This window comes from Mesorhizobium sp. BR1-1-4 (assembly GCF_020165375.1).
Lineage (GTDB): Bacteria > Pseudomonadota > Alphaproteobacteria > Rhizobiales > Rhizobiaceae > Mesorhizobium > Mesorhizobium australicum.
In genome coordinates, this window is sequence record NZ_JAIUIB010000006.1 from 110983 (window position 1) to 224686 (window position 113704).

Here is a 113704-nt window from a genome sequence, read left to right on the forward strand (position 1 = left end):
TCAGCCTTGACATCCGCTGCCGCTGCCGCTGAAATATGTCAGCGCTTCAACCATGAAGTGGCGGGCAAGACGCCGAGGCACAGTGCCGCAAGAGCAGAACCCCGCAGTCTCACCAGACCGGATGCCTGGGTAAAAAGCGGTCTGATCATCAAGGGGAACGAAAGATGACGCTTAACCTAGCAGGACAATTTCGCGCGCTCGTGATGGCCGCCGCGATCGGGCTCGCCACCGCCCCGGTGGCCCACGCAGCCGATGCTGCCATCCCGACGACACCTGAAGCTGGATCGTTCAAGATAGGCATCGAGCCCTGGCTTGGATATGGTCAATGGCACGTCGCCGAGGCCAAGGGACTGTTCAAGACAAACGGTCTGTCGGACGTCCAGATCGTCAACTTTGCCGAGGACAAGGATATCAACGCGGCGCTCGCAAGCGGCCAGCTCGACGCCGCCAACATCGCCACCCACACGGCGATGGGCATGGTTGCGGCTGGTCTGCCGGTGAAGATCGTGCTGCTGCTCGATGTCTCCATGACCGCCGACGCCATCGTCGCCGGCAAGGATGTCACCTCCATCGCCGATCTCAACGGCAAGCAGGTCGCTTTCGAGGAAGGCACGACGAGCGACATCCTGCTCAAATACGCGCTCGCCAGGAACGGCATGTCGGTCGCCGATATCCAGCCGGTTCCGATGCCTGCCGCCGACGCCGGTGGCGCCCTGATCGCGGGCCAGGTGCCGGTCGCGGTCACCTACGAGCCGTACCTCACTGTCGCCATGGCGCAGAACAAGGACGTCAAGCTGCTGTTCACCGCCGGCGAGGATCCCGGCCTGATCAGCGACGTGCTGGTGGTGCGTGACGAGGTGATCAAATCGCGACCCGGCCAGGTGCTGGCCATGATCAAGAGCTGGGACGCCGCGCTCAAGGATTATAACGCCGACACCCCCGGCGGCCGCGCGATCATCGCCAAGGCGGTCGGTTCCGACGTCAAGGACCTCAACACCGCTTTCGACGGGGTGCGCTACTATTCGCTCGCCGAAAACAAGCCGGCGCTCACCGGCGAGTTTACCACCAAGACATTCGCCGATGTCGAAGCGGCCGCCAAGAACGCCAAGCTTCTGCAGGCCGATGTGACGCCGGAGCAGATGATCGATCCGTCCTTCGTCAAGGCGGCGCAGTGACGAGATCCGGATCGCGGTGGTAACGCGGATGTCCGGGGAGCCTCCCGCGAAAACCGGCTTGGCCCGCCCGGCACGAGCGCCCGCCGCAACACAGGCAAGGCGACGCCGATCCTCCGGGATCGGCGTGCCCATCGCCCGGTCGCGTTTCCTTGCGATAGCGGTGGCCGTCTTTGTCGGCCTTGGCCTCGCCTGGTGGGCGGCGACCGGGCTGGGATGGGTGAAACCCATTTTCCTGCCGTCGCCAGGCAGCGTTGCGACCCAGATCGCCAAGCTCGCCGCCGACGGCACCTTGTGGCTCGACCTCAGGGCTTCGATGTACCGCATTTCCATCGGCTTCCTCCTCGCCTCGGCACTGTCCATACCGATCGGCGTGCTGATCGGCAGTTTCCGTTCCTGGGAGGCGGCCATCGAGCCGCTGGTCGATTTCATCCGCTACATGCCGGTTGTCGCCTTCGTGCCGCTCTCCATCCTGTGGGCCGGCACCGGAGATACCCAGAAATTCCTGATCATCTTCATCGGCACTTTCTTCCAGCAGGTGCTGATGATCATGGACAATGTGAAACGGGTTCCCGCCGACTTCATCGGCCTTGGGCGCACGCTCGGCCTGCCGGACCGCAAGATCCTGACGCGCATCGTCGTTCCCAGCGCCTTGCCGGGCATCTGGGACACGCTGCGCATCAGCCTCGGCTGGGCATGGACCTGGCTGGTGCTGGCCGAACTCGTCGCGGCGACATCCGGCCTCGGCTATCGCATCACCGTGTCGCAGCGCTATTTCCAGACAAACACCATCATCGGTTACATCCTGCTGCTTGGCGTGCTTGGCCTCATCACCGATCAGGTCATGAAGGCCCTGGAGAAGGTGCTGTTTCGGCAGGAAGGCCACCCGCAATGAGGAACCGCCGGTGACTGTTCCCAAATTGCGCATCGCCGGTCTCGACAAGAGCTTCGGCACCGGCGAGCGGCGCACGCAAGTGCTGCGGGACATCAATCTCGACCTCGCCGACAACGAGTTCGTCTCCCTCGTCGGCACGTCGGGCTGCGGCAAGAGCACGCTGCTGTCGATCGTCGCTGGACTGCAGGATTTCGACGCCGGCGATCTCAGCATCGATGGCGCGCCGATCCTGCAGCCGGGCCTCGACCGTGGTGTCGTCTTCCAGTCCTATACGCTGCTCCCCTGGCTGACGGCGCGGCAGAATATCGAGTTTGCTCTCAAGGCCGCCGGCTATGATCGCGCCGCCTGCCGCGAGATCGCGCTCGAGCATCTCGACCTCGTCAAGCTCACGCAAAGCGCCGATCGCTTCCCGCCCGAACTGTCGGGCGGCATGAAGCAGCGCGTCGCCATCGCGCGCGCTCTCTCCTATCGCCCCAAAATGCTGCTGATGGACGAACCCTTTGGCGCGCTCGACGCCTTGACCCGACACCAGATGCAGGAACTGCTGACCCAGATCTGGGAGGAGCACCGGCTCACGGTGCTGTTCGTCACGCATGACGTCGAGGAGGCCGTTTATCTATCGGACCGCATCGTCGTCATGGGGATCGGCCCGGGTCGCATCATGCAGACCTTCAACGTCGACATCGAACGCCCGCGTCGGGAAGAAGTGATGGAAACGCCGGCCTTCATGGATTTGCAGCGCGGCGTGCACAAGGCGATCCGCGAGGCGTCAAGACGTCCCGAAATGGTGTAGTGCCAGCAATCTTCGTAGGCCCGCCGGCGGACAGGTATCATGGGCCGTGAGGACCGCACAGGCCGAGCGTCCACTGGATGGTTCCACAGAAGTCGTCAGCGCGGCCCCGGTAACTGCCGTAGCCATTGTAGTAGCTGTCCATCCAGTCGTTATTGTCGGCCGAATTCTCGCCGGTCCAGCCCCTGCCGACCCAACCGTCGCGGTGTCCGTGCCCGCGGTTCGCGGCGTGCGCGTGGCCATTATGAGCGGTGACGCGGACATAATGGTGCCTGGTGACGGCGGCATCGGCCCCAGTGGCAAACAGGACAGCACTCGCGGCCAGCAGCACCACGAGGGAGCCGAGGAATACGCTTCGCTTTCTCATCGGCATGTCTCCTTGCTATTCGAGACATATGGGAAAGAACGCCCGCCTCGCTGCACACGTTCCTTCACGAAATCGGGACGGCGCTCGCTGAAATGGACAGTGTTTGTCCGCGGCACTCGTGGTGCCGGTCAAGATTTGTTGACTTCCCGCGAAGCGGAAATGACTACCGCTCGCCGATTTGCCGGATCACAAGAGGGCCTGCGATCAGGCCCGGCCGGCCGGCAAGGCAATCTTGCCTTTGAACCGGGACAAGCCACTTTGGCCGATAGAAGCCATCTGCATGACGGAATTGACCAGAGCATTGGAACAGCCTCAATTTGCCACCGAGCGCGACCCGAGGCTGCGGCTGATCATTCCGATCATCGTCGCCATCGCGTTTTTGATGGAGCAGCTCGATTCCACCATCATCACCACCGCGATCCCGGCAATAGCGCAAAGTCTCGACACGACGCCGGTCCGGCTGAACCTTGCGATCACCACCTACATCTTGACCCTCGCCGTGTTCATCCCGGTCAGCGGCTGGTTTGCCGACAGGTTCGGCGCGCGCAGGGTGTTCGCGCTGGCGCTTTTCACCTTCACCCTTGGCTCGGCGCTGTGCGGCATGGCCGACAGTTTCGGCATGCTGTTGGCGATGCGTGCCCTGCAGGGGCTGGGCGGCGCCATGATGACGCCGGTCGGTCGGCTGATCCTGCTGCGCAGCTTTCCGCGCAGCGGCCTGATCACCGCCATGACCTATATGACCCTGCCGGCCATCATGGGGCCTGTCATCGGGCCGCTGCTCGGCGGCCTGCTGACCACCTACGCGTCGTGGCGCTGGATATTCTATGTCAACGTGCCGTTCGGCTGCCTTGGTATCGTTGCCGCGCTGCGCTTCGTCGACGACTTCCATGGCGAGGCGGTGCAGCGTTTCGATGTCCCGGGCTTCCTGATGGTGGGGTTTGGCGTGGCACTACTGCAGTTCGGGCTGGAGAATATCGGTCGGCCGGTCATTCCCGGCTCCGCGACGGTGCTGGTGCTGGCCGCGGCCGCGTTGCTGCTGCTTGCCTTCGGGCGCTATGCGCGCCGCGTCGTGGCGCCGGCTGTCGACCTGACGCTGTTTCGGTTCCGGTCGTTCTGGGTTGGTACGCTGGCGGGCGGCCTGTGCCGCGTCGGTCTCAACGGCGTGCCGTTCCTGGTGCCGCTAATGCTGCAGGTCGGCTTCGGCATGAGCCCGGTCGCATCAGGCTCGCTGACATTCGTCGGCAGCTTCGGGGCGCTGCTCATGCGGCCGCTGCTGTCGCCGCTGCTGCGGCGCTTTGGCTTCGGTGTCGTGCTGGTCGGCAGCGCGCTCGTCGGTTCCGCCACCGTTGCGGGCTTCGCTCTGATGGGTCCCGATACGCCGCATTGGCTGATCGGTTTCTATGTCTTCCTGTTCGGCATCGTCCGCTCGGCGCAGTTCATGACATCCAACACCCTGTCCTACGCCGATCTGCCGGCCGACAAGCTCAGCCGCGCCACCAGCCTTGGCGGTGTGCTGCAGCAGCTCAGCGTGTCGCTTGGCGTCTCGATCGCCGCGATGCTGCTGGGCCTGATTGCGGGCGAAAGCCATGTCCTGACGCCGGAACGCTTTCATCAGGTGTTCCTGCTGACCGCGCTCATCCCGCTGCTCTCGATTCCGGGCTTCCTGTACCTGCGCGCCGAAGACGGCGTTCAAGTTAGCGGCCACATCAAGGGATCTCGCAAATAGGTCGTGTCGGAGGCATCAGGCAATCCGTCGGCTCGCACCCTGCCGGCACCGGCTCACGTCGCTTTGCCGACCGAAGCGTCCATTCCCATGTCTTCCTCGGAAATGTCGTCGAAGGAAGCGTAGTTCATGTTGTAGAGGCGGGCGTAAAGACCTTTTCTCTTCATCAACTGTTCATGGTTGCCGCTTTCGACGATCTCGCCATTCTGCAGCACGATGATGCGGTCGGCGCCCCTTATGGTCGCCAGCCGGTGCGCGATGACCAACCCGGTGCGCCCTTCGAGCAGCTTGACCAATGCCTTCTGGATCAGCATCTCGGTGTAGGAATCGATGCTGGCGGTGGCTTCATCGAGCACCAGGATCTTGGCGTCGGCCACCAGCGCCCGCGCGAAGCTGATAAGCTGGCGCTGGCCCAGCGAGAGATTGCCGCCGCGCTGCTCGAGTCCGGTGTCGTAGCCGTCAGGCAGTTGCTCGATGAAGTCGTGCGCGCCGACGGCTTGTGCTGCGCGGACCACCTCTTCGCGGCTGGCGCCGGTCTTGTGATAGCGGATGTTCTCCAGCACCGTGCCGGAGAACAGGAACGGCTCCTGCAGCACCATGGCTACCTGATCGCCGAGCGAATCCTGCGTCAGGTCGCGCACGTCATGGCCGCCGACCAGGACCTCACCCGACCAGACATCGTAGAAGCGGTGCACCAGCGCCATCGAACTCGACTTGCCTGATCCGGTCGGCCCGACAAGCGCGACCGTCTCGCCCGGACTGACGCGGAAGGAGATGTTCTTCAGCACCGGCTGGTTTGGCCGATAGCCGAAGGTGACATTCCGGAACTCGACCGAACCGTCCATGTCGCGCGACGGCGCCACCGCATTTTCCTTGTCGCTGACATCCACGGGCACGTCGAGCACTTCGGAGATGCGCTGGCCCGACGCCATGGCGCGCTGCATGACGCTGTACTGCATGGTGAGCGAGCGGATCGGGTCGAAGAAGCGCTGGATGTAAAACAGGAACGCCACCATCACGCCGATATCGAGACTGTGCGACAGCACCATCGATCCGCCGACGACGATCACGGTCGCCATGGCAATGCCCGTCAGTGTGTCGACGATCGGCACCATCACCTGCGCATATCTCGCCGACCGCAGATGGGCGTTGAGATTGGCCAGCACCTTCTCGTCATAGAGATCGAAATTGACGTGCTGGCGTTCCAGGCTCTGCACCGTACGCACGCCGTGGATGCCTTCGGCCAGCGCGCCGTTGGCGATGGAGTTGGTCTCGTGCGCGGCCATGAAGGCGACCTTGGCGCGCGGCAGCCAGAACAGGCGCACGGTGAACAGCGCCGGCATGGTCGACAGCGTCAGCAGCCCGAGCCGGAAGTCCAGCCACAGCAGGACGGTGACGATGCCGAACAGAAGCACGATGTCGCCAACCGACATCACGGACGTCTCGAGGAATTCCTGCATCGAATTGACGTCGCCCTGCAGGCGCGACATCAGCCGGCCGACCTCGGTCTTGTCCATGAAGCCCAGGGCGACACGCTGCAGGTGGCTGAACATGGCGCGGCGCAGGTCGGACAGCACGTTCTCCGCCACCTTGCCGACGACGCTCTCCTGGACATGGCTGGCGGCGTAGTTGATGAGGATGATCACGGCAAAAGCGGCGATCGCGGTGATCATCACCGAACGGTCGAGCCTGCCTGGCGCCATGCCGTGATCGATGGCGTAGCGGATGACCAGCGGGATCGCCAACTGCGTCAGCGTGAACACCAGCACCGCCGCGACCGAGATGAAGATCCGGCCCCAATATGGTCTGACGAAGCTCCAGATGCGCCTGACGATTCGCGGATCGTAAGCCTTGCCGAAGACCTCTTCCTCATCGCGGTGCGAGCCGACAACGGCCTTGGTCGGGCGTCGGCTTGTGTCTTCCTTCTCGTCGTCCTGTGTCGACATCAGGCGGCACCCTCGAGCCGATCGCCGTCCGGCCGCAACTGCAGGTCGTAAAGCGCGCGGTAGCGTCCGCCGAGCGCCAGCAATTCCTCATGCGCGCCGCGCTCCACGATCCGGCCGCCCTCGACGAACAGGATCTGGTCGGCATGCATCAGCGAACTCAGCCGATGCGAAATGATGAGCGTCACGCGATCCCTGGCGAAGCGCTTCATCGCCGCCCGGATCCGCTGCTCGGTGCCGGCGTCGACCGCGGCCGTGGAATCGTCGAAGACCAGCACCGATGGTCTTAGCATCAGGCTGCGCGCGATGGTCAGGCGCTGCCGCTGGCCGCCGGAAAGCGAGGCGCCGCGTTCCCCCACGACCGTGGTGTAGCCGGCCGGAAGCCCGATGATGTAATTGTGCAGCTGGGCATATTCGGCGGCTTGGCCGATGCGGGTCTCGCGCGCCCAGGGATTGCCATAGGCGATGTTGTTTTCGATCGAGGTCGTGAACAGGAACGCATCCTGCTGCACGACGCCGACCGCCTTGCGCAGCGATTGCAGCGTGACCTTGCGGATGTCCTGTCCGTCGATGGTGATCGCGCCCGAGGTCACGTCGTAGAAGCGCGGGATCAGGTGCGCGATGGTCGACTTGCCGCTGCCTGGCGGGCCGACGATGCCGATCGTCTCGCCGGACCTGGTCTCGAAGGAAATGCCGGAAAGCGTCGGACGCTCGCCCGCGCCCTCATAGCGAAAACCGACATTGTCGAAGCGCAGCACGCCCTCGGCGATGACGAGCTCCCTGGCGTCGGGCGCGTCCTCGATGTCGAGCTCAGCGTCGAGCAATTCGAACAGCCGCGTGCCGCAGGTCGAGGCGCGCGCGAAGGAGTTGACCATCAGGCCGAGCTGGCGCACCGGCATCTGCAATATGGTCATGAAGGTGAGGAACTGGGCCAGCGTGCCGACGCTGATCTGACCCGCGATCACCTTCTGGCCGCCGAACCACAGCACCAGGCCCATGGCGGCAAGGAAGGAAAAATTCATGGCGCTGGTGTTCGAGACGCGGATGTCGACGCGCTCATTGGCGAGGTCCAGTGCGTCCCGTTTGGCACGGTCGAATTTTGCCAGCTCATGCCTTTGAGCCGCGAAGGCGCGCACGACACGAATGCCGCCGAGATTCTCGTCCATCACTCGGCTCAGCACCGACAGCCGCTCCTGCAGCGTCAGCCAGGTGCTGCGCAGTCGGAGCTGCGTCACTGACGAGCGCCAGGCAACAAATGGCACGAAGCTGAGGCTCAACAACCCGAGCACGAGATCCGTGCTGATCAACAGATAGGCGCCGACACCGATCAGCACGCCAAGCAGCACCACGCGCAGGATACCGGTCGAAAAGAACATGCGCACGCCGTCGAGGTCGAGCAGCCCGAGGGTGATGAGATCGCCGGTATGGACCTTGTCGTGGAAGGAAAAGCTCAGCCGCTGGATCTTCTCGTAGAAGGCGAGCCGCAGCTCATAGCCTGTCCGGTGGCCGACGGCCTCGCCATAGTAATTCTGCGCCATGGTGAAGAGGCCTCGCAGGATGCTGACGACCAACAGCGTCAGCGCCGTATTCCACAGCGCCTGCTCGGCCGCGGTGCCGGCACCCGCCGCCATCACGCCTTGCGCCTGGTCGATGGCGCGCCCCAGGAGACGCGGAATGAAAAGCTGCAGCGTCGCCGCGATAAAGGTCGAGATGAGGGTCATGGCAACCTGCCAGGGATGGCGCATCGTCATGCGCACGATGCGCAGCAAGGTGCTGAGGCCCTTGCCCCAGGAGGCTTCCGCCACATGGGCAAATGATTTGCCGCGCTTGGCCGCGCTGGTCGCATCAGTGTGCAAGGAAATACCAGACCAATCCGGGCATTAGCCCGAACGAATGTAGCAGACTCAATCAGATAGCGCGATTTTACGCGCGTCCGACCTGCCCGTTCAAGGGCCAATACCGGCATCGCACTGTACCTGAAACCGGCAAGATCGTGTCGCAACTCGCCGCTGGTCTGCCGCCGGTGATCGATCTCGCGCCGTTCCCGGCGGATAGGTTCTGATTATTCAAAGCCTGCCGGACCAGCAGGACTCCGCTCTTGCACGAAGGAAACCGACGTGATCGCAAATGCCGACACCCGCGCCGTTGAACCGGTCGATCCGCAACGCGCCTACACCGTGCTGGTCTGCGATCTGATCGGCCTGCGCTTCGACGCCGACGGAAAGCCCGACCCGTCGGAGGTGCGTGCGCATATCGAAGCCAAGGGCGGCCGCTTTCATGCGGCTGCGCTTGGCGACAAGGCCGCTCTCGAATCTGGCCGCGTGCATTTCTTCTATCAGCCGGACCTCAGCACCCGCGAAGAGCTGATCGAAGTCGCCGGCGATGGACGTTATGATGCCGTCATTGCCGCCGCGACCTTCCTGCCCGCCGAAACCGTCTTTCCGCTCGCCGGCGTGCGCATCGGCGCCGGCACCGGCAATATGGGTTCGCATTCCTGGGGCGGCGGCAGCGGCGAAGGCGGTACGGCCGTGCTGATGAATACGCCCGGCATCAACAGCCGCGCCACGGCGCAGATGGTGATGAAGGCGATCCTGAAAGTGCTGCCGGATCTCCCGGTTGACTTGCTTCACAACCGGGTGGCGCGCGGCGCCTTCGACACCGGCAGGGAGCTGCGCGATTTCCCGACCGAAAAGCTCGAAGGCAAGACGATCGCGATCGTCGGCTACGGCAATATCGGCAGGGAGGTGGCCAAACTTGCCCGGGCCTTCGGCATGCGCGTGGTGATCCACGCACGGCCCCGGCATCGGGACTGGATAGAGGCCGAAGGCTTTGTCTATGCGGCGGATCTCCTCGATGCGGCTGATGGTGCCGATGTCTTGAGTGTTCATGTCGGCCTGGGCAAGCAGGATGCGCAGACCGGCCGCTACGCCAATGCCGGGCTCATCGGCGCGGATGTCCTGTCGCGCGTGAACAAAGGCGCGGTGCTGGTCAACTACGATCGCGGCGAGCTTGTCGACGTTGCGGCCCTCGGCGAAGCCTTGTCCTCGGGCAGGGTGCGTCATGCCGCGATCGATGCCGACCTGTTCAAGGATGCCGCGACCGGTCGCCTTTCCGGACCGATGCTGCCCTATCTGGGCCTCGTCGAGAAGCACAGCGGAAAACTCGAGCTTCTGCCGCATGCGGCAGCCGATACGGATCATCCCTCGCGCGTCGCCGGCGCCAAGCAGGCCGTCGACCAGATCTTCGATGTCATCTGCCGAAAGTCGGTGACGAACGCAAAAGGCAGCGTGCCGCCGGCCTATCTTTCCCTTGGAGCAACCACGCCTCCAGGCATTGGATTGGTGACCTCCGGCCAGCTCTTGAAACTGACCGCTAGCGAATGTTCCGAGCTGGCGGATCTCTGCGATCGGCAAGGCCGGTTGTGGAAGGCTCTCTCCGATAACTCGCCTGCCGAGCGAGGCGCCGTTGTCGCCGAGCAGGGCGAGGACCTTGTCCGGTTGATCGACCGCTTCTGCCTTCTGGCCGAGAACCTCAATCTCAGGGGACCTTTCCAGCGATAAGCCGGAACTCAGTCTCGGGGACCAGCCACCATCCGGGCGACCCGCGTCATGTCCGCGCTCATCTCGCGGTCGTCGTCGAGCGGGCTGACGAGCGCACGCACGGCGGCGTAGGTGCGCCGTGGTCCTTCGCCCATACTGTCGACGACGCCGCGCAACTCCACGCCCGTCGCCGCGAAGATCAGCTCCATCGCAACGAGATAGCGCAGGCGTTCGACAATCTCGGCTGTCTTGGCCACCACCCGTGGTGCCATCGACGACTGGTCCTCGATCCCGTCCGATACGGCAAGCGGGCTGAGCGACATCGGGTTGGCCAGATGCCGGATCTCGGCCTCCAGCGCGGCAAGCGGTTTCTGCAATTCGGCGTAGCCTTGGCGGCTGCCGCCCCTGGCCGACAGGAAGCGCGGCAGTTCCGCCACCGTCGGCGACATCAGCTTCATGCAGCGATTGGCGGTGCCCACGGCGCAATGCGCAAGCGCCTGGCCGAGCTGCTCCCAGGCCAGCGTCATCGCGGTGAGGTCGAAATTGCCGTTCGAGACGACGCGTCCGTCCTCGGGTAGGATCACCGGGTTGTCGCCGGAATGGGCCAGTTCGATCTCCGTTGCCAGCTTCGCCTGTTCGAACGCATGCAACAGGCCGCCCCACACCTGCGGCACGCAACGATAGCTGAGCGGATCCTGGAGCCGCCGCGCGGCGTTCTCCCTCCAGAGCCCGCTTCCAGCGAGTTCCGCCCGCAGCCGCGCCCCGATCTCCCGCTGGCCGAACGCCGGTCGCGCCGACAGCGCAGCTTCATCGATGGCGGTGAGTGACGAGCGGAACGCTTCGTGGTTGAGTGCCACCGCGGCCAGCGACCAGTCGATGAGGTGGGCGACATCCTCCAGGCAGAGGCAAGCCGCGCCGGTCGACAGGCTGTTGGCGACGATGATGGCATGGCCGTCCTTCTCGCGCAGGTCGAGCCGTTCGAGCCCGGCGAGCGCGAGCGCCTCGGCCGACGGCATGATCCTGCCCTGGAACTCCGTCTCGCCGTCGCCGCGCAGCGCTCGCGCCATGTGGCCGAGATGGGCAAGGTCCGCCGCTCCGATCGATCCCCAGGTCGGGATCACCGGATGGACGCCGGCGTTGAGTGCCGCCACAAGGCCCACCACCACGCGTTCGGAAGTGCCGGTGCCGCCGGCGGCCATTCCCGAAATGCGCGCGGCCATCAGCGCGCGGACCGCCTCGGTGGGAAGGGCCGGGCCGATGCCCATGCTGTGGCTGAGCGGCACGCTGTGTTGGAAGGCGATCAGATCGGCCTGCGCGAGCGGCGTGTCGACGCAGGCGCCGAGGCCGGTGGTGACGCCGTACATCGGCTTGCCGAGTTGCGTCAGCTGCTCGATGAGCGCGCGGCTCGCCCGGATGCGGCGCATCGCCTCCTCGCCCAACATCAGCCGCGCATTGCGCCGCGCGATCTCGGCGACATCCTCGATGCCAAGCGGCTTGGCGTCGAGCAGTATCATTCGGGCTGTCATGTCTCGCCTGTATCCGTGACCGTATGCCCGGGCCGACGGCGCGGCGGGCGTCGCCGTTTGTGGCGGCTTACCGGCTGGTCTGCAAGCCATTCCGATTGTGGCGGCAGCAGGCGAGGGGAGCTTCAGGCGAAATGCAGGTTTCGGCAGGTCACCTCGCGACGGCGTCGGGCACCACCACCAGCTTGCCGACGAAATCCTTGGCGACGAAATCGGCTTGTGCGCGGTGGAAATCGGAGAGTTTGTAGACGCCGCCGACAAGCGGCCGGATCTTGCCCTCTTCGATATAGCGAACGATGCGGCGGAAATCGGAGCGCGTGCCCTGGCTCGATCCGTGCAGCTGCAACTGTTTCAGATACATGGTCCTGAGATCGAGCTGGACGACCGGGCCGGCGATCGCGCCGGCCGTGGTGTAGCGGCCCTCCGGCCTCAGGACGCGCAGCAGATCGTTGAAGATCGCGCCGCCAACGAGATCGGCGACCACATCGATCGGCTGGCCGCCGGTCGCCTCGCTCACGGCTTGCGGCAGGTCCGCGACGCCACGGGTGACGACCGCCTCGGCGCCGATGTCGAGCACCGCCTGTTCCTTGCCCTTGCCGACGACGGCATAGGGAATGGCGCCGCGCGCCCGCGCCAGTTGCACGATGCCGGAGCCGACGCCGCCCGACGCGCCGGTGACCAGCACCCGCTCGCCTGCCTTGAGCTTGGCCCGTTCCAGCATCTGTTCGCCGGTGAGATAGGCGCAGCAGAAGGTGGCGAGTTCGACGTCGCTCAAAATGGTGTCGACAACATGCGCGTTGTCGGCCGGCACGGTCTGATACTCGGCATAGCCGCCGTCGCGGCCATGGCCCATATAGTCGATGTCGGCAAGTGAATCGTCGTCGCGGTTGTAGATGGAGAAATCGACCATCACCCGTTCGCCGATTCGATCGGACGAAACGCCTTCGCCGACGGCAACGATGGTGCCGACAGTGTCGGTGCCCTGGATGCGCGGGAAGGTCAGCGTGTTGCCCTGGCGGCGCCAAGTCGAAACGGCGGCCGCGTCTTCTTCGGTGCCATAGGCGCCCTGGCGCACCCAGACATCGGTATTGTTCATGCCGCAAGCGGTGACTTTCACCAGCACTTCCCCTGACGCAGGCGCGGGCACTTTCACATCGGTTCGGTAGACGAGCTTTTCCGGTCCGCCGTGCCCGGTGAGCAGCACGGCGGCCATGGTGGCGGGGAGGGTTTTGGTCATGACATTCATCGGTCGTCTCAGAGATTGGCAAATACGCTGTTCACGGCATCGGCGGTCTTGGCCACCACGATGTCGGCTTCCTCGCGGGTCAGGCACAGCGGCGGCGCGAAGCCAAGAATGTCGCCCTGCGGCATAGCGCGGCCGATGACGCCGCTTGCGGCAAGGGCCGTGGCGACCTGCGGCCCGATCTTCTGCGAAGCATCGAAGAAGACACGGTCGTCACGGTCTTTGACGAATTCCACCGCCGCCAGCATGCCGTCGCCGCGCACCTCACCGACGTGTTTGTGACCCCCGACGGCCTTGGCCAGTTCGGCACGGAAATAAGCGCCGGTCTCGCCGGCATTCCGCACCAGGTCCATCTCGTCGATCAGTTCAAGATTGGCGACGCCGGCTGCAACGCAGATCGGATGCGCCGAATAAGTCCAGCCATGGCCGAGCGAGCCGAGCTTGTCGGAGCCTTGCACCAGCACCTGCCACATCTTATCGGCCACGATGACGCCCGACAGCGGCGCATAGGCCGAGGTCAGGCCCTTGGCGATGGTGATAAGGTCGGGCTTCATGCCGTAATGGTCGGAGCCGAACATGGTGCCCAGCCGGCCGAAGCCCGTCACCACCTCGTCGGCGACCAGGAGCACATCATACTTCTTCAGCACCGCCTGGATCTTTTCCCAATAGCCGGCGGGCGGCGGCACGATGCCGCCGGTGCCGAGGATCGGTTCGCCGATGAAGGCGGCGACGGTTTCAGGTCCTTCGGCGAGGATCATCTCCTCGAGCTTGTCGGCGCAATGCTGCGAGAACTGCTCCTCGCTCATCGAACGGTCGGCGCGGCGGAAATAGTACGGCGCCTCGGTATGCAGGATCGGCGCGCGCGGCAGGTCGAAGGCATTGTGGAAGAGGTCCAGCCCGGTCAGCGAGCCCGTCATGACACCCGAGCCGTGATAGCCGCGCCAGCGCGAGATGATCTTCTTCTTCTCCGGCCGGCCGAGCACGTTGTTGTAATACCAGATCAGCTTGATGTTGGTTTCGTTGGCGTCGGAACCGGAGAGGCCGAAATAGACCCTCGACATGCCCTTCGGCGCGCGGTCGATGATCATCTTCGCCAATGTGATCGACGCCTCGGTGCCGTGCCCGACATAGGCGTGGTAATAGGCGAGGTTCTTCGCCTGGGTCGCGATGGCATCTGATATCTTCTGGCGGCCATAGCCGACATTGACGCAATAGAGGCCGGCGAAGGCATCGATGCTCTTCCTGCCATTGTTGTCCCAGACGGTGACGCCTTCACCGCCGGCCATGATCCGCGTCGGCGATTCACCGCGTGCGTGGGTGCCCATATGCGTTGAGGGATGGAAGAAATGGTCGCGATCCCATGCGGCGAGTTCGTTGGATTGGTCGAGCATTTTTAACTCCTTGAAAGAGATCCGGGTGCGAGCCTACGCCACATCCAGGCAAAGGTATTTGAGGTCGGTGAAAGCTTCTAGCCCGTGGCGCGAACCTTCGCGGCCGATGCCGGACTGCTTGACGCCACCGAACGGGATCGGCGCGCCGGTGATCTTCACACGGTTGATGGCGACCATGCCGTAGTCGAGCGCGCGGCCCATGCGCTGCTGGAGCGCGCCGTTCTCGGTCACCACATAGGCGACCAGGCCATATTCGGTCGCATTGGCGCGTGCGATGACTTCGTCCTCGCTGTCGAAAGGCGTGACGGCGGCGACCGGACCAAAGGTCTCTTCGCGCATGATCAGCGCGTCGTCGGCGACATCGGCCAGCAGCGTCGGCTGGTAGAAGAGCGGTCCGGCCTGATGGCGCTTGCCGCCGGCGAGGCAACGCGCGCCGAGGACCACGGCGTCGGCGACCTGTTCCTCGACCTTCTTGACGGCGCGCTCATGCATCAGCGGCCCGATGTCGATGTCATCGGCCAAGCCATTGCCGGCCCGCAGCGCCTCGACGCGCTTGGCGAAAGCGGCGCAGAAGCGGTCATAGAGCGGACGCTGGACATAGATGCGGTTGGCCGCAAGGCAGTCCTGGCCTGATGTGGCGAATTTGGCGTCGATGGCAATGGTGACCGCTTTGTCGAGATCGGCATCGGCAAAGACGATCAGCGGCGCGTGACCACCAAGCTCCATCACCAGCCGCTTCATCGTCGGCGCGCTCTGTGCCGCGATCAGCCGGCCGATCTCGGTCGAGCCGGTAAAACTCATGGCGCGCACGCGCGAATCTTCGCACATGCGTCCAACGATCGTCGCGGCCTTGCCGGTGACGATGTTGAAAACGCCGGCCGGCAGTCCGGCGCGTTCGCTGAGTTCGGCCAGCGCCAGCGCCGAAAGTGGCGTCTCAGAAGACGGATGGGCAACGATGGTGCAGCCGGCGGCAAGAGCGGCGGCTGCCTTGCGGGTCAGCATCGCCGAAGGAAAATTCCACGGCGTGACCACGCCGACGACGCCGAGTGGTTCGCGCCGCACCATCATTTCCGCGTTCGGCAGATGGCTGGTGACGCTCTCGGCGTTGAGGCGTTTTGCTTCCTCGGCATACCACTCGATGAAAGAGGCGGCGTAGTCGATTTCGCCAAGCGACTCCTTGAGCGGTTTGCCCTGCTCAAGCGTCATCAGCAGAGCGAGGTCGTCTTTCGCTGCGATGATCAGCTCGAACCATTTTCGCAGGATTTTGGAGCGCTCCTGCGGCAGCAGCGCCCGCCAGCCCGGAAAGGCGCGCGCGGCGGCGTCGATGGCTTTTGTCGTCTGGCCGGCATCGAGCGCTGCGACGAAGGCCACGGTGGTGCCGGTCGCGGGATCGGTGACCTCGAAGCTCTCGGCCGCCTCGCTTGCCGTCCAGTGGCCGTCGATATAGGCGAGTTCGCGCAGCAGCCGGCGGTCGGCGAGCCGGTCGAGCGCTTCGTGGCGATGCGAGCGGGCGAAATGCGCGGACATGGTCGAAGCCTCCCGGTTCGGTTTGATGCGGGGAGACTACCCCTCACCGGCAGACAGAGAGGCTGTTTGGACGCCTGGCCGTAGAGAGAGTCTCTCTATTGCGGCGAGGGGGCAGTCGATCTCTCCGGTCTAGGTCGACGCCGGCAGCAGGTCCGCTATCGGCAGCGCGATGTCATCCTTCACCGTCTTGATGACGATGTAGGTGAAGTAGCGGTCGATGCCGATCTCGCGATCGAGCAAGCCGTCGACCAGCCGCTGATAGGCGTCGATGTCGCGCGCCATCACCTTCAGCACATAGTCGACGCCGCCGCCCACCGACCAGCAGGCGACGATCTCGGGAATGTCGCGGACGACGCGCTCGAAGCGGTCGAAATCGGCCTGGCGATGGCTGGCCAGCGTCACCTCCATCAGTACGGTGGCGACTGGCGCCACAACGCGCATGGCGATCCGGGCATGATAACCCGAGACGATGCCGGCCTTTTCCAGCTTGCGCAGCCGCATCCAGCACGGCGTCGGCGACAGCCCGACCTGCTCGGCCAACGCCAGCTTGGTGATGCGTCCATCACGCTGGATGGCGTCGAGGATTTTGAGGTCGATCGCGTCGAGTTTCGCAGCAGTCATCAGCGCCTACTTTTTCGTCGGTCGTACCATGACGGCGCATTATTTCGATTGTCAATTGCACTGATTTCGATCTCTAATAAGTCATGACATTGTGGCACCCTGATCCCGCGCTCATCCGGCGGCCGGCCTATCAATCGTTGGCCGACCAGTTCGCGCGCGCCATCCACGACGGCCGCCTCGCCAACGGCACGCGGTTGCCGACCCATCGCCGCCTGGCCGACGACCTCAAGCTTTCAGTGCAGACGGTCAGCCGTGCCTATGAGGAACTGATCCGGCGCGGCCTGATTTCGGGCGAGATCGGCCGCGGCAGCTTTGTGCAGACGCAGCGCCGCGAACCGGAGCCGCCTTATCTGCCGGAGCGCCTGGGCGAAGTCATCGACCTGTCGATCCTGAAGCCGGTCTGCGAGCCGATGCACCTGGAGCGGATGAAGCAGGCGCTGGGCTGGCTCGCCGAAAACCTGCCGTCGAGTTCGGCACTGTCGTTCCGGCCAAATATGGTGTTCCCGCGCCACCGTGCCGTGGCGGTCGAATGGCTGAAGCTGTGCGGACTGGACGCCTCCGCGCAGAATATCAGCCTCACCAATGGCGCCACCGCCGGCATGACGGTGGCGCTGATGAGCGTGGCGCCGCCCGGCTCCACGGTTGCCACCGAGGCGATCGGTCATCACACGCTGGTGCCGCTGGCGCGCTATCTCGGCTTCAATCTTCAAGGCCTGCCGATCGATGGCAATGGCCTGATTCCGGAAGCGCTGGACGAAGCCTGCCGGCTGTCCGACATCCGCGCCGTCTTCGTGCAGCCTTCGGTAATCAATCCCACGGCAACGCTCATGGATGCGGAGCGTCGCGAGCAGATCGCGGCGGTGGCGCGCAAGCACGACATCGCCATCATCGAGAACGACGTGCTGGGTCCCTTGGTCGAGGATCGACCGCCGCCGGTCGCCGCTTTCGCGCCGGAACGGACGCTCTACGTCACCTCCTTCACCAAGATCACCGTGCCCGGCCTGCGCATCGGCTATCTCGCCGCGCCCGATCGCTACGTTGCCGCTGTCGCCAACCGGCATCTCGTCTCGAACTGGATGGCGACACCGCTGGTGGCCGAGATCGCCACCAAATGGGTGACCGACGGCACCGCGATGGAGCTGGTGCGCTGGCAGCGCGCGGCGTTGCGGCGGCGACAGGACATCGCGGGCGAGGTGCTGGCCGGCGTCGACTACCGTGCCCGTCGCGACGGGCTGCATATCTGGCTGCAACTGTCGGCCGACCGTTCCGAGGAAAGCTTTGTCGCCCAGGCTCGGCTGCAAGGCGTGGCCATTGCGCCGGGCACCTCCTTCCGTATTTCGGATACCCCCTGGCATCCGGCGGTGCGCATTTCGCTGGGTTCGACCACCGAGGGGGAACTGCGCGCGGGTCTCGGCGTTGTCACCAAGCTCTTGCTTGGCGATCCGGAGCATCTGCTGCTTGCAATCTGAGCATGCCACCCAATGCACTAGGGCGTTCTGACATAGGCATGCCCAAAAAGCCGGCTGGGATCGACCGGAGAATGTGCGCAATCAGAATAATTGTCATGATATTATTTTCCCAATTGACATGATTTGGCGCGTTCCGCATCGTTAGGGCACCAGGCTTCTCCAGCACGGGGAAATTCATTTGTCCGCAACCGCGCCCATCATCAAGATCGACAGCATCTCGAAGAGCTTTGGCAGCTTCAAGGTTCTGGACGGCCTGTCGATGCAGGTCATGCCGCGTGAGAAGCTGGCGCTGATCGGCCCCTCCGGCTCGGGCAAGACGACGATCTTGCGCATCCTGATGACGCTGGAGCGCATCGACGGCGGTCACATCCAGATCGACGGCGAGCAACTCTACCACATGGAGCGCAACGGCCAGCTGCTGCCGGCCGACGAGCGCCACCTGGCGCGAATGCGCCAGAAAACCGGCATGGTCTTCCAGCTGTTCAACCTGTTTCCGCACAAGAGCGTCATCGATAATGTGACCCTAGCGCCGATGCTGACCAAGGGCACGCCGCGCGCCGCGGCGCAGAAGCGGGCGATGGAACTGCTCGAGATGGTCGGCATGGCCGACAAGGCGAAGGCGATGCCGGCGCAGTTGTCAGGCGGTCAGAAGCAGCGCGTGGCGATCGCCCGTGCGCTTGCTTTGCAGCCGAAGATCATGCTGTTCGATGAGGTGACGTCGGCGCTCGACCCGGAACTGGTCGAGGAGGTGCTCAGTGTCTTGTGGCGGCTCTGCGCCGAGACCGACATGACCATGCTGCTGGTCACCCACGAGATGGGTTTCGCCCACGACTTCGCCGACCGGGTGCTGTTCTTCGATCGCGGCAGGATAGTCGAGGAAGGCAAGCCCGACGAGATTTTCCGCAATCCCAAGCAGGAGCGCACGCAAGGGTTCCTGAAGAAGATCATCGCGGCCGGACATCGTGTCTGACCGCATGCCAAAGGCGGCGATGCCGTCCCTATGGGCGGTTGAGCCGTCCTAAGATCACGCAAACCAAGACAAGAACAAGGAGTTGGGAACAATGAAGAAACTTGGAACTCTGGCCGGCGTCGCCGGTCTCGCGCTTTCGGCGGTTCTGGCCGCCTCGATCACGGGTTCGGCCGACGACAGCAAGCTTGAACAGCTGAAGTCGCAAGGCTTCGCTCGCTTGGCCATCGCCAATGAGCCGCCCTATACGGCTGTCGCCGCCGACGGCAAGGTTTCGGGTGCCGCGCCCGACGTCGCGCGCGAGATATTCAAGCGGCTGGGCGTTGCCGATGTCGCCGCCTCGATCTCGGAATATGGCGCCATGATTCCCGGCCTGCAGGCCGGCCGCTTCGACGTCGTCACCGCCGGCCTGTTCATGAAGCCGGAGCGTTGCGCCGCGGTTGCCTATTCCGAGCCGGTTCTGTGCGACGCCGAAGCGATGCTGGTGAAGAAGGGCAATCCGAAAGGCTTCAAGAGCTACGAGGATGTCGCCAAGGACACGTCAGCCACCATCGGCGCGCCGGGCGGCGGCACCGAGGAGAAGCTTGCGCTCAACGCCGGCGTGCCACGCGAACGCGTCATCGTCGTGCCGGACGGCCAGAGTGGCCTGAAGATGGTGCAGGACGGCCGCATCGACGCCTATTCGCTGCCTGTCCTTTCGATCAACGACCTGATGAAGAAGGCCGCCGATCCGAACCTCGAAGTCATCGCCCCGGTGCAGGGCGCGCCGGTCTATTGCGACGGCGCGGCCTTCAAGAAGGGCGACGAGGCGTTGCGCGATGCCTTCGACGTCGAACTCGCCAAGATGAAGAAGTCGGGTGAGTTCGCAAAGATTATCGAGCCCTACGGCTTCTCGGCGGCGGCGGCTATGTCGACCACGCGCGACAAGCTCTGCGCGGCGAAATAAGGGCGTCTTTCTTGCCTTCTCCCCGTTCACGGGGAGAAGGTGTCACGAAGTGACGGATGAGGGGCGGCGCCATATTTGGACAAGCTAGCGCTGCCCCTCATCTGCCTGCCGGCATCTTCTCCCCATAAACGGGGAGAAGGAAGCTGAAACCAACGTTGGAAACTTCAACTCTATGACCCAGTGGTCCGGCTATTTCGGCCTGATATTGCAGGGAGCGCTTGTCACCATCGAGCTGACGCTGATGGGGTCGGTGCTCGCCCTGATCATGGCCTTTTTCGCCGGCATGGGGCGCCTGTCGCGCTTCTTCGTGCTGCGGGCCCTGGCCACGGCCTATATCGAGTTCTTCCGCGGCACCTCGATCTTCGTGCAGCTGTTCTTCGCCTATTTCGTGTTGCCGCTGGTGGGTTTCGAACTGACCCCGCTGCAGGCCGGTGTGTTGGCGCTGGGCTTGAACGTGGGCGCCTATGCAGCCGAGGTGGTGCGCGGCGCCGTGCAGTCGATCGGCCGCGAACAGCATGAGGCTTGCGTCGCGCTCAATCTCGGCCGTTGGCAAGGCATGCGCCACGTCATCCTGCCGCAGGCGTTTCTGGTGATGCTGCCGACCTTCGGCAACAATGCCATCGAGCTGCTCAAGGCGACATCGGTGGTCTCGCTGATTTCGCTCGCCGACCTGACGTTCCAGGCACAGGTGGTGCGTGCCCAGACCGGCAACACCATGGTGCCGTTCACCACGATCCTCATCATCTATTTCATCCTGGCGCTGCTCATCTCGTGGGGTGTGCGCTCGCTGGAACACCGCATGGCGCGCGGCCTCGACGGAGTGCGCGTCTGATGGCCAGAGCATTCCTGATGAATTGGGTCCACTGATGGATTGGGACTGGGACTTTGTCCGGCAGATCCTGCCGACCCTGATCCAGGGGGTGAAGATCACCATCCTGGCGACGCTGCTCGGCTCGGTACTGGCCGCGATCGTCGGTCTGGGCATCGCTCTGGCGCGCCGCTCGCCGAACAAGGCGCTGTCGCGCACCGTCGGTTGGGTGGCCGAATTCATCCGCGGCACACCGCTCCTGGTGCAGCTCTATTTCATCTTCTACGTCTTGCCCGACATCGGCATTCTCTTGCCGCCGCTGGTCGCCGGCGTCATCGGACTTGGCTTGCACTACGGCACCTACACGGCGGAGGTCTACCGCGCCGGCATCGACAATGTGCCGCGTGGTCAGTGGGAGGCCGCCAAGGCGTGCAATCTCAGCGCGCGGCAGACCTGGTCCCACATCATCATCCCGCAGGCTATTCCGCCGATGATCCCGGCGCTGGCCAACTACTTCATCGCCATGTTCAAGGAGACGCCGCTGCTCTCGGCGATCACAGTGCTGGAGCTGATGAACCAGGCGAAAAGCGTCGCCAACACCTATTATCGCTACCTTGAGCCGATCACGCTGGTCGGCGCCTTCTTCCTCGCCATCAGCCTGATTTCGGTCGTGCTGCTGCGCTGGCTGGAACGCCGCTACGGCAAGATCGAAAGATAAAAGATGAAGCCCTTGTCCGAGATCAAGCTTGTGCCCGACCGGCCAGCGCTCGATGCGCGTCCGCTGGAGCGGCGTGTCGGGCTGATCATCCTGGCCACCGACCACACGACCGAGCCGGATTTTCGCCGCATGGTGGCGAGCGAACGGATCGGCGTCTATGTCGCGCGCATTCCCTACGCCAACCCGACCACGCCTGAGAACCTGCGCAAGATGCAGCCGGCGCTGACGGCGGGCGCTGCCTTGATCCTGCCCGACGAGCCGCTCGACGCCATCTGCTACTCCTGCACGTCGGCCTCGGTGGTGATTGGCGATGCCGAGATCGAGACGGCGATCCAGGCCGCCAAGTCAGGTATACCCGTTGTCACTCCTCCGATGGCTGGCGTGCGCGGGCTGAACGCCTTCGGGGTGCGCCGGATCAGCATCCTCACGCCCTATACCGTGGAAACCTCCAGACCGATGGCGACCTATTTCGCCGAACGTGGCTTCGAAGTCCTAAGCTTCACCTGTCTCGGCTTCGAGGACGACCGCGAGATGGCGCGCATTGCCCCGGCAGCCCTAATCGATCTCGCGCGCCGGGCGACGCATCCGCAAGCCGACGCGCTGTTCGTGTCCTGCACGGCACTGCGCGGCGCGCTGGCGGTCACCGGCATGGAACAGGCGATCGGCCGCCCGGTGGTGACCAGCAATCAGGCGACCGCCTGGAACTGTCTGCGCCTTTGCGGTGATGAGACAGCCCATCCCGAATTCGGCCGTCTGATGACGCTGCCCTTGCCGCGCGGTTGACGACCATGGCGACCGTCACCCTTGGCGATATCCGTGCCGCGGGCGAGCGAATTGCCGGCAAGATCGAGCGCACGTCGATCGTGCTTTCGGCAAGTCTCTCCGAAAGGCTGGGCGTCCCGGTTCAACTCAAGCTCGAGCACCGCCAGACCACCGGCAGCTTTAAATTGCGGGGCGCTTCCAACGCCGTCGCTTCGCTCAGCGCAAGGGAGAAGGCGCGCGGCGTCGTCGCGGCATCGACCGGCAATCATGGCCGTGCGCTTGCGCATGCGGCAAAGCTCGAGGGCATGCGTGCTGTGATCTGCATGTCTCGACTGGTACCCAGGAATAAGCTGGACGAAATTCGCCGCCTCGGCGCGGAAATCCGTATCGTCGGCAACAGCCAGGACGATGCCCAGCACGAGGTCGAGCGGCTGGTGACGGAGGAGGGGCTTGTCATGCTGCCGCCCTTCGACCATCCGGCCATCATTGCCGGTCAAGGCACGCTCGGGCTGGAGGTGATGGAGCAGGTCCCGGATGCCGCTCTGGTGCTGGTGCAACTGTCCGGAGGTGGGTTGGCCTCGGGTGTAGCGGCCGCCGTCAAGGGCGTCCGTCCCGGAACCAGAGTCGTCGGCATCTCGATGGCGCGCGGGGCGGCAATGAAGGCCAGCCTGGATGCGGGCCGCCCTGTGCTGGTCGAGGAACTGACGACGCTGGCGGATTCGCTCGGCGGCGGCATCGGCCTCGACAACCGGCTGACCTTCGCCATGTGCCGCGACCTGCTCGACGATGTCGTCCTGCTCAGCGAGGACGAAATCGCTGCCGGCATTCGCCACGCCTATGAACAGGAACGCGAGATCGTCGAGGGAGCCGGTGCGGTAGGCATCGCGGCGCTGCTCGCCGGCAAGGTCAAGGCGGAGGGGCCGGTTGTGGTTCTGCTTTCCGGCCGCAACATCGACATGCAACTGCATAGGAAGATTGTCTGCGGGGAAACGCCATCGATTTCGGAGCGCGCCGCATGAGCACGATGACCATCCTCACCGAAGCTGAACTGCGCACAATCGTGACGCTCGATCTCGACGCCGTCGCCTGTGTCGAGAACGCTTTTCGCGCGCTCGCCACGCTGCCGGTGGCGATGCCGCCGATCCTGCGGCTCGATATCCCGCAGCATCGCGGCGAGGTTGACGTCAAGACCGCCTATGTGCCTGGTATCGATGGGTTCGCCATCAAGATCAGCCCCGGCTTCTTCGACAATCCCAAACTTGGCCTGCCCAGCGTCAACGGCATGATGGTGCTGCTGTCGTCGAAGACAGGGTTGGTCGAGGCCTTGCTGCTCGACAACGGCTATCTCACCGATGTTCGCACCGCTGCTGCGGGAGCCGTCGCGGCCAAGCATCTGTCGCGGCCGGACTCGTCGGTCGCCTCGATCTTCGGCGCCGGCGTGCAGGCTGGGCTGCAACTGCAAGCGCTGACGCTGGTGCGGCCGATCACGCAGGCCCGCATCTGGGCGCGCGATGCCGCCAAGGCCGAAGTGACCGCGGCCACCTTACGCGAAAGGCTCGGCATCGACGTGCGCGCCGAGACTGACGCAGCCAACGCTGTTGCCGGTGCCGACATCGTCGTCACGACCACCCCGTCGACCGAACCACTGATCAAGGCAGGGTTTGTCTCGGCCGGCCAGCACATCACCGCCATGGGTTCGGACGCCGAGCACAAGAACGAGATAGCGCCGGCGATCCTGCGCATGGCCGATCTCTATGTCGCCGATAGCGCGAAACAGACGCGGCGCCTGGGCGAATTGCACCATGCCATCGCGGCGGGCGTGATGGCTGGAGACGCGGAGGTGACCGAGCTCGGCCAGATCATCGCCGGCGCGAGGCATGGCCGGCGCTCGGCCAGCGACATAACCATCGCCGATCTGACCGGCACGGGCGTGCAGGATACGGCGATCGCCACGCTCGCCCGCGACCGTGCGCTGGCCGCGAAAGCCGGAACGATCTTTGAAAGCTGACGCCGGCCGCAGGAGCATGATCCGGAAAATGGCAACCGGTTTTCCCCCGCAGATCATGCTCAATCAAAAAATTCCCTGGAGCCAGATTCAACGAGTTGAAACGGGCTCCAGCCCCAACAAACGAGGACCAACAAAATGCAGCCGAACCTGAAATTCTCGCGAAGCGAATATGCGGAACGCCTCGCCAAGACGCGGAAAGCCATGGAGGCGAAAGGCGTCGATCTCTTGATCGTCAGCGATCCCTCCAACATGGCCTGGCTGACCGGCTACGACGGCTGGTCCTTCTACGTCCACCAGGCGGTCATCGTGCCACCATCGGGCGAGCCGGTCTGGTACGGCCGTGGCCAGGACGCCAACGGCGCCAAGCGTACCGCCTACCTCGCCCATGACAACATCGTCGGCTATGCCGACCACTATGTGCAGTCGACCGAGCGCCACCCGATGGATTTCCTATCGGGTGTGCTGACCGATCGCGGCTGGGGCAAGCACACCGTCGGCGTCGAGATGGACAATTACTGGTTCTCCGCCGCCGCCTTCGCCTCGCTGCAGAAGCATCTGCCCAACGCCCGCTTCGTCGATGCCACCGCGCTGGTCAACTGGCAGCGCGCGGTGAAGAGCCCAACCGAGATCGACTATATGCGCAAGGCCGCTCGCATCGTGGAGGCGATGCACCAGCGCATCGTCGACAAGATCGAAGTCGGCATGCGCAAGAACGATCTCGTCGCCGAGATCTACGATGCCGGCACGCGCGGCGTCGGCGGCATTGGCGGTGACTACCCCGCGATCGTGCCGCTGCTGCCCTCGGGCGCCGACGCCTCGGCGCCGCACCTGACCTGGGACGATAAGCCGATGAAGTCGGGCGAGGGCACTTTCTTCGAGATCGCCGGCTGCTACAACAGGTACCATTGCCCGCTGTCGCGCACCGTCTTCCTCGGCAAGCCGACGCAGGAATTCCTCGATGCCGAGAAGGCAACGCTGGAAGGCATGGAAGCTGGCCTTGCCGCCGCAAAGCCGGGTAATGCCTGCGAGGACATCGCCAATGCCTTCTTCGCCGTGTTGAAGAAATACGGCATCGTCAAGGACAACCGCACCGGCTATTCGATCGGGCTTTCCTATCCACCGGACTGGGGCGAGCGCACGATGAGCCTGCGCCCCGGAGATCGCACCGAACTCAAGCCCGGCATGACCTTCCATTTCATGACCGGCCTGTGGCTGGAGACGATGGGGCTGGAGATCACTGAATCCATCCTGATCACCGAAACCGGTGTGGAGTGCCTGGCCAACGTGCCGCGCAAGCTGGTGGTGAAGGATTGAGCCCGATGTCCAGTCTTCGCCCGTCGCCGGTCACGCCGACCGTCGATTTCGATCGTGACGGCGTCCAGCATGGTTTCCTGCGCCTGCCCTATAGCCGCGACGACTCGGCCTGGGGCTCGGTGATGATCCCGATCTGCGTCATCCGCAACGGCAAGGGGCCGGCGGCGCTGCTGACCGGCGGCAATCATGGCGACGAGTATGAAGGGCCGCTGGCGCTCTACGAACTCGCCCGCACGCTCGATCCCAGCCAGGTCAGCGGCACCGTCATAATCGTGCCGGCGATGAACTATCCTGCTTTTCGGGCCGGCACGCGCACCTCGCCGATCGACAAGGGCAACATGAACCGCAGTTTCCCCGGCCGGCCCGACGGCACGGTGACGCAGAAGATCGCCGATTATTTCCAACGCGAGCTGCTTCCCCGCGCCGACATCGTCTTCGACTTCCATTCCGGCGGCAGGACGCTGGATTTCGTACCGTTCTGTGCCGCCCACACTTTGCCCGACAAGGCGCTGGAGCAGAAAGCCTTTGCCGCGGTGGCGGCATTCTCGGCACCATTCTCGATGCGCATGACCGAGATCGATGCGATCGGCATGTATGACACGGCGGCCGAAGAGATGGGCAAGGTCTTCGTCACCACCGAGCTCGGCGGTGGCGGTACGTCGCGAGCCGAGACGGTGCGGATCGCGCGGCGCGGCATCCTCAACGTGCTGCGTCATGAGGGTATCGTCGCCGGGGCGGCCGAGACGGGCATAACGCAGTGGCTGGACATGCCCTCGGGCGATTGCTTCTGCTTCGCCGAGGATGACGGCATGATCGAGACCATGGTCGATCTCGGCGAACCTGTCGAGGAGGGCGCGGTGGTGGCCCGCATCCATTCCACCGGCCGCACCGGCGTCGCGCCGCAGGAAATCCGGGCCAAAATGTCGGGCATGCTGGCGGCGCGGCATTTCCCTGGCCTGGTCAAGGCCGGCGACTGCGCCGCGGTGGTCGCCGTAAAGGTCGATTGACTGATTTCTCCGCCCGGACCATGCCGGGCGGACCCACTCTTCTGCTCGAGCTGTCGAATCCGGATTATCGCACCCGCTCGCAGAGCGAACACCGCGATCTGCTGGCCGCCTGCCGCCGGCGCGACGGCAAGAAGGCGGTGAGCTTTCTGAGACAGCATCTTCGCGAGGGAAGCGACACGCTGGTCAACGCGACGGAGGGCGGCGGGCTGGCGCGAAAATCCTAAGCCCGAGGGAAAGGGGCAGCCCGCAATCGTGGCGCGTGGTTGCCATCGCGCCGGTTCGCTGCCACATATCGCAACATCAATGCTTGACACGAGGATGCCATGTCTCCCGTCAGCCGCCTGCCGGCACGTGCCCTTGCCCCGCGCCGCCATGACGAGATCCTGCGGCGGCTGGGCGCCCAGGGTTCCGTTAGCGTCGCCGAACTGGCTGGGTTCTTCGACGTCTCGCGCGAAACCATCCGCCGCGATTTGAAGCTGCTTTCCGACCAGGGCAGGCTCGGCATCGTGCATGGCGGGGCCGCCCGCTTCGAACCGAGCGAACCCGCGATGAGCCAGCGCAGCCAGGAAAATGCCCAAGGCAAGGCCGCGATCGGCAGGGCGGCCGCCGGGCTGGTCAGGGATGGCATGGTGGTCTTTCTCGATTCCGGCACCACCACTTTGGCCATCGCGCATGCAATGACGGAACTGCGCGATCTGACGATCTGCACGGCCAGCCTGAAGATAGCGCTGCACCTATGCCATGTTCCCGGCATGCGCGTGCACATGCTGGGCGGCGAAGTCGACCCGGGCGAGGAGGCGGCTTCCGGCATCGACACGCTCGATGCGATGGCGCGCTTTCGCGTCGATATGGCCTTTCTGGGTGGCGGAGCGCTGTCTCCGGACGGCGAGGTGACCGATTTCACCCGCGCCGGGGCCGAACAGCGGGGCCGGATGATTAGCCTCGCCGGCAAGGCCTATTTCGTGCTCGACAGCAGCAAATTCGGCAAGCTGACGCCGCTCAGGATTCCGAATTTCGAACGTGCCGCTGGGGTAATCGTCGACACCGACCCCGAATTCGCGCTTGCCGAGGCGCTTTCGCAAAGGGGGCCTGAACTCATCGTTGCAGCTTGATGTGATATTTTGTGATATTATGAGTTGATATTTGGTTTTCCCGTGGTAATGTCTCGGCCATCCCTCAAATGGCGGAACGCTCATGGCACATGAATTTCCCACCCAGGCTCGAATTGTCATTGTCGGCGGCGGCATCATCGGCTGCTCGGTCGCCTATCATCTGACCAAGCTGGGCTGGAGCGATGTGGTGCTGCTCGAGCAGGGACAACTCAGCGGCGGCACCACCTGGCACGCGGCCGGTCTTGTCGGTCAGCTGCGCAGCCATTCCAACATGACCAGCCTGATCCGGTACTCCACGCAGCTCTACAGCGAACTGGAGGCCGAGACCGGCCTCGCCACCGGCTGGAAGAACTGCGGTTCGCTGTCCGTCGCGCGCACCACCGACCGCATGGCGGTGTTGAAGCGCACGGCCGCGTCGGCGCGTGCCCAAGGGGTCGAGATCGACGTCATCTCGCCTCGCGAGGCAGCCGAGCTCTGGCCGGTGATGGCGACAGACGATCTGGTCGGCGCCGTCTGGCTGCCCGGAGACGGCAAGGCCAATCCCACCGATCTCACGCAATCGCTGGCCAAGGGCGCGCGCAATGGCGGCGCCAAAATCTTCGAGCGGGTGCAGGTCACCGGCATCACGGTGAAAAACGGCGTCGCCTGCGGCGTCGAGACGGACCGCGGCGACATCGCCGCCGAGATCGTCGTCAACTGCGCCGGCCAATGGGCACGCAAGGTCGGGCTGATGTGCGGCGTCTCGGTGCCGCTGCATTCGGCCGAGCACATGTACATCGTCACCGGCCGGATCGAGGGTGTGCATCCGGACCTGCCCGTGATGCGCGACCCCGATGGCTTCATCTACTTAAAGGAGGAGGTCGGCGGCTTGGTGATGGGCGGCTTCGAGCCGCATGCCAAGCCGTGGGGCATGAACGGCATTCCCGAAAATTTCGAATTCGCGCTGCTGCCCGACGACTGGGACCAGTTCGAGATCCTGATGGAAAACGCGCTGGTGCGCGTCCCGCAGCTGGCGCGGGCCGAAGTCAAGAAATTCTACAACGGACCCGAAAGCTTCACGCCGGACAACAATTTCCTCCTCGGCGAGGCGCCGGAGTTGAAGAATTTCTATGTCGGCGCCGGCTTCAATTCGATGGGCATTGCCAGTGCCGGTGGCGCCGGCAAGGCACTGGCCGAATGGATCGTCAACGGCGCGCCGACCATGGATTTGTGGCCGGTCGACATCAGGCGCTTCGCGTCTTTCAACAACAATCCGCGCTGGCTGCATGATCGCGTCAAGGAGACGCTCGGTCTGCACTACGCCATGCCGTGGCCGAACCGAGAATTGGATACCGCGCGGCCGTTCCGCCGCTCGCCGCTCTATGATCGGCTCGCCGCCAAGGGCGCCTGCTTCGGTTCCAAGATGGGCTGGGAGCGTGCCAACTGGTTCGCGGCGCCGGGAGAGAAGGCCGGGAACGACTACGCCTTCGGCCGCCAGAACTGGCACGAGGCAGTGCGGCGCGAGATGAAGGCGACGCGCGAAGCCGTCGCCATCTTCGATCAGACCTCCTTCGCCAAGCTTCTTGTCCAGGGCCGCGATGCCTGTGCCGTGTTGAACCGCATCTGCGCCGGCGACATCGACGTGCCGGTCGGCACGTCGGTCTACACCGGCGTGCTCAATGCGCGCGGCGGTTACGAAAGCGATCTCACCGTGATGCGGCTTGGCGCGGAAAAATTCCTCATCGTGACCGGCTCCGCCCAGGCGGTCCACGATGCCGACTGGATCGTCAAGAACATTCCGGCCGATGCCCACGCCGTCCTGACCGACGTCACCTCGGCCTATGCGGTGCTGGCGTTGATGGGGCCGCGTTCGCGCGATCTCCTCGGCAAACTGTCGTCGGCCGATCTTTCCAACGCCGGCTTTCCCTTCGCCACCATCCGCGAGATCGATATCGGCTACGCCACTGCTTATGCCAACCGCATGACCTATGTCGGCGAACTCGGCTGGGAACTGATCGTGCCGGCCGAATTCGCCGTCGGCGTCTACGAGGCGTTGCATGAGGCCGGCCGCGAATTCGGTTTGGCCGACGCCGGCTACTACGCGCTCGACGCCTTGCGCATCGAAAAGGGTTTTCGGGCCTGGAGTCGGGAACTGACGCCTGATATCAATCCCTGGCAGGCCGGGCTTGGCTTTGCCGTTGCCATGGACAAACCGGGTGGGTTCATCGGCCATGACGCGCTTGTTAAGGCAAAGTCGTCGTCGGCACCGTCAAAGCGTATCGTGCTCCTTACGCTCGACGACACCGAGCCGATGCTGTGGGGCGGCGAGTTGGTCCTGCGCGACGGCAAGCCGGTCGGCGAGGTTCGCTCGGCCGCCTATGGCCACACGCTTGGCCGGTCAGTGGCGCTCGGCTTGATCGAAAACGAAACCGGCGTGGATGCTGTTTTCCTGAGTGGCGGCCATTTCGAGATCGATCTAGCCGGCGTACGCCATGCGGCCACCGCGCATCTGCGCAGCCCCTACGATCCGAAATCGGAGCGGGTGAAAGCCGATGTGGTGGAGGTTCGTGCCGCGGCTTAATCCGTCGACATAGAGCGCGCCATGTCGAGAAAGGCGCGCACCAGTTTGCCGCCGCTGCGCTCGCGCAGGCAGATCAGCGCCTCGTCCATCAAGGTCTCGGGCGCGTCGATGGTGATTGGGACGAGCCGCGAATCCTGGCCGAATTCGGCCGCCGAGACAAAGCCGATGCCGGCGCCAGAGGCGACGATCTCGCGCACGGCTTCCCGGCCCTCGGCTTCGATCACAGGCCTCAACTCCACCTTAGAAGCCGCTGCCAGGTCTTCGAGCTTCTGGCGCGTCTTCGAGCCGCGCTCGCGCATGACCAGGGATTCCTGTGCGAGCTGCTTGAGCGTCAGCGATTTCTTCCCCGACAGCGGATGGTCGATCGAGGTGAAGGCGATGATTGGCGTCGAGTTCAGTTTCAGCACTTCGAAGTCGCGTCCGGCGGGCACCTCGCCCAGCACGCCGATATCGGCATCGTAGCTGTACAGGCTGCTGATCACCGTCTCGGTGTTTCCGGCACGCACCGAGACCTGCACTCCGGGATAGCGGGCGCGGAAGCTGCCGAGAATGTGAAGCAGATGATGCGCGGCATCGGCGACGATGCGCAGCGTGCCGGAGCGCAGGGCGCGCGACTCGGTCAGAAGCTCAAGCGCTTGCTGCTCGGTGTCGAACATGCGGTGGGTTATTTCGAGCAGTTTCTGGCCGGAATGGGTCAGCGTGACCTGCTTCTTGTTACGGTTGAACAGCAGGACATCGTACTCTTCCTCGAGCTTGCGCACCTGGTCCGATATCGCCGGCTGGGTCAGGAACAGCGCTTCGGCCGCCCGCGAAAAGCCGCCGGAGATCGCCACCTGATGAAAGGCCCGTAACTGAACATAGCGCATCTTCTTCGCTCTCGCCTCTCTGGTTGCCAGCAGCCTATCATAAGCCCTGCTATGCAAAAGCCGGAAACAAACGATTCGCTTTATGCTTTGGCCTGCCGGGTTTCACGAAGCTGTCACGAGCGCCATGCAGCTTGTGCTCCATGCATCAGGTCATAAGTGAAATCGATATCTCGATACAAAATAACGATTTTACAAATATGTGACCTCAGCCAACAATGGCGCGACATCAAAAAAGCAGCGACCTGTCGGAGGACATCATGCTCGCCGAAACGAAATTTGCCGCGGAGCCGCTGGCCAGGCCGGCGCTGGGCGAGCCCTATCTGTTGACCCCCGGGCCGCTTACCACGGCCTATTCGGTCAAGCAGGCGATGCTGCGCGACTGGGGATCATGGGACGGCGACTTCCGCGCCATGACGTCAGACATGCGCCGCCGCCTGCTGGCGCTGACCGGTGACACCAATGGCGAGTTCGACTGCGTGCCGATGCAGGGCTCAGGCTCGTTCTGTGTCGAGGCGATGCTGGGCTCGTTCGTGCCCAGGGATGGCAAGGTTCTGGTGCTGGCCAACGGTGCCTACGGCCTTCGTGCCGCACAGACCATGCAGTATCTCGGCCGGGCCTATACGCTGATCGACAAGGGCGATTACCTGCCGCCGCGCGGCGACGAGGTGGCGGCAGCGCTCGAAGCCGACCACGCCATCACCCACGTCATCGCCATTCATTGCGAGACCAGCTCCGGCATTTTGAACCCGGTTGCCGAGATCGCCGAGGCCGTCCATGCCAAGGGCCGCAAGCTGCTGGTCGATTCCATGAGCGCGTTCGGCGCCGTCGCGCTCGAGGTCAACGAGATCCGCTATGAGGCGATGGTCTCGTCGGCCAACAAATGCATCGAGGGCGTGCCCGGCTTCGGCTTCATCATCGCCCGCAAGAGCGAACTGGAGGCAGCCAAGGGGCGCAGCCATTCCCTGTCGCTCGACGTCCACGCGCAGTGGGCGCATATGAACAAGACCGGCCAGTGGCGCTACACGCCTCCGACGCATGTCGTCGCCGCTTTCCTGGAGGCGCTGCGCCAGCATGAGGCCGAAGGCGGCGTTGCCGGCCGTGGTGCCCGCTACACCAGGAACCGGGACGTCATGGTGTCGGGCATGCGCGAACTCGGCTTCGAAACATTGCTCAAGGACCGCTGGCTGTCGCCAATCATCGTCACCTTCTTCAACCCTGCCCACGCCAACTTCGCCTTCGATCGCTTCTACGAACTGATGAAGGACAAGGGCTTTATCATCTACCCCGGCAAGCTGACGGTCGTGGACTCCTTCCGTGTCGGCTGCATCGGCCAAATGGACGAACATGTCATGCGCCGCGTCGTCGAGGCGGCGGCACAGTCGCTTGATGAAATGGGCGTCGACACCGCCGCTCCACCCGCCGCGGCAATCGCCGAGCGCGCCAAACTCGCCGCCTGAGCGGCCGATTTCGAGGATACCAGATGAACCAGATGTCTCCCATCAACGTCGCGGTCAACGGCCGCACCTACGCCTGGCCGCGCGTGCCGGCAATCGCCATCTGCCTCGACGGCTGCGAGCCGGCCTATCTCGATGAAGCGATCAAGGCCGGGCTGATGCCGGCCCTGGTCAGGATCAAGGAGAAGGGCACGGTGCGTTTCGCACACTCAGTTATTCCGAGCTTCACCAATCCCAACAATTTGTCGATCGCCACCGGTCGCCCGCCCTCGGTGCACGGCATTTGCGGCAACTATCTCTACGAGCGCGAGACCGGCAAGGAAGTGATGATGAACGACCCGCGCTTCCTGCGCGTGCCGACCATTTTTCAGGCCTTCTATGATGCGGGCGCCAAGGTTGCCGTGGTGACCGCCAAAGACAAGCTGCGTGCGCTGCTCGGCAAGGGTCTGTCTTTCGACGAAGGGCGCGCGCTGTGCTTTTCGGCGGAGAAGTCCGATACGACCACGGTTGGCGAGCACGGCATCGACAATGCCTCGAAGCATTTCGGCCTGCCTGTGCCGGAAGTCTATTCGGCCGAACTGTCGGAATTCGTCTTCGCCGCCGGCGTCCAGTTGCTCAGGGAATTCCGCCCCGACATCATGTACCTGACGACGACGGACTATGTGCAGCACAAATACGCACCGGGCGTGCCGCAGGCCAACGCCTTCTACGAGATGTTCGACAAGTACCTGACCGAACTCGATGCGCTGGGCGCCGCGATCGTCGTCACTGCCGACCATGGCATGAAGCCCAAGCACAAGGCCGACGGTGCGCCCGACGTCGTCTACGTCCAGGACCTGCTTGACGAATGGCTGGGCAAGGATGCCGCCCGCGTCATCCTGCCGATCACCGACCCCTATGTCGTGCACCATGGCGCGCTGGGCTCTTTCGCCACCGCCTATTTGCCTGATGGCGCCGACCAGGCGGGCATCATGGCGCGGCTGGCCAAGGTTGACGGCATCATGCTGGTCGTCGATAGCCGGACGGCCTGCGAGCGCTTCGAACTGCCGGCCGACCGCATCGGCGACATCGTGCTGGTCTCGACCGAGAACAAGACGATCGGCACATCGGAACATCGCCATGATCTGGCGGCGCTGAACGAGCCGCTGCGCTCGCATGGCGGGCTGACCGAGCAGGAAGTGCCGTTCATCGTCAACCGCATGCTGCCGGATCTGCCCAACGAGCCGACCTTGCGCAATTTCGATGCCTTCTATTACGCGACCATGGCGGCTGCATTGGCATAGGCCGAGCTTGATGATGTCGACCCCCACTCCGTCGAGCTTCGCTCGGCACCTCTCCCCCGATCGACGGGGGAGAGGAAGGGCGCGAGTTTGCCAGCCTTGGCTCCCTTCCTCTCCCTCCGGAGGGGGGAGAGGTGGCGAGCGAAGCTCGGCGGAGTGGGGGAAGCCATTGCTGAGACGCGATGCCGTTGCCTAGAAAAAATCAACCTGGCTGTCTGAGCACCGAGGAATACCGACATGACCAAGCTTGACCCTGCCATCAAAGTTCGCCACGAGCCGATGCGCATTGCCGGCAGGAAGGTCGATGCCGATGGTGTCGTCGAGGTGCGTTACCCCTGGAACGACACCGTCATCGGCACCGTCCCCGCCGGTAGGGCCGAACACGCTCGCCAGGCGTTCGAGATCGCTGCAGGCTATAGGTCGAAGCTGACCCGCTACGAGCGCCAGCAGATCCTGTTCCGCACGGCGGAAGCTCTGGCGTCGCGCCGGGAAGAGATATCCGATCTGATCACGCTTGAGCTCGGTATCTCCAAGGCCGACTCGCTCTACGAAGTCGGCCGCGCCTATGACGTGTTCACGCTGTCGGCGCAGATGTGCATCCAGGACGATGGCCAGATATTCTCCTGCGACCTTACCCCGCACGGCAAGGCGCGCAAGATCTTCACCACGCGCGAGCCGCTGAAGGCTATCTCGGCGATCACTCCATTCAACCATCCGCTCAACATGGTCTCGCACAAGGTGGCGCCGGCCATCGCCACCAACAATTGTGTGGTGGTGAAGCCGACCGAACTGACGCCGATGACGGCGTTGATGCTGGCCGACATTCTCTACGAGGCCGGCCTGCCGCCGGAAATGCTTTCGGTGGTAACCGGCTGGCCGGTCGACATCGGCAACGAGATGATCACCAACGAGAATATCGACTTGATCACCTTCACCGGTGGCGTGCCCGTCGGCAAGATGATCGCCCGCACCGCCGGTTACAGGCGCCAGGTGCTGGAACTCGGCGGCAACGATCCGCTGATCATCCTCAACGATCTCTCCGATGACGATCTGGCCAAGGCCGCCGACCTCGCCGTGGCGGGCGCGACCAAAAACTCCGGCCAGCGCTGCACGGCGGTCAAGCGCATCCTCGTCCAGGAAAGCGTCGCCGACCGCTTCGTGCCGCTGGTGCTGGAGCGGGCGAAGAAGATCCGCTTCGGCGACCCGATGGCCCGCTCGACCGATCTCGGCACCGTCGTGCATGAGAAGGCGGCGGCATTGTTCGAAGCGCGCGTCCACATGGCGGCCGAGCAGGGGGCTGAGATCCTCTACAACCCGGGTCGTCAGGGTGCGCTGCTGCCGCCAATCGTCGTCGACCGTGTGCCGCACACATCCGAACTGGTGATGGAAGAAACGTTCGGGCCGATCATCCCGATCGTGCGCGCGCCAGATAACGATGAAGCATTGATCGCGTTGTCCAACTCGACCGCCTTCGGCCTGTCGTCGGGCGTCTGCACCAACTCGTTTCCCCGCATGCAGAAATACATCGCCGGCCTGCAGGTCGGCACGGTGAACATCTGGGAAGTGCCGGGCTACCGCATCGAGATGTCGCCCTTCGGCGGCATCAAGGACAGCGGCAATGGCTACAAGGAAGGCGTCATCGAGGCGATGAAGAGCTACACCAATGTGAAGACATTTTCACTGCCTTGGTCCTGACCGGGTCACATAAGCTGGCAGAACAAACAGAGGGAGCGTCCCACGCTCCCTCATTCGCATTTCGGAGACAATGATGGCCGCGATATCAGAGCTTGTGCATACCGAAGGCGATTCCAACACGACGGCGGCGCGCGGCCGCTGGGATGCGGGCCAGGACGATCCCCGCATTCGCGGCCTGCTCGATCGCGACGCGGCCGCCTTCATGCACCAGAGCCTGTCCAGCCCCTGTCTTTCGACGATCGCTAGGGCGGAAGGCATCTGGATCGAGGACACCGCCGGCCGCCGCTTCATGGATTTCCACGGCAACAGCGTGCATCACCTCGGCTACGGCCATCCAAAACTGGTGGCGGCGATCAAGAAGCAACTCGACGACCTCTGCTTCGCGCCGCGCCGTTTCACCTGCAATCCCGCCGTCGAACTGGCCGAAAAACTGGCCGCGCTGGCTCCCGGCGATCTCGGCAAGGTGTTGTTCACCACCGGAGGCTCCGATGCCATCGAGGTCGCGCTGAAGATCGCGCGGGCGGCCACCGGCCGCTTCAAGACGGTGTCGTTCTGGGACGCGTTTCACGGCGCCGGTTTTGGCGCTGCCAGTGTCGGCGGCGAGGCGACCTTCCGCTCGCATATCGCGGGCCCGATGATGACCGGCACCGAGCATGTCGCGCCCTGGGATGGCTATCGATGCCCTTATGGCCACGATTCCCTGGAGGCATCGGGGCTCGCTTGCGCCAACATGATCGCCTATGTGCTCGGCCGCGAGCAGGACGTGGCGGCGGTCGTTGCCGAGCCGATGCGCGCGACGCCCAATCCGCCGCCAGCCGGCTTCTGGAAGCGGGTGCGCGAGGCCTGCGACATGCACGGCACGCTGCTGATCTTCGACGAGATCCCGACCGGCCTCGGCAAGACCGGAAAATTTTTCGCCCATGAGCATGACGGCGTAACGCCCGACATCGTTGTCCTCGGCAAATCACTCGGCGGCGGCATCCTGCCGATCGCCGCCGTCATCGCGCGCCGCGACCTCGACGTCACTGGCGGCTTTGCCATCGGTCACTATACCCATGAGAAAAACCCGGTCACGACGCGTGCGGCGCTGACGACCATCGACATCATCCTGGAGGAGGGGCTGGTCGAGCGTTCGGCTGAGCTTGGCGGCCATATGCTTGCACGTATGCAGGACCTGATGGCGCGCTCGCCCCATGTCGGCGAGGTCAGGGGCAGGGGGCTGATGGTCGGCGTCGAGCTCGTCGAGGACCGTGCTTCACGCCAGCCGGCGCGGGACCTCGCCGAACGTGTCTTCTACGCTTGCCTGGAACAAGGCCTGAGCTTCAAGGTGAGCCACGGCAACGTGCTGACGCTCTCGCCGCCGTTGGTTATTTCCAAGACCGATCTCGACCGCGCGCTCGACATTGTCGAGGACGCCGTGATGGCCGCCTGATCATGAAGGCCGTCCGCACCGACCGCGAACTCGAATGTCCTGAAATTGATGCCGGCCTACGGGCGAGAGGCGTCGACCTGGTGACGCTGCCGGATGGCATTCCCGAAGCCGATCTCGCCAACGCGGTCGCCGACGCGGATCTCCTGCTCATGTGCTACACGCCGATCACCGCGCGGGTGATCGATGCCGCTCCCAGGCTGAAGGGTATCGTCAAATACGGCGTCGGCATCGATGCCATCGATATTCCCGCAGCGATGCGGCGCGGCATTCCCGTGGTCAACGTACCCGACTATGCCGAGGAAACCGTTGCCGAAGGCGCCTTCGCGCTGATGATTGCGCTCGCTAAGCGGCTGCCCGCGATCACGGCGGCGGTGTCGCGCGACGGCTGGGTCTGGCCGGAGCAGCGCTGGCTGGGGCGCGATATATCAGGCGCCACGCTAGGGCTCGTCGGCTGCGGCAAGATCGGCCGCAGCATGGCGCGCATGGCCGGCCAGGGGTTTCGCGCGCGCGTCGTTGGTTTTGATCCCGGTGTCGATGCCGCGACGATGCTCGCCGCGGGCATCGAGAAGGCCGACGACCTGCACGCCATGTTGCGTGCCTGTGATTTCGTTTCGTTGCATTGCGTGCTGAATGACCAGACACGCGGCCTGATCGGCAAGCATGAGCTCGCCTGCCTGAAACCGTCGGCCATCATCGTCAATGTCTCGCGCGGTGCGCTGATCGATGAGGCGGCGCTCGTCGAGGCGATCGTTGCCGGTCGCATCGGTGGTGCCGGGCTCGACGTCTATTCGGTCGAGCCGCTGGCGAGGTCAGGCCATCCGATGAGCGCATTGTTCGGTCGCGACAATGTGATCCTGTTTCCGCATCTTACCTTCTTCACCTACGAGGCGATGCGCCGGCTGGAAGACGACACGCTCGCGCGCTGTTTCGAAATTCTCGAAGGCCGGCCAGTGACCATCCGCTCGCATGATCCGCGATTGCGGGCGCAGACCGCAGGCATTGTGTTCGGCCGATAACCTATATTTTCAAACCGATAGCCGCCATCGGCGCAGCATATTTGTATCCACGACATCGATGCGACAGTTCCATGACAAATATCAGAGAAAGTTTGGGTCTCATAAAATAAATAGATTTTACTTATCGATGCCCAATCCCCAGAGTTGTCACAACGAAGACATCCAACCGGCTCAACGTCCGCCAGGGACCAAAGGCCGGTTGGTTCTAGTGCATCGCAGAATGTGCCTTCAATCAAAGGGGAACCGGTTATGAAATCAAGGAACGCAACCATGGTCGCGGCCTTCGCCGCATTGCTCGCATCGGCGGCTCTCATTGGGCCGGCACTCGCCGACGGCGTCGTCACCGTCTACTCCGCCGATGGGCTGCATGATGGCAATGGCAGCTGGTACGAGACCGAATTCGCAGCCTTCACCAAGGCCACCGGCATCACCGTTCAGTATATCGAGGCGGGCTCGGGCGGCGTCGTCGAGCGCGTCGCCAAGGAAAAGTCGAACCCGCAGGCCGACGTGCTGGTGACCTTGCCGCCCTTCATCCAGCGCGCCGCCGCGGACGGTCTGCTGCAGGATTACAAACCCGAAGCCGCATCCCAGATCGACGGCGGCACCGACAAGTATCGGCCGCTGGTCAATAACTACATGAATTTCATCTACAACAGCGCCGTGCTGTCCGAAGCGCCGAAGAGCTATAACGATCTGCTCGATCCGAAGTTCAAGGGCAAGATCCAGTACTCGACCCCCGGCCAGGCTGGAGACGGGACGGCCGTCATGCTGCAGATCATCCATGCCTTTGGCGGCGAGGATGCCGGCTTCGAATTCATGAAGAAGCTGCAGGACAACAATGTCGGCCCGTCCGCCTCGACCGGCAAGCTGACCGCGCTGGTCAACAAGGGCGAGCTGCATGTGGCCAATGGCGACCTGCAGATGAATATGTCGCAGATGGCAGACAATCCCAACATCAAGGTGTTCTGGCCCGCTGGCCCCGATGGCACCCGCTCCACCTTTGCGCTGCCCTATGAAATCGGCCTGGTCACCGGTGCGCCAAATAGCGACAACGGCAAGAAGTTGATCGACTTCCTGCTGTCCAAGGAGGCACAGTCGACTGTAAGTTCCGTTGCCCTCGGCATGCCGGCCCGCAAGGACGTGACGCCGTCCGACGCCAATTTCGCCAAGCTGCAGGAGGCGATGAAAGGCCTGACCATCTGGTCGCCGAACTGGGACGAGGCGCTGAGCAAGCTTCCCGACTACGTCAAGAAGTGGAACGAAGCGACCGGAAGTTGATCCGCACGGGAAGCAATCCGGAGAACAATGCCATGTCGGCCGCCGCCTTCACGGGCCCTAGTGTCACGGACATCGACGCCGCGAAGGTTCGCGGCGCCGGCTCGAACGTCCACTTCGACAAGGTCGTTGTCGCCTATGGCGCCCATGTCGTCCTGCATCCGCTGACCCTCGACATCGCGCCTGGCGAAATCCTGGCGATGATAGGCCCGTCCGGCTCCGGTAAGACGACCGCTCTGCGTGCCGTTGCCGGCTTCGTGCGACCGGCAAGCGGCCGCATCCGCATCGGCGCCACCGACGTCACCGATCTGCCGCCCTATGAGCGTGGGCTCGGCATGGTGGTGCAGAACTACGCGCTGTTCCCGCATATGCGGGTCGAGGACAACGTCGCCTTTGGCCTCAGGGCACAAGGCGCCGACAAGGCGCTGATCGGCGAGCGGGTGAAGGATGCGCTCGCCACCGTCGGCATGGCGACCTTTGCCCGGCGTTATCCGCGCGAGCTTTCGGGCGGCCAGCAGCAGCGCGTCGCGATTGCGCGGGCGCTTGCCGTGCGGCCGCGCGTGCTGCTGCTTGACGAACCGCTTTCGGCGCTCGACGCGCAGATCCGCCGCAACATGGTCGAGGAGATCGCCCGTCTGCACCGCAGCCTGCCGGGCCTGACCATCCTCTACGTCACCCACGACCAGACCGAGGCGCTGACGCTTGCCGACAAGATCGCCATCATGCGCGACGGCAGGGTCTGTTCGCATGGACCGACGACCGAACTCTATCGCCGTCCGCCAAACCGCTTCACCGCCGAGTTTCTCGGTCGTGCCAACCTTCTGCCGGTGACGGTTGCCGATGCTGCCGGCCCGAAAGGCTTTGCCACGGCCAGGCATGGCGATGCCGTGCTCGCCGGTGCCGGTCGCGGCGAGAAGGTTGGCGACAAGAGCCTGCTTTGCATCAGGCCGCAGCATCTGAGCCTGACGGCCGACAGCGAGCACACCAACCGCATTGTCGGCACGCTCAGGGAAGTGCACTGGCAGGGTGAACTCACGCATCTGGTGCTCGATGTTGACGGCACGCCGGTGCGCGTCTCGGCAACGAAACTGCCAATGGCCTTGCCGGAACCCGGCACAGAGGTGCCGCTGTTCTTTGCGCCGGCCGATACGTCGCTTCTTCCGGAAGACGCCGGTGTCTGAAGCGCTCGCCATTGGTATGCCGACGGCCAGAAAGCGAGAGCCGGGCCGGCTGTGGATCGTGCCGCCGGCGGCCCTGCTGGCACTGCTGTTCTTCTACCCGCTGGCGTTGATTGTACGCCAGGCCTTCCTCGACGACAGCGGCGTCGCCAATGTCGCCGAGATCGTCCGCGTCCTGCATTCGCGCTTCTTCCTCAACGCGCTGTTCAACACGGTGACGATCTCGGTCACGGCGACGGCCGGATGCCTGGTCGTCGGCCTGGTGCTGGCGCTGATCCTTGCCTTCGTGCCGTTTCCAGGCAGCGGCTTCATCGCCAGGCTGATCGACACTTTCATCGCCCTGCCGACCTTCCTGGTGACGCTGGCCTTCACCTTCCTTTACGGCTCCGCCGGCATGCTCAACTCCGGGCTGATGGAAGCCTTCTCGCTGCCGCTGCCGCCGGTCGACTTCCTTTATTCGACATGGGGCGTCGTTCTGGCCGAGGTCACGGTCTACACGCCCTTCATCCTGCGGCCGCTGCTTGCCGCCTTTTCGCTGGTCGATCGCGGCCAGATCGAAGCGGCAAGCGTGCTTGGCGCGCGACCGTTCCGCATTGTCCGCCAGGTCATTCTGCCGGCGGCGGTACCCGCGCTCATCGCCGGCGGCAGCCTCTGCCTGCTCCTCACCGTCAACGAATTCGGCATCGTCCTGTTCATCGGCGCCAAGGGCGTCATCACGCTGCCGCTGCTGATCTATGGCAAGGCGATCCAGGAATCGGCCTACCAGGTCGCCTGCATCATCGCCGTGGTCAACATAGCCCTGTCGCTCGGCCTGTTCGGTCTCTACCGGTTCGCTGCCGGCCGGTGGGGAGTCTAGCGATGCTGGTCTGGTCGCGTTCCGGTCGCTTCGTCATCTGGGTGATCTTCGCGCTGATCTTCGGCGTGCTGTTCCTGGCGCCGCTGGCGGTGATCCTGCTGTCCAGCTTGGCCGACCAGTGGAACGGCGTGCTGCCCAATGGCTTGACCACGGAGCACTACACCGATGTCGCGCGCGGCGCGGCCTGGAACGCGGTCAAGGCCAGCCTCGTCACCGGCTTCCTGGCCAGCGCGCTGGCGCTGGTCAGCGGCACCTGGGCAGCACTTGCGCTGCGCATCCAGGGCGCCACGCTGGCGAGGGCACTCGGCCTGCTGGTCTTCATCCCGAGCGCTGTGCCTTCGGTGTCGGTCGGCCTTGGCCTGCTGGTTGCGTTCAGCCATCCGCCGCTGTTGCTCAACGGCACGATCGCAATCGTCATGATCGCGCATTTCGTGCTGATCTCGGCTTTCACCTTCGGCAATGTCTCGGCCGGGCTTGCGCGGCTGTCGCCCGATTTCGAGCAGGTCGCGTCGAGCCTTGGCGCACGCCCTGCCTATCGGCTCCGGCATGTCACGCTGCCCTTGCTCGCACCCTATCTGGTCGCGGCCTTCGGGCTGAGCTTCGCGCTGTCCATGGGCGAGCTTGGCGCGACCGTGATGGTCTATCCGCCGGGTTGGGTGACGCTGCCGGTGTCGATTTTCTCACTGACCGATCGCGGCGACATCTTTGCCGGGGCGGCGCTCACCATGATCCTGGTGGCGGCAACGCTGGTCCTGCTGCTCGGTCTGGAGCGCATCACCAAGCGCGCTACCGGCGCATAGCGGACATTGCCTCAGGCCGGCTGGCGTTCGACGATGTAGATGTGGTCGGCCGCCAGCACCACCTCGCCGCGCTGGTTGATCACCTCGCAGCGCTCGATCACGCGTCCGGAACCCGGTCGCTTGGGGTCGTCCTCCTTGGCCGCGATGGTGGTGCGTGTGCGGATCGTGTCGCCGATGAACACGGGCTTGATGAAGCGCAGCCGGTCGTAGCCATAGGAAAAGGCGACGGGATTGATGACCGTTGCCGTCAGCCCGATGCCGACCGAGAACACCAGCGTGCCATGCGCGATGCGCTGGCCGAACGGCGTTGTCTTCATGAACTCGGCGTCCACGTGGTGCGGGAAGAAATCGCCGGTGTGACCGGCATGGACGATGAAGTCGGTCTCGGTAATCGTGCGGCCGCTGGTCAGCCGTGTCGAGCCGATCTCGTAATCCTCGAAATACTGGGTCTGTTCCATCAGGGCCTTTCCGCGACCGGCGTCGCCGGCGCCGCGCTCGAACGATAGGCGGCTTCCACCAGCGCCATTGTGTTCCATGCATCCTCGACCGAACTGATCAGTGCTGCGTCTTCGCCGGATGCAAAGCGCTGAACATTTGCCATGCGCCCGACAAAGGCGTCGGGAAACCACTCGCCGGCCAAGGGCACCGCGATCCAGTCCGATCCGCCCTTCGGATAGATTTCCAGAATGTCCGGCTCGCCCCGGGGATAATCGAGATTGAGACCGAGCTTGAGATAGGCGGCACCCTCGGTGCCGCAGACGCGAAATTCGCAGGCCTGATGCCGGCGCCCGAACTTGTGGTCGTGGTTGATCGACAGCGCGCAGCGCACGGTGTCGCCATAGTCGAGAATGGCGCTGGTGCGCGTCTGCGCCACGGAATGATTGGGATGGCCGAGCGTCTTGGCATGCACGCCCTTGGGGTCACCGAGCAACTGCCGGATCAGGTCGAGATAGTGGATCGAGTGCATGGCGATCTCGACGCGCGGCGCCTTGAGCAGGAATTCCCACAACTGCCACGGCGTCGCCAGCGCCAGCCAGGCGTCGAAATCGACGACCTCGCCGAGCCAGCCCTTGGCGATGGCGTCCTTCAGCGCCAGCATCATCGGCGCGAAGCGGAGCTGGAAATTCACAGCCGCCTTGAGCTTCTTGGCGCGGCAGATTTCGAGGATTTCGCTTGCCTCCCCGAGGTAATTGCCCATCGGCTTCTGGATCAGGGCGACCGCACCGCCGGGCAGGGCCTTCAGGATATCGGCGTGCCGCCCCGGTGGCGTTGCCAGATCGAAGATCGCGTCCTTAACTCCAGCGGCTTCTTGCACCGATCCGAACGCCTTCACGTCCCATTTATCGGCCAGGGCCTGCGCCTTGGCCTGGTCCGGATCGTAAAGACCGGCGATCGGAAACCCCGCTTTTCGGTAGGCCGGGAAATGCGCGTCGCCGACAATCGACCCTGCACCGAAAGTGACGATCGGTCGGGGTTGTGAGGGTTTGGCCCAGGCCTGGACGAGTGAGGCAGGGTCGAAACCGGCCTCAGTCATGGTGGAAGACCTCGTCCATCGAAGCCCACCATTCACCCTCCTTGCGGGTCGCAAGCGGCTCCTGGCAAGGTATGCAGACGGCCCACCATTCCTGCGTCCTCGGATCGGCCGCCATCTTGGCCATGTCGGCCTCGTAGTCGATGCCGTGGTATTCGAAGGTGCTGAACAGCAGGTTCTCCGGCCGCTTCAGGTAAATGGAATAGTTCTTGATGTTGCATGCCGAAATCATGGTCAGCACGTCCGGCCAGACGGCGGCATGGAGGCGAACATAGTCCTCGATCTTCTCCGGCTTCAGCCCAAGCACAAATCCCATCCGCTGCATATCAGCTCCTTATCTCGTGATCGCCGTGGTGAATTCGGCGATGCTCATGGCCTTGACCGCGTCCCAGTCCCAATCGATGCCGATACCGGGCTCGTCGGGCGCCAGCGCATGCCCATCCTCGATGCGCATGTGCTTGCCGGTCAACTGGTCGAGTTGCGGAATGTACTCGACATACCTGCCGTTCTGAACAGCGCAGGTCAGGCTGACATGCAATTCCATCAGGAAATGCGGGCAGACCGGAATGTCGAAGGCCTCCGCCGCATGGGCGATCTTGAGCCAGGGCGTGATGCCGCCAATGCGGCCGACATCGACCTGCACGATCGAGCAGGCGCCTTTCTGCATGTATTCGCGGAAGTGCCTGACGGAATAGAGCGACTCGCCGATGGCGATCGGCGTCGGCGTCGAATTCGACAGCCTGATATGCCCGTCTATGTCGTCGGCCGGCAGCGGCTCCTCGATCCAGGCGAGATCGAGTTCTCGAAGCCTCGCCGCACGCCGGATCGCCTCGTCGACGGAGAAACCCTGATTGGCGTCGGTCATGATCTCGTAGCCGTCGCCCACCGCCTTGCGCACCGCCGACAGCCGCGCGAGATCCTCGGAGCCATGCGGCCTGCCGATCTTCACTTTCGAGCCGCGAAACCCCTTGGCCTTGGCGGCCACCGCATCGTCGACCAGCGCCTGCGTCTCGATGTGCAGCCAGCCGCCTTCTGTCGTGTAAAGCGGGCAGCGGTCCTTGGCGCCGCCAGCGAGCTTCCATAGCGGCAGGCCCTGTTTCTTCGCCCTGAGGTCCCAGAGCGCTGTGTCGATCGCCGCGATGGCGATTGCCGTGATGGCGCCGATCGTGGTGGCGTGAGTGGCGAATTCGAGATCGTGCCAGATCGCTTCGATCATATCAGGATCGCGGCCGATCAGGCGCGGCGCCAGGTGGTCGGACAGAAGCCGCATCACCGACGAGCCGCCGGTGCCGATCGTGTAGCTGTAACCGGTTCCGACCGCGCCGTCGGAATCGGTGATGGTGACGATTGGCGTCTCTTGGCTGACGAAGCTCTGGATCGCGTCGGTGCGTTTGACCTTGGGCACAAGGTCGACCATGCGCAATTCTATCTTTTCGATCTTGGCCATGTCGGTCAGCTCCGCAATGTCTTTCCGGTCTCAGCGGCAAACAGATGCGCCTGCGACAGGTCGAGGCTCATGGCGACGCGCTCGCCTGGCTTCAGCGGCCTGGGGTTCAGCATGCGAGACACCCAGTCACTGCCGTTGAACTCGACGAACACCAACGTCTCGTTGCCGAGCGGCTCGGTGACGGTGATCGGCAGTTCGATCTGATGCACGTCGGCCGCGCCGCCGGAGCTGATACCATGGCCGGTCGGATAGATGTCGTCTGGCCGCAACCCGAACACGACCTTGGCGCCGCCAGCGACGTTGGCCTTGAACTGACCGGGCAGGGGCAGCTTGGCGCCGCTGGCGAAAACCAGCTGGTCCTCGTCGACCGTCGCCTCGTGCAAATTCATCGGCGGTGAGCCGATGAAGCCGGCAACGAAGCGCGTCGCCGGCCGGCGGAACACTTCATCTGGGGTGCCAACCTGTTCGATATGTCCGTCGCGCATGATGACGATGCGGTCGGCAAGCGTCATCGCCTCGACCTGGTCGTGGGTGACGTAGATCACCGTCGATTGCACCTTGGCGTGCAGCTTCTTGATCTCGGTGCGCATCTGCGTTCTGAGCATGGCATCGAGATTGGAAAGCGGCTCGTCGAACAGGAAGACGTCGGGGTCACGCACGATGGCGCGACCCATGGCGACGCGCTGGCGCTGGCCGCCGGACAGTTGCGACGGTCGACGGTCGAGCAAAGCATCGAGCCCCAGGATAGCCGAGGCCTCGGCGACGCGGCGATCCATGTCGTCCTTGGCGGCGCCGGCGATCTTCAAGGAGAAGCCGAGGTTTTCGCGCACCGTCATGTGCGGGTAGAGCGCATAGGACTGGAACACCATCGAGATGTTGCGCGAACGCGGCGGCAAATCGTTGACGACGCGCCCGCCAATCTCGATCGAACCGGCGCTGATCTCTTCCAGCCCGGCGATCATGCGCAGCGTCGTCGACTTGCCGCAGCCGGAAGGACCGACCAGCGCGATGAATTCGCGGTCGGTGATGTCGAGGTCGATGCCATGCACGATCTCGATATTGCCGTAGCGCTTGGTCAGCTTTTTGAGGGAAACCGTTGCCATGAGATCAGCCTTTCACCGCGCCGGAGGTCAGGCCGCCGACAAGGTGCTTCTGGACGATGAAAGTGAGGGTGAGCGCCGGAATGATCATCACCACGGCGAGCGCGCACATGCCTCGCCAGTCGATGGTGAACTCGGCCGTGTAGTCGAGCAGGCCGACCGGCAGCGTCTTGGCGCTGACCGAGCGGGTCAGTTGGGAGGCCAGCGCGAACTCGTTCCAGCAGGTCAGGAAGGCGAAGATCGCGGCCGATGCGATGCCTGGTCCGGCGAGCGGGAACTCGACCTGCCAAAAGGCCTGCCAGCGCGTGCAGCCGTCGATTTGTGCTGCCTCGGCGAGATCCTTCGGCACCTGGCGAAAGAAGCCGTCGATCAGCCAGATGGTGAAAGGCACGTTGAGCGCGACATAGGCAAGGATCAGCCCGAAATGCGTGTCGATGATACCGAGCCGCACATAGAGGAAGAACAGCGGCAGCGACAGCGCGATACCGGGCACCGTGCGTGTCAGCATCAGGCCGAGGAAGGCGCTCGATTTACCGCGAAAGCGATAGCGCGCGAAGGCATAGCCGCCCGCCATGCCGATGGCGACCGCGATCACCGTCGAAGTCACCGAGATGATCAGCGAGTTGCGGAAATATTCGATGACAGGGATGCCGCCCTTGCCGATGCCTGAGAACATCGCGACATAGGCGTCGAACGAAATATCCTGCGGGATCCACACCGGCGGCTTGGCCATGATCTCGACCGTCGGCCGCAGCGACGACAGGACGATCCACAGGCCCGGCAGGCAGATGGTCAGCATCGCCAGGAACAGGCCGATGCGATAGACGATATCAAGCAGCCTGCGCTTAAGGCGGGCGGAAGAATTCTCGTCCATCTTCACCACTCCGCGCCGATTTGCGTGCGCGCCGCGGCGAGCTTGTTGAAGAAATAGACGGTGAAGGCGATCGACAGCAGGATCGAGAAATAGGCCATGGCGTTGGCCATGCCCATGCGCCCGTCGCTGTAGGCGGTGCGTGCGACCAGAGTCCACAAAAGCTCCGTGCGGCCGGCCGGACCGCCATCGGTCATGATCTTGACGATGTCATAGGCACGCGCCACGTCGAGCGAGCGGATGGTCATGGCGATGTAGGCGAAGGGCATGACGAACGGCCAGGTCACATAACGGAAGGTCTGCCACGGCGTGCAGCCATCGACGCGCGCCGCCTCGATCGGCTCTTTGGGCATGGCGAGCAGCCCGGCGAGGATCAGGATGGCGAAGATCGCCGTCGACGACCAGATCTCGGCAACCGAGATGGCGATGAAGGCGAGGTGACCCTCGATCAGCCACGGGATGGCGTCCCTGGTGATGCCAAGCGACTGCAGCGCATTGTTCACCAGGCCGATATTGTCGTTGAACATGAACTTGAACTGGAAGCCGACGAGGATCGGCGAGAACATCATCGGAAACATCATCAGCGTGCGCAGGATGCGCTGGCCGCGCGTCGCCTTCTCAACCAGCATGGCGAGACCAAGGCCAAGCAGCATTTCAAGATTGAGCGCGATCGTCAGCAACAGAACGGTACGGCCGAATGCCCACCAGAAATCGGTGTTGGCCAGGATCGACAGGTAATTCCTGAGGCCGATGAAGACGAAGAACGTCTCGGGCTTGGTCAGGCGGAACGGCGTGAAGCTTGAATAGAGCGACAGAAGCAGCGGCACCACGACGACCGCCGCCAGAACGACGATGGCCGGAAGCAGCAACAGGAACGGCGCGGGTGGCTTGAGGCCCTTCATCGGGCTCCTCTGGTGTCTGGCATTCAGATTTTGGCCCGAGGCCCGATATGATGAAACGGACAACGCCGGCAAAAGGCGATTACCTCCCCCATTGAGGATGAGGGAGGCAATCTTGTGAGCAATGCTTACAGTTTGCCTGCGTCTTGCAGGATCTGCGTCGCCTTGTCGGCGGCTTCGTCCAGTGCCTGCTTGGAGGTCTTGTCGCCGAGGATCGCGGCCTGCAACTCGGGATAGACGGCGTTCGAGATCTCGATCCACTCAGGCGTCTGCGGCACGGCGAAGGCGTGCTTGGCTTCTTCCTGGAAAGCCGACAGAACCTCCTTCTTGTAAGGGTCGTTGGCGGCTTGCTGCAGGTCCCAATCCCAGACCGCGGTGCGCGTTGGCAGCGGGCCGGCGGTGGCCTCGAGCTTCTGGCTGTCCTCGTTGGTCAGCCACCATACGAGCGATGCCGCTGCCTCCTTGTTCGGGCAGTTCTCGGTCACCGAGAAGCCATGGAAGCCCGACCAGCCGGTGCGCACCCCGGCGGAGCCTTTCGGCGCGACCTTGACGCCGACATTGCCCGCGACTTTCGACGATTTCGGATCGTTGAAGAAGCCGGCCCAGCCCGGCCAGTCCAGATTGATGGCGACGGTGCCCGAGGCAAAGCCCTGGCCGAGATCGTCCCAGAGGTAGTTGGTGGTTCCGGCCGGCACGGCCTTGGCCTTGTAGAGGTTGACGAACCAGTCGAGCGCCCGGATGCCGGCTTCGGAATTGAAGACCGGCTTGCCGTCCTTGTCGAGATATTCGCCGCCCTCGGCGACGACCATTTCGTAGAAGCGGCCATTGATCGCCTCTTCCTTGCCGGCAAACTGCGTGCCGTAGAAATTCGGCGGGTTGGCGAAGAACTCAGCCTGGTCGGTGACTTCCTTCCAGGTGTCCGGCGGCACCAGATCATAGCCGTATTTGGCCTTGAACTTGGTCTTGTTGTCGGCGTTCTCGTACAGGCTCTTCTGGTAGTAAAGCGCCGAGACGTCGAACTGCGCACGCGGCAGCATTTCCAGCTTGCCGTCGATGGTTGCCGCCTTGATCGTCGACGGCACGAAGGCGTCGATCTCCGACTTCGGCAGGAGCTTGCTGAGGTCGGTGTAGAGGCCGGTGTATTGCGGCGCGAAGGAGGAATGATTCCAGCCGACGCACCAGTTGGTGCTGCCCGAGGCGATGTCGGACTTCAATTCCTTGTCGATGTCGAAGCCGTTTTTTTTGGTCAGGATGTTGACCTTGGCGCCGGTCGCCTTCTCCCATTCGGGAATGCGCTCGTAGAGCTTTTCATATTGCTGGCCGCCGATCAGCTTCACGTCGACGGTCACGCCGTCGAACTTGCCGGGCAGGTCGCCGGCAACGGCGGTGCCTGCGCTTGACGCAAGCATCAATGCGCCGGCGCATACGCCGGAAAGCAGTCTGTTCATTGGTATCCTCCCTGGGTGCGCCTCGGTGGCGCCCGCAACTCGTCACGTGACAAGAAATGCTACATTCATATACAAACAAAACATTCATCCGTACGTCAAGGCGAAATTTGTTTCCGCCTGGCCGCGTTCCTGCGTATATGAAGAGTTGAATTCACTGGAGGGATGAGCCATGGACGACAGCGAAGACGAACGTTATCGCGCGCCGGCGCTCGACAAGGGGCTCGACATCCTTGAGCTTCTAGCGGGCGTGGACGGTGGCCTGACCCAGGCGGAAATCGCCAAGAAGCTCGACCGCAGCCCCAATGAATTCTACCGCATGCTGGACCGGCTGGTGCGGCGCGGCTACGTCACGCGGCTCGATGGCGACCGCTATTCGCTGACGCTCAAGCTGTTTGGCCTGGCACAATTGCACGCGCCGGTGCGGCGGCTGGTTTCCTATGCGACGCCGCTGATGCGGGAGCTGGCCGAGACCTCGCAGCAGGCCAATCAACTCGTTGTTTTTGATCGTGGTTCCGCTGTGGTGATAGGCCAGCAGGAAGCGCCAAACTACTGGGGGATTTCGATCCGGGTCGGCTCCCATATCAGCCTGTTCGACACCGGTTCGGGACATGTGCTGCTCGCCTTCCGTTCGCAGGAGGAGCGCCAGATGATGATCTCCGAACATGTCCGCAGCACCGACAATACGGCGCAGCCGCCCGAGTTCTTTGCCCGCCTCGACCAGATCAGGGAACGGGGATATGAGATGATGGCCTCGATGCAGACCGCCGGCGTCTACAATCTGTCGGCACCGGTGCGCAGTTCCGACGGCAAGGCCATCGCGGCGCTTTCAATTCCTTACATCACCGTCGTCAACGCTCCGTCCGCGCCGGACATAACGCGCACCATCGAGCTGCTGCTGGCAACGTGTGAGAAGCTTTCGCGTTTGGCCGGGTCGGCCGTCGGCTCATCGACATAATTCTTATTTGAATAAAGAATTCCTCCGTGAGATGATGTGAAAAATATAGGGGAGGAGCCCGCCATGATCATCGACACCCATTTGCATCTCATCGATCGCTCGGCGCTTCGCTACCCCTGGCTTGCCGGCGTACCGGCACTGAACCGCGATTTCTCTTACGAGGAGTACGCGGCGGAGGCGCGGCGGGTCGGTGTCGGGCGCGTGCTGCACATGGAAGTCGATGTCGACCCGGCCGACATCGAGGCGGAAACCGCCCGTGTCGAGGGCCTCTCGCGGCAAGCGGGCAGCATGCTCTCTGGGGCGATAGCATCCTGCCGTCCCGAAGACGCTGACTTTGCCGCTTATCTCGAGCGCCAGCGGACAAACCCCTTCGTCAAGGGTTTCCGCCGCGTCCTTCACGTCGTCCCGGACGATCTTTCGGAGGGCGCACTGTTCCGTGACAACATCAAGCGGCTTGGCGGCACCGGCCTGACCTTCGACCTCGTCGTGCTGCCGCATCAGATTCCCAAGGCGATCGCGCTCGCCGAACTGGCGCCCGACGTCCAGTTCGTCCTCGACCATTGCGGCGTTCCCGACATCAAGGGCGGAGCCGAGCATCCCTGGCGCGAACACATGAGCGAGATCGCACGGCGCCCGAACGTGATGGCCAAGATTTCCGGCGTGGTCGCCTATGCCGACGCCGCCAATTGGACCGTCGATACGCTGCGGCCCTACGTCGAACACACCATCAATTCATTCGGCTGGGACCGCGTCGTCTGGGGCAGCGACTGGCCGGTCTGCACGCTTGGTGGCGGTCTCTCGACCTGGGTGGCGGCGACCCACGCGCTGCTTTCGGGTTGCAGCGTTTCGGAGCGTGACAGGCTGTTGTCGGGCAATGCCCGCAGGCTTTGGTGGTTGAAATAACGACCTCGCTCAGCTCTCGCCAGGCGAGGGGGAACTGGCCCGGAACAGGCTGATGAGATCGGCGACGACCCGGCCGGCAGGATGGCCGGAGGTCAGGCCGGAATTGATGCGGTCTGACGCCGCCTGCTGGAACGCCATGTAGCCGTCATGGCGCGGCCGCACCCAGGCGCCCTCCAGCGTCGCGCGCGTGCCTCGATAGAAGTTGCCGGCCACTTCATTGATAGTCTGGTCTTCCCAGGCAGCCGCATGGCCCGGCTGGCCGCCGGCGGCGGCATAGATGCCACGCTGGACATCGCCGCTGGCGACCCAATAGGCAAAATCGATCGCTGCCTCTTTAGCCTTGGAGAAGGCTGATACCGCTATGCCTGTGCCGCCGAGCGCCGAGCCGATCGGACCATTGGAACCGACCGCCGGGATGTCGGCAAAAGCCAACCTGTTGGCGCGAAAACCCGACGCCGCATAAGAGACGTAGCCATAGATCAGCGGCGCGCAGACAATGCGGGAACCAGCCTCGGCCATGCGTTCCGAAACGGCGATCGGGTCCATGTCGAAGCACGTCGGGTCGACCAGCGCGGCGATCTCACGCATCGTCTCGAAGACTTCGCAGCCCGTCTCGACAGCGATGAGATCGCCCGACGGATCGGTCGCGCAGGGATGCCCGAGATTACCGGCCAGCGTGTAGAAGGTCATCAGGCAATGCGGCGGTCGCAGCGGCAGCAGCACGCGGCCTTGCCGGGCGAGATCGAGCACTTCGCTCCACGTCGCTGCCGGCGCATCGAGCGCGTCCGGCCGCCAGGCCTGCACTTGGCTGGCCGCATCGATCGGAAACGCCCATTGCCGGTCTTGCCATGTGTAACTCGGATAGGACTGGCCAACGCTCCCCGACGCAAGCGCGGCGCGTTCCGCCTCGCGGCCGGCGACGTCGAGAGGCTCGAGGCAGCGCTCCGCGGTGATCTGGCCGACATGCGGATGGTCGATGACGATGAGGTCGTAGGCGCGCGCCAACTCCTCGACCGGGAAGGATTCGAAATCCTGCAGCGAACGCTTGTCCCATTCGATGGCAACTCCCGTCCGCTCGCGCCATAGCGCCGAGCAGGCAACCATGGGATCATAGCCACGCGGATGGCTCCAGGTCATACCCCTAAGCTTGAGGCTCACAGGTCGAACTCCTCGCGGATTTTTGCGCTGTGCTCGCCGATACGGGGTGCCGCGCGGTCGACCTTGGCCCTGATACCGTCGACCCTCAGCGGCGAACTGGTGGTGAGGATCGAGACGTCGTCCTCGCGCGTCACCGTCTGCAGCATGTCGAGGGCCTGAAAACCCTCGCTTGCCAGCATCTCCGGCCAGGTCAGCACCTTGGCGCACCAGATGTCGGCGGGTTCGAGAATGGCCAGCCAATCGTCGATGGTCTTGGTCGCGATCCTCTGGGCGATGATTGCCTTGATATCGTCGCGCGCGGTGAACCAGGATGCCGGCTTGTCGCGATAGGGAGCCAATTCATCGAGCGACAAAAGGTCGGCCAACTTGGGGATCGGCGTCATGGCGATGGCGAGATAGCCGTCCTTGGCCGGATAGACTCCGTAAGGCGCCGAGAGATAGGCATGCGCGCTGCGGAAGCTCGAGCGCCTGGGCAGGCGGCGCCCGTCATTGAGATGCGTGGTCAGCACCTCGAACTGGAAGTCGACCAGCGCTTCCAGAAGGCTGGTCTCGATATGGCTGCCCTGGCCTGTGATGCCGCGCCGCACCAGTGCGGCCAGGATGCCTTGCGCGCAGGCCGCACCCGCCAGCATGTCGCCGATGGCGAGGCCGAACGGCACCGGTCCCTGGTCTTCGTCGCCGTTCAGCCACATCACGCCGGAGCGCGACTGCGCCAGCAGATCCTGGCCCGGGCGCTTCACCCACGGGCCATCCTCGCCATAGCCGCTGATCGAGGCATAGACCAGGCGCGGATTGATCTGGCGGACGGTCTCGTAGTCGAGCCCAAGGCGCTCGATGACGCCCGGTCGGAAATTCTGGATCAGCACATCGGTCTTGGCCAGCAGCCCGCGCAATGTATTGAGGTCCGCCTCGTTCTTCAGATCGATGGCGAGGCTTTCCTTGGCCCGGTTGATGGCATGGAAGATGGTGGAATCGCCGCCGATCTCGGTGTCGCTGAGATAGAGCCGGCGCGACAGGTCGCCGCCGTCAGGACGCTCTATCTTGATGACGCGGGCGCCGAGATCGAGCAGCCTGAGCGAGCAGTAGGGTCCAGACAGGAACTGGCTCATGTCGACGACGACGAGACCGGCAAGCGGCAATTCGGCTGCTGCCGGCATTTCTACTTCTCCGTCTTGCCGACGAAATCGGCAGGGTTGCGGTACTTCACCGTCTGCAGATGCTCGCAATAAAGAACGAGCTCGCCTTCGCCCTTGAACACCTCGTAGCTGGCGCGGATCAGCCCCATCTCCTTGTAGCGGGGGTGTTTGTCGAGGTTGGAACGGATCGAATAGATCGTGTCGCCGATGAAGACAGGCTTTATGAATCGTAGCTTGTCATAGCCATAGGAAAAAGCGTTGACGCAGTTGGTGGCGACCAGCCCGAGGCCCGCCGAGAAGACGAACGCGCCGGCAATCAGCCGCTTGCCGAAAATGCCCTCGCTCTCGGCAAACATCTGGTCCTGCACGTAAGGATGGATGTCGAGCACCAGTGCGTTGAAAAGGTGACTGTCGCCCTCGGCCATGGTGCGACGCAGCGAGCGGATTTTCTGGCCGACCGGCCAGTCCTCATAGAACCAGTTCTCGGCGTTCCACACCGGGAGGGCGGCATGATCGGCGGGCATATTCCTGGGATGCGTCGAGACAACGCCAACGGTTGGCGCGAAATCGCTCATGGCGTAGTCCACCGGGCTCGCGAGAGCGCCCATCCAGCCATTCGAGCACGCTTCAAAGCGCCTGGGTGCACGACGTCTCCTCCCGTCAATCTTCTTTTGTAAATACTATTTTCACATATGAGGTTACGTTGCAAGCGAGGACAAGCGAAATTTTGGCGGTCCCACGGTACTGAGCACCGGCGGGCAGGGAGGGAAAACATGCGCAAAGCCTGTCTGGTCTTCGTCGGCAGCCTGAACCGCGAAGCGCCTTATTTTCAGAGTGCGCGAGGCGTCGGCCTTTGTGTCTACAGCTTCGACGAGGAAACGCTGCAAACAAGAAAGCTGGCCGAGACGAATAATGTCGACAACCCTACCTTCCTGTCGGTGACACCGGATGGCTCGCGCATCTACGCCAATTCGGAAGTCTTCACCTGGCGCGAGGGCACGGTCTCGGCCTACAGCTTCGATCGCGGCTCGGGCACGCTCGCCTATTTGAACAAACAGCCTTCGCTGGGCAGCATCACGGCGCACAATACCGTCACGCGCGACGGCACCAAACTCCTGGTCGCCAATTACGGTATGGGCGAGGGTGGTCCGGACCGTGCGGTGGCCGTGTATGGTTTCGACGGGGAGGGCGCACTGTCCGCGCCATTGGCCAGCGTTTCGCACAAAGGCACCGGCCCCAACGCGACGCGGCAGGAACGCTCGCATGCCCACAGCGTCACCCAAACCATTGCCGGTGGAACGGCAATCGTCGCCGATCTCGGCATCGACCGGCTGGTGTCCTATCGGATCGGACAGAACGGAAGTCTGGTGAAGCTCGCAGAGTCCGCGCTCCCTCCGGGTGCCGGCCCGCGTCACATTGCCTTGCATCCGAACGGCCGCTTTGTCTTTGTCATGAACGAGCTGGATTCGACCGTCGTGTCGTTGGCGCTCGACAATGCGACCGGCAGGCTATCGATCATCGACACCAAGCCGGCGGTGCCGGCCGAGGCCCGCGACAGCAATCACTGCGCCGATATCCAGATCTCGCCGGACGGCCGTTTCGTCTATGGCGGCAACCGTGGCCACGACAGCGTCGTCATCATGGCGGTCGACCAGCAGACCGGCAGCTTAAGTCTTGTCGGCTATGTCCCTTGCGGAGGCGCCACGCCACGCAACCTGGCGCTGACGCCTTCGGGCGGCCATCTGTTCTCCGCCAACCAGAATGCCGACCGCATTTCGATCTTCGTCCGCGACGCCGGCAACGGCATGCTGACCAATACCGGGCGCAGCATCGAGATCGGCACGCCGATGTGTGTCAAGATCGTCGCGTGACCGCCGGCCAGCAGACTAGCCGGGCTCAAGCCTCTTGGATGGCCGAGAGCTTCCAGGTCGAGCCATTCTGGCGCGTGAACGTCCACAACTCGGTCGTCTCCGTCGGATGCTCTTCGTCGCCTTCGACGACCTTGCCGCTCGCCCGTTCGCGCATCACGTCGCGAGACTCGTAGCGCAACGCCGCCGTGGCGTAGTCGCGGTCATCCTCGCGCCAGCTTTCCGCGATGTCGGCCTGCAGCAGGGTGACGTCGGACACTTCGTTCCTGAGACCTTTCTGGGCATTGTCGGCCAGCTCTTCCGAGAGATAGGATACCATCTCGGGCGTGACCGACCGGCGCAATGCCGCATGGTCTTCGCGCCCGAACGCTTCCTGGACATCGGTCAACAGCTGCTGGAACGCGTCAAGGTCGGCCTGGGCCAGCGTGATCTCTTCGGATCGGGTGGTCTCGTAGCCTCCGCCCGATCCGCCGCCAAACCCGGGAATTGTGAAGGAGCCAGCGCTGCTCGTGTTCTGCTGTGCCGTTGCGCGGTTCTCGAACCGTGAAGCTTGGGCATCGCCCATGCCGGCGAGCGCGGGCGCGGGGCCACGCGCGGATTGCGACCGGAAGAACCTGATGGCCAGCATGATCGCGCCACCGATGAGCAGGGCCTGGAGCAGGAATCCGAACATGCCGGCGAGGCCGCCGAAACCTTGGCCAAGGAGCAGTCCGATCAGGCCGCCGATCAGCAGGCCGCGCATCATCGTTCCACCGAAGCCGCTCATGAAGCCGGGCCTCTGCAGGCCGGTCTGTGGTTGCCGGGCAGCATTGTTGACGCCGGCGTTGGGTGTCATCGAACGCTCGACCGGAGCGGTCGGCGCCGGCGCGGTCCGGGTCGGCGGTGCCGATTGGAACGTGCGTGTGCCGCGGCTGCCGAAACTGCCGCCGCGCCGCGCCTCGGCGTGATCGATCGCGACCATGGAGAATGCAAGGAACAGGCCGGCAAAGAGGGTGACAAATCGGCTTGTGCGGGAAATCATCGGGGTGACCTTTATCGCTGTGGTTTCGGGCGTTTTCGGCAAAGGGCCGGCCTTGGAAAGACCGGCCTCATGGTCAATCGAACAGCTCTTCGAAAAATGATTTCTTCCGCTTCGGATAGCGGTGGCCATGCGAGCGGGAATAGTCGCCATCGCGGTCCCGGCTGTGTTGCGGCTGGGCAAATGGCGCCGGCTGTGGCTGCGGCGCGGGAGACGCGTCCCTGGTGGACCGTTCGATGATCTTGTCGAGTTCGCCACGATCGAGCCAGACGCCGCGGCACTGCGGACAGTAGTCGATCTCGATCCCCTGGCGTTCGCTCATCACGAGGGCGACGCGGCAGGAGGGGCAAACCATGCCGAGGAGGGAAGATGTCATGTGGGGCTCCTAACCAGAAAGTAATGAGCCCACTTAACCGAAAGGAATGGAAACGGGCCCGTTGAAGCGGTCCGACATCACGGTCGCCAAAGCGACAGTCAGAGGGGCCCGGCCCGCACACGGGAGTTAGGAATGCGGGACGAAGCCTTCAAGGGGCAATGTTGCCGGTGAGAGCGATTTGCTGCTCAAACCGTCACCACGATCTTGCCGAACTGCCCGTTCGATTCGAGATAGCGATGCGCCTCGACGATCCGGTCGAAGGGAAAGATCCTGTCGATGATCGGCCTGAGCGCGCCGTCCGCGAGGCCTTCGAGGATGAATGCCTTGGCCGGCTCCAACTTCTCCGGGTTGCCGGTGATCTCATGCACGAGATAGCCGCGCAACGTCAGTGTCTTGCCCAGTACCGCAGGCAACGGGAACGGCGTCGGCTGGCTGCTGAGGCCGCCATATTCGATCAGAATGCCGCCTCGCGACATCGCCGCAGTCAGCGGCTCGAAGATCGGCCCGCCGATCGCATCCAGCACCACGCGCACGCCTTGCGGCCCGGCGATCTGGCTCAGTCTGTCGGCAAGTTCCTCTTCCTCAAGGACCACGACATGCGCCGCGCCGGCGTCGAGCAGAGCCTGCCTCTTCACCGATGTCCGCGTCACCGCGATCGTTATCGCGCCAACGCTGTTGGCGATCTGGATCGCCGCAAGCCCGACGCTGCTCGAAGCCGCCGTGATGACGACGACCTCTTCGCGGCGCAGCCTGGCGATGTCGATCAGGGCGCCGTAGGCGGTGAGGTACGGCATCCAGACCGCCGCCGCGGTTTGCCAGTCGAGGGACGCCGGATGCTTGACGATGAGCCCCGCGGGAAAGGTGGCAAGCTCACCGTAAGCCGGCCAGCGAACCATCGATTGCGGCGGGATGACGCTCACGGCGTCACCATGTGCCAGCCCCATCACGCCTTCGCCAATTGCCTCGATGACCCCCGCCGCTTCCAGCCCAAGCCCGGAGGGCAGGACGGGTGTCTCAATGTAGCTGCCCGCGCGCAGCAGCGCCTCGGCGCGGTTGAGGCCGAGCGCCTTGACGCGGATTTGAACCTCGCCCGGGCCCGGTGGCGGAAGGTCGACCTCCTCGATGCGCAGGACCTCGGGACCACCATGCTGGTGGAAGCGAATGATACGGGCCATTCGGTTCACTCCAAATTATCTGACACTGAATGAGCTATGACGCGAAAGCCTTATGAGATAAACGGCTGTTCGGATTGTTCAGTGGAAACCAGGAGTTTCGAATTTGGATAGGCTCGAAAGCATGGCTGTGTTCGTCAGGGCGGTCGATCTCGGCTCGTTCGCGGCGGCGGCGACCACGCTCGATCTATCCGGACCGATGGTTGGCAAGCATGTCCGGTTTCTCGAGGAGCGGCTTGGCGTGCGTCTCATCAACCGGACCACGCGCCGCCAGAGCCTGACCGATTTCGGCCGCGCCTATTATGAGCGGTGCCGCCTGGTGCTGGCCGAGGCCGAAGCCGCCGATGCGCTCGCCGCCGATCAGCTCTCGGAACCGCGCGGAAAACTGCGTGTCACCATGCCGGCGCATTTCGGGCGCCATTGCGTCGCCCCCGTGCTGCTGAAGCTGGCAGGGCAGTATCCAATGCTGGAACTCGAGCTGTCGCTCAGCGACCGCTTCGCCGATCTCGCCGAGGACGGTTTTGACCTCGCCATCCGGACCGGCGGTCTGGACGACAAGGCCGGCGTGATCGCGCGTCGCCTTGCACGCCAGGACATGGTCGTCTGTGCCGCGCCTTCCTATCTTGAAATTCATGGCGAGCCACGGCGGATCGAGGACCTCGCCGATCACCAGGCGATTGTCTACCGCCGGCTCGGCATGATCGTTCAGCCGTGGCTATTTCCGCGCGAGGGGCAGACTGCGCTCGAGGTCACCCCAAACGGCCGGCTGCGGCTCGACGATCTGGATGCCATCGCCGATGCCGCCGTCGACGGCATGGGACTGGCGTGGTTGCCTTACTGGCTGGCTCGCGAGCGCATCCAGGTCGGCACGCTGGTCGACCTGTTGCCGGACCAGCCGCGCTATCCCTACGATTGTCATGCGCTCTGGCTGCGGACGCCGCATCTGTCGCTCAAGGTCCGGCTGGCCGTCGACGCATTGGCGGCCGCCTTGCCGAAAATGATGGCGTGATCGCCAACAGACGACATGCGCTCTTTGAGGCGTGGCGTTCCGGTGCCATATGAAGATGGCTTATGGAATGCGCGCATCGCAGGAGAGACGGTTCATGACCAAGGGTTCGGATCTGTTCGTGGCGGCCCTCGAAAATGAAGGGGTCGAACGAATTTTCGGCATTCCGGGCGAAGAAAATCTCGACATCGTCGAATCCATTCGCCGCTCGTCGATTCAGCTGATCCTGACGCGCCACGAGCAGGCGGCCGCCTTCATGGCCGCCACCTATGGCAGGCTCACCGGCAAGCCGGGTGTGTGCATCACCACGCTTGGCCCCGGCGCGCTCAATCTGACCACCGGCTCTGCCTATGCGCTGCTCGGCGCGATGCCGATGATCATGATCACCGGCCAGAAGGGCATCCTGTCGTCCCGGCAGGCGCGCTTCCAGATCGTCGATATCGTCGCGGCGATGAAGCCGCTGACCAAGCTGTCGCGCCAGATCGTCTCGCCCAGGATGATCCCGTCGCTGGTGCGCGAAGCCTTCCGCGTCGCCCAGGAAGAGCGCCTCGGCCCCGTGCACCTCGAACTGCCGGAAGACATCGCGGCGGCGGAATGCGAGCCGATCGCGCTGGTGCCGACACATCCGGTCGAATTGCCCCTGGCCAGCGCTGGCGCGCTCGATCGCGCCGCCCGCATGATCATCGAGGCCAAGCGTCCGCTGCTGATGTTCGGCGCCGCGGCGTCGCGCCCGCGCGTGACTCCCGATGTCGCCCAGTTCGTGCTGCGAACGCAGATTCCCTATTTCACCACGCAGATGGGCAAGGGCACGGTGCCCGGCGGCACCGAGCTCTACATGGGAACGGCGGCTCTTTCGGAACGCGACTACGTGCACGAGGCCATCGAGCAGGCTGATCTGATCATCACCATCGGCCACGACACGGTCGAGAAGCCGCCCTTCATCATGGGCGCGAAAGGGCCGAAGGTCATTCATGTCGGCTACCAGACGGCTGATGTCGAGCAGGTCTATTTCCCGCAAGCCGAGATCGTCGGCGACCTCGGCCCGTCGCTGGCGCTGCTGGCGGACCGCATCGAGGGCAGGATTCCCAACGCGCAGGCCCTGCTGCCGCTGCGCGAAGGCATTTTGAGCCGCATCGCCGCGCGCGCCACCGAAGACCGTTTCACGCCGCAGCGCATCGTACATGATGTGCGCGCTGTGATGCCGGCCGACGGGATCCTCGCGCTGGACAACGGCATGTACAAGATCTGGTTCGCGCGCAACTACCGCACGCGCATGGCCAACACGCTGCTGCTCGACAATGCGCTGGCCACCATGGGTGCCGGCCTGCCGTCGGCGATGATGGCGGCACTGCTCTATCCCCGACGCCGTGTCATGGCCATTTGCGGCGACGGCGGTTTCATGATGAACAGCCAGGAACTGGAGACTGCTGTCCGGCTCAAGCTCAATCTCGTCATCCTGCTGCTGGAAGACCACGCTTATGGCATGATACGCTGGAAGCAGGCTGTCGACGAATTCCCGGATTTCGGCATGACCTTCGGCAATCCCGACTTCGTCAAATACGCCGAAGCCTATGGCGCCAGGGGCACCAGGGTTGGCGCGATAGCCGACCTGCAACCGGCGTTGGAACAGGCCTTCGCCGGCGGCGGCGTGCATCTCGTCGTGGTGCCCATCGACTATTCCGAAAACACCAGGGTGCTCGTCGACGAATTGCGAGAGCGACTGCCGGCGCCAAAGGCACCCTGACGGCAGCGGCAAAGCCGCCGTCAGGATCGGTTGATGCCTACAGCTTGCAGTAAGGCGTTACCGGCGCGATCGTGCCGAAATCCTTGACGATCTCGTAGCCGATGCCGTCCGCCGCCGCCTTGCCGACATAGGAATGGCAGAGTGTGTGGTTGTTGCTGGCATCGACCCGGATCTTGCCTTGTGGCGCATCGAACTCGATCGTCGGCAGCGCCTTGAGCACATCGTCGTCCTTCAGCGAGCCAGCCTTCTCCGCCGCCAGCGCGTAGAGATGCAGGCCGTTATAGCCGGCCTCGCCGATGCCATTGACCATCTTCTCCTGGCCGAATTTTTCGCGGAAGTTCGCGATGAACTTCTTGTTGACCGGGTTGTCGAGCGCCATCCAGTAGGGCTGCGGCGCGTAGGTGCCGGCGGCGACGCCAGGCGGCAGCGCGTCCTTGTTGAAGACCTCGTCGAGCGGTGCGATCAGAGGCTGCTTGATGTCGAAGCTGCGATACTGCTTGAGCTGCGTGACGGCGTCGTTGCCGACCACCATCGACCACACGACGTCGGGCTTCAGCGACTTGATCTTCTGGAAGGCCGGGCCGAAATCCGTGGTGCCGAACGGATAATAGTCGGCGCCGACAATCTTGCCGCCGGCCTTTTCATAGGCGGCTGTGATCGCCTCGGTCATTTTCTGCGGCCAGGCATAGTCGGACGCCATGATGTAGATGGTCTTGCCGAGGTTTTCGGCCACCCACGGCATCATCGGGTCTACCTGCTGCATCGGGATAGGTCCGGTGGCGACGAAGTAGCGATTGCATTCGCCGCCCTCGAAATTGGTCGGGTAGAAGAACAGCTTCTTGGCCTTCGAGGTGACGGAAAGCGTGGCGCTGCGCTCGGGCGAAATGATCGTTCCCATGATCACGTCGACCTTGTCCTCGTTGAGGAGCTTGCGGGCCTTGTCGATGGAGCCCTTGGTCGTGGTCTGGTTGTCCTCGATGAAGAGCTCCACCTGGCGCCCGCCAATGCCGTTGGCGGCGTTGAGTTCGGCGGCGGCGAGCTTGTAGCAGTTGAGCAGCGTCTCGCCGAGGATCGCCTGCAGCCCGGTGATCGGGATCGACAGCCCGACCTTGACCGTGTCTGCGGCGCGCAGGATTCCCGGCGCGCCGACCATTGCGAAGGCGGCCGCGGCGCCGCCGGATTTCAGAACAGTTCTTCTGTTTATCATTGTTGTGTTCCCTTCCAGTCCAGGCGCGCCCCATGCACGCCTTACAAAGCCAAGAGGTCCTTCAGCAGGGTCTCGTCGGCGAATGCTTCCGGCGTGCCCTCATGCACGATCCTGCCCTTCTCCATCACCAGGCAGCGGTCCGCCGCCTTGAGGACGAGATCGAGATTCTGCTCGACCAGGACGATGGCGATGCCGCGCTCGCGCGCGATGCGCGGCACCAGCTCGGCGATCGACTGCACGATGTTCGGCTGGATGCCTTCCGAAGGCTCGTCGAGCAGCAGCACCGACGGCAGGCCGCACAGCGCGCGGCCTATCGCCAGCATCTGCTGCTGGCCCCCCGAGAGCGTACCGGCGGTCTGCGCCTCGCGCTCGCGAAGGATGGGAAAATAGCCAAAGATGTCGGCTGGAATGTCGCCGTCGCCACGATCCTTGGCGGCGCGCGTGCCGACTTCCAGGTTCTGCCGCACCGTCAGCTGGTTGAAGATACCGCGGCCCTGCGGCACATGGGCGATGCCCGCCCGCGCGCGGCGGAAGGCCGGGGCGTTGGTGAGATCCTGGTCGCCGAGAACCACCGCACCGCCGCTCGCCTTCAGGCCCCCGGCGATGACGCGCAGCAGCGTTGTCTTCCCGGCGCCGTTGCGGCCGAGCAGGCCGACCACTTCGCCAGCCGCGACGCCGAGGTCGATGCCGTTCAGCACCGGGAGCAGGCCGTAGCCGGCCGACACGGCAAGTGTCCGCAGCATGGTCAGCGCCTCCCCAGATAGACGTCGCGGACCATCTCGTCGGCCTCGATGTCGTGGAAGGGACCGCTGCGAAGCCGGCGACCCTGGTGCAGCACCAGCGTTTCGCAATTCAGCGCCCGCACGAAGCGTATGTCGTGCTCGACGGCGACGATCGAGAACTCGCCCTTCAGCCGCAGCAGCATTTCGGCCGTCGCCAGCGTCTCCTGCGGCGTCATGCCGGCGGTTGGCTCGTCGAGCAAAAGCAGCCGTGGCTCGATGGCCAGCGCCATACCGATCTCCAGCCATTGCTTCTGGCCGTGCGCCAGTTCGCCGGCCAATGTGGCAGCACGATTGGTCAGCGCGACCAGTTCCATCAATTCACCGATTGGCCGCGCCGGGGAGGGGGCACCCCATCGTGCGACCTTGAGGTTGTCCTCAACCGAGAGGCTCGGGAAGACCGACGGGATCTGGAACTTGCGGGCAATGCCGAGCCGGGCGATGCGATGCAGCGGCAGGCCGGCAATGTCGCGGCCGAGGAAATGGACGCTGCCGCTGGTCGGGCGCAACGTGCCGGTCAGCACGTTCAGGAAGGTACTCTTGCCGGCGCCGTTCGGGCCGATGATGCAGCAGAGCGCCTTGTCGCGGACCGTCAGGTTCAATCCTTCGAGGGCCTGCAACCCTCCGAAGCGGATGCCGACATTTTCGGCTTGGAGCAGGACGTCGCTCATCAGGCCTGGCTCCTGCCTTTGAACAGGCTCTTCAGCCGCGCATAGATCGACAGGATGCCGTCCGGCAGGACAAAGACGATGATGACGAAGACGCAGCCCAGCAGCAGCGGCCACAGGCTCGGATTGAAGCTGCTGATCGTCTGCTGTGCGCGCTGGATGAAGATTGCGCCCAGCACTGGGCCAAGCAGCGTGCCGCGCCCGCCGACCGCCACCCAGACAATGACCTCCGTCGACAGAAGCAGTCCGGACAGATCGGGGGCAACCAGCCCGGCCATGCAGACATAGAGCGCGCCGGCAAGCCCGGCGATGGCTGCCGAAAGGATGAAGGTGACGAGCAGCCGTAACGGCGCATTGTGGCCGAGTGCCGCCGCCCGGACCTCATTATCCTGAATGGCGGTCAGCACCGTGCCCCAGCGGCCACGGCTGATCGACCACAGCGACAGAACGGCCACCGCCACGATGACCGCGACGAAGATATAGCTCGACAGGTCCTGGCTGAGATCGACATGCCGGCCGCCAAGATCGAATTCGATCGGCGGGATCCCGATCAGGCCGCTGTCGCCGCCGGTGACCGAACTCCAGGAGATGGCCGCCTGCTGGCAGATGACGCCCATGGCCAGCGTGACGATGGTGAAGTAGCTGCCGCGGATGCCGCCGAAGAACAGGAAGTAACCGATGATGGCGGCGACGAAGGCAGCCCCCGCAATGGCGCCCACGATGCCGAGCAGGCTGCCGAAAGGAATCGCGTCATTGAGCGTGACCAATGCCATGATGTAGCCGCCGATGCCAAAGAAGGCGGCGTGGCCGAAACACAGGATTCCGGTGCGGCCCCAGAAGAAGTCGAGGCTCGCCGCGAACAGGCCGAAGATCAGCGCGTCGCGGATCACCGTCAGTTGGTAGCCGTCGGCGAGGAAGGGATAGAGGATCGCGAGCGCCACGCAGACGGCGAAGATCAGCAGCCAGTTGCGGTCGCGGGCGATCATCGCGACGCCCCGTTGAACAGGCCGTTGGGCCGCACCCGCACGGCGACGATGGCCGCCAGCAGCACGACCGCCTGCGCCAGCGATGGCGAGATCTGGTAGTTGAGGATGCTGGTCAGCCCGCCGACGAAGACGCTGCCGGCGACGAGGCCGCCAATCGAGCCGACCCCGCCGACGATGACGACGAAGAAGGCGTTGGCGAGATAGTTCACCCCCATCTGCGGCAGCACGATCGCCAGGGGCGCGACCAGTCCCCCAGCCAGCCCCGCGATTGCCGCGCCGAAGGTGAAGGCGATGGCGTAAGTGCGGCGCGTGTTGATACCGACGCCCTCCGCCATTTCGCGGTTCTGGATGACGGTGCGGATGTCGAGCCCGAACGACGTCCGGCTGATCAGCAGGATGACGCCGAGCAGGGTCAGCATGGCGATGGCAATCAGGATCAGCCGGTAGGCCGGATAGACGGTGAAGAAGAGGTCGAGCGTGCCCTCGACCGGCGGCGTCACCGGCTTGGCGCCGAGGCCAAAGGTCAATTCCAGCCCTTGCTGCAGGATGAGGCTGACGCCCCAGGTGGCAAGCACCGTCGACACCGGCCGCGAATAGAGGTGGCGAATGACGGCGAATTCCAGGATGCAGCCGACCACGGCGCCGGCGATCGGCGCCGCAGCCAGGCCCAGCCAGAACGAGCCGCCCATACTCTGGATGAAGTATACCGCGAAGGCGCCGACGGTCACAAACTCGCCATGCGCCAGATTGGTCACGTTCATCAGGCCGAAGCTGATGGCGAGCCCGAGCCCGACCAGCATCAGGATGCTGATCAGCGTCAGCGCATTGAGCAATGTCGTGATGGCGAAATCCATCGCTTCAGGCCGCGCTGGCGAGGCGTTGGCGCAAGCCCGCGAGCAGGCCTTCAGCGGCATCGATCACCGCCGCCTGATGCGGCTGCAGGTCCTGCCCCGCCCACTCGTCGATATGGTCCGACAGCGGGTCGACCACCTCGGTGCGGTGATTGGCCAGCGTCTCGATGACGGCGTGGCCGCAGAATGGCACATAGCCCTCGGAATAGCCGCCTTCATGGCTCATCATCAGCCGTCCGTTCGAGACTTCGGCCGCAAACGCCACCATGCGCGCGGCAAGGCGGCGAAAACATTCGCTGTTGAGCATCATGCGGCCGAGCGGATCGAAGCCGGACGCGTCGAAACCGGAAGCGACGATGACGAGGTCGGGCTTGAACGCGCGCAAGGCAGGACCGATGACGCGGTCGAACGTGGCTTCATAGGCGCCGGTGCCGCTGCCGGCCGGCAACGGGACGTTGATGTTATAGCCTTCGCCGGGTCCCTTGCCGTTGTCGACGAGCGCGCCGCGTCCGGTCGGGTACAGATTGTCCTGATGGAGCGAAATCGTCAGCACCGACGGATCGGAATAAAACACCGTCTCGGTGCCATTGCCGTGATGCACGTCCCAGTCCACCACGGCGGCACGGCCGAGCAGGCCCTCGTGCTGCAGCCGCCGCACGGCGACGCCGATGTTGGAGAACAGGCAATTGCCCATGGCCTGGTCGGGTTCGGCGTGGTGCCCGGGCGGCCGCGCCAGCGCGTAGGCGTTGTCGACGCGGCCGGTCAGCACGGCTCGCATGGCGGCATAGGTGGTGCCGGCGGATAACAGCGCGATGTCGAAACTGTTGAGGCCGATCGGTGCCTGAGGCCCGGCGAAACCGGATCCGCCTTCGCTCAGCATCCTGATATCATCGACGTGGCGCTGCGTGTGGACGCGCAGCAGGTCTTCCCCCGTTACCGGTTCGGCAATGATTGGAACCAGATGGCGTGCCAGGCCACTGACCTGGATGAGATTGTTGAGCCGTCGTTTGGATCCAGGCGATTCCAGGTGGCGTCCGGGTTCCACGAAACGGCCGGGAGGCATCATGTCGGCGCTGGAGCCGGTATCATGCCACATCAGCTGTTCGTGAAAAACGTAGCCTGTCGCCATCCGCGGCATCCTCTAAAAACCAGACGCTAGCAGGCTAACAATCGCCCGGCCCGACCCTAAAGAGGGGCCATGTCAGTCATCTATGCCCCTCCTTTCGGAGGGGTGCGGAGGTTTGCGGCGACCTGCGCGGCGCGCACTGCCTGGACGCGGTTCGATACCGAGAGCTTGCCGAAGATGTTTTTCAAATGCCACTTCACCGTCGTTTCGCTTACCGACAGTGCAACGGCGATATCGCGATTTGACATGCCTTCCGACAGAAAGTGCAGCAGCTCGGACTCGCGCTGGGTGAGCTGTTCTTTCTCGACCGTCGGGGCGGCTGTTTTGCGCGTCGTCACGGGCATCGTCTGCGCGGCATCGATGATGCGCGTCGCATAGGCCGACAGTGACGGGTCGGCCTTTGCCTGGGCCGCCCGCAGCCGCATCAAACCCTCGACGACAGACTTGCCTTCGTCGACGAAGGAGCGGATGAAGCCCGAGGGTTGCGCAAGGCGCAATGCTTCGTGCAGATGGCGGTCTGCTTCCCGCTGGTCATGGCCGGCGCTCTTGGCGCGCAGGATCAGCGCCAGTATGTGCCGGCGCATGCGCCCGCTGCTTTTCGTTCGCTCCAGCAGCGCGTCGAAAATCGCCGCCGCCGCCGCGTAGGATTTTTCCGCCGTAAGCAGCCGGCCTTCGGCGAAGAACTCGAATTCGTTGGCGACGGTAGAGGCGGTTTCAGCGCTTTCGCGGCGATGCTCGTCGAGCAGCGCGCGGGCTTCCGGGGTGCGGTTCTGGTCAAGAAGCAGCCGGATGCGATCGTGCACCAGCACCGAAGCGAGGCGGCGGTAGACGGAGCCGCGCACGCGCTGGTAGACGCGCTCCAGCATGTCGAGGGCGGCTTGGCCGCGACCGGTCAGCTGCAGCACCCGGGCATAGGTCGGCACGCTGGCCAGGGGATAGACAATGACCGCTGCGCCCTCGATCAGCGGCCCGAGATTCTCGACCAGCGCCAGTGCTTCGCCGGATGCGTTGGTCTCATAGGCGAGTTCGGCAAGCAGCGTTCCGGCGAGGGCCTCGGCATAGGAGTTGGCGCCGATCCGCGTCCTGGCCTCGATGATCGCGTTGCGCAGCAGCCGTTCGGCCGCGGGCAGGCGGCCGGCCGAGCGCTCGATGACGGCCATGTAGCAGTTGGCGATGGTGACGCCGAGCAGGCTGCCGCTTCGCTCATGGGCCTTGCGCGCCGCGTCCACAGCAGCGCGCGCCCCCTCAAGGTCGCCCAGCGCGTAGAGATTGTAGCCGATGACGTTTGCGGTCGCGCCTTCCATGAACCAGGCATCGGGGGCGATGACGCGCAGGGCCGCCAGTGCGGTGTCGCGCGCGTCCTCGAACTGTTCCAGCGTGCTGTGCACGGCCGCTGCAAGGACCTCGAGTTCCGCCTCGATGGTCGTGCCGGCCAGCGTGCCTGGGTCCTTGCTATCGGTCGGCCCGGTTTCGACGAGCTGGCGCGCATTGGCGAGGGTCTGCTGGGCAATCTCGGGCTGGCTGCTGTGCACCGCAAGCCACAGCACGACGAGTTGCAGCCGGATGCGCTGGTCGATCAGTTTCCTTGGCAGCAGCGCCAGCAGCTGGCGCACATAGAGAAGCTGGCATTGGGCGATGAGTTCGAGCGCGTTGTTCTCGATGAACACCGCGGCGCGGGCTTCGTCGCCGGCGGCGAGCGCATGGCCGATGGCCTCGGTCAGCATCTTGCGTTCACCGAACCATTCCGAAGCCGCCAGGTGCAGCGGTGCGATCATCTCCGGCTCGCGCCGTTCCATTTCACGGCTGAGGAAGTCGTGGAAAAGGTGATGATAGCGGAACCAGCGCCGTTCCTCGTCGAGCGGCACCAGGAACAGGTTGCGGGTCTCGATCTCGGTGATGGCAACCTCGGCGTCCGCCGCCCGCATCACCGCCCGGCAGGCCTCGGCGCTGAAGCGCTCGAAAATCGAGGAATAGAGCAGGAACTTCGCCAGCGCCGGCGGCAGTTCCAGGAACACTTCTCCCATCAGGAAGTCGGCGACGTTGCGGTTGGCGCCGGTGAAATTGCCGATGACTGTTTCGGGCGCATGGGCCGCACCGAGCGACAGCGAGGCGAGCTGCAGGCCGGCGGCCCAGCCTTCGGTGCGCGAGCACAGTGTTTCCACCGTGCCGCTGCTGACAGAGAGGCCAAGCTTGTCGTTGAAGAAGGCTTCGGCTTCCGACGAGGCGAAACGCAGATCGTCCGGGCCGATTTCAAAGATATCGCCGAGCACCCTGAGCTTGCCGAGCTGCAGCTCGGGCAGGTTGCGCGAACCGATGACGAAGACGACGTTGGTTGGTGCCTGCCGGGTCAGCCGTTCCATGAACCGCTTCACCGCCGGTGCATCGATGGCGTGATAGTCGTCGAAGAACAGGGTGATGTCGGCGTGGCGTGCCGCCAAACCCGACACGAGTGCCGCAAGCACCACGTCGAGCTGCGGGATGGGGCTCGACTGGAAGGCGAGGTCGAGCTCGGCCGGGTTCTGGACGAGATGGCGCAACGCCCCCACCAGATGCGACAGGAAGGCGCCTTCGTCATTGTCCGTCGCCTCGCAGGACAGCCAGGCCGTCAGCCGGCCGTGGCGCGCGACTTCGGCCGCCCATTGCGCCATCGTCGTCGATTTGCCGAAGCCGGCGGGCGCGGCGAACAGCACGATGCGCGTGTCGACATGCCGCTCCAGCCTCGACAAGATGCTCTCGCGCCGTACCCACCGGCGATGGTGAGGCGATGCCGGGCTGGCGGGTTGCGACGACGGTCTCATCTGGCGCCGGGCACCCATTCCGTTTCGATCAGCGGAATTTGCGGCGCGCAATCGCGCGGCAGGGTGCCCTTGATCCTGGGATCATCGGTGATTTCGAAACCGGTTGCATAGGGTTCAAATCCGCAAGCCCGGTAGAAACCGATAACGCTGTGATGATCGAAGCTGCTGGTGTGCAGCCAGATGCGGATGGGGCCTAGGCGCCATGCCTGGTCGAGCGCGCCTGCCATCAGCCGTTTGCCGAAGCCTTGGCCAGTCAAGGAGGGAAACAGGCCGAAATAGGTAATCTCGATCTCGTTGCTGCCGGCGACCGAGAATTCGACCATGCCGACATGCCGCCCACTCTCATCATGGCCGTAGTAGAGATGCTGACGTCGGTCGGCGAAATGCGCCGCGATGTCGGCGTCCGACATTTCGGCGGCGCGGTCCCAGAGCCAGGGAGCGCCGATCTCGAGGAAGACTGCGCGGTAGACGGCGGGATCGGGCTTGGTGACGCGGGTCATCGCCAGCGGATGCGCGAGACCGGGCACCGGGGCACGCGCCTCCATCCACGTCACCGCATTGATGATTTTGCCTGCCGGCACGCGCCGGTAGCCCGGGACGAGATCGGTGGTTTCATCCGGCAATGAGCCTTCAGTGACTTGCATCTGTCCTCGGTCTTCCGCCGCGCAGCCTGGCCGGCATGTCAAGAAGCTGATGCCAACTCTGCGGCCGCCTGCCAAGTGGCTCCAGAGGTGGGCCATGATTTTGACCCGCCTGTCGCCTTGCCTTTTCGAAGAATGGCATATGAGATATGATACACCATCCATGGAGAAGCGGAATATCATGCCTGAACGAATTGCGGACGAGGCCATCTTGCGGGCGGTCGACGATGGCTTCGACCGCCAGCTCGCCTTCTTGGCGGACCTCGTACGCTTTCCCTCGCAGCGTGGTGAGGAACACGCCGCGCAATCCTTCATGGCGGCTGCTTATGAAGCCAACGGCTATGCGGTCGATATGTGGCGTGTCGATGTCGATGCGATCCGCGACCTGCCCGGATTCTCGCCCGTAGCGGTTTCGTACGATGACGCGTTCAACGTCGTCGCCACCCACACGCCGAAAAACGTCACCGGTCGCTCGCTGATCCTCAACGGCCATATCGATGTGGTACCGACCGGACCGCTCGACCGCTGGGTGCGAGATCCCTACGATCCGGCGATCGAGGATGGCTGGATGCATGGCCGTGGCGCCGGCGACATGAAGGCCGGCCTGTCGGCCTGTCTTTATGCGTTGGCCGCCTTGCGCGGCCTCGGCTATCAACCGGCGGCGAAAGTGTTCCTGCAGTCGGTGGTCGAGGAGGAGTGCACCGGCAATGGTGCGCTCGCTTGCCTGCAGCGCGGTTATCGCGCCGACGCCGCCTTCATTCCCGAACCGCTGGAACCAAGATTGATGCGGGCGCAGGTTGGGCCGATCTGGTTCAAGGTCGAGGTCGACGGCGATCCGCAGCACGCGTCGGGCGCCTTTTCCGCCGGCGCCAATGCCATTGAGAAGGCCTTCCTCATTATCCAGGCGCTGAAGCAGCTCGAAATCGTCTGGAATGCCAGAAAGATTGACGACAGGCATTTCTGTAATCACCCGCACCCGATCCGATTCAACCTCGGCAAGATCCAAGGCGGCGAATGGACATCGAGCGTTCCGGCGCGCTGCGTCTTCGAGATGCGGGTCGCGACCTATCCCGGCCAGAAGCTCGAGGACGCCAGGGCCGAACTCGAGGCCTGCATCGCCGATGCCGCCCGCGCCGATCCGTTCCTCGCCAATCGCCTGCCCAGGATGACCTACAACGGCTTCATGGCCGAGGGCTATGTGCTGGAAGGCGCCGACGAGATGGAAGCCGTGCTGCGCCGCAGCCATACCGCCGTGTGGGGTGAGCCGTTGACGGAACATGTCACCTCGGCCACCACCGATGCGCGCTTCTTCGGCCTTTATGCCGACACGCCGGCAATCGTCTACGGCCCGATCTGCCGCATGCCGCACGGCTATGACGAGGCTGTCGATCTCGATTCCGTGCGCAAGGTCACCCAGACCATTGCGCTCTTCATCGCCGACTGGTGCGGCCTCGAACCCATCGATGCCGAGGTCAGGCCATGAACGCGGCCATATCGGATGCTTTCGGCGAGACGCTCGCGGACGATGCGCCCGATGTCTCGATCGCCGAGGCGCTTGCCCTGTTGCGTCGCCACTATGGGCTCACTGGCAGCGCGCGCACTCTGCCAGGCGAACGCGACCACAATTTTCACATCCAGACAGAAGGCGAGGGTGAATTTGTCCTGAAGGTCTCGCATCCGGCGGAAGAGGCCGATTTCACCGATTTCCAGAACAAGGCGCTCGACCATATACTGACGGTCGACCCGGCTTTGCCGGTTCCCTCGGTGCGCAAGAGCCTTGAAGGCGAAGCGCAGTTCATGGTCGACCTCGGCGGATCGGTGCCGCGCATCGTGCGGCTCGTCACCTATCTGCCGGGCCAGCTGCTTTCGCGCTCGCCCACCTCATCGGCACAGGATCGCAATCTCGGCATCTTCCTCGCCCGGCTTGGCCGGGCGCTGCGCGGCTTCTTCCATCCGGCCGCCGGCAGCGACCTTTTGTGGGACATCCGCAAGGTCGCCAAGACGCGGCCCATGCTGGCGCATATCGTCGATGCCGGCCACCGCGCCATGGTCGAGCGTGTCATCGACGCCTACGAGGAGCACGCGGCGCCGGTTATTCCCGGACTGCGCGCCCAGATCGTCCACAACGACATGAACTCCTACAATGTGGTGATGGATGCTTCGCGACCGGAAATGGTCAACGGCGTCCTCGATTTCGGCGACATGATCCATTCGCCGCTGATCTGCGATCTCGCCATCGGGGCCGTCTATCGCTGGCCGGCCGAAGGTCATCCGCTGGCGCCCGCCGCGCGCTTCGTCGCCGGCTATCAGTCCGTGCAGCCGCTCGAGATCGAAGAACTTGGCATCCTCTTTCACCTCATTCGTGCCCGCCTCGCACTCATCGCCAACATCGCCAGCTGGCAGGCCGAGCGTTTTCCAGCCAAGCGCGACTATGTCCTGCGCCTCATCACCGAGGTCTGGGCCTCGCTTGAGCGGCTGGACGGACTGTCGTCCGCGGACGCCCGCCGCTATTTTCTCGATCATTCCAAGCCGGAGTAGATGCCCGTGTCCCTGTCCTCGCCACATCCTGCAAATGTCGATTCGGCGGCATCCGAGCAAGCGCTGCTCGAACGCCGCGCCAGATTGCTCGGGCCGACCTATCGCGCCTTCTACCGCAGCCCGATCCATCTGGTGCGTGGCAGCGGTGTCTGGCTCTACGATGCCCAAGGCCGAAAATACCTCGACGCCTATAACAACGTCGCCTCCGTCGGACACTGCCACCCGCGCGTCGTGGAGGCGCTGTCTGGGCAGGCCGCCACGCTCAACACGCACACGCGCTATCTCAGCGAGATCATCCTCGACTATGCGGAAAGGCTGCTCGGCACGCTTCCTTCCCATCTTGGCCATGCCATGTTCACCTGCACCGGCAGCGAGGCCAATGATCTCGCCATCCGCATCGCCCAGCACTCGACGGGCAACACCGGCGTGATCATCACCGGCTTCGCCTATCACGGCGCCACCATCGCGACAGCACAGCTGTCGCCGGCGGCGGTCGGGGCAGCGGGCGTGCCCGCCCGGCATCGGGCCGTGCCGGCGCCGGACACGTTCCGCGACGGCGGCCGCGCCGCGCATGATTTCGCCAGAAATGTCGCCGCCGCCATCGAGGATATGCGCGCGCAAAACATCCGCCCGGCGGCGCTGCTGCTCGATTCCGCCTTTTCCAGCGACGGCATCTTCTTCCCCGACGCTTCCGTCATGCGCGAGGCGGCCGATCATGTCAGGAAGGCCGGCGGCATCGTCATCGCCGACGAGGTCCAGTCCGGTTTCGGCCGGCTCGGCCAGGGCATGTGGGGCTTCGCCAACTATGGCCTCGCGCCTGATATCGTCACCATGGGCAAGCCGATCGGTGACGGGCATCCGATGGGCGCGGTGATCGTGCGGCCGCACCTGGTGAGCTCGTTCGGTTCGAACACCGGCTACTTCAACACTTTCGGCGGCAATCCGGTCGCCGCCGCGGTCGGCATCGCCGTGCTCGATGTGATCGAGGGCGAGGGGCTGATCGAGAACGCGCGGACGGTTGGCGCCTATACAGGAGAATTGCTGCGCGCCTTGCAGAGCCGGCACGGCATGGTCGCCGATGTCAGGCACAACGGCCTCTATTTCGGCGTCGAGCTGATGGCGGAGGATGAGGCCACTGCTGCTGCCAAGACTTCATCCGTCGTTGAAGCCATGCGCGAGGACGGCGTGCTGATTTCGTCCTGTGGCCCCCGCGGCAATGTGCTGAAGATCAGGCCGCCGCTGCCCTTTGCCAGGGACAATGCCGAGCAGCTGGCCGAGGCGCTCGATCGCGCACTGTCGAACTGGTGAGCTGAGCGGGCACGCATGCTGAAGCTCGAGCATCAAACCCTCAACGACCGCGCCTACGGCGCGCTCAAGCAGGAGTTGATCTCGGGCGGCTTCAGCCCGGGCCAGACACTGGTCATCCGCAAGCTTGCCGAGAGCTTTGGCATTTCGACGACGCCGATCCGCGAGGCGCTGCAAAGACTGGTCGCCGAGCGACTTCTGGAAATGCAGAACAACCGCTCGATCATCGTGCCCTTGCTCTCCGCGCCCGCCTTCTCGGAACTGACGCGCATCCGCATCGCCGTCGAGGGACTGGCAGGCGAGATGGCCACGTCACGGATGACTGAAAGCGGGCTGGCCGACATCCAAGCCGCGCTCGGCGACATGCAGCGGGCCATCGAGGCGCAGGACGCCACGGCCTATTTGGCCCTGAACGAAGACTTCCATTTTGCTATTTATGAGCACGCCGGCGCGCCGATCCTCTTGAACATGATCCGCGATCTCTGGGGGCGCGTCGGACCCTATCTCAAGCTCCTGATGCGGGCCGATCGCTACATTCCGCAATCCAATGATGCACACCGCAGGATCGTCGCCGCATTGGAACAGCGCAACGGCTCGGCCGTTCGGGCTTCCCTTGAAGAGGATATCTCCGTGGCGGCCGCGGTCCTCTCCGACAATCTTCACATGGCGCACTGACCGCAGGGCAGGCTCGGTCGGCCTAAGCCGCCTCGTCCATCCGGTCGCGCAGGATGCTCCAGCCAAGCAGCATGTTGGGCGCGTGCCGCAGCAGGGCATGGAGCGGAATTGGCGCCGGCGGTGCGAAGGGCACCGGCAAATCACGCGCTTCGGTTCCAGCGGCCCAGTCGGCCAGCACCTTGCCCATCGCCGTGGTCATGGCAATGCCGCGTCCATTGCAGGCGCGACCGGCGATCAGCCCCGGTCCGAGGTCCAGGAGATGCGGCAGGAAATCCGGTTCGACCGCCGCCATCCCCGACCAGCTGTAGGCAAGGGGGGGCAAATCAGGCAGGTCGAGGTGCCGGCCGAGCCGTCGCCAGATTGTTTGCGGCACGCGCGTATCGGCGCCGGCGCCAAGAATATGCATGCCGCCGCTGATCAGCCGGTTGTCGGCGTCGAAGCGAAAGGTGAAGAGGTTGCGCCTGGTGTCGCCGACGCCTTGTCCGCCAGGCAGCAGACGCGTTCGGATTTCCTGCGGCAGGGGCGCGGTCGCGATCTGGAAGACCTTCAGCGGAATATAGGTTCGCCGCAGCAACGGATCGAGCGACCCGCCATAGGCGTTGGTAGCGATCAGCACCTTGGCCGCGCGTACCAGGCCCAACCGTGTTTGAAGTGCCCAACCATCGGCGACGTGATCGATCGAGGTGACCGGCGTGTGCTCGAAAATCTTCGCGCCGGCCTTCTCCGCCGCATCGGCTAGCCCCAGCGCATAGGCGACCGGATTGAGCACGCCGCTTGAACGATCCATCCAGCCACCGACATAGCCGCGCGCGCCGGTCAGCGCTTCGACCTCTTGCCGATCCAGGGTGACGACAGGCCGGCCGCGCCGCGCCCATTGGTCCGCGCGGGATTTGACCTTCTCCAGGGCCGCCGGCGAGTGCGCCGGCTGGATCCATCCGTTCTGCACCGCATCGCAGTCGATGCCGTGCCGCCGGATCAAGCCGAAGACGAGGTCGGCACTGCCGGCGGCAAAATCGATGAGGCGTTCGCCGCGCTCGGCGCCAAGATGCGCGAGGATGCCATCGGGATCCATCCTGGCGAAGTTCGGCACGACGAAACCGGCATTCCTGCCGGTCGCGCCCCAGGCGATGATCTCGGCTTCGAGAACGGCGATGGAAAGTCCTTTTCCGGCGGCGTGCAATGCGGTTGAAAGGCCAGAAAATCCGCCGCCGACAATGGCAAGGTCGACATCGAGGTTGCCACTCAGCGCAGGCCGCTTGCGGCGATCGCGGCTGATGGCATGCCAAAGCGAAGTGCCGTTCGCACTCTGCCGGACCAGGGAATTCATGAACCGGAACTGCTTTTGTCCGTGGCGATCCGCGTGCGCTTGCCGAAGCGCGTCCGCAGCGGCCTGTCGCCGAACAATCCGTTCGGCCGCATCAGCAGGATCACGCAGAGCATCACGCCGATGGCGACGATCTGCAGCGAAGCGGCGCGCGCCTGCTGCTCGGGCGGGAAGAACACGCTGGTCAGCGTGCCCGATCCGGCCCAAATCCCCCAGACCAGGACACTGCCGATGACCGCGCCGAGATTGCTGCCCGAGCCCCCGACGATCAGCATCACCCAGACCTGAAAGGTGAGGATCGGCAGGTAATTGTCCGGCGCGATGAAGCCGGTGAAATGCGCCTGCAGCGCGCCGGCCAGCGCCATGATGGCGCCGCCGACGGCAAACGCCTGGACGCGGTAGAAGCGCGCGCTCTTGCCCAGCGAAATCGCGGCCCGCTCGTCCTCCCGCAGCGCCTTCAGCACACGCCCCCAGGGGCTGCGCGACAGGTGTTCCAAGGCGAGATAGGCAATCAGCGTCACAGCGCAGACGACGGCAAGGTTCGACAGGTTGAACAGCAGCGGCGTCTCCGCCAGGCCGCCGAAGGGGCGCGGGATGAAGCCGATGCCGAAAGGTCCGCCGGTCAGTTTCTGCGCGTTGAGCGCGACCAATTGCACGACGACGGCCACGCCGAAGGTGGTGATCGCCAGATAGTCGGATCTAAGACGCAACGTCGCCATGCCGGTAAGCGCGGCCGCAATGCCGCCAACGATCATGGCACCCACCCAGCCGGCGAGGATGGGCAGGCCAAAGCCGCCGAGCCGCGCGGGATCGTCCGGTGTCGTCAGCAGCGCCGAGGTGTAGGCGCCGATGGCGACGAAGCCCGCCAGGCCGACATTGAACAGGCCGGTCAGGCCCCATTGCAGGTTGAGCCCCAGCGTGACCAGTGAGAAGATCAGCGCCGTGGTCAGGAAGAAGGCGCCGTATCCGACCAGATCGATCATCTTTCCCGAACTCCGAAAAGGCCGATCGGCCGCACGAACAGCACGGCCATCAGGATGATGAAGGAAACGGCGGCGCGCCATTCGGCGCCGATCAGCTGCACCGCGCCGGCTTCGGCGAGACCGATGATCAGGCCGCCGAGCACCGCGCCCGGGATGCTGCCGATGCCGCCGAGGATGGCGGCGGCGAACATCGGCAGCAGCATGTCGAAGCCCATGAACGGGCGGATCTGCACCAGGATGCCGATCATCACGCCAGCCACGCAGGCGAGCGCGCCGCCGATGATCCACGTCACCCGCACCACGCTGGCAACGTCGATCCCGACGACGCGGGCCAGTGCCGCGTTCTGGCTCAAGGCCTGCATGGCGCGGCCAGTCTGCGTGCGCGTCATCAACAGATGCACGCCGAGCACGAGTATGGCGGTCAACACGAGCAATGCGATCTGGTCGGGCGTGATGCGGATGCCGAAGCCGACCGGCATGGCGATCTGGATCGCCCGGCTGAAATAGGTCGGCCGTGAGGTGAAGGTGAATTCGAGCAGGCTGCGTAGCGCCATCGAGGCGCCGAAGCTCGCCATCACCACGATGATCGCCTGGCCCTGCGAGCGCAGCCGCGAAAACAGGATCTTGTCGAGCAGCAGTGCGAGCAAGGCGGTGAATGCCATGCCGACGATCAGGGCAACAAGAAGCGGCCAGCCGAAGGATAGCGGCCCGATCGGTGCCACCTTGCCGAACATCGCACCGATGGCACTGACCACGGCCAGCGTCGCATAGGTGCCCCAGGCCATGAAGTCGCCATGGGCGAAGTTGGAGAAACGCAGGATCGAATAGGTGAGCGTCACGCCGATGGCGCCGAGGCCGATCATCGAGCCGGTCAGCAATCCGTCGACGATGAATTGCAGGCTCATGCCGCGCCTCCCTTGCCTGCATGGGAAGGGCGCTGGCCAAGATAAAGTTCGGCGACGACAGGGTCGTCCCACAATTCGGAGGCGACGCCCTCGTGCCGGTCCTTGCCTTCGGCCAGCACATAGGCGCGGTCGCCGATGGCAAGCGCTGCCTTGGCGTTCTGCTCGACCAAAAGGATGGTGACTCCGGACTTGCGGATGCCGGCCAGCATCTCGAATACCATCGCGACGAACTTCGGCGACAGGCCGGCGGACGGCTCGTCCAGCACCAGCACCTTGGGATGGACAATCAGCGCCCGCGCCACGGCAAGCATCTGCCGCTGGCCTCCCGACAGATTGCCGGCGGCGGTGCGGCGCTGGTGGACAAGGTCGGGGAAGGCGGCGTACATTTCCTCGATGCGAGCCGGGATGTCGCGCCGCTCAAGGATGCCGCAGGACACCTTGAGATTGTCCTCCACCGACATCAGCGGAAAGATATTCTCGGTCTGCGGCACGAAGGCGAGGCCAAGCCGCACCATGGTGTGGGCGGGCGCGGCGGTGATGTCCCTGCCGTCCAGCAGCACCGTGCCGCCGGTGATCGGCACGAGGCCGGCGATCGCCTTGATGAAGCTCGACTTGCCGGCGCCGTTGGGGCCGAGCACGACGACGATCTCGCCTCTGTCGACGGTGATCGAGGCGCCGCGCACGATCGGCACGCCGGGCTCATAACCGGCTTCGAGGCCGCGGACATCGAGGACGGTCTCGCTCATACGGTGCCTCCGAGATAGGCCTCGATGACGCGCGGGTCGCGCGCGACCTCTTCTGCCGTGCCTTCGCTCAGCAGTTGGCCGCTCGCCATGACAAGGACGCGGTGGCAGAGCCGCGTCACCATGTCGATGTTGTGCTCGATCAGCAGGAAGGTGATGCCGCCCGCGTTGATGTCGCGGATGCGGTCGATGATGACTTCGAGCAGCGTCGCGTTGACGCCGGCGGCGGGTTCGTCAAGCAGGATGATCGCCGGGTCGGCCATCATGACCCGGGCAAGTTCGAGCAGCTTGCGCTGGCCGCCGGACAGCACGCGCGCCGGCTCATGGGCGAGATGGCTGAGGGTGACGAGTTCGAGCAGGTCGAGGGCTTTCGTCCGGGCGGCTTTTTCCTGTGCCGCCACCCGCCACGGCGTGAGGAAGTTAGCCAGCAGCTTTTCGCCGGCCTGGCCCTGTGCCGCGAGCATGATGTTTTCGATCAGCGTCAGATTGGGTAGCGGGCGCGGGATCTGGAAGGTGCGGCCGAGCCCTCTGCCGATGCGCAAATGAGCGGCTTCGCCGGAGACGCGCGTGCCGTTGAGAAGGATGTCGCCGCTGGTCGGCAGGATACTGCCTGCGAGCAGGTCGAACATGGTCGTCTTGCCGGCCCCGTTGGGTCCGATCAGGCCGAGGATTTCGCCGGCTTTGACATGAAACGAGACATCGTTGACGGCGACAAGGCCGCCGAACCGCCTGACGACGTTGCTTGCCGTCAGAACCGGGACACGGGTCTCCTTCCCCTGCCTTTCCGCTGCCTCGCTCATCAAACCCTCTGGCCGAAGACGGTCGTCGAAGTCTTCTGATTATGATTTGTGATCACACTTGCTTTGATCACGCTATTCGGCTTTAATTTCATCCGCAAGCCGAAAACCCGCCGAGAACGGAATTCCATGCAAAAGGCTGCCATCGAAAAAAACAACGAGGCGATCGCGGCCCAGCTCGCGCCGGTCGGCCGCGAGACGGTGCAGGATCGCGTCTATTCCGAACTGCGTCGCGCCTTGATCGGTGGCCTGTTCGAACCAAGCCAGGTGCTGACCATCCGCGGTCTGGCCGATGCGCTGGTCACTTCGACAATGCCGGTGCGGGAGGCGCTTGGCCGGCTGATCACGGAAAAGGCGCTGGAGGCGCTGCCCAACCGCTCGGTGCGCGTGCCGCCAATCACGCTGGAACGACTCGACGATCTCCTGCGCGCCCGCATCCTGATCGAGGGCGAGGCGATCGCGCTGGCTGCCGCCCGCATGGGACCGCGCCAGATCGCCACCATCGAAACCATTCTCGGCGAGTGGGACGAGATGCGGGCGCTGAAACACAAGAAGGATGTCGACCGCGAAGTGACGCTCAACCAGAGCTTTCACTTCGAGATCTATCGCTCCTGCGGCTCGGCCGTGTTGATCCCGATGATCGAGAGCCTGTGGCTGCAATCAGGTCCATGCATCCGCGTCGCCATCTACGCTTTCTCGGAAGCCGGCGAGGTCGACACCGCCCAGTATCACCGCCGCATCGTCGAGGCGCTGGCCACGCAGGATGCTTGGGCGGCGCGCGAAGCACTGGTCGCCGACATCAGCCGGCCCTTCACCTTCCTGCGCAGCAAACTGCAATCCGCCGCCGCGAAAGGCCAGATATGACCTCCATCAGGATCAGCGAGCCCCGCTCCAAGCTTTCCGTCACTGCGCTGCTGCTGCCGGAAAAGGCGCCGGAGAATGCGGCCTTTCTCACAGCCTATCTCGCCACGCCACGTGTCGTCCCCGCCATTCACGCCATGTGGACGGGACCTGAGATCTCCTCTCCGGTTCCATCAGCCGATCTCGAGGGGCAGGCCTATGCCCAGCCGCTGCCGGCGGAGAACGCGACCCTGACGCCGCAGCCAGGTGACATCGTGTTGTCCTACGTGCCGCCGCGCATGTGGGGCGGCAACCCCAACGCAATCTTCGACATCGGCCTGTTCTACGGGCAGGGCGCGCGTCTGCTGTTCCCGATCGGCTGGCTGGCCGGCAGCGTCGTCGCGCAGGTGAGACCCGGGGAGCGCGATCAATTCGCGGCTGCCTGCGGCATCATCCGCCGCAACGGCGCCTGCGACATCACCTTCAGCCTGGTGGAGGCCTGAAATGGCTGACGACAGTTTCGAGCTTTTCGATCTTCGCGTCGAGGCGGTCATTCCGCGGGGCAAGCCGATCTATTGCGGCGCCAGGGCCGGCGATTATTTCGAGCTCAAGGGCGAGATGCTGTCGATGCCGGCGGGGCAGGGCTTTTCGATCTATTCGATCTCGGCGGTGCTGCCGCTGCTGGCGGCGAAGCAGCGCCCGACCCACCCGAATGACTGGATGACCTCGGACGCGGAGATCGCCTGTCCCGATCCCAACTGCGCCAGCAGGCTGCGGATCGTCAGGCTGGCCAAGCGGCGGTTCAGCCATGCCGAAACCACGGCCGTGCCGCTGCCGAAGGGGAATGACTTGACATGACCGCCAAGGCATTCGAGCTCAGCCCGGGCTACGCGATTTCGCGCGTCATACGCGGTGGCTGGCAACTGGCCGGCGGCCATGGCGCCATCGATCGCAGTCAGGCCGTAAGCGACCTGATCGCCACCTTCGATGCCGGCATCTGGACCTATGACTGCGCCGATATCTACACCGGCGTCGAGGAATTGATCGGCGCCGCGCGCTTGCGGCTGGCCAATGAGCGTGGTCTCGATGCAGCCGCCAAAATGAAGGTGCACACCAAGCTCGTGCCCGACCTTGAACGGCTCGCTACGATCAGCCGCGACTATATCAGGGCCATCGTCGACCAGTCGCTGCGCAGGCTTAAGACCGAGCGGCTCGACCTCGTGCAGTTTCACTGGTGGGATTATGCGCAGCCGCGCTATGTCGAGGCGATGGGTTGGCTCGACGAGCTTCGGCGCGAGGGCAAGCTGCGCAATCTCGGCACCACCAATTTCGATACGCCCCGGCTTGCCGAAATCCTGTCAGCCGGCATACCGCTGGTCAGCCAGCAGCTGCAATATTCGGTGCTCGACCAGCGTCCGGCGAACAGCCTCGCGGCGCTTGCGAAGAAAAACGGCGTCAGCTTCCTCTGCTACGGTTCTGTGGCCGGCGGCTTTCTCAGCGACAAATGGCTTGGTGTCGCCGAACCCGGCATGCCGCTCGAAAACCGCTCGCTGGTCAAATACAAGCTGATCATCGACGATTTCGGCGGCTGGGACCTGTTCCAGCAACTGCTTCGCGCACTGAAGGCGGTGGGCGACCGCCACGCCGTCGACATCGCCACCATCGCCAGCGCCTGGGTGCTGGAGCAGCCGCGAGTGGCCGCGGTCATCGTCGGTGCCCGCAACCAGGCCCATGCGCTGGCCAACGCCAAGATCATGGATGTCGTACTCGACGCCGATGACCGTGCGCGGATTGCAGCCGTGATAGCGAGGGGCAACGGCCTTGAGGGAGATGTCTACACGCTGGAGCGCGACCGCCACGGCCGCCACGGCTCGATCATGCACTACAATCTCAACGCGGGCCGGATATGAAGACCATGGACGACAGGTTGTTTTCGCAGGCCAGTGCCGAAGTCGTCGATCTGCATCGCTTTTTCGTCGACTGGTTCGTCGCCTCGCGCGCCGACAAGGTGGATTTCGGCCGCTTCGAAGCCGTCATGGGCGAAGGCCTGACCATGATCGCACCAGGCGGCCAGATCCTCGACCGCGATGCCGTGATCGACCATGTGCGCTCCAGCCGCGCCACTTGCGACGACGGCTTTGCCATCTCGATCGAGGACATCCGGCCCGGCTGGCAGGATGGCGATACGATCGTCGTCCTCTATGTCGAGGCGCAGCTGCGCGCGGGCAAGCACAGCCGCCGCCAGTCGAGCGCGGTCTTTACCACCCGTTCATCGGCGCCCAACGGCGTCCAATGGCGGCATCTGCATGAAACCTGGCTGCAGGTGCCGGAACACTGAGACTTTCCAGACGTCAAATCAGTTCGTGTAACTCAAGGGGAACAACAATGAGAAAGACGATACTCCAGCTCACCACGGCACTTGCTCTCGTGACGATGGCGGGTGCCGCACAGGCCGCCGACTGCAAGATCACCGTCGGTCTCGTCATGGAACTGACCGGTCCGGCCGGTGAATACGGACAGGCCGGCGCCAAATCGGTCGAAATGGCCTTCCGCGACATCAACCAAGCCGGCGGCGTGCGCGGCTGCGATCTCGTCACCGACACGCGCGACAGCCAGAGCCAGGGCAACATCGCGGTCGATGCCGCCACCCAGCTGGTTCAGGTCAAGAAAGTGCCTGTGATCATCGGCGGCATCATCTCCTCGGTGTCGATCCCGATCCTGACCTCGGTGACCGCGCCGGCCAAGATCGTCCAGGTCTCGCCGGCGTCGTCCTCGCCGACGCTGACGACACTCGGCCGCGACGGCAAGACCAACGGTATTTTTTTCCGCACCATCACCTCGGATGCGCTGCAGGGCGTGGCCGCCGCCAAATATGCCGTCGACAAGGGTTTCAAGAAGCTGGCGATCATCCACGTCAACAACGACTTCGGCGTCAACATGGTGGCCGAATTCTCGCGTGCCTACAAAGCGCTCGGCGGCACCATCGTCTCCGACACGCCCTACAACGAGAAGCAGTCGAGCTACGCCTCGGAAGTCACCGCGGCGATGGGTGGCGAACCGGATGGACTGTACCTGGTCAGCACGCCCGTCGACGGCGCCACCATCGCCCGCACCTGGATTTCGCAGGGCGGCGTGCAGAAATTCCTGCTCAATGACGGCATGAACAGCCCCGATTTTATCGAGTCCGTCGGCGCCGATTATCTGAAGGACGCCTATGGCACGTCTTCCGGCACCAGCCCGACCGCCTCGACGGAGTATTTCACCAAGAACTACAAGGCGTTTTCCGGCATCGAACCGTCAAATCCCGCGGCAGACCGCTCCTATGATGCCGGCGCCATTGTCGGGCTCGCCATCGCGATTGCCGGCTCCGAGGACCCGGCCAAGATCAAGGACGCCATGTACAAGGCAGTCGATCCCGCCGGCACGCCGATTTATGCCGGCAAGGAAGAATTCGCCAAGGCGCTCGGCCTGATCAAGGACGGCAAGCCGATCCGCTATGAAGGCGTCATCGGTCCCGTCGCCTTCGACAAGTTTGGCGACATCACTGGCCCGTTCCGGCTGTGGAAGATCGCCGACGGCAAGGTGACGACTGATGGTGAAATGACCACCGACGACGTCAACGCGCTGCAGGCCAAGCTTCAGTAAGCCGACGCTGTACTTCCGGCATCGATCTCGCCCATCGCGATCGATGCCGGCATAGTCTGAGACAGGTCGATATCGCTTGCACGAGAAGCGGGCGCGAATAGGATCGGCCGGCTGCAGTTCAAGGGATGGCGAGCGTGCTGGACAAGGATACTCATCGGGCGATCCGGTTGTTGGATGCTGACGGTGCGCCCTGTCACGCAGGCGCCTGAGCCGGATGTCGCCTGAAACACAACGGCTTCTCTCCGCGCTTGGCAACAGGCTGGGCGCGGGCGGCATGCTCGCCGGCTCCGACGTGGACCAGCGCTATCGTGACGATCCCGACGGCAAGCTCGGCGTGCTTCCCGAAGCCGTGCTGCGCCCGCGCGATGCCGAGGGTGTCGCGGCGGCACTCGCCGCGTGCAACGCTCTTGGCCAGCCGGTCGTCGTCCAGGGCGGGCGCACCGGGCTGGCCGGTGGCGCGCGCGTCCAGCCGGGCGAGGTCGTGCTATCGCTGGAACGCATGACCGGCCTAGCCGCCCCGGATCGTCAAGCCGCCACCATCGTCGCCGAAGCTGGCGCGACGCTGCAATCGGTGCAGGAAGCGGCCGACGGCGCCGGGCTGATGTTCGGCGTCGATATCGGCGCGCGCGGCTCCGCCACGGTCGGGGCAACATCGCCACCAATGCCGGCGGCATCCGCGTGCTGCGTTATGGCATGTACCGGGCACAGGTGCTGGGGCTGGAGGCGGTACTCGCCGATGGCACCGTGCTGACGTCGCTCAAAGGCCTGCCCAAGGACAATTCCGGCTACGACCTCGGCCAACTCTTCATCGGCGCGGAAGGGACGCTTGGCGTCGTCACCCGCGCCGCGCTCCGGCTGCATCCCAAGCCCGCATCCGAGGTGAACGCCTTCTGCGCGCTGCCTTCGCTCGATGCGGCGATCGCCCTGCTTGGGCTGCTGCGGCAAAAGCTCGGCCCGCTTTTGTCCGCCTATGAGGTCAATATCGCGCCGCTCTATGACGTGATGGTTGCCAGCATGGCCATGCCGGCGCCGCTTCCGGCTGGATCACCCGTCTACGTGCTGGCTGAAATCCAGGGCAGCGAGCCAGAACGTGACGGCGAGCGCTTCGCCGAGGTCTTGATGCAGGCGGTCGAGGACGGCGTCGTCGACGATGTTGTCGTCTCCCAATCGCCGCGCGAATTCCGCGCGCTGTGGGATGTGCGGGAGGACGCCAACCGCGTCCTGTTTTCGATGAAAGGCCTGATCGGCGTCGACATCAGCATCCCGTTGGCGCGAATGGGGGCGTTCCTGCAAGAAGCGGATGCCGCCATCCGCGCGGTCGATCCCGGTGCCGACATCTACGTCTTCGGCCATCTCGGGGACGGCAACCTGCACTATCAGGTGCTGACGGCGGACCCGGCGGCGGCCTACGGTATCATCTATCGCGGCGTGGCGGCGGCCGGAGGTGGCGTGTCGGCCGAGCATGGCATCGGCCTCGACAAGAAGCAGTGGCTGAATCTGGTGCGCAGTGACGCCGAGATCGCCACGATGCGGCGGCTGAAGACGGCGCTCGATCCGAAGAACATCCTCAATCCCGGACGAGTCTTCGACCTTGACCCAACCGTTTGAAACTCAGGTACGTTCCGTCGCCATTTGCCTGGGAATGAGAAAACGGGCGGCGAGCACGCACAGCAGCACGGTGAACATCAGGATCAGCGCCACCAGCGCGTTGATGTCGGGCGAGAAGCCTAACCGCATCATCGCCCACAGCCGGACCGGCAGCGTGCTTTGCGTGCCGGTGACCAGGATGGTGATCATCGTCTCGTCGAACGACAGCGCGAAGGCCAGGATGGCGCCGCCGACCATGGCGCTCGACAGGTTCGGCAGGATGATGCGCCAGAAGGTCTGCCAACCGCTGGCGCCGAGATCGTAGGATGCTTCGACCAGCGTGCGGCTCATCGACTGCAGCCGCATCAGCACAGTGCGGTAGACGATCGCCAGCACGAACACGGTGTGGCCGATGACAACCGTCAGCAGCGAGCGTTCGAGGCCGATCTCGCGGAAGAAGATCAGCAGCGCCAGGCCGCTGATGATAGGCGGCATCAGGAATGGCAGGAAGATGATGAACTGCAGAACCGAACGTCCCGAGCGGCGGCCGTGATAGTAGAGCGCCAGCAGCGTCCCGCTGACCACCGACAGGATCACGGTACAGACGCCGACGATCAGCGTGGTGCGCAACGCGGTCAGGATGTCATGGTTTTCAGCCAGCGCCACATAGGTCGAAAAGGTCGGCGACGACCAGTCGACATTGCCATGCGAAATGGTGAAGAACGACGACACGATCGGCACGAACAGTGGGCTGTAGAGCAGCACCGCGACCAGCGTCGTAATCGCGGCCAGGAAGATGGTGGACGGCCGGGGCAGCGCGCTCATACCGACGTCCCCCGGCTGCGCCCGAACCGTTCGCCAATGAGAATGGCGGCGATCACCACGATCGCAAGCGCCACCGACAGCGCGGCGCCGAACGGCCAGTTATAGGCCGTGCCGAACTGGCTGTAGAGGATGCGGCCGAAGGTGAAGCCGCTGATCCCGCCGACCATCTGCGGTGTCAGGAAATCGCCGATCGCCAGTACGAAGACGAAGCTCGCCGCCGAGGCGACGCCGGGCAGGCTCAGCGGCAAGGTGATGCGCAGGAATGTCTGCAGGCTGCTGGCGCCCAGGTCATCCGAGGCGCGCAGCAAGGTCTGCGGAATCCGCTCCAGCGACAGGAAGATCGGCAGGATGGCGAACGGGATCAAAAGCAGGCTCAGCGTCAAGAGGATGGCGTTCATGTTGAAGACGAAAAGCGTCGACGGCTGATCCAGGATGCCGAGCGCCACCAGCGCCTTGTTGAGGAAGCCGTTGAGGCCGAGGATGCTGCGGATCGCGTAGATCTTGATGACGTAGCTCATCAGCAGCGGCACCAGCAGCAGCATCAGCAGGGCGTAGCGCCACCGCCCCTTCAGCGTCGTCAGGAAATAGGCGGCGGGATAGGCGAGAAGGATACAGATGACGGCCACCGATACGCACAGCACGATTGTGTTCCAGAACACCGGCAGAAAGATCGGGTCGGTGAAAAACCTGACATAGTTGCCGAGCGTCGGTGCATGGACGATCGTACCCTGGTCGACGCTGAAGAAACTGTAGACCAGGAAGATTGCCAGCGGCACGAGGACGAAGATAACCGGCAAGGCGAATGCCAGCACCGTCACCAGCCGTGACAGCCGCCGTTGCGCGGCGTGTGTCGAGCCGGTTCCGCTCATGCCAGCACCAGATGGCCTTCATGCGGCGCAAACGAAAGCCAGACCGTCTCGCCGGATTTCAAGATGCTGCCGTCGATCCGGCTCGGCATGCGCAGCCGCAGGCGCTGCGCGGCATCGTCCGCACCCGCCATGATCGTGGCGACCGTCGACGAGCCGGCAAAGGCGAGATCGGCAATGGCACCGGAAAAGCGATTGGCGCCATCACGGGCGTCCGCGAGATGCAAGGCTTCGGGGCGGAACGCCGCGAAAGCCGCGGCGCCATCCGGGGCAATCTTCAGATGCGGCTGGTCGCTGATCGAGCACACCAGCCGTCCAAGTGCCGTCTCGATCGGTCGCTGCTCGCCTTGCACCGGACCGAGTTTTCCGGCCACCAGATTGTTCTCGCCGAAGAAGCGCGCCACGAATTCGCAATTCGGCTTGTAGTAGAGCTCATGCGGCGTGCCGAGCTGGCGGATATGGCCGGCCTGCATGACGCAGATCCGATCGGCCATGCCGATCGCTTCTTCCTGGTCGTGGGTGACGAACAGGAAGGTGGTCTTGATCTCGCGCTGGATGGATTTCAGGAACTCCTGCATCTGCCGGCGCAATTCGAGATCGAGTGCCGCCAGCGGCTCGTCGAGCAGGATCAGGCGCGGCTGGCAGATCAGCGCCCGGGCGAGCGCGACACGCTGGCGCTGGCCGCCGGAAAGCTGTGCCGGAAAGCGCTCGGCGAAACGTCCGAGCTGCACCAGATCGAGGGCTTGCGCCACGCGGCTGGCGATCTCCTTGCGCTTGATATGGCGCACCGAAAGCCCATAGCCGACATTGCCGGAGACGGTCATATGGGGGAACAGCGCATAGTCCTGGAACACCGTGTTGAACGGCCGCTTGTTGATCGGCATGCGGCTGATGTCCTGGCCGTCCAGCCGGATCTCGCCTGACGTCAGCGGCTCCAGCCCGCCGATCAGCCGCAGGACCGTGGTCTTGCCCGAACCCGACGGCCCAAGAACGGTGAGGAACTCACCGTCCCGGAGCGACAGGTCGATGCCGTGCAGCACGGGAACCGTGCCGTAGGATTTCGAGACGGACCGCAGCGTCAAGAGGTCGGTGTTCTGGCTCATGGGATATTCTCGCATACGCTTCGGCGGTCCGGAACGTCCGGACCGCCGGGTCCTTCGAAGTCAGGCGCGGAAGGGATCAGGGCGTCGCCTTGACCTCGTTCCACAAGTCCGAACGCTTGAGCGGATCCTCGACATTGTTGAGCCAGACCAGCTTGTCGTTGCCGCCCGCACTGCTCGACTCGACCACCGTGTTGCCGAATCCGGTGCGCTCGGAAAGCGCGCCGCTGACCTTCTTCGTCAGCATGAAGTCGATCCATTTCTCGGCCGCGGCATTGTCGCGGACACCCTTGGAGATTACCCAGTTGTCGAGCCAGGCAAGCGCGCCTTCGCTCGGATTGACGTAGGCGACATGGGCGCCGATCTTCTGCAGTGCCTTCACCTGCTGCTGGCCATAATTGGCCCAGATCAGCGCAACATCATTGTTCTGGTAGATCTGCTGCGCCTCGTCGGCGGTGGTGTAGAAGCTCAGCACATTGCGCTTGAGCTCGACCAGCTTGGCCTTGACCGCCGCCATTTGTTTTTCGTCGAGGTTGAACGGATCCTTGTAGCCGAGCGTCAGCGCGGTGAACGAGAAATTGTGCTCGCCATTGTCGTAGGCGAGGATCTTGCCCTTGTAGGCCGGATCCCACAGGACGGACATCGAGGTCGGCGCCGGCTTGACCTTGTCGGTGTCGTAGATCAGCCCGATGGAATCGAAGCAGAACGGAATACCGTAGACCTTGCCGTCCTTGGTGTCGCCGCTGACCTGAGACAGATCACGGAAGCGCGGCAGCACGTCCCTCTGGTTCGGCAGCTTGGTGATGTCGATCGGCGACACCAGATCGGCCTTGATGTAGCGCTGCAACTGGGCGGTGTTGACGGCGAAGACGTCGAAGTCCTGCCCTTCGCTGCCCTTGATCTTGGCCCAGATTTCGTCATCGCTGCCGATGAAGACGACATCGACGCCGATGCCGGTGGCGGCGGTGAAGTCCTTCACCCAGTCCGGGTCGGCATAACCGTCCCAGGCCAGCACGCGAAGGTTCGCGGCCAGCGCCGCCGACGTCATCAGGCCGATGCCGAGCCCGATGGTCGCTAGTCTCAGAAACGCTTTCTTCAGTCCCATTTTTAATCTCCCATTGTCGTTCTGGTGGACCGTAATTTCCGGGGCTATCGCCGTCATAGCTGGGTGACGGCGACCAGTCCCTCGTCCGGCACCGACACCATCCGGTTGCGCAACGGCTTGCCGAATGTCTGTGCCTGGATTTCATACTCGTCGCCGGAAGCCGTCTTGACGCCGGAGGCGTAGCTCATCACCGCCGCTCCGAAGAAATAGGCGTGCAGGTCGCCCGCCCTGCGGTGCATCGGGTAGCGGAAATGGAAGTGTTCGAGATTGGCGATCGAATGCGACATGTGCGCTTCGCCCGACAGGAATTCCTGTTCCCAGATAACAGTGCCGTCGCGCAGAATGCGGGAATGGCCACGCACTTCTTCGGGCAGGTCGCCGATCAAAAGCTCCGGTCCGATCGAGCAGGAGCGGAGTTTCGAGTGGGCGAGATAGAGGTAGTTCTCGGCCTCCGTCACATGGTCGGAATATTCGTTGCCCAGCGCATAGCCTATGCGATAGGGGCGGCCATCCGGCCCATTGAGGTAAAGGCCGACGATCTCGGCCTCTTCGGCGCCGGCTTTCGCGAATGCAGGCATCGGCAGATCGGCGCCAGGCGGCACGACACAGGTGCCGACGCCCTTGAAGAACCACTCGGGCTGGATGCCGATCTTGCCGGCGCCGGGCTTGCCGCCTTCCAGGCCCATGCGGAAGATCTTCAGCGAATCCGATTCCTCGGCGTCCTCGCCATGGGTCAGCACATGCATCTTGTCGCGCGCGGCGGCACTTCCGGTGTGGGTGAGGCCGGTGCCGGTGACCAGGAAGCGCGCCGGTTCCGGATGGTCGACGGGAGCGAGCACGCGGCCACCGCGCAGCAGTTCGCCATAGTCGATCGTGGCCGCACCCGTCCGCTTCTCGACCAGCGCCGCGATCGATGCACCCTGGGCGACCGCCGCTTCGGCGAGCTCCAGCACGGTGCTTGTCTTGTCGAGTGGATGCAGGCGATTGCCGTCATCGGAAACGCGGCCGACCCGCCTGCCGCCGTCGATCGTTGTGTACTGAACAAGACGCATGAAATACCCTTCTTCCCTAGAGGCCGTACGGGGTCACACCCAGCCCGCGTCGACGATGAACTGTTGGCTCGTGCACATCAGGCTGTCGTCGGCGGCGAGGAACAGCGCCATGCGCGCAATGTCGGATGGCTGCAGCCGGTCGGGCAGGCACTGCCGCTCCGCGATCTGGCGTTCGCCGGCGGGGTTCAGCCATAGCCGCATCTGGCGCTCTGTCATCACCCAGCCAGGCACCATGCAGTTGACGCGGATGCGCTCGGGGCCGAGTTCGCGGGCCAGCGCCCGCGTCATGCCGTAGACAGCGGCTTTCGCGGTGACATAGGCAGGGCAGTCGGGATCGCCGACCATCCAGGTAATGGAACCGAAATTGATGATCGAGCCGCCGCCCAGCGAGCCCATCTGCGGACGCACCGCCTGGGCGGCGAAGAACTGGTGGCGCAGATTGACCGCCATGCGGTCGTCCCAATAGGCCACCGTGACGTCCTTGGTCTGGTGGCGGTCGTCATTGCCGGCATTGTTGCACAGCACCTGGATCGGGCCGTTGTGCCGCATCGCCTCGACGGTCGCCGCCTGCAGCTGCTCGACATTGCGCAGGTCGCAGGGAATGAACAGCGGCGCGGCATGCCCTTCGGCCGCGATCGCATCGACCAGGCGCCGTGAAGGCTCCTCGGCCAGATCGACGAAGGCGACGCGGCTGCCTTGCGCGCAGAAATGGCGCACCAGGCTTTCGCCGATGCCGCTGCCGCCGCCGGTTATGAACACGCTGCGGCCCTTCAGGCTGGGGTAGGTCGCGTAGCTGCCGATCTGATTCGTCATCGCGCGCCTCTCTAATGGGAATGCCGGGGGATGCCGGCATCGCGCCGACCGACGAGAAAGTCGAAGTCGCAGCCCTTGTCGGCCTGCAGCACGCGCTCGACATAGAGGCTCTGGTAGCCACCTTGCGGCGGCTCCGGCGGCTTCCAGTCACGGCGGCGGATCGCCAGTTCCTCGTCCGAAACCAAAAGCTCGAGACGGCGGCCGGCGACGTCCAGCTCGATGAGATCGCCGTCGCGCACCAGGGCCAGCACACCACCGGCCGCGGCCTCCGGCGCCACATGCAGCACCACCGTGCCGTAGGCGGTACCGCTCATGCGCGCGTCCGAAATGCGCACCATGTCGGAAACGCCTTCTCTGAGCAGCTTGGCTGGCAGCGGCATGTTGCCGACCTCGGCCATCCCGGGATAACCGCGTGGTCCGCAATTCTTCAACACCATCACCGAGGAGGCGTCGATATCCAGCTCCGGATCGTCGATGCGGGCATGGTAATGCTCGATGTTCTCGAAAACGACCGCCTTGCCGCGATGCTGCATCAGTTCGGGCGTTGCCGCGGACGGCTTGATGACCGCTCCGTTGGGCGCCAGATTGCCACGCAGGATCGAGATGCCGCCCTCCTTGGTCAGCGGCTCGCGCAGCGGCCGTATGACCTCACGGTTATAGTTGGGCGCGCCGTCGATCAGTTCACCGATGGTCTTGGCGCTGACGGTCATGGCGTCGCGATGAAGAAGCCCCACTTCATCAAGCGACGCCATGACCGCAGCTAGCCCCCCGGCATAGTAGAAATCTTCCATCAGGAACCGGCCCGACGGCATCAGGTCGACAATGGTTGGCACGCTGCGGCCAAGGCGGTCCCAGTCATCGAGGCCGAGATCGACACCGACCCGGTTGGCGATGGCGATCAGATGCAGCACCGCATTGGTCGAGCCGCCGATCGCGCCATTGACGCGAATGGCATTCTCGAAGGCTTGCCTGGTAAGGATCTTTGCAATCGTCACGTCGCGGTGGACAAGATCGACGATCTGCCGTCCGGCCAACTGGGCAAGCACGCTTCGGCGCGAATCCACCGCCGGGATCGCGGCGTTGTCGGGCATGCCGATGCCGAGCGCCTCCACCATGCTGGCCATGGTCGAGGCGGTGCCCATCGTCATGCAGCTGCCGGCCGACCGGCTCTGGCCCTGCTCGGCGGCAAGGAAGTCGGCGACCGGCATGCGGCCGGCCTTGACCTCCTCGGCGAATTTCCAGACATGCGTGCCCGAGCCGATATCCTGTCCGCGGAACTTGCCGTTCAGCATCGGCCCACCGGAGACGGCGATGGTTGGCAGGTTGCACGAGGCAGCCCCCATCAAGAGCGCCGGCGTGGTCTTGTCGCAACCGACAAGCAGGATGACGCCGTCGATCGGATTGCCGCGGATGGATTCCTCGACATCCATGCTCGCCAGGTTGCGAAACAGCATGGCGGTGGGGCGCATGTTGCTCTCGCCCAGCGACATCACGGGAAATTCGAACGGCAGGCCGCCGGCCTCATAGACGCCGCGCTTGACGTGATCGGCGAGCGCCCGCAGATGCGCATTGCAGGGGGTCAGTTCCGACCACGTGTTGCAGATGCCGATCACCGGGCGGCCGTCGAAAGCGTCAGCGGGAATGCCCTGGTTCTTCATCCAGCTGCGGTGCATGAAAGCGTTCTTGCCTTCACCGCCGAACCAGGCTTCCGACCGCAATTTGCGTTTGGTCTCGGTCACGATTGCAGGCCCCGCTCGTTGCGGCGTTTGTTGCGGTTCTCGACGCTGCGGCGCACGTCATCCTCGGCATTGTCGATAAGCACCAGCAATGCCTTTTGCGCGCCGGCGGCGTCGCCGTCGGCAATCTTCTCGGCGACTTCCCGGTGCAGCGGCAAGGAATGGCGCTGCCCTTCCGGATTGTCGTTGGAGAGGCGAAAGCTCATTACCAACGCGGTCTCGACCAGTGCGGCCAGCGAGCCGATCAGCTCGTTGCCGGTCATGCGCAATATGGTCTGGTGGAACACCAGATCGGGCTTGGCGAAGCGGTCTCCGTCATCGCTCAGTGCTTCCATTTCAGCCAGCGCTGCATGGATCTCGGCGATCTGAGCCGGCGTCGCACGCTGCGCGGCAAGGGCCGCCGACATCGGCTCGATGGCGCGGCGCAGTTCAAACAGCGCCCGCACATCCTCGGCACTGACACCGCCGGTATAGCGCCAGGACAGGACGTCGGGGTCGAGGAAATTCCAGTCGGCGCGAGGACGCACCCGCGTGCCGGTCTTCGGCCTGGATTCGACCAGCCCCTTGCCCGCCAGCACCTTGATCGCCTCGCGCAGCACGGTGCGACTGACCCCCAGCATCTCGCTGGAATCGTCGGCATTAGGCAGCGCCTCGCCGGGCAGGAAGTCGCCCTGCACGATGCGCAGCCCGATCTGCTCGACGACCGTGGCGTGCAGCGCGGTGGAACCGCTGGAAACCGCGACCGCGACTCGTGACGTGCGGGCTGTGCTGAATGATTTTCTATTCTTCATACTATTCATATGATATGTCTTATAGGCGTGGGGATTGGAGTCAAGGGATTGGGGGAGTGCCGATGACAAAGAATTTCGCTGTGGCCGTCGCGCAGTACACGGAACTGGTCTCGATCAGCGACGGCATCGCGACGGTCGAAATTGCTCCCGCCGCTGGTGGAGCGCTGGCGTCGTATCGATGGTGGCGGGATGGTTCGGCCGTGGATTGGCTGCGTGCGGCTCACCCAGCGGCGATCGGCCGTGGCGATGCCGGCGCCATGGCCTGCTTTCCGCTCGTGCCCTATTCCAACCGCATCAGGAATGGCCGCTTTGAATTCGCGGGGCGCCCCATTCAATTGCCGACGGCCCCGGACGATCCACATCATGAGCACGGCCATGGCTGGCGTCACCCGTGGGCCGTCGTGAGCCATGAAGCGAGCATGATCGTCCTGCGCTATCGCCACGTCGCCGATTCCTGGCCATGGAGCTACGAAGCCGAGCAAGTGATCTCGCTGGCCGAAGGCAGGCTTTGCATGACCATTACCATGCGCAACCTGTCGGACGCGCCGATGCCGGTTGGCCTCGGTCTCCATCCTTACTTCCCGTCGACACCGTGGACGCATGTCCAGGCACGGGTATCAGGCATGTGGGAAACCGATGCGGAGGTGCTGCCCATCCGGCATGTCCCGCCGCCCGTGGGGGCCGACCCGTCGATCGGCTTTGACGTATCGGAAGTGGAGTTCGACACGGTCTTCACCGGATGGGCGCGCCGCGCCCGGATTACCTGGCCCGAACACGGGCGGCAGCTGGACATTGAGGCAGAGGCGCCGCTCGACTTCCTCGCCCTCTACACGCCGCCGGGCGAACCGTTCTTTTGCGCCGAGCCGGTCAGCAACATTACCGATGCTTTCAACCGGAGGGGCGACAAGGAGATCGACACCGGTTGCATTGTGCTGGCCCCTGGCCAGAAACAATCCGCAAGCGTCCGCTTTATACCGTCGCTGGCTGTTTGATCTTCGCCGCGACTTGCCCGAAGCGAGGCCATTGCAGAACGGATAGTGCTGGCCCGGGTCCTCGATCGTCACGCGGCGCAAATCGGTGAATTCGGCGATCGAGGCCTTGCCGCCGAAGCAACCATAGCCGGAGCCCTTGACGCCGCCGCTGACGCGCATCGCGATCTGGCGTTGCGCCGCACCACGCGCGCCCTGGTGCCACAGCCATGAAAGTCGGGATCAGCCGGTTGCGCTGGCATAGATGTCGAGAACGTCCGTCACGCCTGCGATGAGGAGTTCCCTGGCCTTTGGCGCGACGGATCCGCTCGCTACCGCGCTGTCGAGGCGGCCGAGATACTGGCTGATCAGGGGTGAGGGGATGTCGCGCTCGCCCAGCGCCTGCATCAGCGCGTTCACGGACTGCCGCGCCGCCGGCGCAGGCCAGTAGTAGCGGATACGGTCGCTGTAGGAAAAATGCCGCTCGATCCGCTGCTCGGCCTCGGAGCCGTGATAGTAATTCTTCCAATTGCCGGGCGCCGCCAGCATGACGCGCTCCATGGCCGCCGGCAGGCTTTCCCGCGATGGATCGGGAACCAGAATGTCGGCGATGTGGCTCAGGCCGTAGAGGGCTTCCCGCAGCGCGAAGGTCAGCCAGGGCCCGACCTTTAGTATGGCAAAACCGTCGTCGACCAGCGCGCTCAACGCCGCAGCGGGCTGGTAGTCGGTCGAGTGGGCCTCGAAGACGAATTGCGGCAGGTCTCGCAGCGTGCCGGCAAGCGCCCGGGCGCGTTCCGGCCGGTAGGTGATGACCTCGGCATTGCCGAATTCGACGCCCGGCTGCACGACGACGCCGATCGCCCGCGAGAAAGCCTGGTCGAGGCCGCGCCGGCTAAAGGCATCGTGGTGGATGCGAACCGTCTCACCCGCAGCCTCCGGTGTCGTCACCGCCAGATGGTCCATGGCCTCCTGTGCGCCGCCCGGCACCGGCACTTCCGTGCCGATGACATAGACAGGCCTGGTGCCGCCTGTTCGTTCAACCGCGGCCTCCGCCACCTCGGCCAGTTCGGCGGCGCGCGCGGCGATGGTGGCGTCGGGCGGTGCCGCGCCTTCGCCGGCGCAGCCCATGCTGGCGTCCAGGTGGATCTTTGTGAAGCCGGCCTCGGCATAGGCATCCACCATGCGTGCGGCTTTTTCCATCGCCTCGGGCGCCGGCAGGTGCTTCCAAGGATTGGGGCCCAGATGGTCGCCGCCGAGCACCAGCCTGTCCAGGGGAAAGCCGGCCTTGCCGGCGATCGTCTCGACGAAGCGGCGGAAATCGCGCGGTGTCATGCCGGTATAGCCGCCCTCGTGGTTGACCTGGTTGCAGGTGGCCTCGATCAGCACATCGGCGCCGCGCGCCTTGCCGTGGCGCAGCGCCGCTTCGACGACCAGCGGATGGGCCGAGCAGATCGAGGTGATGCCACAGCGTTCGCCGGCCGCACGGCGCGTGGCGATGCCAGCCAGTCGATCGGTCGCCTGGCTCATGCCGGTGCTCCGGTCCGGGCGGTCTCGATGAACGCCTCAACGGTGGCGAGCGAGGCGATACCCTCCATCGGTCCCTTCTTCGTCACCGCCAGCGCGCCGCAGCCATTGGCTATTCGCAGTGCCCTTTCCGGTGCCTCTCCACGCAGCCAGAAGGAGACGAAGGCCGCGGTAAAGCAGTCTCCGGCGCCGGTCGGATCGATTTCCTCGACGACGAAGCCGGGTGAGGCTGTGCGCCCCGACTGGTCGTAGTGGACGGCGCCCTGCGCGCCCTTCTTGACGACGATAGTGGAGATGCCGCGGTCCAGCATTTCGCGTACCGCACTTTCCTCGTGGTTTGCCTCGGCAAAGGTGAAGAGTTCCGGCCCGCTCGGCAGGAACACGTCGGTCTTTGACAACACGAAGAGCAAGGCGTCGCGCATGCCCGGTAGATCGAGCATCTCCTTGCGGATGTTGGGGTCGAAAGAGACCGTGCCGCCGCGCGTCTTGACGGCTTCGATCCCGTTGCGGGCAATTTCGATCACCTCGGGCGAGAACAGAGATGTCCCCATGACGTGAAAATGGTCGGCGCCGGCCAGCAGCGCGCGCGCTTCCGCGCCCATCTCGATCAGGCCGGCGGCACTCTGCTTGATGTTGTAGACGAAGTGCCGGCTGCCATCGCTCTCATAGGTGACGAAGGCGGTTCCGGTCGCGGCACCCTGATGGACGGTGATGGCCGAGATGTCGGCGCCGTCGGCACGCAGGCGCTCGATGTTCAAATGGCCGAAATCGTCGTCGCCCACTGCCGCGATCAGCCCCGCCGGCTGGCCGAGCCGCGCCGCCTGATCGACGAAGATGGCGGGAGCGCCCGAGGGAAACGGACCGACCAGCGGGCCGGGAGCGCGAAAACTCTGGCCGATCCGCTCGGCCATGATCTCGACCAGGATCTCGCCGGCACAAACCAGTTTCTTCATGTCCTCACCATCTGCCGGACGGACGGCCTCCGCTTGGCCAGAAATTCCTTTATCCGTGCATGTTCAAAACCTAAGTTGTCGTTTTCGGAGCGTCAATAAATAATTTGACGTGCGCAATGCTTCTGCGTTGTACTGGAAACCGTGGAAATTTGACTGAATAAGTTGGCTCAAGCAATGCTGCCTCACCGCGACGATCGCAAGACTGATTCTCGCCAGAGCGTTAAAGCTGGCATCGAGGATAAGGGGCCTGAAATATAGATGGCGGAAAAGACCCACCGGACGATGGATGATTTCGCCAGGGCGTCCGGCGTTTCGCGGCCGACCCTGTCGAAGTATTTCGACGATCCGGCCAGCGTGAAGCCGGCGACCCGGGCGCGCATCGAGGCGGCGCTTAGTTCGTCCGACTATCAGCCGAATGTTTTTGCCCGCAACCTCAACCGCAAGCGCACCCGCAATGTCGGCATCGTCGTACCGGCGATCACCGATCCGTTCTACGCCGAGATGGTCAGCCGCATCGAACGGCGCTGTCGCGACGAAGGGTTTTGGCCGATCGTCATCTCCTCGCACGGTTCGCCGAAACTGGAGGCGGAATCGGTCAGGACGCTGATGTCGCTGAAGGTCGCGGGTGCTATCGTCGCGCCCTTGGGCTTGGTCTCCGAACCCGGCGTCTTCGAACGGATGAGCGAGGACATCCCGATCGTCTATTTCGACACCTATATCGAAGGCGACACGCCATTCGTCGGGAATGACAACCACCAGAGCACCTCGACCATCGTCGATTATCTCTGCCGGTCCGGCGAACCGCCTGTCTATGTCGACATCCCGCACGTCAACCACAATTCGGGCGAACGCCTGCAGAGCTATATCGACGCGATGCAGGCCGCGGGCCTGGAGCCCACCGTTCTCAAGGCGGCGGGCGACTATAGCTGGGACTTCGAGCGCATCGGCCACGAATGGATGGACAGGACGCTGGAGAAAGGCGGCCTGCCGGCCCGCACGCTGCTCTGCGCCAATGACCGTCTCGCCTTCGGTGTGATGGCGGCCGCCTTTTCGCGCGGGCTGAAGATCGGCCGCCGCGCCGATTGCGATTTTCGCGTCGCCGCCCACGATGATCATCCGTTGAGCCGCTACACCTGTCCCGCGCTGACCACCATGGCACAGGACTTCGCCGCCATGGCCGGCCGCAGCGTCGAGATCCTGCTGGCGTTGCTGGACGAGGCCGATCCGTCCGGCCATGATCTGGCGCGCAACGTCAAGCTTGGCGCCACCCTGGTGATGCGTCAGTCGGCCTGAGTGATCGGCTCCGGCGTCTGTAGGCGGAGCCAGGCCGCCGCCTCGCTTACCGTTTGCCGCGCGGCCAGGATGTGGCGGCCCATCGAGACGAAGCCGTGGATCTGACCCGGCCAGTGTCGCAACGCCAGCGGCACTCCGTCGGCGCGCAGGCGCTCGGCATAGGCCGTGCCTTCGTCGGCAAGGATGTCATGGCCCGCGATCACGACGAAGGCCGGCGGTGCGCCGGCGAGGCTGGAGGCCAGCAGCGGCGATACGCGCCAGTCCGCGATATCATCGGGCGTTCGCACATAGTGGTCGCGGAACCAGGCCATGGTGGCGGCGGTGAGTCCGAAGCCTTCGCCGAAACGCCGGTAGCTGTCCGCCGTCTGGCGGGCATCGGTGTTGGGATAGATCAGGATCTGGGCGGCGAGCGGCGGCGCCAGCCTGTCGCGGGCGAGCAATGCCAGCACGGCGGCAAGGTTGCCGCCCGCACTGTCGCCGGCGACGGCAATGCGGGTCGGGTCGATGCCGAGTTCTCCAGCAGCCATGAAGCGCAGCGTTGCCGCGCAATCCTCTAGCCCGGCGGGAAACTTGTACTCCGGCGCCAGCCGGTAATCGGGACAGACGACGACGGCGTTGCCGAGATTGGCCAGCCAGCGGCAGATCTCGTCATGCGAGGCGAGATTGCCGATCACCCAGCCGCCACCATGCAGATAGAGCACGGCGCGCGCCCCGGTCCGCGGCGCGCCGACACCGCGATGGATGCGGATCGTCACCGGACCGTTCGGCCCGTCGATCTGCTGCCGCTCGGTTGCCGCGACCGGCTCATGCTCGCCCTGCAGTGTCGGGAACGAAGCGTTGTACGTGGCCCGCGCCGCCGCGACGCTGCCATTCTCGAAGGGTTCGCCGCCGGCGGCACGGCCGATTTCCAGGGCACGCAGCGCATCTGGGTCGAGCGTCATCGTCATCTCCGTCAAAGCAATTCCAGGAAAAGTGTGCAGCGGCTTTCCGTCCGGAATTGCGTGAAAACAAAGAACGCTTAGGCGAGCAGGCCGCGCGCTTCGTCTTCGCCAAGCAGGGCCGGCTGGACGACGTCACCTGCTATGGCGACCGAACTCCCCGTCTCGCCCGAATGCAGGATCGCTTCCATGATCTCCAGCACATGCAGCGCCAGATTGCCGGAAGCGCGGGGCGTCGCGCCTGTCTGCAGCGAATGCACCAGGTCGGCGACGCCGAGCATGCGGTAGTTGGCGCGGTCGGGCGCCGCGTAAGGCCAGTTGCGGGCGCCGTAGAGTTCGCCTTCGCTGGCGAAATCCTTCCAGTCGGCGCCGCGTTCCGACAGCGACACCGTGCCGCCGAACGTATCCGGGTCGGGCAGCCGCAGCGAGCCTTCCGTGCCGTGCAGTTCGATCGGATGATTGGAATGCCTGAAGACATCCCATGAAGCGCCAAAAGTGACGGTCGCGCCGGAGCGGAATTCGAGCAGCGACAGCACATTGGTCGGCGTGCCGACCTTGAATTTGGTGTTCTTGAATGGCCCTTCGGCCGATATCAGCCGTTCCTCCTGGCCGCGTGTCGCCATCGCCATGACGCGCGCGACCGGGCCGAGCAGGTTGACCAACATCGTCAGGTAGTATGGACCCATGTCGAACACCGGGCCGCCGCCCGGCTCGTAGTAGAATTGCGGATTGGGATGCCAGTGTTCCATGCCGCGCCCCATCATGAAGGCGGTGCCGGTGACAGGGCGGCCGATGGCGCCCTCATCCATCAGGCGGCGGGCTTTGCGTCCGGCTGCGCCAAGGAAAGTGTCTGGAGCCGAGCCGAGCAGCAGGCCGCGTTTGGCCGCCTCCGCCACCAGGCGGCGGCCGTCGCCGGCCGAGGTTGCGAGCGGTTTTTCGGTGAAGACATGCTTTCCCGCCGAAAGGGCGGAGAATGAAATATCGAAATGCGCCGCCGGAATGGTCAGGTTTAGGACGAGGTCGATCTCGGGATCGGCCAGCAGCGCATCGACGCCAAGGGGCCGGATGATACCGTATTCCTTGGCTCGCAGCGCCGCCATCTCGGCTGAAATATCGGCGCAGGCGCGCAATTCGATGCCGCCGAAAAGCGCGGCATTGCGCAGGTAGGTCATCGAGATATTGCCGCATCCGATGACGCCGATGCCGAGTTTGGCTTGTGAGTTTGCCTGCATTTCTGTCGTACCTCCCAATGCGATCACGTCTGCCCGATCCGTCGCGACGGTGCCGGATCGGGCTCGAAATGGCTATACAACGTTTTAAATATTGACGCGCGTAAAATTTTTATAGAACATGCGGAAATGCCTGCGCGGTGACGGAAGGCTGCTGGCCCTGGGAGGAGAAAATGACGGACATGAAAACCGGCCGATCGCGGGCGCCAAAGCCCGTGGGTCGTCCGCGCGTCGGATATTTCGAGGGCGGCCAGGGACCGCGACGGGTTCAGGCATAGATCACCATGGCCCCCATCCTATCAAGCTGGCTGCGTATTGGACCGGGCAGGCCATCGTCGGTGATCACCACATCGACGCCCGACAGCGAAAAGGCCCTGGAGGTCCCGCTGACGCCCCATTTGCTCGAATCCGCCAGGAGGACAACGCGCCGGGCCATGCGGACGAGGATTCGCTTCGTTCGCGCCATGTCTTCGTTCACGTCGACCACATCCAGTGACGAGTCGATCGCATGCGCTCCGACAAAGACCTGATGCGCTACCAAGCCGCCGAGAGCCGTGTCGGCGTCGGTAATCAGCGTGCTCACCGTGTTATGACCGCGGGCTCGGTCAAGTAGGATGTCCCTCCCAAGGAGACTGACGGAGCAGGGTCCGTGTGTTGCAATGGATGATTGGACCCTGTCTGCTGGCGGGCGATATCGCCGCGCCTCCGCCGTCGTCACCGTTCCGCTGATTGCACTCGTGCCGTTCTTCCATCATCGAAGGGCTGACGCAGGGCGGCATCAAGGAATGGGCGGGATCAAGGAATGAAAGGATGAACGTGAAAGACCTCAAAGTCGGCTGCCAGACCTTCACCTGGGAAATGCTGGGAGACCGGTTCACCGGCGGCCCCGACGATCTGTTGAAGGCGATCGCCGATGGTGGCTATGCCGGCATCGAGATCACCGACACCATGATCGGCCACTATGCCGGCAAACCCACCGAGTTCGCCGCCGCGCTGAAGTCGTCCGGTCTGGCGCTCGTTTCCTTCGCCTTCGGCTCCAGGAGCGGCTTCACGCTCAAGGACGGGATCGGCACCGATCTCGAAACCGCCAGGCGCTGGATCGATTTCGTGGCAAACTTTCCCGATGCGCTGGTGTCGATGGGCTCGGCCACCGTCGTCTCCGACGGGCCACGCCACGACAAATTCGCTGTCGCGGCCGAGGTTTACAACAAGGCCGGCGAACTCGGCCGCAAGGCGGGTGTCCAGGTGGCGGTGCATCCGAGTTCGCACCACAACACGCTGCTGTTCGACCGCGCCGATTACGACGCGATTTTTGCCTCGCTCGACCCCGATCTGGTCGGCTGGGTGCCGGATACCGGTCACATCCTGCGCGGCCACAGGGACATGGCCGACACGCTCACCACCTACCGCGACCGCATCCGCTACATCCACCTCAAGGACGTCGATGCCGACGGCGCCTGGGCGATGCTGGGCCAAGGCGTATGCGACACGCCTAAAGTCATCGAGATCGCCGGTACCGCGCCGAACTTCAACGGCTGGCTGGTGCTGGAAGAAGAATCCGACACCGCCGCCGCCGATCCGGCCGGCGCGGTCAAGACCAACCGCCGGACGATGCGCGGCTACGGGGCCTGACACGATGATCAAGAAACAGGACAGACGCCTCAGGGTCGGTGTGCTCGGCTGCGGCCCGATCGCCCAGTTCGCGCATCTGGAATCCTGCGTCAAGGCCGGCAATGCCGACCTCTACGCCATCTGCGATGCGGCACCCGATTTGCTCGCCCGCATGGGCGCCACCTATGAACCAAAGAAGATGTATGCCGACTATGACGCCATGCTCGCAGATCCCGAGCTCGAAGCAGTCATCGTCGCCACGTCGGATGCCTATCACGTGCCAATGTCGATCAAGGCGCTCGATGCCGGCAAGCATGTTCTCTGCGAAAAGCCGATCGGTACCTCGGTCGAGGAAGGCGAGGCCTTGGCAGAGGCGGTCAAGCGCTCCGGCAAGGTGCTGCAGGTCGGCCACATGAAGCGCTTCGATCCGGCGCTGGAGGCCGCCCGCGACTTCGTTCGCGACGAGATGGGCGAGGTGCTGGCACTGAAGGCCTGGTATTGCGACTCCACCCACCGCTACACCAACACCGACGCCGTGCAGCCGCTGCCAGTCACCAGCAAGCTCGCAAAAAAGCCCGGCGGAAATCCCAAGGCTGATCTCAGGCGATATTTCATGCTGGCGCACGGATCGCATTTGGTTGACACCGCCCGCTTCCTCTGTGGCGACATCGTTGCCGTGCGCGCCCGCCTCAACGAGCGCTTCGGCGCCTATTGCTGGTTCGTCGAAACCGAATTCGCCAGCGGCGCGCTCGGCCATCTCGACCTCACCGTCGCCGTGCGCATGGACTGGCACGAAGGGTTTCAGCTCTATGGCGAGAACGGTTCCGTCATCGCCAAAACCTTCAATCCTTGGTATTTCCGCGCCAGCGAGGTCGACATCTTCCATGAGAAGGACGCGACCTCGCGAAAACCGCTTGGTGCCGACGGCCACTTCTTCCGTCGCCAGCTCGAGGGCCTTGCCGACACCGTGCTCACCGGCGCGCCGATGCGCGGCGCCAATGTCGGGGACGGCATTGCGTCGATCCGCGCCATGGTGGCAATTGCGCGCTCTGTCGAGACTGGCGAGCGGATCGAGCTTGCCTCGGTTTCGGGTGCGGTCTGATGCGCCTCGGCATCTTCGCCAAGACATTTGCGGGCACCGACCCGGCCACCGTGCTGGCTGCCGTGAAGCAGGCCGGCTACGAGACGACGCAGTTCAATCTCGCCTGCGCCGGCCTGCCGTCGATGCCGGATGCCGTGCCGGCGAATGCCGTCGCCGCCATTGGTGCCGCCGCGCGATCGTCAGGCGTTTCGCTGGCCGCGTTGTCGGGCACCTACAACATGGCGCATCCCGACAAGGCTGCGCGCGACGACGGGCTGAGGCGCCTGGCGGTGGTCATCGACACTGCAGCCAAGCTCGACATCCCACTGGTGACGCTCTGCACCGGCTCGCGCAACGCAGCCGACCAATGGGCATACCATCCCGACAATGCCGATCCGTCGGCCTGGTTCGACATGGCCGTCGAAATGGCGAAGGCACTGGCGCTGGCCGAGGAGGCCGGCGTCGATCTCGGCATTGAGCCCGAGCAGACCAACATCGTCACCTCGGCCATGGATGCGACCCGGCTGATCGCCGAGATGGGTTCGAAGCATCTGAAGATCGTGCTCGACCCCGCCAACCTGTTCGAGCATGCAAAGCCCGATGAAGCGAGAGCCATCGTCGCCGCCGCGATCGATGAGGCCGCTGGCCACATCGCCATGGCGCACGCCAAGGATCGTTTTGCCGACGGCCGCTTCGCCACATCAGGCCAGGGTGTCGTCGACTTCCCGGATTTCGTCGCGCGGCTGAAGGGGGTGGGTTTCGATGGCGCGCTCGTCACCCACGGCTTGTCCGCCGACGAGGCTCCTGGCGTCGCAACCATCCTGCGGGGGCTGCTCTGATGGGTGCCGCGCCGACGATCATGCTGCGCGACGACGCTGCGCTCCACGTCTTCGACACGGGGCAGGGGCTTCCCATCGTCTTCCAGCATGGCCTCGGCGGCGATGCCGCGCAGGTGGCGCTGAACTTTCCCGACAGTCCGTCGCGCCGCCGGCTGACAGTGGAATGCCGCGCGCAGGGCGGCTCAGGTGCCGGCGGCAAGCGTCCGTTTTCGATCGGGATGTTCGCCGACGATGTGCTCGCCGCTGCCGATGCAGCTGGCATTGAGCGCTTCATTGCCGGTGGCATCTCGATGGGCGCCGCCATTGCACTGCACCTGGCGGCCCGCCACCCGGCTCGCGTCACCGGTCTTGTGCTGGTGCGCCCGGCCTGGACCTTCGACGCGGCCCCGCAAAACATGCGCCCTTACGTCGAAGTGGCGGAACTCATCCGCGACCACCCGCTGGAAGAGGCGCGCGACATCTTCGCGGCTTCGGCAACGGCGGCCCGCTTTCGCAGCGAGGCGCCGGACAATCTCGCCTCGCTGCTCGGCTTCTTCGCGCGTGACAACGCGACCGTTTTTGCCGAGGTGATGCAGGCGATCGCCAATGACGGGCCTGGCGTGACGCGGGCGATGGCGACCGGCCTCGCAATCCCGACGCTCGTCGTCGGCAGCGGCATAGACCTCGTCCATCCCCTCGCGACCGCCCGCGAACTGGCTGAGACCATCCCCGGCGCCGCCTTCACCGAGGTGACGCCGAAAGCCCTCGACAAGGATCGCCACTTCACCGAAATCCGCGCCGCCATCGGCGGCTTTCTCGATAGAAATTTCAACAACCAGGACCAATCATGATCTCGAAGCCTTTGTCAGGCCCGGCCGCCATCGCCGCACTGCCGCGCGACCGTCTGATCGCCGAATTCTCATCGTGGTCGGCCAATCTCGCCAATTTCGAGAGCGACTTGCAGCGCATCGAACCCTATGTCGATGTGCACCACATCGACGTCGCGGACGGCCATTTCGCGCCGTCCTTCCTGTTCTTCCCCGATCTCGTCGCCCGTATCGCCAAACTGACGGCCAGGCCCGTCCACGTCCATCTGATGGTCGACCAAGCAATCGTCGAAGAACAGACGCGCCAGTTCATCGAGGCCGGCGCCGACATGATCAGCGTCCATGCCGAGAACGGCGAAGCGGGTCTGCGCGCGGTGCGGCTGGCGCATGAACTCGGCGCCGAGGCCGGCGTTGTGCTGAGGCTGGAGACCCCTGTAGAGGCGATGAAGCCTTTCGTCTCCGAAGTGGCGTTCGTCACGCTTCTTGGAACCGCGATCGGCGTCAAGGGCCAGGGCCTGTCGGAGAAGGCCTGTGACAGGCTGGGCGAAGCCCGCGCCATCCTGAGGAACGCTGGTCGTGAGTCGGCCGTGGTGCTCGCCGCCGATGGCGGCATCCGCCACGAAACCGTGCCGCTGCTGCGCGCCGCCGGCGCCGAGACCGTGGTGCTCGGTTCGCTCGCTTTCGGCGACAAGGATCTCGCCGGCCGCATCGGCTGGTTGCGTGGTCTGAAGGTCGCGGCCTGATGAGCATTGAAGTCGCCCTCGCGATCGATCTTGGCGGCACCGAGCTTCGTGCCGCCCTGGTCGACCGTGACGGCAAGATCCTGGCCTTCGCGGCTGTGCCGACGCAGGCGCAGGCCGGCCCCGACGTGGTGATCGCCCAGATCGAGGCGCTAGCCGTGACCGTCCATGCCGAAGCGCCGGGGCTGTCGATCCTCGGCGTCGGCGTCGGCGCGCCGGGCCCCCTCGATCCGCTGGCCGGCATCGCCGTCGGACCGCCGACGCTGGCCGGCTGGCAGGACGTGCCGCTGGCCGACATCCTCGAGCGGCGGCTCGGCCTGCCGGTGCGGCTGGAGAACGACGCCAATGCGGCAGCGCTCGGCGAATGGCGCTTCGGCGCCGGCCACGGTGCGCGCTCCCTGGTCTTCGTCACCGTCTCGACCGGGATCGGCGGTGGCGTCGTCGTCGACGGACGCATCCTGCACGGCCGTCGCGGTCTTGCTGCCGAGATCGGCCACATGACCATCACCAACGAAGGCGAACGCTGCGTGTGCGGCGTCGTCGGCTGCTTCGAGGCGATCGCTTCGGGAACCGCGCTCGGCCGCCGCGCCAATGCCGCAACGTCTCCTTTGGACGGTTCGACGCTGCGCCGCCTCTCGGCCAACGCCGAGGTCACGGGTCGCCACGTGGTCGAGGCCGCAGGGCTGCAGGACGACCTCGCTCTGGCTCTGCTCGAGGAGGAGGCGCGCTGGCTGGGCGTCGGCTTCACCAACCTTTTGCACCTCTATTCGCCCGACGTGCTGGTCGTTGGCGGCGGCATCGCCAATGGCCTCGACCTGATGGCGCCCGTCATCGGGGCGACCATCCGCCAGCGCGCCATGCGCGCCTATCGCGACGTGCCGGTCGTCCAGGCCCGGCTCGGCCGCCATGCCGGGCTGGTCGGCGCGGCCAGCCTCGTCCTGTTCGATGATTTGGGCACGTTGGCGGCTCCCATTCCCGTCGGCCCAAGTACATATCCGGACACGCGGAGGGACTTCAAGGGCTGAGCTCAAGCTGGCGCGGTCCTGTCTCGCTGCAAGTCGATCCGTCGCGCTGCGACCCCTCGTGGCAGATGGCAAGGCCGTGCCACCGCTGCGCAAAGCCGCCTGATAGCGATGAAACATGACCATGGCCGCAAGCGGCGTGCTTGCGGCCATTGTCCGTCGTATGAAACCGTGGATCACTCGGCGGGAACGATGTCCGCCGGCAGGCTGTCGTCGGCGGTCCCAGCCAGCGCTCTCGCCAGCTTGGCCTCGTCGAGTTCGCCTTCCCAGCGCGCCACGACCAGCGTCGCCACCGCATTGCCGACGAAGTTGGTCAGCGCCCGGCATTCCGACATGAAGCGGTCGACGCCGAGGATCAGCGCCATGCCGGCGACCGGCACCGAGGGAACCACCGAAAGCGTGGCGGCCAGGGTGATGAAGCCTGCCCCGGTGATGCCGGCGGCACCCTTGGACGACAGCATCGCCACCAGCAAAAGCAGGATCTGGTCTGATATCGACAGATGGATGTTCGTCGCTTGGGCAATGAACAGGGCGGCAAGCGTCATGTAGATGTTGGTGCCGTCGAGATTGAAGGAATAGCCGGTCGGGATGACCAGTCCGACCACCGAGCGCTTGGCGCCGGCCTTCTCCATCTTCTCCATCAGCGAGGGCAGGGCCGCTTCCGACGACGAGGTGCCGAGCACCAGCAGCAGCTCTTCCTTGATGTAGCGGATCAGCGACAGGATCGAGAAGCCGTTGTAGCGGCAGACGGCACCGAGCACGACGAACACGAACAGGAACGAGGTCGCGTAGAAGGTTCCGACCAGCATGGCGAGGTTGATGACCGAGCCGATGCCGTATTTGCCGATGGTGAAGGCCATCGCACCGAACGCGCCGATCGGGGCTGCCTTCATCAGCACGCTGACCAGCTTGAACATCGGCGCCATCAGCGCTTGCAGGAAATTGAGCACCGGCGTGCCCTTGTCGCCGACCAGCGCCAGCGCGATGCCGAACAGCACCGAGAAGAACAGCACCTGCAGGATGTCGCCGTCTGCGAAGGCGCCGACGATCGTCGTCGGGATGATGTTCATCAGGAAGCCGGTAACCGACTGGTCATGTGCCTTGGCGGCGTAAGTGTTGACCGTCGAGGCGTCGAGCGTCGCCGGATCGATGTTGAAGCCGGCGCCCGGCTGCACGACATTGGCCACGACAAGGCCGATGATCAGTGCCAGCGTGGAGAAGGTGAGGAAGTAGAGCATCGCCTTGCCGGCGACGCGGCCGACCTTCTGCAGGTCGCTCATGCCGGCGATGCCGGTTGCCACCGTCAGGAAGATGACCGGGGCGATGATCATCTTCACCAGCTTGATGAAGGCGTCGCCGAGCGGCTTCATGCTCTCGCCGATCGCCGGATAGTAATGGCCGAGCAGGATGCCGACGGTGATCGCCACCAGCACCTGGACGTAGAGCTGGGCATAGAGGGGCTTGCGCTGCGCGGCGGGCGCGGCGGATTGGTCTGCGATATGCATCGAACTCTCCCTGGCCGGATGGACGGAACCCGCCCTGCGTGACTTCTCCCATCGCGGCGTTCCGGTCGCCCGCCGCTGCACGGATGTTTGCAAACGCTGTGCCAGATGCCGGACAGGCCGGAATCCCTGGGTTCAGCCGTTCCTGCCTTGCCTTTGACGGAGAGTTGTGCGGATTTCCGCACAGGTCTTGTTTGCCTGGGCGGAATTCCGCATTAGACTGGGGGCAAAGCCGGGGAGCAAAGGGAGAGGGCCGACGCCACAACAGCGCATCGATAGCGGATCCCCCGGGTTTGCCGGCCGCGACCTGCTGCGCGAAGCGGTAGCGCGCCTGCGCGGCCGTTGGCTGTTTGCGGCAATAGCGCTCGCTCTGCTTGCCGGCGCGGTTGCCACCGCCGGGCGCATCGCCGAGGGTCAGGCCGCCGATGACCTGCGCGACGGGGCATTGGCCGCCTTGCCGCTGGCGGCCGGAACCCTGACCGGCGAAATCGAAAAGCAACGTCTCGTGCCGCTGGTGCTGGCGCGCGACGATGCGGTGCGTGATGCGCTGCGCCGTGCCGGGAAAGTCGAGGAAACAGCGCTCGACGCCAAGCTGAAGGCCATAGCCGGCGATGCGTCGGCCTCGGCCATCTATGTCATCGATACGGCGGGCATGGCGATATCGGCCAGCAATGCCGGCCAGCCGGACAGCTTTGTCGGCATCGATTATAATTTTCGCCACTATTTCACCGATGCGATGGCCAAGGGCGCGGCCAGCCAGTATGGCCTCGGCACGATCAGCGGCAAGCCGGGACTCTACCTTGCCGGCCGTGTCGACGACGGTGGCAAACCGCTTGGCGTCGCGGTTCTGAAGGTCGAACTCGGCGGTGTCGAAGCCAATTGGCGGGCGAGCGGCTTTCTCGTTTTCGTCACCGACGAGCGCGGCGTCGTTCTGGCCACCAGCCAGCCCGACTGGCGGTTCCATGCGCTGGCGCCGCTCTCCGCCGCGGATGCCGCCGCGGCGCATGACCAGCTTCAACTGGTCGACGCCGCCTTCGAGCCGCTGCCGATACGGCGTGGCGCCGGTGACGGCCTGGCGACGATCGAAGAAGCCGGAAAATCGCGCCGGTTCGTCGAGGTGGTGCAGGACTTGCCCGGTGCCGTCCCCGGCTGGCGCCTGTGGCTGCTGACGCCCGCCGATGCCGCCTTGACCGCCGCCGCCAACACGGCGCGCCTGACGACACTGCTCGGGCTGCTGCTGATGGGGCTGCTTGCCTATGTGTTCACCCGGCGCCGGCGCACACGCCGGCTGCGGCAGGAGGCGCTGGCGCGCATGAATGCCGAACTCGAAAGCCGGGTCAGTTCCCGGACCGCCGAACTGACGCGATCGAACACGGCCCTTGCCGGCGAAATCGCCGAGCGCGAAAACGCCGAGGCCAAGGTCCGCCGGCTGCGCGACGATCTTGCCCAGGCCAACCGGCTCTCCATCCTCGGCCAGATCGCCGCCGGCGTGGCGCATGAGATCAATCAGCCGGTCGCCGCCATCCGCACCTATGCCGAGAATGCCGGCCGCTTTCTCGCGGCCGGCAAGACCGAACCGGCAAGCGGCAACCTGACCTCGATCGTCTCGATGACCGAGCGCATCGGCGCGATCACCAACACGCTGCGCACCTTTGCGCGACGGCCTGGCGCCGCTGCCTCGCCCTTGCCGGTACGCGAGGCGATCGAGGGCGCGCTGTCGCTGCTGTCCGGCCGCATCCGCGATTCCGGCGTCACCATCGTCAAGCCGCGCGGCACCGCATCGCCATTGGTGATGGCAAGCCGCATCCGGCTGGAGCAGATCCTCGTGAACCTGTTGCAGAACGCGCTGGACGCCATGAAGGACCGGCCTGATCCCCGCATTGAGATCGACCTCGCCGAACGCGGCGACCGCGTGCTGATTTCGGTGCGCGACAATGGTCCCGGCCTCGGCCCGGAAGCCGCCGGCAATCTGTTCATGCCGTTCCAGACCACCAAGGAGAAGGGGCTTGGCCTTGGCCTGGTGATCTCGCAGGAGATCGCCCAGGAATTGGGCGGCACGCTGCGGCTCGACCCCGACACCGCCAGCGGCGCATCCTTCACCATCGACTTGAGGCGGATCGAATGACGCAGGGATCGGGGCTGGTCGCGCTTGTCGACGACGATGCGGATCTGCTGCATGCCACCACGCAACTGCTCGAACTTGCCGGCTTCACGGTGATCGGGCTCGACGCCGCCGAGGCAGCGCTTGGTGTCGTCGACAGGGACTTCGAGGGTGTGGTCGTCAGCGACATCCGCATGCCCGGCATGAATGGGCTGCAACTCTTCGACCGCGTCAAGGCTGTTGATCCCGACTTGCCGGTGATCCTGGTCACCGGGCATGGCGATGTCGATCTTGCGGTCGCCGCGCTCAAGGATGGGGTCTATGATTTCATTCCGAAACCCTATGCGGGGGAGCGTCTGGTCGAGGCGCTGAAGCGTGCATCGGAGAAGCGGCGGCTGGTGATGGAAAACCGGCGGCTCCGCGAAGCCGCCGCACTTGCCGCGGACGGCATGCCGTTGATCGGCGAAGCGCCGGCCATAAGGCGGCTGCGCGAGACCTTGCGCCAGATCGCCGACATGGACGTCGACGTGCTGGTGGAGGGCGAGACCGGAACCGGCAAGGAAGTGGTGGCCGACCTCCTGCACCGGTGGGGCCGGCGGCGTGCAAAGCCGTTCGTGGCACTGAACTGCGGCGCTCTGCCCGAGACCGTCATCGAAAGCGAGCTGTTCGGGCACGAGGCCGGCGCGTTTACCGGGGCGCAGCGACGGCGGATCGGCAGCATAGAGCATTCCAGCGGCGGCACGCTGTTCCTCGACGAGATCGAATCCATGCCGCCGGCCCTGCAGGTCAAGCTGTTGCGGGTGCTGGAGACGCGCAGCCTCACCCCGCTCGGCTCGAACGAAACAAGGCGCCTCGATCTCCGGGTCGTCGCGGCGACCAAGGTCGATCTCAGCCGGCAGGACCAGCGCGGCGATTTTCGCGAGGATCTCTATTTTCGCCTTAACGTGGTGACGCTGCGCATTCCGCCGCTGCGCGAGCGGCGCGGCGATATCGAGATGCTGTTCGGCCACTTCCTTGGCAAGGCGGCGAAACGGTTTGGCCGGCCTGTCGCCAAGGTGAACGCCGCCGTGAGCCATCATCTCCAGTCGCACGACTGGCCGGGCAATGTGCGCGAACTCGCCCATTTCGCCGATCGCGTCGCGCTCGGTCTTGGTCCCGATGACGAAACCAGGTCCTCGCCCGCACGACTGCCAGCGCCTGCCGCCGCACTGCCGGAGCGGGTCGGGCATTACGAGGCGCAGCTCATCCGCGACGCGCTGCGCGACCATGGCGGCGACGTGCGCGGCGCCATCGACGCGCTCGGCGTGCCGCGCAAGACGTTCTACGATAAGCTCAAGCGCTATGGCATCGCCGCATCTGATTTCCGTCCCTCTTGACGTTTCCAAGCGAGTATCCCGAAAAGCCATGAACACGATACTTGAAACGACCGCCGCTCCCCTTCCGGAAGAACTCGCCTTTCTCAGCGAACGGCTGACGGCGTTCAACGACGGCGATGTCGGCGCGTCCGAAAGGAAGGCGCTGGCGGTGTTCGTGCGCGACGAGATCGGGGCGATCGTCGCCGGCATTTCAGGCTACACCGCCTGGGGCTGGCTCTACGTGCAGTGGCTGTGGGTCGACGAAAGGCTGCGCGGCCAGCACATGGCAGGCCGGATGCTCGACGCGGCCGAACGCGAAGCCGTGGCGCGCGGCTGCCAAAACGCCTGGATCGACACATTCAATCCCAACGCCGCCAAGGTCTATCAGAGGCAAGGCTACCAGCCTTTCGGGACGCTGGCCGATTTCCCGGTCGGCCGCAGCCGCGTCTTCCTGCGGAAGAAACTGGTCGACTGATCAGCCAGCCAGCCTTCCGCCACGCATCGGCCGCGGCGCGCCCGTCGTGCTCGGGAAACTGATTGGCAGGCCGCGCAGCACGCGAACCGCGAGGAAGGCAAAACACTCCGCCTCCACCGCGTCGCCGCTCCAGCCGAGGCTTTCGGCCAGTACGACCTCGACCTCGGCGCGGCTGGCGAGCATCGCCATCATTGTCGGGTTGTGGCGACCTCCACCGCTGACCACCAGCTTCTTCGGCCGGCTGGGCAGAATGTCGAGCGCCTTGCCGACAGCCGACGCGGTGAAGGCGGTGAGCAGGGCCGCGCCATCCTCGGCGCTCAGGCCATCGGCCATGGCCGCGCCGAAGTCGAAACGGTCGAGTGACTTTGGGTACGGCTTGGTCAGATAGGGATGCTGCAGCAGCTTGGCGAGCCGGGCTTCGTCCACCTTTCCCGCCCGGCCAAGCGCGCCGTCGCGGTCCATTTCGCCGAGCCCTTTCGACTTGATGAAATCGTTGAGCGGCGCATTGGCGGGGCCGGTGTCGAAGGCGATGACATTGTCGGCGCCGTCCCACCAGGTGATGTTGGCGACGCCGCCGAGATTGAGCACGGCCACCTCGCCGCTGGCGCCGGCGCCGCGCATCAGCGCGGTGTGATAGGCGGCGGCCAAAGGCGCGCCCTGTCCGCCGGCGCGCATGTCGGCCGAGCGAAAATCATAGGCGACCTTGGTGCCGAGAATGGAATGCATGAGCTCGCCGTCGCCGAGCTGCCGGGTCTGGCCGAGCCGCCCGACCTGCGGCGCGCGATGCAGCACGGTCTGGCCGTGAAAGCCGACGACTCCGATCTCGGCCATCGTCATGCCGTAACCTTCCACGAGTTCCTTCACCGCCGCCGACTGCGCGCGCGTCAGCGCCTCTTCGGCCTTGCGGAAAATCGCAGGTTCCGGCCCGGTGAAATTCCAGGCCCGCGCCGCCGCCAGCGTCTCTTCCAGCAGCGACCGGATCGACGCGGGATAGGGCATCAGCCGGTAAGTGCCGAAATCGTCTATCCGCTCGCCATCGGTCTTGATCAGGGCGACATCGATGTTGCCGTCAAGCACCGTGCCGGTCATCAGGCCGACGGCCCAGATTGGTTCCATCATTGAGCTCCATTGATGAGGTCGCCGACCGCTTGCCGAAGCTGAACGATGCCGCTGTCGAAATGACGTGTCGGATGGATTCGGTTGGTAAGCAAGGTCCACGCCTTGCCCTTGTCGAAGTCGATCCACAATCCTGTGCCGGTGAAGCCGGTGTGGCCGATCGTTCCCGGACCGCACAGCGCACCGCCGGACCAGCCTTCGTAAGGGCGCTCCCAGCCATGGGTGCGGGTGGCCGACAGGGGCTCGCGCATCAGCGCGATCGATTGTTCGGATGCGCCGGTTCCGTCCAGCAATCCCCAGGCGAAATCGAGCACCGAAGCGGCCGTGCCGAACAGACCGGCATGGCCGGCGCCCTGCAGCGCCGAGCAATTGTCGTCGTGGACCTCGCCGGACAGCACGCGATGGCGCCAGGTGCAGTCCTCGGTCGCCGCGGCGGCATCGGGTTCCGCGAACCAGGCAAAGCCCGGGCCGGGTTCCACGGCGCGGATGCTCTTGCCCGACAGCCGCTCCATCGCAAAGCCGAGCAGGATGAAGTTGATGTCGGAATAGACAGGGTCGCGCGCCCGCCATTCGCGC

Annotated in this window: 104 protein-coding genes and 2 pseudogenes (1 of these 106 cut by a window edge); 54 read left to right on the plus strand and 52 right to left on the minus strand. The window is 64.4% G+C overall.

Features of this window, described 5'->3' with window-relative positions:
• The first annotated feature begins 164 nt into the window (after nucleotides 1–164).
• From LB571_RS14695 to LB571_RS14705, 3 genes are read left to right on the plus strand one after another with little or no spacing between them, the layout of a single operon-like run.
• On the plus strand, nucleotides 165–1175 hold the full coding sequence (locus LB571_RS14695; RefSeq protein WP_224595378.1) for an ABC transporter substrate-binding protein: 1011 nt from the start codon (nucleotides 165–167) through the stop codon (nucleotides 1173–1175).
• Between the two features lie 28 nt (nucleotides 1176–1203).
• Nucleotides 1204–2067 carry an ABC transporter permease gene (locus LB571_RS14700; protein WP_263484680.1) on the plus strand — a complete coding sequence of 288 codons (864 nt, stop codon included), beginning with the start codon at nucleotides 1204–1206 and terminating at the stop codon, nucleotides 2065–2067.
• A 10-nt stretch (nucleotides 2068–2077) separates the two neighbouring features.
• The gene (locus LB571_RS14705; RefSeq protein WP_224595383.1) at nucleotides 2078–2860 is read left to right on the plus strand and encodes an ABC transporter ATP-binding protein; all 783 of its coding nucleotides are present in this window, start codon (nucleotides 2078–2080) and stop codon (nucleotides 2858–2860) included.
• 37 nt (nucleotides 2861–2897) lie between these two features.
• Here LB571_RS14705 and LB571_RS14710 read toward each other — a convergent pair whose 3' ends face one another.
• Entirely contained in the window at nucleotides 2898–3224 is a 327-nt protein-coding gene (locus tag LB571_RS14710; protein WP_224595386.1) for a hypothetical protein, read from the minus strand.
• Between the two features lie 280 nt (nucleotides 3225–3504).
• Here LB571_RS14710 and LB571_RS14715 point away from each other — a divergent pair, with 280 nt between their 5' ends.
• On the plus strand, nucleotides 3505–4950 hold the full coding sequence (locus LB571_RS14715) for a DHA2 family efflux MFS transporter permease subunit (protein WP_224595389.1): 1446 nt from the start codon (nucleotides 3505–3507) through the stop codon (nucleotides 4948–4950).
• A gap of 53 nt (nucleotides 4951–5003) precedes the next feature.
• Here the strand turns inward: LB571_RS14715 and LB571_RS14720 are convergent, their stop codons facing one another.
• Together LB571_RS14720 and LB571_RS14725 are read right to left on the minus strand one after the other, a co-directional pair.
• Nucleotides 5004–6893 (minus strand): ABC transporter ATP-binding protein, encoded by a 1890-nt coding sequence (locus LB571_RS14720; protein WP_224595391.1) that lies wholly within the window; start codon nucleotides 6891–6893, stop codon nucleotides 5004–5006.
• Nucleotides 6893–8746, minus strand: coding sequence for an ABC transporter ATP-binding protein (locus LB571_RS14725; RefSeq protein WP_224595393.1), 1854 nt, complete (start codon nucleotides 8744–8746; stop codon nucleotides 6893–6895). The genes LB571_RS14720 and LB571_RS14725 overlap by 1 nt, the downstream gene beginning before the upstream one ends.
• A gap of 261 nt (nucleotides 8747–9007) precedes the next feature.
• On the opposite strand from LB571_RS14725, the gene LB571_RS14730 reads away from it, so the two are divergent.
• A complete protein-coding gene (locus tag LB571_RS14730; RefSeq protein WP_224595403.1) occupies nucleotides 9008–10450 on the plus strand; it encodes an NAD(P)-dependent oxidoreductase in 1443 nt (480 codons plus the stop codon).
• An 8-nt stretch (nucleotides 10451–10458) separates the two neighbouring features.
• Here LB571_RS14730 and hutH read toward each other — a convergent pair whose 3' ends face one another.
• The 5 genes from hutH to LB571_RS14755 all read right to left on the minus strand — a co-directional run bounded on the left by hutH (nucleotide 10459) and on the right by LB571_RS14755 (nucleotide 16734).
• Nucleotides 10459–11955 (minus strand): histidine ammonia-lyase, encoded by a 1497-nt coding sequence (hutH, locus tag LB571_RS14735; RefSeq protein WP_224595405.1) that lies wholly within the window; start codon nucleotides 11953–11955, stop codon nucleotides 10459–10461.
• 148 nt (nucleotides 11956–12103) lie between these two features.
• Nucleotides 12104–13198, minus strand: a complete 1095-nt coding sequence (locus LB571_RS14740; RefSeq protein WP_224595407.1) for an alcohol dehydrogenase family protein — start codon at nucleotides 13196–13198, stop codon at nucleotides 12104–12106.
• A gap of 8 nt (nucleotides 13199–13206) precedes the next feature.
• Nucleotides 13207–14586 carry an aspartate aminotransferase family protein gene (locus LB571_RS14745; RefSeq protein ID WP_140715315.1) on the minus strand — a complete coding sequence of 460 codons (1380 nt, stop codon included), beginning with the start codon at nucleotides 14584–14586 and terminating at the stop codon, nucleotides 13207–13209.
• A gap of 33 nt (nucleotides 14587–14619) precedes the next feature.
• Entirely contained in the window at nucleotides 14620–16113 is a 1494-nt protein-coding gene (locus LB571_RS14750; RefSeq protein WP_224523835.1) for an NAD-dependent succinate-semialdehyde dehydrogenase, read from the minus strand.
• A 129-nt stretch (nucleotides 16114–16242) separates the two neighbouring features.
• Nucleotides 16243–16734, minus strand: a complete 492-nt coding sequence (locus tag LB571_RS14755; RefSeq protein WP_140617495.1) for an Lrp/AsnC family transcriptional regulator — start codon at nucleotides 16732–16734, stop codon at nucleotides 16243–16245.
• A gap of 83 nt (nucleotides 16735–16817) precedes the next feature.
• On the opposite strand from LB571_RS14755, the gene LB571_RS14760 reads away from it, so the two are divergent.
• The 13 genes from LB571_RS14760 to LB571_RS14820 all read left to right on the plus strand — a co-directional run bounded on the left by LB571_RS14760 (nucleotide 16818) and on the right by LB571_RS14820 (nucleotide 30405).
• The gene (locus tag LB571_RS14760) at nucleotides 16818–18203 is read left to right on the plus strand and encodes a PLP-dependent aminotransferase family protein (protein ID WP_224595409.1); all 1386 of its coding nucleotides are present in this window, start codon (nucleotides 16818–16820) and stop codon (nucleotides 18201–18203) included.
• Nucleotides 18204–18381: 178 nt separating this feature from the next.
• Nucleotides 18382–19173, plus strand: a complete 792-nt coding sequence (ehuA, locus tag LB571_RS14765; RefSeq protein ID WP_015319080.1) for an ectoine/hydroxyectoine ABC transporter ATP-binding protein EhuA — start codon at nucleotides 18382–18384, stop codon at nucleotides 19171–19173.
• 91 nt (nucleotides 19174–19264) lie between these two features.
• A complete protein-coding gene (ehuB, locus tag LB571_RS14770) occupies nucleotides 19265–20116 on the plus strand; it encodes an ectoine/hydroxyectoine ABC transporter substrate-binding protein EhuB (RefSeq protein WP_015319079.1) in 852 nt (283 codons plus the stop codon).
• A 172-nt stretch (nucleotides 20117–20288) separates the two neighbouring features.
• The gene (gene ehuC / locus LB571_RS14775) at nucleotides 20289–20948 is read left to right on the plus strand and encodes an ectoine/hydroxyectoine ABC transporter permease subunit EhuC (protein WP_140791532.1); all 660 of its coding nucleotides are present in this window, start codon (nucleotides 20289–20291) and stop codon (nucleotides 20946–20948) included.
• 34 nt (nucleotides 20949–20982) lie between these two features.
• Nucleotides 20983–21642 (plus strand): ectoine/hydroxyectoine ABC transporter permease subunit EhuD, encoded by a 660-nt coding sequence (ehuD, locus tag LB571_RS14780; protein WP_015319077.1) that lies wholly within the window; start codon nucleotides 20983–20985, stop codon nucleotides 21640–21642.
• Between the two features lie 3 nt (nucleotides 21643–21645).
• Complete coding sequence (eutA, locus tag LB571_RS14785) at nucleotides 21646–22425, plus strand: ectoine utilization protein EutA (protein WP_224595411.1); 780 nt, start codon at nucleotides 21646–21648, stop codon at nucleotides 22423–22425.
• Between the two features lie 5 nt (nucleotides 22426–22430).
• Nucleotides 22431–23423 (plus strand): hydroxyectoine utilization dehydratase EutB, encoded by a 993-nt coding sequence (gene eutB, locus LB571_RS14790; protein WP_140791536.1) that lies wholly within the window; start codon nucleotides 22431–22433, stop codon nucleotides 23421–23423.
• Nucleotides 23420–24412, plus strand: a complete 993-nt coding sequence (gene eutC, locus LB571_RS14795) for an ectoine utilization protein EutC (protein ID WP_140823471.1) — start codon at nucleotides 23420–23422, stop codon at nucleotides 24410–24412. The genes eutB and eutC overlap by 4 nt, the downstream gene beginning before the upstream one ends.
• Before the next feature lie 135 nt (nucleotides 24413–24547).
• Nucleotides 24548–25726, plus strand: coding sequence for an ectoine hydrolase DoeA (gene doeA, locus LB571_RS14800; RefSeq protein WP_140661586.1), 1179 nt, complete (start codon nucleotides 24548–24550; stop codon nucleotides 25724–25726).
• 5 nt (nucleotides 25727–25731) lie between these two features.
• The gene (gene doeB / locus LB571_RS14805) at nucleotides 25732–26733 is read left to right on the plus strand and encodes a N(2)-acetyl-L-2,4-diaminobutanoate deacetylase DoeB (protein WP_224595413.1); all 1002 of its coding nucleotides are present in this window, start codon (nucleotides 25732–25734) and stop codon (nucleotides 26731–26733) included.
• The gene (locus tag LB571_RS14810) at nucleotides 26730–26957 is read left to right on the plus strand and encodes an FCD domain-containing protein (RefSeq protein WP_224595417.1); all 228 of its coding nucleotides are present in this window, start codon (nucleotides 26730–26732) and stop codon (nucleotides 26955–26957) included. The genes doeB and LB571_RS14810 overlap by 4 nt, the downstream gene beginning before the upstream one ends.
• Before the next feature lie 99 nt (nucleotides 26958–27056).
• A complete protein-coding gene (locus tag LB571_RS14815) occupies nucleotides 27057–27845 on the plus strand; it encodes a DeoR/GlpR family DNA-binding transcription regulator (RefSeq protein ID WP_224595419.1) in 789 nt (262 codons plus the stop codon).
• A gap of 82 nt (nucleotides 27846–27927) precedes the next feature.
• The gene (locus LB571_RS14820) at nucleotides 27928–30405 is read left to right on the plus strand and encodes an FAD-dependent oxidoreductase (protein ID WP_224595422.1); all 2478 of its coding nucleotides are present in this window, start codon (nucleotides 27928–27930) and stop codon (nucleotides 30403–30405) included.
• Here the strand turns inward: LB571_RS14820 and LB571_RS14825 are convergent.
• Nucleotides 30402–31271, minus strand: a complete 870-nt coding sequence (locus tag LB571_RS14825; protein WP_140617485.1) for a LysR substrate-binding domain-containing protein — start codon at nucleotides 31269–31271, stop codon at nucleotides 30402–30404. The two genes, LB571_RS14820 and LB571_RS14825, sit on opposite strands and share 4 nt — an antisense overlap.
• Nucleotides 31272–31528: 257 nt before the next feature.
• Here LB571_RS14825 and LB571_RS14830 point away from each other — a divergent pair, with 257 nt between their 5' ends.
• The 9 genes from LB571_RS14830 to LB571_RS14870 all read left to right on the plus strand — a co-directional run bounded on the left by LB571_RS14830 (nucleotide 31529) and on the right by LB571_RS14870 (nucleotide 42257).
• Nucleotides 31529–32728, plus strand: coding sequence for a 2-aminoethylphosphonate--pyruvate transaminase (locus tag LB571_RS14830; RefSeq protein WP_140877904.1), 1200 nt, complete (start codon nucleotides 31529–31531; stop codon nucleotides 32726–32728).
• Nucleotides 32729–32751: 23 nt separating this feature from the next.
• Nucleotides 32752–34008: a phosphonoacetate hydrolase gene (gene phnA, locus LB571_RS14835; protein WP_224595425.1), complete on the plus strand. Its 1257-nt coding sequence runs from the start codon at nucleotides 32752–32754 to the stop codon at nucleotides 34006–34008.
• Nucleotides 34009–34242: 234 nt separating this feature from the next.
• Nucleotides 34243–35700: a phosphonoacetaldehyde dehydrogenase gene (gene phnY, locus LB571_RS14840; protein WP_224595428.1), complete on the plus strand. Its 1458-nt coding sequence runs from the start codon at nucleotides 34243–34245 to the stop codon at nucleotides 35698–35700.
• 73 nt (nucleotides 35701–35773) lie between these two features.
• Entirely contained in the window at nucleotides 35774–37132 is a 1359-nt protein-coding gene (locus tag LB571_RS14845; protein WP_224595430.1) for an aspartate aminotransferase family protein, read from the plus strand.
• Between the two features lie 2 nt (nucleotides 37133–37134).
• Nucleotides 37135–38148 (plus strand): 2-hydroxyacid dehydrogenase, encoded by a 1014-nt coding sequence (locus LB571_RS14850; protein ID WP_224595432.1) that lies wholly within the window; start codon nucleotides 37135–37137, stop codon nucleotides 38146–38148.
• A 249-nt stretch (nucleotides 38149–38397) separates the two neighbouring features.
• Entirely contained in the window at nucleotides 38398–39426 is a 1029-nt protein-coding gene (locus tag LB571_RS14855) for a 2-aminoethylphosphonate ABC transporter substrate-binding protein (protein WP_083883114.1), read from the plus strand.
• A 32-nt stretch (nucleotides 39427–39458) separates the two neighbouring features.
• Nucleotides 39459–40604, plus strand: coding sequence for an ABC transporter ATP-binding protein (locus LB571_RS14860; RefSeq protein ID WP_224595434.1), 1146 nt, complete (start codon nucleotides 39459–39461; stop codon nucleotides 40602–40604).
• Entirely contained in the window at nucleotides 40597–41457 is an 861-nt protein-coding gene (locus LB571_RS14865; protein ID WP_224595436.1) for a 2-aminoethylphosphonate ABC transporter permease subunit, read from the plus strand. Before LB571_RS14860 ends, LB571_RS14865 begins: the two co-directional genes overlap by 8 nt.
• 2 nt (nucleotides 41458–41459) lie before the next feature.
• Entirely contained in the window at nucleotides 41460–42257 is a 798-nt protein-coding gene (locus LB571_RS14870; RefSeq protein WP_224595438.1) for an ABC transporter permease subunit, read from the plus strand.
• An 11-nt stretch (nucleotides 42258–42268) separates the two neighbouring features.
• Here LB571_RS14870 and LB571_RS14875 read toward each other — a convergent pair whose 3' ends face one another.
• The 8 genes from LB571_RS14875 to LB571_RS14910 all read right to left on the minus strand — a co-directional run bounded on the left by LB571_RS14875 (nucleotide 42269) and on the right by LB571_RS14910 (nucleotide 49553).
• Entirely contained in the window at nucleotides 42269–42718 is a 450-nt protein-coding gene (locus LB571_RS14875) for a MaoC/PaaZ C-terminal domain-containing protein (protein ID WP_181166368.1), read from the minus strand.
• Nucleotides 42715–43791, minus strand: a complete 1077-nt coding sequence (locus LB571_RS14880; RefSeq protein ID WP_224595440.1) for a Gfo/Idh/MocA family protein — start codon at nucleotides 43789–43791, stop codon at nucleotides 42715–42717. The genes LB571_RS14875 and LB571_RS14880 overlap by 4 nt, the downstream gene beginning before the upstream one ends.
• Entirely contained in the window at nucleotides 43784–44113 is a 330-nt protein-coding gene (locus LB571_RS14885; RefSeq protein ID WP_140617475.1) for an L-rhamnose mutarotase, read from the minus strand. The genes LB571_RS14880 and LB571_RS14885 overlap by 8 nt, the downstream gene beginning before the upstream one ends.
• Before the next feature lie 9 nt (nucleotides 44114–44122).
• Nucleotides 44123–45235, minus strand: a complete 1113-nt coding sequence (locus LB571_RS14890) for a mandelate racemase/muconate lactonizing enzyme family protein (RefSeq protein ID WP_140617474.1) — start codon at nucleotides 45233–45235, stop codon at nucleotides 44123–44125.
• A 5-nt stretch (nucleotides 45236–45240) separates the two neighbouring features.
• The gene (locus LB571_RS14895) at nucleotides 45241–46338 is read right to left on the minus strand and encodes an ABC transporter ATP-binding protein (protein WP_224595441.1); all 1098 of its coding nucleotides are present in this window, start codon (nucleotides 46336–46338) and stop codon (nucleotides 45241–45243) included.
• Nucleotides 46339–46342: 4 nt separating this feature from the next.
• Entirely contained in the window at nucleotides 46343–47209 is an 867-nt protein-coding gene (locus LB571_RS14900; RefSeq protein WP_015319054.1) for a carbohydrate ABC transporter permease, read from the minus strand.
• Between the two features lie 2 nt (nucleotides 47210–47211).
• Entirely contained in the window at nucleotides 47212–48108 is an 897-nt protein-coding gene (locus LB571_RS14905) for a carbohydrate ABC transporter permease (RefSeq protein WP_224595444.1), read from the minus strand.
• A gap of 125 nt (nucleotides 48109–48233) precedes the next feature.
• A complete protein-coding gene (locus tag LB571_RS14910) occupies nucleotides 48234–49553 on the minus strand; it encodes an ABC transporter substrate-binding protein (RefSeq protein WP_224595447.1) in 1320 nt (439 codons plus the stop codon).
• Nucleotides 49554–49722: 169 nt separating this feature from the next.
• Here LB571_RS14910 and LB571_RS14915 point away from each other — a divergent pair, with 169 nt between their 5' ends.
• Nucleotides 49723–50508 (plus strand): IclR family transcriptional regulator, encoded by a 786-nt coding sequence (locus LB571_RS14915; protein WP_015319051.1) that lies wholly within the window; start codon nucleotides 49723–49725, stop codon nucleotides 50506–50508.
• Nucleotides 50509–50571: 63 nt separating this feature from the next.
• Nucleotides 50572–51411 (plus strand): amidohydrolase family protein, encoded by an 840-nt coding sequence (locus tag LB571_RS14920; protein ID WP_224595449.1) that lies wholly within the window; start codon nucleotides 50572–50574, stop codon nucleotides 51409–51411.
• A 9-nt stretch (nucleotides 51412–51420) separates the two neighbouring features.
• Here LB571_RS14920 and LB571_RS14925 read toward each other — a convergent pair whose 3' ends face one another.
• From LB571_RS14925 to LB571_RS14935, 3 genes are read right to left on the minus strand one after another with little or no spacing between them, the layout of a single operon-like run.
• Nucleotides 51421–52569, minus strand: a complete 1149-nt coding sequence (locus LB571_RS14925; protein WP_224595451.1) for an extracellular solute-binding protein — start codon at nucleotides 52567–52569, stop codon at nucleotides 51421–51423.
• Nucleotides 52566–53726 (minus strand): CaiB/BaiF CoA transferase family protein, encoded by a 1161-nt coding sequence (locus LB571_RS14930; RefSeq protein ID WP_140661565.1) that lies wholly within the window; start codon nucleotides 53724–53726, stop codon nucleotides 52566–52568. The genes LB571_RS14925 and LB571_RS14930 overlap by 4 nt, the downstream gene beginning before the upstream one ends.
• A gap of 2 nt (nucleotides 53727–53728) precedes the next feature.
• Nucleotides 53729–54280, minus strand: coding sequence for a MaoC family dehydratase (locus LB571_RS14935; RefSeq protein ID WP_140877934.1), 552 nt, complete (start codon nucleotides 54278–54280; stop codon nucleotides 53729–53731).
• 198 nt (nucleotides 54281–54478) lie between these two features.
• Here LB571_RS14935 and LB571_RS14940 point away from each other — a divergent pair, with 198 nt between their 5' ends.
• The gene (locus tag LB571_RS14940) at nucleotides 54479–55576 is read left to right on the plus strand and encodes a lactonase family protein (protein WP_224595453.1); all 1098 of its coding nucleotides are present in this window, start codon (nucleotides 54479–54481) and stop codon (nucleotides 55574–55576) included.
• Nucleotides 55577–55601: 25 nt separating this feature from the next.
• Here LB571_RS14940 and LB571_RS14945 read toward each other — a convergent pair whose 3' ends face one another.
• From LB571_RS14945 to LB571_RS14955, 3 genes are all read right to left on the minus strand, one after another.
• On the minus strand, nucleotides 55602–56594 hold the full coding sequence (locus tag LB571_RS14945; RefSeq protein ID WP_140617466.1) for a Tim44 domain-containing protein: 993 nt from the start codon (nucleotides 56592–56594) through the stop codon (nucleotides 55602–55604).
• A 73-nt stretch (nucleotides 56595–56667) separates the two neighbouring features.
• Nucleotides 56668–56967: a zf-TFIIB domain-containing protein gene (locus LB571_RS14950; RefSeq protein ID WP_140617465.1), complete on the minus strand. Its 300-nt coding sequence runs from the start codon at nucleotides 56965–56967 to the stop codon at nucleotides 56668–56670.
• Between the two features lie 185 nt (nucleotides 56968–57152).
• Nucleotides 57153–58142, minus strand: a complete 990-nt coding sequence (locus tag LB571_RS14955; protein WP_224595455.1) for a zinc-dependent alcohol dehydrogenase family protein — start codon at nucleotides 58140–58142, stop codon at nucleotides 57153–57155.
• Nucleotides 58143–58245: 103 nt separating this feature from the next.
• Here LB571_RS14955 and LB571_RS14960 point away from each other — a divergent pair, with 103 nt between their 5' ends.
• Together LB571_RS14960 and LB571_RS14965 are read left to right on the plus strand one after the other, a co-directional pair.
• Entirely contained in the window at nucleotides 58246–59148 is a 903-nt protein-coding gene (locus LB571_RS14960) for a LysR family transcriptional regulator (RefSeq protein ID WP_224595473.1), read from the plus strand.
• A 94-nt stretch (nucleotides 59149–59242) separates the two neighbouring features.
• Nucleotides 59243–60889 carry an acetolactate synthase large subunit gene (locus LB571_RS14965; RefSeq protein WP_224595490.1) on the plus strand — a complete coding sequence of 549 codons (1647 nt, stop codon included), beginning with the start codon at nucleotides 59243–59245 and terminating at the stop codon, nucleotides 60887–60889.
• 37 nt (nucleotides 60890–60926) lie between these two features.
• Here LB571_RS14965 and LB571_RS14970 read toward each other — a convergent pair whose 3' ends face one another.
• The 8 genes from LB571_RS14970 to LB571_RS15005 all read right to left on the minus strand — a co-directional run bounded on the left by LB571_RS14970 (nucleotide 60927) and on the right by LB571_RS15005 (nucleotide 69948).
• Nucleotides 60927–62096 (minus strand): substrate-binding protein, encoded by a 1170-nt coding sequence (locus tag LB571_RS14970; protein WP_140661558.1) that lies wholly within the window; start codon nucleotides 62094–62096, stop codon nucleotides 60927–60929.
• 41 nt (nucleotides 62097–62137) lie between these two features.
• Nucleotides 62138–62839 (minus strand): ABC transporter ATP-binding protein, encoded by a 702-nt coding sequence (locus LB571_RS14975; RefSeq protein WP_140661557.1) that lies wholly within the window; start codon nucleotides 62837–62839, stop codon nucleotides 62138–62140.
• Nucleotides 62840–62841: 2 nt separating this feature from the next.
• The gene (locus tag LB571_RS14980) at nucleotides 62842–63546 is read right to left on the minus strand and encodes an ATP-binding cassette domain-containing protein (RefSeq protein ID WP_140617462.1); all 705 of its coding nucleotides are present in this window, start codon (nucleotides 63544–63546) and stop codon (nucleotides 62842–62844) included.
• Nucleotides 63546–64529: a branched-chain amino acid ABC transporter permease gene (locus LB571_RS14985; protein WP_140823445.1), complete on the minus strand. Its 984-nt coding sequence runs from the start codon at nucleotides 64527–64529 to the stop codon at nucleotides 63546–63548. Before LB571_RS14985 ends, LB571_RS14980 begins: the two co-directional genes overlap by 1 nt.
• Nucleotides 64526–65443, minus strand: a complete 918-nt coding sequence (urtB, locus tag LB571_RS14990; protein ID WP_224595494.1) for an urea ABC transporter permease subunit UrtB — start codon at nucleotides 65441–65443, stop codon at nucleotides 64526–64528. Before urtB ends, LB571_RS14985 begins: the two co-directional genes overlap by 4 nt.
• The gene (locus LB571_RS14995) at nucleotides 65388–66509 is read right to left on the minus strand and encodes a class II histone deacetylase (RefSeq protein ID WP_140724460.1); all 1122 of its coding nucleotides are present in this window, start codon (nucleotides 66507–66509) and stop codon (nucleotides 65388–65390) included. Before LB571_RS14995 ends, urtB begins: the two co-directional genes overlap by 56 nt.
• Before the next feature lie 80 nt (nucleotides 66510–66589).
• Nucleotides 66590–69232: a LuxR C-terminal-related transcriptional regulator gene (locus tag LB571_RS15000; RefSeq protein WP_224595498.1), complete on the minus strand. Its 2643-nt coding sequence runs from the start codon at nucleotides 69230–69232 to the stop codon at nucleotides 66590–66592.
• A gap of 68 nt (nucleotides 69233–69300) precedes the next feature.
• Complete coding sequence (locus LB571_RS15005) at nucleotides 69301–69948, minus strand: GNAT family N-acetyltransferase (RefSeq protein WP_224595500.1); 648 nt, start codon at nucleotides 69946–69948, stop codon at nucleotides 69301–69303.
• Between the two features lie 178 nt (nucleotides 69949–70126).
• On the opposite strand from LB571_RS15005, the gene LB571_RS15010 reads away from it, so the two are divergent.
• From LB571_RS15010 to LB571_RS15025, 4 genes are read left to right on the plus strand one after another with little or no spacing between them, the layout of a single operon-like run.
• Nucleotides 70127–71428: an ArgE/DapE family deacylase gene (locus tag LB571_RS15010; protein WP_224595502.1), complete on the plus strand. Its 1302-nt coding sequence runs from the start codon at nucleotides 70127–70129 to the stop codon at nucleotides 71426–71428.
• Nucleotides 71425–72483 carry a phosphotransferase gene (locus LB571_RS15015; RefSeq protein ID WP_224595503.1) on the plus strand — a complete coding sequence of 353 codons (1059 nt, stop codon included), beginning with the start codon at nucleotides 71425–71427 and terminating at the stop codon, nucleotides 72481–72483. Before LB571_RS15010 ends, LB571_RS15015 begins: the two co-directional genes overlap by 4 nt.
• On the plus strand, nucleotides 72484–73791 hold the full coding sequence (locus tag LB571_RS15020; protein ID WP_224595505.1) for an aspartate aminotransferase family protein: 1308 nt from the start codon (nucleotides 72484–72486) through the stop codon (nucleotides 73789–73791). It abuts the gene before it with no gap.
• 15 nt (nucleotides 73792–73806) lie between these two features.
• Nucleotides 73807–74463 (plus strand): GntR family transcriptional regulator, encoded by a 657-nt coding sequence (locus LB571_RS15025; RefSeq protein ID WP_224595508.1) that lies wholly within the window; start codon nucleotides 73807–73809, stop codon nucleotides 74461–74463.
• A gap of 22 nt (nucleotides 74464–74485) precedes the next feature.
• Here LB571_RS15025 and LB571_RS15030 read toward each other — a convergent pair whose 3' ends face one another.
• Genes LB571_RS15030 through LB571_RS15050 form a run of 5 tightly spaced genes read right to left on the minus strand, consistent with a single transcriptional unit; the run spans nucleotide 74486 to nucleotide 79218 of the window.
• Nucleotides 74486–75790 (minus strand): NAD(P)/FAD-dependent oxidoreductase, encoded by a 1305-nt coding sequence (locus LB571_RS15030; protein WP_224595511.1) that lies wholly within the window; start codon nucleotides 75788–75790, stop codon nucleotides 74486–74488.
• Nucleotides 75787–76770, minus strand: a complete 984-nt coding sequence (locus tag LB571_RS15035; protein ID WP_224595514.1) for a branched-chain amino acid ABC transporter permease — start codon at nucleotides 76768–76770, stop codon at nucleotides 75787–75789. The genes LB571_RS15030 and LB571_RS15035 overlap by 4 nt, the downstream gene beginning before the upstream one ends.
• Nucleotides 76767–77675 carry a branched-chain amino acid ABC transporter permease gene (locus LB571_RS15040; protein WP_140617455.1) on the minus strand — a complete coding sequence of 303 codons (909 nt, stop codon included), beginning with the start codon at nucleotides 77673–77675 and terminating at the stop codon, nucleotides 76767–76769. Before LB571_RS15040 ends, LB571_RS15035 begins: the two co-directional genes overlap by 4 nt.
• Nucleotides 77672–78421, minus strand: a complete 750-nt coding sequence (locus LB571_RS15045; RefSeq protein WP_224595516.1) for an ABC transporter ATP-binding protein — start codon at nucleotides 78419–78421, stop codon at nucleotides 77672–77674. Before LB571_RS15045 ends, LB571_RS15040 begins: the two co-directional genes overlap by 4 nt.
• Complete coding sequence (locus tag LB571_RS15050) at nucleotides 78418–79218, minus strand: ABC transporter ATP-binding protein (protein ID WP_224595519.1); 801 nt, start codon at nucleotides 79216–79218, stop codon at nucleotides 78418–78420. The genes LB571_RS15045 and LB571_RS15050 overlap by 4 nt, the downstream gene beginning before the upstream one ends.
• 126 nt (nucleotides 79219–79344) lie before the next feature.
• Here LB571_RS15050 and LB571_RS15055 point away from each other — a divergent pair, with 126 nt between their 5' ends.
• The 7 genes and pseudogenes from LB571_RS15055 to LB571_RS15085 all read left to right on the plus strand — a co-directional run bounded on the left by LB571_RS15055 (nucleotide 79345) and on the right by LB571_RS15085 (nucleotide 85308).
• Nucleotides 79345–80079, plus strand: coding sequence for a GntR family transcriptional regulator (locus LB571_RS15055; RefSeq protein WP_224595522.1), 735 nt, complete (start codon nucleotides 79345–79347; stop codon nucleotides 80077–80079).
• Entirely contained in the window at nucleotides 80076–80558 is a 483-nt protein-coding gene (locus tag LB571_RS15060) for a DUF3830 family protein (RefSeq protein WP_224595524.1), read from the plus strand. The genes LB571_RS15055 and LB571_RS15060 overlap by 4 nt, the downstream gene beginning before the upstream one ends.
• A 1-nt stretch (nucleotide 80559) precedes the next feature.
• Nucleotides 80560–80913 (plus strand): TIGR04076 family protein, encoded by a 354-nt coding sequence (locus LB571_RS15065; RefSeq protein WP_140617451.1) that lies wholly within the window; start codon nucleotides 80560–80562, stop codon nucleotides 80911–80913.
• Nucleotides 80910–81965, plus strand: a complete 1056-nt coding sequence (locus LB571_RS15070) for an aldo/keto reductase (RefSeq protein WP_224595533.1) — start codon at nucleotides 80910–80912, stop codon at nucleotides 81963–81965. The genes LB571_RS15065 and LB571_RS15070 overlap by 4 nt, the downstream gene beginning before the upstream one ends.
• Nucleotides 81966–81970: 5 nt before the next feature.
• Complete coding sequence (locus LB571_RS15075) at nucleotides 81971–82393, plus strand: DUF4440 domain-containing protein (protein ID WP_015319019.1); 423 nt, start codon at nucleotides 81971–81973, stop codon at nucleotides 82391–82393.
• A gap of 47 nt (nucleotides 82394–82440) precedes the next feature.
• Nucleotides 82441–83700 (plus strand): ABC transporter substrate-binding protein, encoded by a 1260-nt coding sequence (locus LB571_RS15080; protein ID WP_224595535.1) that lies wholly within the window; start codon nucleotides 82441–82443, stop codon nucleotides 83698–83700.
• Nucleotides 83701–83914: 214 nt separating this feature from the next.
• A pseudogene (locus LB571_RS15085) lies at nucleotides 83915–85308 on the plus strand (FAD-binding oxidoreductase).
• A gap of 3 nt (nucleotides 85309–85311) precedes the next feature.
• Here LB571_RS15085 and LB571_RS15090 read toward each other — a convergent pair.
• The 8 genes from LB571_RS15090 to LB571_RS15125 form a co-directional block, all read right to left on the minus strand.
• Nucleotides 85312–86112 (minus strand): ABC transporter permease, encoded by an 801-nt coding sequence (locus tag LB571_RS15090; protein ID WP_015319016.1) that lies wholly within the window; start codon nucleotides 86110–86112, stop codon nucleotides 85312–85314.
• A complete protein-coding gene (locus LB571_RS15095; RefSeq protein ID WP_140715236.1) occupies nucleotides 86109–86981 on the minus strand; it encodes an ABC transporter permease in 873 nt (290 codons plus the stop codon). The genes LB571_RS15090 and LB571_RS15095 overlap by 4 nt, the downstream gene beginning before the upstream one ends.
• Nucleotides 86978–88081: an ABC transporter ATP-binding protein gene (locus LB571_RS15100; RefSeq protein ID WP_224582760.1), complete on the minus strand. Its 1104-nt coding sequence runs from the start codon at nucleotides 88079–88081 to the stop codon at nucleotides 86978–86980. The genes LB571_RS15095 and LB571_RS15100 overlap by 4 nt, the downstream gene beginning before the upstream one ends.
• A gap of 76 nt (nucleotides 88082–88157) precedes the next feature.
• A complete protein-coding gene (locus LB571_RS15105; protein ID WP_224595537.1) occupies nucleotides 88158–89183 on the minus strand; it encodes an ABC transporter substrate-binding protein in 1026 nt (341 codons plus the stop codon).
• 53 nt (nucleotides 89184–89236) lie between these two features.
• Nucleotides 89237–90235, minus strand: a complete 999-nt coding sequence (gene araD1 / locus LB571_RS15110) for an AraD1 family protein (RefSeq protein ID WP_224595539.1) — start codon at nucleotides 90233–90235, stop codon at nucleotides 89237–89239.
• Nucleotides 90236–90268: 33 nt separating this feature from the next.
• Nucleotides 90269–91048 carry an SDR family NAD(P)-dependent oxidoreductase gene (locus LB571_RS15115; RefSeq protein WP_140715230.1) on the minus strand — a complete coding sequence of 260 codons (780 nt, stop codon included), beginning with the start codon at nucleotides 91046–91048 and terminating at the stop codon, nucleotides 90269–90271.
• An 11-nt stretch (nucleotides 91049–91059) separates the two neighbouring features.
• The gene (locus LB571_RS15120; protein WP_224595542.1) at nucleotides 91060–92787 is read right to left on the minus strand and encodes an IlvD/Edd family dehydratase; all 1728 of its coding nucleotides are present in this window, start codon (nucleotides 92785–92787) and stop codon (nucleotides 91060–91062) included.
• On the minus strand, nucleotides 92784–93584 hold the full coding sequence (locus tag LB571_RS15125) for a FadR/GntR family transcriptional regulator (RefSeq protein WP_224595545.1): 801 nt from the start codon (nucleotides 93582–93584) through the stop codon (nucleotides 92784–92786). The genes LB571_RS15120 and LB571_RS15125 overlap by 4 nt, the downstream gene beginning before the upstream one ends.
• A gap of 53 nt (nucleotides 93585–93637) precedes the next feature.
• On the opposite strand from LB571_RS15125, the gene LB571_RS15130 reads away from it, so the two are divergent.
• Complete coding sequence (locus LB571_RS15130) at nucleotides 93638–94567, plus strand: aldose 1-epimerase (RefSeq protein ID WP_224595549.1); 930 nt, start codon at nucleotides 93638–93640, stop codon at nucleotides 94565–94567.
• Nucleotides 94568–94786: 219 nt separating this feature from the next.
• On the opposite strand, the gene LB571_RS15135 is transcribed toward LB571_RS15130, so the two are convergent.
• Nucleotides 94787–96070, minus strand: a complete 1284-nt coding sequence (locus LB571_RS15135) for a D-tagatose-bisphosphate aldolase, class II, non-catalytic subunit (RefSeq protein WP_224595553.1) — start codon at nucleotides 96068–96070, stop codon at nucleotides 94787–94789.
• Entirely contained in the window at nucleotides 96067–97020 is a 954-nt protein-coding gene (locus LB571_RS15140; protein ID WP_224523753.1) for a sugar kinase, read from the minus strand. The genes LB571_RS15135 and LB571_RS15140 overlap by 4 nt, the downstream gene beginning before the upstream one ends.
• Nucleotides 97021–97278: 258 nt before the next feature.
• On the opposite strand from LB571_RS15140, the gene LB571_RS15145 reads away from it, so the two are divergent.
• Nucleotides 97279–98313: a LacI family DNA-binding transcriptional regulator gene (locus tag LB571_RS15145; protein ID WP_015319005.1), complete on the plus strand. Its 1035-nt coding sequence runs from the start codon at nucleotides 97279–97281 to the stop codon at nucleotides 98311–98313.
• Here the strand turns inward: LB571_RS15145 and LB571_RS15150 are convergent.
• The 3 genes and pseudogenes from LB571_RS15150 to LB571_RS15160 form a co-directional block, all read right to left on the minus strand.
• Nucleotides 98301–99254: an alpha/beta hydrolase gene (locus LB571_RS15150; RefSeq protein ID WP_140792248.1), complete on the minus strand. Its 954-nt coding sequence runs from the start codon at nucleotides 99252–99254 to the stop codon at nucleotides 98301–98303. The genes LB571_RS15145 and LB571_RS15150 overlap by 13 nt on opposite strands.
• 77 nt (nucleotides 99255–99331) lie before the next feature.
• Nucleotides 99332–100483, minus strand: a complete 1152-nt coding sequence (locus LB571_RS15155; RefSeq protein WP_224595555.1) for a Gfo/Idh/MocA family protein — start codon at nucleotides 100481–100483, stop codon at nucleotides 99332–99334.
• 265 nt (nucleotides 100484–100748) lie between these two features.
• A pseudogene (locus LB571_RS15160) lies at nucleotides 100749–101069 on the minus strand (DeoR family transcriptional regulator); the annotation flags it as partial.
• A 221-nt stretch (nucleotides 101070–101290) separates the two neighbouring features.
• On the opposite strand from LB571_RS15160, the gene LB571_RS15165 reads away from it, so the two are divergent.
• Genes LB571_RS15165 through LB571_RS15190 form a run of 6 tightly spaced genes read left to right on the plus strand, consistent with a single transcriptional unit; the run spans nucleotide 101291 to nucleotide 106582 of the window.
• A complete protein-coding gene (locus LB571_RS15165) occupies nucleotides 101291–102112 on the plus strand; it encodes a sugar phosphate isomerase/epimerase family protein (RefSeq protein WP_224595561.1) in 822 nt (273 codons plus the stop codon).
• Between the two features lie 4 nt (nucleotides 102113–102116).
• Nucleotides 102117–103193, plus strand: a complete 1077-nt coding sequence (locus LB571_RS15170; protein WP_224595564.1) for a Gfo/Idh/MocA family protein — start codon at nucleotides 102117–102119, stop codon at nucleotides 103191–103193.
• Nucleotides 103193–104011, plus strand: a complete 819-nt coding sequence (locus LB571_RS15175) for a sugar phosphate isomerase/epimerase family protein (RefSeq protein WP_140823422.1) — start codon at nucleotides 103193–103195, stop codon at nucleotides 104009–104011. Before LB571_RS15170 ends, LB571_RS15175 begins: the two co-directional genes overlap by 1 nt.
• On the plus strand, nucleotides 104011–104841 hold the full coding sequence (locus LB571_RS15180; protein ID WP_224595567.1) for an alpha/beta fold hydrolase: 831 nt from the start codon (nucleotides 104011–104013) through the stop codon (nucleotides 104839–104841). Before LB571_RS15175 ends, LB571_RS15180 begins: the two co-directional genes overlap by 1 nt.
• Entirely contained in the window at nucleotides 104838–105560 is a 723-nt protein-coding gene (locus LB571_RS15185; protein WP_141906548.1) for a ribulose-phosphate 3-epimerase, read from the plus strand. Before LB571_RS15180 ends, LB571_RS15185 begins: the two co-directional genes overlap by 4 nt.
• Nucleotides 105560–106582 carry an ROK family protein gene (locus LB571_RS15190; RefSeq protein ID WP_224595570.1) on the plus strand — a complete coding sequence of 341 codons (1023 nt, stop codon included), beginning with the start codon at nucleotides 105560–105562 and terminating at the stop codon, nucleotides 106580–106582. Before LB571_RS15185 ends, LB571_RS15190 begins: the two co-directional genes overlap by 1 nt.
• A 173-nt stretch (nucleotides 106583–106755) precedes the next feature.
• On the opposite strand, the gene LB571_RS15195 is transcribed toward LB571_RS15190, so the two are convergent.
• Nucleotides 106756–108084, minus strand: a complete 1329-nt coding sequence (locus LB571_RS15195; RefSeq protein ID WP_140661530.1) for a dicarboxylate/amino acid:cation symporter — start codon at nucleotides 108082–108084, stop codon at nucleotides 106756–106758.
• A gap of 166 nt (nucleotides 108085–108250) precedes the next feature.
• Here LB571_RS15195 and LB571_RS15200 point away from each other — a divergent pair, with 166 nt between their 5' ends.
• From LB571_RS15200 to LB571_RS15210, 3 genes are read left to right on the plus strand one after another with little or no spacing between them, the layout of a single operon-like run.
• Nucleotides 108251–110206, plus strand: a complete 1956-nt coding sequence (locus LB571_RS15200; RefSeq protein WP_224595573.1) for an ATP-binding protein — start codon at nucleotides 108251–108253, stop codon at nucleotides 110204–110206.
• Nucleotides 110203–111558: a sigma-54-dependent transcriptional regulator gene (locus LB571_RS15205; RefSeq protein WP_224595576.1), complete on the plus strand. Its 1356-nt coding sequence runs from the start codon at nucleotides 110203–110205 to the stop codon at nucleotides 111556–111558. Before LB571_RS15200 ends, LB571_RS15205 begins: the two co-directional genes overlap by 4 nt.
• Before the next feature lie 28 nt (nucleotides 111559–111586).
• Nucleotides 111587–112012 carry a GNAT family N-acetyltransferase gene (locus LB571_RS15210; protein ID WP_224595578.1) on the plus strand — a complete coding sequence of 142 codons (426 nt, stop codon included), beginning with the start codon at nucleotides 111587–111589 and terminating at the stop codon, nucleotides 112010–112012.
• Here the strand turns inward: LB571_RS15210 and LB571_RS15215 are convergent, their stop codons facing one another.
• Nucleotides 112013–113128, minus strand: coding sequence for an anhydro-N-acetylmuramic acid kinase (locus tag LB571_RS15215; protein ID WP_224595580.1), 1116 nt, complete (start codon nucleotides 113126–113128; stop codon nucleotides 112013–112015).
• Nucleotides 113128–113704: the 3' portion of a serine hydrolase domain-containing protein gene (locus tag LB571_RS15220; RefSeq protein ID WP_224595582.1), read on the minus strand. 431 nt of this gene lie beyond the right edge of the window; only the last 577 of its 1008 coding nucleotides appear in the window; its start codon lies beyond the right edge, outside the window; its stop codon occupies nucleotides 113128–113130. The genes LB571_RS15215 and LB571_RS15220 overlap by 1 nt, the downstream gene beginning before the upstream one ends.

Coding starts and splice junctions, on each gene's coding strand:
- eutC (WP_140823471.1), top strand. CDS start 23,420: ATGAGCACGATGACCATCCTCACCGAAGCTGAACTGCGCACAATCGTG.
- LB571_RS15080 (WP_224595535.1), top strand. CDS start 82,441: ATGAGAAAGACGATACTCCAGCTCACCACGGCACTTGCTCTCGTGACG.
- LB571_RS14745 (WP_140715315.1), bottom strand. CDS start 14,586: ATGCTCGACCAATCCAACGAACTCGCCGCATGGGATCGCGACCATTTC.
- LB571_RS15060 (WP_224595524.1), top strand. CDS start 80,076: ATGACCTCCATCAGGATCAGCGAGCCCCGCTCCAAGCTTTCCGTCACT.
- LB571_RS15180 (WP_224595567.1), top strand. CDS start 104,011: ATGGGTGCCGCGCCGACGATCATGCTGCGCGACGACGCTGCGCTCCAC.
- LB571_RS14720 (WP_224595391.1), bottom strand. CDS start 6,893: ATGTCGACACAGGACGACGAGAAGGAAGACACAAGCCGACGCCCGACC.
- LB571_RS14760 (WP_224595409.1), top strand. CDS start 16,818: ATGACATTGTGGCACCCTGATCCCGCGCTCATCCGGCGGCCGGCCTAT.
- LB571_RS15020 (WP_224595505.1), top strand. CDS start 72,484: ATGCCCGTGTCCCTGTCCTCGCCACATCCTGCAAATGTCGATTCGGCG.
- LB571_RS14815 (WP_224595419.1), top strand. CDS start 27,057: ATGTCTCCCGTCAGCCGCCTGCCGGCACGTGCCCTTGCCCCGCGCCGC.
- LB571_RS14825 (WP_140617485.1), bottom strand. CDS start 31,271: ATGCGCTATGTTCAGTTACGGGCCTTTCATCAGGTGGCGATCTCCGGC.
- LB571_RS15005 (WP_224595500.1), bottom strand. CDS start 69,948: ATGCAAGTCACTGAAGGCTCATTGCCGGATGAAACCACCGATCTCGTC.
- LB571_RS14700 (WP_263484680.1), top strand. CDS start 1,204: ATGTCCGGGGAGCCTCCCGCGAAAACCGGCTTGGCCCGCCCGGCACGA.
- LB571_RS14890 (WP_140617474.1), bottom strand. CDS start 45,235: ATGGCCAAGATCGAAAAGATAGAATTGCGCATGGTCGACCTTGTGCCC.
- LB571_RS14740 (WP_224595407.1), bottom strand. CDS start 13,198: ATGAATGTCATGACCAAAACCCTCCCCGCCACCATGGCCGCCGTGCTG.
- LB571_RS15090 (WP_015319016.1), bottom strand. CDS start 86,112: ATGAGCGCGCTGCCCCGGCCGTCCACCATCTTCCTGGCCGCGATTACG.
- urtB (WP_224595494.1), bottom strand. CDS start 65,443: ATGCCGCTGAAGGCCTGCTCGCGGGCTTGCGCCAACGCCTCGCCAGCG.
- LB571_RS15025 (WP_224595508.1), top strand. CDS start 73,807: ATGCTGAAGCTCGAGCATCAAACCCTCAACGACCGCGCCTACGGCGCG.
- LB571_RS15210 (WP_224595578.1), top strand. CDS start 111,587: ATGAACACGATACTTGAAACGACCGCCGCTCCCCTTCCGGAAGAACTC.
- hutH (WP_224595405.1), bottom strand. CDS start 11,955: ATGACAGCCCGAATGATACTGCTCGACGCCAAGCCGCTTGGCATCGAG.
- LB571_RS15030 (WP_224595511.1), bottom strand. CDS start 75,790: ATGAATTCCCTGGTCCGGCAGAGTGCGAACGGCACTTCGCTTTGGCAT.
- LB571_RS15135 (WP_224595553.1), bottom strand. CDS start 96,070: ATGAGCCAGGCGACCGATCGACTGGCTGGCATCGCCACGCGCCGTGCG.
- LB571_RS14970 (WP_140661558.1), bottom strand. CDS start 62,096: ATGATAAACAGAAGAACTGTTCTGAAATCCGGCGGCGCCGCGGCCGCC.
- LB571_RS14930 (WP_140661565.1), bottom strand. CDS start 53,726: ATGCCGGCAGCAGCCGAATTGCCGCTTGCCGGTCTCGTCGTCGTCGAC.
- LB571_RS14830 (WP_140877904.1), top strand. CDS start 31,529: ATGCTCGCCGAAACGAAATTTGCCGCGGAGCCGCTGGCCAGGCCGGCG.
- LB571_RS15100 (WP_224582760.1), bottom strand. CDS start 88,081: ATGAGCCAGAACACCGACCTCTTGACGCTGCGGTCCGTCTCGAAATCC.
- LB571_RS15165 (WP_224595561.1), top strand. CDS start 101,291: ATGAACGTGAAAGACCTCAAAGTCGGCTGCCAGACCTTCACCTGGGAA.
- LB571_RS14915 (WP_015319051.1), top strand. CDS start 49,723: ATGGACGACAGCGAAGACGAACGTTATCGCGCGCCGGCGCTCGACAAG.
- LB571_RS14910 (WP_224595447.1), bottom strand. CDS start 49,553: ATGAACAGACTGCTTTCCGGCGTATGCGCCGGCGCATTGATGCTTGCG.
- LB571_RS14880 (WP_224595440.1), bottom strand. CDS start 43,791: ATGACTGAGGCCGGTTTCGACCCTGCCTCACTCGTCCAGGCCTGGGCC.
- LB571_RS14995 (WP_140724460.1), bottom strand. CDS start 66,509: ATGGCGACAGGCTACGTTTTTCACGAACAGCTGATGTGGCATGATACC.
- LB571_RS15055 (WP_224595522.1), top strand. CDS start 79,345: ATGCAAAAGGCTGCCATCGAAAAAAACAACGAGGCGATCGCGGCCCAG.
- LB571_RS15070 (WP_224595533.1), top strand. CDS start 80,910: ATGACCGCCAAGGCATTCGAGCTCAGCCCGGGCTACGCGATTTCGCGC.
- LB571_RS14955 (WP_224595455.1), bottom strand. CDS start 58,142: ATGGCCCGTATCATTCGCTTCCACCAGCATGGTGGTCCCGAGGTCCTG.
- LB571_RS14710 (WP_224595386.1), bottom strand. CDS start 3,224: ATGAGAAAGCGAAGCGTATTCCTCGGCTCCCTCGTGGTGCTGCTGGCC.
- LB571_RS15195 (WP_140661530.1), bottom strand. CDS start 108,084: ATGCATATCGCAGACCAATCCGCCGCGCCCGCCGCGCAGCGCAAGCCC.
- LB571_RS15215 (WP_224595580.1), bottom strand. CDS start 113,128: ATGGAACCAATCTGGGCCGTCGGCCTGATGACCGGCACGGTGCTTGAC.
- eutA (WP_224595411.1), top strand. CDS start 21,646: ATGAAGCCCTTGTCCGAGATCAAGCTTGTGCCCGACCGGCCAGCGCTC.
- LB571_RS14850 (WP_224595432.1), top strand. CDS start 37,135: ATGAAGGCCGTCCGCACCGACCGCGAACTCGAATGTCCTGAAATTGAT.
- LB571_RS15155 (WP_224595555.1), bottom strand. CDS start 100,483: ATGCAGGCAAACTCACAAGCCAAACTCGGCATCGGCGTCATCGGATGC.
- LB571_RS15185 (WP_141906548.1), top strand. CDS start 104,838: ATGATCTCGAAGCCTTTGTCAGGCCCGGCCGCCATCGCCGCACTGCCG.
- LB571_RS15125 (WP_224595545.1), bottom strand. CDS start 93,584: ATGAATAGTATGAAGAATAGAAAATCATTCAGCACAGCCCGCACGTCA.
- eutB (WP_140791536.1), top strand. CDS start 22,431: ATGGCGACCGTCACCCTTGGCGATATCCGTGCCGCGGGCGAGCGAATT.
- LB571_RS14895 (WP_224595441.1), bottom strand. CDS start 46,338: ATGGCAACGGTTTCCCTCAAAAAGCTGACCAAGCGCTACGGCAATATC.
- LB571_RS14975 (WP_140661557.1), bottom strand. CDS start 62,839: ATGCTGCGGACACTTGCCGTGTCGGCCGGCTACGGCCTGCTCCCGGTG.
- LB571_RS15115 (WP_140715230.1), bottom strand. CDS start 91,048: ATGACGAATCAGATCGGCAGCTACGCGACCTACCCCAGCCTGAAGGGC.
- LB571_RS15190 (WP_224595570.1), top strand. CDS start 105,560: ATGAGCATTGAAGTCGCCCTCGCGATCGATCTTGGCGGCACCGAGCTT.
- LB571_RS15105 (WP_224595537.1), bottom strand. CDS start 89,183: ATGGGACTGAAGAAAGCGTTTCTGAGACTAGCGACCATCGGGCTCGGC.
- LB571_RS14750 (WP_224523835.1), bottom strand. CDS start 16,113: ATGTCCGCGCATTTCGCCCGCTCGCATCGCCACGAAGCGCTCGACCGG.
- LB571_RS14985 (WP_140823445.1), bottom strand. CDS start 64,529: ATGATCGCCCGCGACCGCAACTGGCTGCTGATCTTCGCCGTCTGCGTG.
- ehuD (WP_015319077.1), top strand. CDS start 20,983: ATGGATTGGGACTGGGACTTTGTCCGGCAGATCCTGCCGACCCTGATC.
- araD1 (WP_224595539.1), bottom strand. CDS start 90,235: ATGCGTCTTGTTCAGTACACAACGATCGACGGCGGCAGGCGGGTCGGC.
- doeB (WP_224595413.1), top strand. CDS start 25,732: ATGTCCAGTCTTCGCCCGTCGCCGGTCACGCCGACCGTCGATTTCGAT.
- LB571_RS14860 (WP_224595434.1), top strand. CDS start 39,459: ATGTCGGCCGCCGCCTTCACGGGCCCTAGTGTCACGGACATCGACGCC.
- LB571_RS15010 (WP_224595502.1), top strand. CDS start 70,127: ATGCCTGAACGAATTGCGGACGAGGCCATCTTGCGGGCGGTCGACGAT.
- LB571_RS15050 (WP_224595519.1), bottom strand. CDS start 79,218: ATGAGCGAGGCAGCGGAAAGGCAGGGGAAGGAGACCCGTGTCCCGGTT.
- LB571_RS15095 (WP_140715236.1), bottom strand. CDS start 86,981: ATGAGCGGAACCGGCTCGACACACGCCGCGCAACGGCGGCTGTCACGG.
- LB571_RS15130 (WP_224595549.1), top strand. CDS start 93,638: ATGACAAAGAATTTCGCTGTGGCCGTCGCGCAGTACACGGAACTGGTC.
- LB571_RS14905 (WP_224595444.1), bottom strand. CDS start 48,108: ATGAAGGGCCTCAAGCCACCCGCGCCGTTCCTGTTGCTGCTTCCGGCC.
- LB571_RS14715 (WP_224595389.1), top strand. CDS start 3,505: ATGACGGAATTGACCAGAGCATTGGAACAGCCTCAATTTGCCACCGAG.
- LB571_RS14980 (WP_140617462.1), bottom strand. CDS start 63,546: ATGAGCGACGTCCTGCTCCAAGCCGAAAATGTCGGCATCCGCTTCGGA.
- LB571_RS15040 (WP_140617455.1), bottom strand. CDS start 77,675: ATGAGCCTGCAATTCATCGTCGACGGATTGCTGACCGGCTCGATGATC.
- doeA (WP_140661586.1), top strand. CDS start 24,548: ATGCAGCCGAACCTGAAATTCTCGCGAAGCGAATATGCGGAACGCCTC.
- LB571_RS14965 (WP_224595490.1), top strand. CDS start 59,243: ATGACCAAGGGTTCGGATCTGTTCGTGGCGGCCCTCGAAAATGAAGGG.
- LB571_RS14920 (WP_224595449.1), top strand. CDS start 50,572: ATGATCATCGACACCCATTTGCATCTCATCGATCGCTCGGCGCTTCGC.
- LB571_RS14885 (WP_140617475.1), bottom strand. CDS start 44,113: ATGCAGCGGATGGGATTTGTGCTTGGGCTGAAGCCGGAGAAGATCGAG.
- LB571_RS15065 (WP_140617451.1), top strand. CDS start 80,560: ATGGCTGACGACAGTTTCGAGCTTTTCGATCTTCGCGTCGAGGCGGTC.
- LB571_RS14855 (WP_083883114.1), top strand. CDS start 38,398: ATGAAATCAAGGAACGCAACCATGGTCGCGGCCTTCGCCGCATTGCTC.
- LB571_RS14940 (WP_224595453.1), top strand. CDS start 54,479: ATGCGCAAAGCCTGTCTGGTCTTCGTCGGCAGCCTGAACCGCGAAGCG.
- LB571_RS15175 (WP_140823422.1), top strand. CDS start 103,193: ATGCGCCTCGGCATCTTCGCCAAGACATTTGCGGGCACCGACCCGGCC.
- LB571_RS14695 (WP_224595378.1), top strand. CDS start 165: ATGACGCTTAACCTAGCAGGACAATTTCGCGCGCTCGTGATGGCCGCC.
- ehuB (WP_015319079.1), top strand. CDS start 19,265: ATGAAGAAACTTGGAACTCTGGCCGGCGTCGCCGGTCTCGCGCTTTCG.
- LB571_RS15045 (WP_224595516.1), bottom strand. CDS start 78,421: ATGAGCGAGACCGTCCTCGATGTCCGCGGCCTCGAAGCCGGTTATGAG.
- LB571_RS15145 (WP_015319005.1), top strand. CDS start 97,279: ATGGCGGAAAAGACCCACCGGACGATGGATGATTTCGCCAGGGCGTCC.
- ehuC (WP_140791532.1), top strand. CDS start 20,289: ATGACCCAGTGGTCCGGCTATTTCGGCCTGATATTGCAGGGAGCGCTT.
- LB571_RS15150 (WP_140792248.1), bottom strand. CDS start 99,254: ATGACGCTCGACCCAGATGCGCTGCGTGCCCTGGAAATCGGCCGTGCC.
- LB571_RS14900 (WP_015319054.1), bottom strand. CDS start 47,209: ATGGACGAGAATTCTTCCGCCCGCCTTAAGCGCAGGCTGCTTGATATC.
- LB571_RS14870 (WP_224595438.1), top strand. CDS start 41,460: ATGCTGGTCTGGTCGCGTTCCGGTCGCTTCGTCATCTGGGTGATCTTC.
- LB571_RS15170 (WP_224595564.1), top strand. CDS start 102,117: ATGATCAAGAAACAGGACAGACGCCTCAGGGTCGGTGTGCTCGGCTGC.
- LB571_RS15015 (WP_224595503.1), top strand. CDS start 71,425: ATGAACGCGGCCATATCGGATGCTTTCGGCGAGACGCTCGCGGACGAT.
- LB571_RS15075 (WP_015319019.1), top strand. CDS start 81,971: ATGGACGACAGGTTGTTTTCGCAGGCCAGTGCCGAAGTCGTCGATCTG.
- phnA (WP_224595425.1), top strand. CDS start 32,752: ATGAACCAGATGTCTCCCATCAACGTCGCGGTCAACGGCCGCACCTAC.
- LB571_RS14950 (WP_140617465.1), bottom strand. CDS start 56,967: ATGACATCTTCCCTCCTCGGCATGGTTTGCCCCTCCTGCCGCGTCGCC.
- phnY (WP_224595428.1), top strand. CDS start 34,243: ATGACCAAGCTTGACCCTGCCATCAAAGTTCGCCACGAGCCGATGCGC.
- LB571_RS14935 (WP_140877934.1), bottom strand. CDS start 54,280: ATGAGCGATTTCGCGCCAACCGTTGGCGTTGTCTCGACGCATCCCAGG.
- LB571_RS15035 (WP_224595514.1), bottom strand. CDS start 76,770: ATGATCGATCTGGTCGGATACGGCGCCTTCTTCCTGACCACGGCGCTG.
- LB571_RS14820 (WP_224595422.1), top strand. CDS start 27,928: ATGGCACATGAATTTCCCACCCAGGCTCGAATTGTCATTGTCGGCGGC.
- LB571_RS15205 (WP_224595576.1), top strand. CDS start 110,203: ATGACGCAGGGATCGGGGCTGGTCGCGCTTGTCGACGACGATGCGGAT.
- LB571_RS14845 (WP_224595430.1), top strand. CDS start 35,774: ATGGCCGCGATATCAGAGCTTGTGCATACCGAAGGCGATTCCAACACG.
- LB571_RS14755 (WP_140617495.1), bottom strand. CDS start 16,734: ATGACTGCTGCGAAACTCGACGCGATCGACCTCAAAATCCTCGACGCC.
- LB571_RS14945 (WP_140617466.1), bottom strand. CDS start 56,594: ATGATTTCCCGCACAAGCCGATTTGTCACCCTCTTTGCCGGCCTGTTC.
- LB571_RS15140 (WP_224523753.1), bottom strand. CDS start 97,020: ATGAAGAAACTGGTTTGTGCCGGCGAGATCCTGGTCGAGATCATGGCC.